Origin of the sequence: Shewanella sp. MEBiC00475 (genome assembly GCF_005234075.1) — a bacterium.
In the GTDB taxonomy this organism is placed as follows: Bacteria; Pseudomonadota; Gammaproteobacteria; order Enterobacterales; family Shewanellaceae; genus Shewanella; species Shewanella polaris.
In genome coordinates this window covers 3,056,584-3,171,926 of sequence record NZ_CP039928.1, presented here as the reverse complement: position 1 = coordinate 3,171,926, position 115,343 = coordinate 3,056,584, and the positions used below count along the sequence as shown (strand labels likewise).

At 41.2% G+C, this 115,343-nt stretch carries 103 protein-coding genes, 3 tRNA genes, 3 rRNA genes and 5 pseudogenes (2 of these 114 only partly in view); 32 read left to right on the top strand and 82 right to left on the bottom strand.

What is annotated here, in order from left to right; all coding sequences use genetic code 11:
- Together FCN25_RS14210 and FCN25_RS21370 are read left to right on the top strand one after the other, a co-directional pair.
- A protein-coding gene (locus tag FCN25_RS14210; protein ID WP_217495314.1) for a sigma-54-dependent Fis family transcriptional regulator crosses the window boundary here: on the top strand, positions 1-1,285 show its 3' portion. Its footprint begins 11 nt before the window's first position; the window shows 1,285 of its 1,296 coding nt (coding positions 12-1,296); its start codon lies beyond the left edge, outside the window; its stop codon occupies positions 1,283-1,285.
- Positions 1,286-1,411: 126 nt separating this feature from the next.
- Positions 1,412-1,528: pseudogene (locus FCN25_RS21370) on the top strand (LysR family transcriptional regulator); the annotation flags it as partial.
- Positions 1,529-1,621: 93 nt separating this feature from the next.
- On the opposite strand, the gene FCN25_RS14205 reads toward FCN25_RS21370, so the two are convergent.
- Positions 1,622-2,425: an alpha/beta fold hydrolase gene (locus FCN25_RS14205; protein WP_137225851.1), complete on the bottom strand. Its 804-nt coding sequence runs from the start codon at positions 2,423-2,425 to the stop codon at positions 1,622-1,624.
- A gap of 3 nt (positions 2,426-2,428) precedes the next feature.
- Positions 2,429-3,448 (bottom strand): DUF2817 domain-containing protein, encoded by a 1,020-nt coding sequence (locus tag FCN25_RS14200; protein ID WP_137225848.1) that lies wholly within the window; start codon positions 3,446-3,448, stop codon positions 2,429-2,431.
- Positions 3,449-3,692: 244 nt separating this feature from the next.
- Between FCN25_RS14200 and FCN25_RS14195 the strand changes: the two genes are divergently transcribed.
- Positions 3,693-4,907: a 4Fe-4S binding protein gene (locus tag FCN25_RS14195; RefSeq protein WP_137225846.1), complete on the top strand. Its 1,215-nt coding sequence runs from the start codon at positions 3,693-3,695 to the stop codon at positions 4,905-4,907.
- 86 nt (positions 4,908-4,993) lie between these two features.
- On the opposite strand, the gene FCN25_RS14190 is transcribed toward FCN25_RS14195, so the two are convergent.
- The 3 genes and pseudogenes from FCN25_RS14190 to FCN25_RS14180 form a co-directional block, all read right to left on the bottom strand.
- Entirely contained in the window at positions 4,994-6,463 is a 1,470-nt protein-coding gene (locus FCN25_RS14190) for a carbon starvation protein A (protein ID WP_137225844.1), read from the bottom strand.
- A 482-nt stretch (positions 6,464-6,945) separates the two neighbouring features.
- Positions 6,946-9,524, bottom strand: a pseudogene (locus FCN25_RS14185) (acylase).
- Positions 9,525-9,864: 340 nt separating this feature from the next.
- On the bottom strand, positions 9,865-10,380 hold the full coding sequence (locus FCN25_RS14180; protein WP_137225842.1) for a VF530 family protein: 516 nt from the start codon (positions 10,378-10,380) through the stop codon (positions 9,865-9,867).
- Between the two features lie 308 nt (positions 10,381-10,688).
- On the opposite strand from FCN25_RS14180, the gene FCN25_RS14175 reads away from it, so the two are divergent.
- From FCN25_RS14175 to FCN25_RS14165, 3 genes are read left to right on the top strand one after another with little or no spacing between them, the layout of a single operon-like run.
- Positions 10,689-12,752: a TonB-dependent siderophore receptor gene (locus FCN25_RS14175; protein WP_137225840.1), complete on the top strand. Its 2,064-nt coding sequence runs from the start codon at positions 10,689-10,691 to the stop codon at positions 12,750-12,752.
- Between the two features lie 8 nt (positions 12,753-12,760).
- On the top strand, positions 12,761-13,291 hold the full coding sequence (locus tag FCN25_RS14170) for a YfiR family protein (RefSeq protein WP_137225838.1): 531 nt from the start codon (positions 12,761-12,763) through the stop codon (positions 13,289-13,291).
- Between the two features lie 4 nt (positions 13,292-13,295).
- Positions 13,296-15,341 carry a bifunctional diguanylate cyclase/phosphodiesterase gene (locus tag FCN25_RS14165; RefSeq protein WP_137227416.1) on the top strand — a complete coding sequence of 682 codons (2,046 nt, stop codon included), beginning with the start codon at positions 13,296-13,298 and terminating at the stop codon, positions 15,339-15,341.
- A gap of 229 nt (positions 15,342-15,570) precedes the next feature.
- Here FCN25_RS14165 and FCN25_RS14160 read toward each other — a convergent pair whose 3' ends face one another.
- Together FCN25_RS14160 and FCN25_RS14155 are read right to left on the bottom strand one after the other, a co-directional pair.
- Positions 15,571-16,554: an MDR family oxidoreductase gene (locus tag FCN25_RS14160; protein WP_137225836.1), complete on the bottom strand. Its 984-nt coding sequence runs from the start codon at positions 16,552-16,554 to the stop codon at positions 15,571-15,573.
- A gap of 47 nt (positions 16,555-16,601) precedes the next feature.
- Positions 16,602-17,258 carry a TetR/AcrR family transcriptional regulator gene (locus FCN25_RS14155; protein ID WP_137225834.1) on the bottom strand — a complete coding sequence of 219 codons (657 nt, stop codon included), beginning with the start codon at positions 17,256-17,258 and terminating at the stop codon, positions 16,602-16,604.
- 760 nt (positions 17,259-18,018) lie between these two features.
- Here FCN25_RS14155 and FCN25_RS20955 point away from each other — a divergent pair.
- From FCN25_RS20955 to FCN25_RS14140, 4 genes are read left to right on the top strand one after another with little or no spacing between them, the layout of a single operon-like run.
- Positions 18,019-18,195: a hypothetical protein gene (locus tag FCN25_RS20955; protein WP_167496042.1), complete on the top strand. Its 177-nt coding sequence runs from the start codon at positions 18,019-18,021 to the stop codon at positions 18,193-18,195.
- Positions 18,196-18,198: 3 nt separating this feature from the next.
- On the top strand, positions 18,199-19,695 hold the full coding sequence (gene putP, locus FCN25_RS14150) for a sodium/proline symporter PutP (RefSeq protein WP_137225832.1): 1,497 nt from the start codon (positions 18,199-18,201) through the stop codon (positions 19,693-19,695).
- 20 nt (positions 19,696-19,715) lie between these two features.
- Positions 19,716-20,816 (top strand): glutamate 5-kinase, encoded by a 1,101-nt coding sequence (gene proB, locus FCN25_RS14145; protein WP_137225830.1) that lies wholly within the window; start codon positions 19,716-19,718, stop codon positions 20,814-20,816.
- 2 nt (positions 20,817-20,818) lie between these two features.
- Complete coding sequence (locus FCN25_RS14140; RefSeq protein ID WP_137225828.1) at positions 20,819-22,066, top strand: glutamate-5-semialdehyde dehydrogenase; 1,248 nt, start codon at positions 20,819-20,821, stop codon at positions 22,064-22,066.
- Positions 22,067-22,253: 187 nt separating this feature from the next.
- Here FCN25_RS14140 and FCN25_RS14135 read toward each other — a convergent pair whose 3' ends face one another.
- Positions 22,254-22,820 carry an NUDIX hydrolase gene (locus FCN25_RS14135; RefSeq protein ID WP_240778364.1) on the bottom strand — a complete coding sequence of 189 codons (567 nt, stop codon included), beginning with the start codon at positions 22,818-22,820 and terminating at the stop codon, positions 22,254-22,256.
- A gap of 396 nt (positions 22,821-23,216) precedes the next feature.
- Here FCN25_RS14135 and FCN25_RS21365 point away from each other — a divergent pair, with 396 nt between their 5' ends.
- Positions 23,217-24,455: a GGDEF domain-containing protein gene (locus FCN25_RS21365; protein ID WP_368074074.1), complete on the top strand. Its 1,239-nt coding sequence runs from the start codon at positions 23,217-23,219 to the stop codon at positions 24,453-24,455.
- Between the two features lie 57 nt (positions 24,456-24,512).
- On the opposite strand, the gene FCN25_RS14125 is transcribed toward FCN25_RS21365, so the two are convergent.
- The 3 genes from FCN25_RS14125 to FCN25_RS14115 all read right to left on the bottom strand — a co-directional run bounded on the left by FCN25_RS14125 (position 24,513) and on the right by FCN25_RS14115 (position 28,589).
- Positions 24,513-25,748 carry a dicarboxylate/amino acid:cation symporter gene (locus FCN25_RS14125; protein ID WP_137225824.1) on the bottom strand — a complete coding sequence of 412 codons (1,236 nt, stop codon included), beginning with the start codon at positions 25,746-25,748 and terminating at the stop codon, positions 24,513-24,515.
- 793 nt (positions 25,749-26,541) lie between these two features.
- Positions 26,542-27,084 (bottom strand): carboxymuconolactone decarboxylase family protein, encoded by a 543-nt coding sequence (locus FCN25_RS14120; protein ID WP_137225822.1) that lies wholly within the window; start codon positions 27,082-27,084, stop codon positions 26,542-26,544.
- Positions 27,085-27,419: 335 nt separating this feature from the next.
- Positions 27,420-28,589, bottom strand: coding sequence for a lipid-transfer protein (locus FCN25_RS14115; protein WP_137225820.1), 1,170 nt, complete (start codon positions 28,587-28,589; stop codon positions 27,420-27,422).
- A gap of 393 nt (positions 28,590-28,982) precedes the next feature.
- Between FCN25_RS14115 and FCN25_RS14110 the strand changes: the two genes are divergently transcribed.
- Positions 28,983-30,185 (top strand): ammonium transporter, encoded by a 1,203-nt coding sequence (locus tag FCN25_RS14110; RefSeq protein WP_137225818.1) that lies wholly within the window; start codon positions 28,983-28,985, stop codon positions 30,183-30,185.
- Positions 30,186-30,288: 103 nt separating this feature from the next.
- Here the strand turns inward: FCN25_RS14110 and FCN25_RS14105 are convergent, their stop codons facing one another.
- Complete coding sequence (locus tag FCN25_RS14105; protein ID WP_137225816.1) at positions 30,289-30,537, bottom strand: hypothetical protein; 249 nt, start codon at positions 30,535-30,537, stop codon at positions 30,289-30,291.
- A gap of 124 nt (positions 30,538-30,661) precedes the next feature.
- A complete protein-coding gene (locus tag FCN25_RS14100) occupies positions 30,662-32,068 on the bottom strand; it encodes a hypothetical protein (protein ID WP_137225814.1) in 1,407 nt (468 codons plus the stop codon).
- A gap of 290 nt (positions 32,069-32,358) precedes the next feature.
- Between FCN25_RS14100 and FCN25_RS14095 the strand changes: the two genes are divergently transcribed.
- Together FCN25_RS14095 and FCN25_RS14090 are read left to right on the top strand one after the other, a co-directional pair.
- The gene (locus tag FCN25_RS14095) at positions 32,359-33,885 is read left to right on the top strand and encodes a CotH kinase family protein (RefSeq protein WP_137225812.1); all 1,527 of its coding nucleotides are present in this window, start codon (positions 32,359-32,361) and stop codon (positions 33,883-33,885) included.
- A gap of 468 nt (positions 33,886-34,353) precedes the next feature.
- A complete protein-coding gene (locus FCN25_RS14090; protein WP_137225810.1) occupies positions 34,354-36,834 on the top strand; it encodes an EAL domain-containing protein in 2,481 nt (826 codons plus the stop codon).
- A 114-nt stretch (positions 36,835-36,948) separates the two neighbouring features.
- Here the strand turns inward: FCN25_RS14090 and FCN25_RS14085 are convergent, their stop codons facing one another.
- The 43 genes and pseudogenes from FCN25_RS14085 to FCN25_RS13880 form a co-directional block, all read right to left on the bottom strand.
- Positions 36,949-39,135, bottom strand: coding sequence for an OsmC domain/YcaO domain-containing protein (locus FCN25_RS14085; protein ID WP_137225808.1), 2,187 nt, complete (start codon positions 39,133-39,135; stop codon positions 36,949-36,951).
- 490 nt (positions 39,136-39,625) lie between these two features.
- Positions 39,626-40,642: a hypothetical protein gene (locus tag FCN25_RS14080; RefSeq protein ID WP_137225806.1), complete on the bottom strand. Its 1,017-nt coding sequence runs from the start codon at positions 40,640-40,642 to the stop codon at positions 39,626-39,628.
- Between the two features lie 607 nt (positions 40,643-41,249).
- Complete coding sequence (locus tag FCN25_RS14075; protein ID WP_137225804.1) at positions 41,250-41,477, bottom strand: hypothetical protein; 228 nt, start codon at positions 41,475-41,477, stop codon at positions 41,250-41,252.
- A gap of 328 nt (positions 41,478-41,805) precedes the next feature.
- Positions 41,806-42,018, bottom strand: coding sequence for a cold-shock protein (locus FCN25_RS14070; protein WP_137225803.1), 213 nt, complete (start codon positions 42,016-42,018; stop codon positions 41,806-41,808).
- Positions 42,019-42,325: 307 nt separating this feature from the next.
- Complete coding sequence (locus tag FCN25_RS14065) at positions 42,326-42,712, bottom strand: ribosome recycling factor family protein (RefSeq protein ID WP_137225801.1); 387 nt, start codon at positions 42,710-42,712, stop codon at positions 42,326-42,328.
- Positions 42,709-43,497 carry a polysaccharide deacetylase family protein gene (locus FCN25_RS14060; protein WP_137225799.1) on the bottom strand — a complete coding sequence of 263 codons (789 nt, stop codon included), beginning with the start codon at positions 43,495-43,497 and terminating at the stop codon, positions 42,709-42,711. The genes FCN25_RS14065 and FCN25_RS14060 overlap by 4 nt, the downstream gene beginning before the upstream one ends.
- A 616-nt stretch (positions 43,498-44,113) precedes the next feature.
- The gene (locus tag FCN25_RS14055; RefSeq protein ID WP_137225401.1) at positions 44,114-44,326 is read right to left on the bottom strand and encodes a hypothetical protein; all 213 of its coding nucleotides are present in this window, start codon (positions 44,324-44,326) and stop codon (positions 44,114-44,116) included.
- A 33-nt stretch (positions 44,327-44,359) separates the two neighbouring features.
- A complete protein-coding gene (locus tag FCN25_RS14050; protein ID WP_254693650.1) occupies positions 44,360-46,219 on the bottom strand; it encodes a hypothetical protein in 1,860 nt (619 codons plus the stop codon).
- Positions 46,220-46,229: 10 nt separating this feature from the next.
- The gene (locus FCN25_RS14045; RefSeq protein WP_137225797.1) at positions 46,230-46,526 is read right to left on the bottom strand and encodes a hypothetical protein; all 297 of its coding nucleotides are present in this window, start codon (positions 46,524-46,526) and stop codon (positions 46,230-46,232) included.
- A gap of 2 nt (positions 46,527-46,528) precedes the next feature.
- Complete coding sequence (locus FCN25_RS14040) at positions 46,529-47,518, bottom strand: hypothetical protein (protein ID WP_137225795.1); 990 nt, start codon at positions 47,516-47,518, stop codon at positions 46,529-46,531.
- Positions 47,519-47,579: 61 nt separating this feature from the next.
- A complete protein-coding gene (locus FCN25_RS14035) occupies positions 47,580-50,018 on the bottom strand; it encodes a hypothetical protein (protein WP_137225793.1) in 2,439 nt (812 codons plus the stop codon).
- A gap of 34 nt (positions 50,019-50,052) precedes the next feature.
- Positions 50,053-50,430 (bottom strand): hypothetical protein, encoded by a 378-nt coding sequence (locus FCN25_RS14030; protein ID WP_137225791.1) that lies wholly within the window; start codon positions 50,428-50,430, stop codon positions 50,053-50,055.
- A gap of 43 nt (positions 50,431-50,473) precedes the next feature.
- A complete protein-coding gene (locus FCN25_RS14025) occupies positions 50,474-54,739 on the bottom strand; it encodes a phage tail tape measure protein (protein ID WP_137225789.1) in 4,266 nt (1,421 codons plus the stop codon).
- Positions 54,740-54,829: 90 nt separating this feature from the next.
- On the bottom strand, positions 54,830-55,549 hold the full coding sequence (locus tag FCN25_RS14020) for a hypothetical protein (RefSeq protein ID WP_137225787.1): 720 nt from the start codon (positions 55,547-55,549) through the stop codon (positions 54,830-54,832).
- Complete coding sequence (locus tag FCN25_RS14015) at positions 55,546-55,971, bottom strand: hypothetical protein (RefSeq protein ID WP_137225785.1); 426 nt, start codon at positions 55,969-55,971, stop codon at positions 55,546-55,548. Before FCN25_RS14015 ends, FCN25_RS14020 begins: the two co-directional genes overlap by 4 nt.
- Before the next feature lie 25 nt (positions 55,972-55,996).
- A complete protein-coding gene (locus FCN25_RS14010) occupies positions 55,997-56,560 on the bottom strand; it encodes a hypothetical protein (RefSeq protein WP_137225783.1) in 564 nt (187 codons plus the stop codon).
- A gap of 9 nt (positions 56,561-56,569) precedes the next feature.
- Positions 56,570-56,875: a hypothetical protein gene (locus FCN25_RS14005; protein ID WP_137225781.1), complete on the bottom strand. Its 306-nt coding sequence runs from the start codon at positions 56,873-56,875 to the stop codon at positions 56,570-56,572.
- Positions 56,868-57,188, bottom strand: a complete 321-nt coding sequence (locus FCN25_RS14000) for a DUF2190 family protein (RefSeq protein ID WP_137225779.1) — start codon at positions 57,186-57,188, stop codon at positions 56,868-56,870. The genes FCN25_RS14005 and FCN25_RS14000 overlap by 8 nt, the downstream gene beginning before the upstream one ends.
- Positions 57,189-57,288: 100 nt before the next feature.
- Positions 57,289-58,413 carry a ClpP-like prohead protease/major capsid protein fusion protein gene (locus FCN25_RS21190; protein ID WP_368074073.1) on the bottom strand — a complete coding sequence of 375 codons (1,125 nt, stop codon included), beginning with the start codon at positions 58,411-58,413 and terminating at the stop codon, positions 57,289-57,291.
- 59 nt (positions 58,414-58,472) lie between these two features.
- Entirely contained in the window at positions 58,473-59,354 is an 882-nt protein-coding gene (locus FCN25_RS21185) for a head maturation protease, ClpP-related (RefSeq protein ID WP_254693648.1), read from the bottom strand.
- Positions 59,269-60,764 (bottom strand): annotated as a pseudogene (locus tag FCN25_RS13990) (phage portal protein). The gene FCN25_RS21185 and the pseudogene FCN25_RS13990 overlap by 86 nt, the downstream one beginning before the upstream one ends.
- A 77-nt stretch (positions 60,765-60,841) precedes the next feature.
- Positions 60,842-61,045, bottom strand: a complete 204-nt coding sequence (locus FCN25_RS13985; protein WP_011637143.1) for a hypothetical protein — start codon at positions 61,043-61,045, stop codon at positions 60,842-60,844.
- Complete coding sequence (locus FCN25_RS13980) at positions 61,045-63,027, bottom strand: phage terminase large subunit family protein (protein ID WP_137225777.1); 1,983 nt, start codon at positions 63,025-63,027, stop codon at positions 61,045-61,047. The genes FCN25_RS13985 and FCN25_RS13980 overlap by 1 nt, the downstream gene beginning before the upstream one ends.
- Positions 63,002-63,535, bottom strand: a complete 534-nt coding sequence (locus FCN25_RS13975) for a terminase small subunit (protein ID WP_137225775.1) — start codon at positions 63,533-63,535, stop codon at positions 63,002-63,004. Before FCN25_RS13975 ends, FCN25_RS13980 begins: the two co-directional genes overlap by 26 nt.
- Positions 63,536-63,538: 3 nt before the next feature.
- The gene (locus FCN25_RS13970; RefSeq protein ID WP_254693647.1) at positions 63,539-63,823 is read right to left on the bottom strand and encodes an HP1 family phage holin; all 285 of its coding nucleotides are present in this window, start codon (positions 63,821-63,823) and stop codon (positions 63,539-63,541) included.
- Positions 63,807-64,040 (bottom strand): hypothetical protein, encoded by a 234-nt coding sequence (locus tag FCN25_RS20950; RefSeq protein ID WP_217495313.1) that lies wholly within the window; start codon positions 64,038-64,040, stop codon positions 63,807-63,809. Before FCN25_RS20950 ends, FCN25_RS13970 begins: the two co-directional genes overlap by 17 nt.
- A complete protein-coding gene (locus FCN25_RS13965; RefSeq protein WP_137225771.1) occupies positions 63,961-64,398 on the bottom strand; it encodes a hypothetical protein in 438 nt (145 codons plus the stop codon). Before FCN25_RS13965 ends, FCN25_RS20950 begins: the two co-directional genes overlap by 80 nt.
- Positions 64,398-64,865 carry a lysozyme gene (locus FCN25_RS13960; protein ID WP_137225769.1) on the bottom strand — a complete coding sequence of 156 codons (468 nt, stop codon included), beginning with the start codon at positions 64,863-64,865 and terminating at the stop codon, positions 64,398-64,400. The genes FCN25_RS13965 and FCN25_RS13960 overlap by 1 nt, the downstream gene beginning before the upstream one ends.
- A 261-nt stretch (positions 64,866-65,126) precedes the next feature.
- Positions 65,127-65,462 (bottom strand): DUF4406 domain-containing protein, encoded by a 336-nt coding sequence (locus FCN25_RS13955; RefSeq protein ID WP_137225767.1) that lies wholly within the window; start codon positions 65,460-65,462, stop codon positions 65,127-65,129.
- Positions 65,463-65,859: 397 nt separating this feature from the next.
- Complete coding sequence (locus FCN25_RS13950; protein WP_217495312.1) at positions 65,860-66,597, bottom strand: hypothetical protein; 738 nt, start codon at positions 66,595-66,597, stop codon at positions 65,860-65,862.
- 122 nt (positions 66,598-66,719) lie between these two features.
- Entirely contained in the window at positions 66,720-67,154 is a 435-nt protein-coding gene (locus FCN25_RS13945) for a hypothetical protein (RefSeq protein WP_137225765.1), read from the bottom strand.
- A gap of 397 nt (positions 67,155-67,551) precedes the next feature.
- On the bottom strand, positions 67,552-68,136 hold the full coding sequence (locus FCN25_RS13940; RefSeq protein ID WP_137225763.1) for a hypothetical protein: 585 nt from the start codon (positions 68,134-68,136) through the stop codon (positions 67,552-67,554).
- A 170-nt stretch (positions 68,137-68,306) separates the two neighbouring features.
- Positions 68,307-68,876 (bottom strand): hypothetical protein, encoded by a 570-nt coding sequence (locus tag FCN25_RS13935; RefSeq protein ID WP_137225761.1) that lies wholly within the window; start codon positions 68,874-68,876, stop codon positions 68,307-68,309.
- Between the two features lie 406 nt (positions 68,877-69,282).
- A complete protein-coding gene (locus FCN25_RS13930; protein WP_137225759.1) occupies positions 69,283-70,083 on the bottom strand; it encodes a DUF3800 domain-containing protein in 801 nt (266 codons plus the stop codon).
- Between the two features lie 378 nt (positions 70,084-70,461).
- Entirely contained in the window at positions 70,462-71,739 is a 1,278-nt protein-coding gene (locus FCN25_RS13925) for a hypothetical protein (protein WP_137225757.1), read from the bottom strand.
- Positions 71,740-72,140: 401 nt separating this feature from the next.
- On the bottom strand, positions 72,141-72,647 hold the full coding sequence (locus tag FCN25_RS13920; RefSeq protein WP_137225755.1) for a hypothetical protein: 507 nt from the start codon (positions 72,645-72,647) through the stop codon (positions 72,141-72,143).
- 251 nt (positions 72,648-72,898) lie between these two features.
- Positions 72,899-73,693, bottom strand: coding sequence for a hypothetical protein (locus tag FCN25_RS13915; RefSeq protein ID WP_137225753.1), 795 nt, complete (start codon positions 73,691-73,693; stop codon positions 72,899-72,901).
- A 367-nt stretch (positions 73,694-74,060) separates the two neighbouring features.
- On the bottom strand, positions 74,061-74,468 hold the full coding sequence (locus tag FCN25_RS13905) for a hypothetical protein (protein ID WP_123778857.1): 408 nt from the start codon (positions 74,466-74,468) through the stop codon (positions 74,061-74,063).
- A 118-nt stretch (positions 74,469-74,586) separates the two neighbouring features.
- The gene (locus FCN25_RS13900; RefSeq protein ID WP_208062846.1) at positions 74,587-74,937 is read right to left on the bottom strand and encodes a hypothetical protein; all 351 of its coding nucleotides are present in this window, start codon (positions 74,935-74,937) and stop codon (positions 74,587-74,589) included.
- Positions 74,938-75,017: 80 nt separating this feature from the next.
- Positions 75,018-75,392: a hypothetical protein gene (locus FCN25_RS13895; RefSeq protein ID WP_137225751.1), complete on the bottom strand. Its 375-nt coding sequence runs from the start codon at positions 75,390-75,392 to the stop codon at positions 75,018-75,020.
- 106 nt (positions 75,393-75,498) lie between these two features.
- Positions 75,499-75,825 carry a hypothetical protein gene (locus FCN25_RS13890; protein ID WP_137225749.1) on the bottom strand — a complete coding sequence of 109 codons (327 nt, stop codon included), beginning with the start codon at positions 75,823-75,825 and terminating at the stop codon, positions 75,499-75,501.
- A 715-nt stretch (positions 75,826-76,540) separates the two neighbouring features.
- Positions 76,541-76,777 carry a DUF3303 domain-containing protein gene (locus FCN25_RS13885; protein WP_137225747.1) on the bottom strand — a complete coding sequence of 79 codons (237 nt, stop codon included), beginning with the start codon at positions 76,775-76,777 and terminating at the stop codon, positions 76,541-76,543.
- A 415-nt stretch (positions 76,778-77,192) separates the two neighbouring features.
- Positions 77,193-77,606 carry a GNAT family N-acetyltransferase gene (locus FCN25_RS13880; RefSeq protein ID WP_137225745.1) on the bottom strand — a complete coding sequence of 138 codons (414 nt, stop codon included), beginning with the start codon at positions 77,604-77,606 and terminating at the stop codon, positions 77,193-77,195.
- A 1,147-nt stretch (positions 77,607-78,753) separates the two neighbouring features.
- Here FCN25_RS13880 and FCN25_RS13875 point away from each other — a divergent pair.
- The gene (locus FCN25_RS13875) at positions 78,754-79,404 is read left to right on the top strand and encodes a hypothetical protein (RefSeq protein ID WP_137225743.1); all 651 of its coding nucleotides are present in this window, start codon (positions 78,754-78,756) and stop codon (positions 79,402-79,404) included.
- A gap of 87 nt (positions 79,405-79,491) precedes the next feature.
- Here FCN25_RS13875 and FCN25_RS13870 read toward each other — a convergent pair whose 3' ends face one another.
- The 10 genes from FCN25_RS13870 to FCN25_RS13820 form a co-directional block, all read right to left on the bottom strand.
- The gene (locus FCN25_RS13870; RefSeq protein WP_137225741.1) at positions 79,492-79,851 is read right to left on the bottom strand and encodes a hypothetical protein; all 360 of its coding nucleotides are present in this window, start codon (positions 79,849-79,851) and stop codon (positions 79,492-79,494) included.
- Positions 79,838-80,083 carry a helix-turn-helix transcriptional regulator gene (locus FCN25_RS13865; RefSeq protein ID WP_254693646.1) on the bottom strand — a complete coding sequence of 82 codons (246 nt, stop codon included), beginning with the start codon at positions 80,081-80,083 and terminating at the stop codon, positions 79,838-79,840. Before FCN25_RS13865 ends, FCN25_RS13870 begins: the two co-directional genes overlap by 14 nt.
- A 27-nt stretch (positions 80,084-80,110) precedes the next feature.
- The gene (locus FCN25_RS13860; RefSeq protein WP_137225739.1) at positions 80,111-81,376 is read right to left on the bottom strand and encodes a tyrosine-type recombinase/integrase; all 1,266 of its coding nucleotides are present in this window, start codon (positions 81,374-81,376) and stop codon (positions 80,111-80,113) included.
- Positions 81,373-81,606, bottom strand: a complete 234-nt coding sequence (locus FCN25_RS13855; protein WP_137225737.1) for a hypothetical protein — start codon at positions 81,604-81,606, stop codon at positions 81,373-81,375. Before FCN25_RS13855 ends, FCN25_RS13860 begins: the two co-directional genes overlap by 4 nt.
- Positions 81,599-82,261, bottom strand: coding sequence for a replication protein P (locus tag FCN25_RS13850; RefSeq protein WP_137225735.1), 663 nt, complete (start codon positions 82,259-82,261; stop codon positions 81,599-81,601). Before FCN25_RS13850 ends, FCN25_RS13855 begins: the two co-directional genes overlap by 8 nt.
- Entirely contained in the window at positions 82,258-82,968 is a 711-nt protein-coding gene (locus tag FCN25_RS13845; protein WP_137225733.1) for a helix-turn-helix domain-containing protein, read from the bottom strand. Before FCN25_RS13845 ends, FCN25_RS13850 begins: the two co-directional genes overlap by 4 nt.
- Before the next feature lie 158 nt (positions 82,969-83,126).
- Positions 83,127-83,897, bottom strand: coding sequence for a hypothetical protein (locus tag FCN25_RS21180; RefSeq protein ID WP_254693645.1), 771 nt, complete (start codon positions 83,895-83,897; stop codon positions 83,127-83,129).
- Positions 83,898-83,980: 83 nt separating this feature from the next.
- Positions 83,981-84,184 carry a hypothetical protein gene (locus tag FCN25_RS13830; protein WP_137225731.1) on the bottom strand — a complete coding sequence of 68 codons (204 nt, stop codon included), beginning with the start codon at positions 84,182-84,184 and terminating at the stop codon, positions 83,981-83,983.
- A 1-nt stretch (position 84,185) separates the two neighbouring features.
- Complete coding sequence (locus FCN25_RS13825) at positions 84,186-84,779, bottom strand: toxin YdaT family protein (protein ID WP_011637117.1); 594 nt, start codon at positions 84,777-84,779, stop codon at positions 84,186-84,188.
- Between the two features lie 27 nt (positions 84,780-84,806).
- Positions 84,807-84,992 (bottom strand): Cro/CI family transcriptional regulator, encoded by a 186-nt coding sequence (locus tag FCN25_RS13820; protein WP_137225729.1) that lies wholly within the window; start codon positions 84,990-84,992, stop codon positions 84,807-84,809.
- A gap of 104 nt (positions 84,993-85,096) precedes the next feature.
- On the opposite strand from FCN25_RS13820, the gene FCN25_RS13815 reads away from it, so the two are divergent.
- Entirely contained in the window at positions 85,097-85,783 is a 687-nt protein-coding gene (locus FCN25_RS13815; protein WP_137225727.1) for a S24 family peptidase, read from the top strand.
- 88 nt (positions 85,784-85,871) lie between these two features.
- On the opposite strand, the gene FCN25_RS13810 is transcribed toward FCN25_RS13815, so the two are convergent.
- Positions 85,872-86,402, bottom strand: coding sequence for a hypothetical protein (locus FCN25_RS13810; RefSeq protein WP_137225725.1), 531 nt, complete (start codon positions 86,400-86,402; stop codon positions 85,872-85,874).
- A gap of 464 nt (positions 86,403-86,866) precedes the next feature.
- Between FCN25_RS13810 and FCN25_RS13805 the strand changes: the two genes are divergently transcribed.
- The 8 genes from FCN25_RS13805 to FCN25_RS13775 are packed head-to-tail and all read left to right on the top strand — an operon-like array spanning position 86,867 to position 89,552.
- Positions 86,867-87,190 (top strand): hypothetical protein, encoded by a 324-nt coding sequence (locus FCN25_RS13805; RefSeq protein ID WP_137225722.1) that lies wholly within the window; start codon positions 86,867-86,869, stop codon positions 87,188-87,190.
- A complete protein-coding gene (locus FCN25_RS13800) occupies positions 87,187-87,372 on the top strand; it encodes a hypothetical protein (protein ID WP_137225720.1) in 186 nt (61 codons plus the stop codon). Before FCN25_RS13805 ends, FCN25_RS13800 begins: the two co-directional genes overlap by 4 nt.
- Entirely contained in the window at positions 87,373-87,675 is a 303-nt protein-coding gene (locus FCN25_RS13795) for a hypothetical protein (protein WP_137225718.1), read from the top strand. It begins immediately after the preceding gene.
- A complete protein-coding gene (locus FCN25_RS13790) occupies positions 87,672-87,914 on the top strand; it encodes a hypothetical protein (protein ID WP_137225716.1) in 243 nt (80 codons plus the stop codon). The genes FCN25_RS13795 and FCN25_RS13790 overlap by 4 nt, the downstream gene beginning before the upstream one ends.
- The gene (locus tag FCN25_RS21275; RefSeq protein WP_276611784.1) at positions 87,911-88,036 is read left to right on the top strand and encodes a hypothetical protein; all 126 of its coding nucleotides are present in this window, start codon (positions 87,911-87,913) and stop codon (positions 88,034-88,036) included. The genes FCN25_RS13790 and FCN25_RS21275 overlap by 4 nt, the downstream gene beginning before the upstream one ends.
- Positions 88,036-88,344: a hypothetical protein gene (locus FCN25_RS13785; protein ID WP_137225714.1), complete on the top strand. Its 309-nt coding sequence runs from the start codon at positions 88,036-88,038 to the stop codon at positions 88,342-88,344. The genes FCN25_RS21275 and FCN25_RS13785 overlap by 1 nt, the downstream gene beginning before the upstream one ends.
- Positions 88,328-88,549: a DUF4224 domain-containing protein gene (locus tag FCN25_RS13780; RefSeq protein WP_240778376.1), complete on the top strand. Its 222-nt coding sequence runs from the start codon at positions 88,328-88,330 to the stop codon at positions 88,547-88,549. Before FCN25_RS13785 ends, FCN25_RS13780 begins: the two co-directional genes overlap by 17 nt.
- The gene (locus tag FCN25_RS13775; RefSeq protein WP_137225710.1) at positions 88,536-89,552 is read left to right on the top strand and encodes a tyrosine-type recombinase/integrase; all 1,017 of its coding nucleotides are present in this window, start codon (positions 88,536-88,538) and stop codon (positions 89,550-89,552) included. The genes FCN25_RS13780 and FCN25_RS13775 overlap by 14 nt, the downstream gene beginning before the upstream one ends.
- 93 nt (positions 89,553-89,645) lie before the next feature.
- On the opposite strand, the gene FCN25_RS13770 is transcribed toward FCN25_RS13775, so the two are convergent.
- The 8 genes and pseudogenes from FCN25_RS13770 to pssA all read right to left on the bottom strand — a co-directional run bounded on the left by FCN25_RS13770 (position 89,646) and on the right by pssA (position 98,080).
- A tRNA-Trp gene (locus FCN25_RS13770) sits at positions 89,646-89,722 on the bottom strand.
- A gap of 320 nt (positions 89,723-90,042) precedes the next feature.
- Positions 90,043-90,579: an IS3 family transposase gene (locus tag FCN25_RS13765; protein WP_137225708.1), complete on the bottom strand. Its 537-nt coding sequence runs from the start codon at positions 90,577-90,579 to the stop codon at positions 90,043-90,045.
- Complete coding sequence (locus FCN25_RS13760; RefSeq protein ID WP_137225706.1) at positions 90,576-90,815, bottom strand: transposase; 240 nt, start codon at positions 90,813-90,815, stop codon at positions 90,576-90,578. Before FCN25_RS13760 ends, FCN25_RS13765 begins: the two co-directional genes overlap by 4 nt.
- Positions 90,816-90,886: 71 nt before the next feature.
- Positions 90,887-91,198, bottom strand: a pseudogene (locus FCN25_RS13755) (helix-turn-helix domain-containing protein); the annotation flags it as partial.
- A gap of 178 nt (positions 91,199-91,376) precedes the next feature.
- A 5S ribosomal RNA gene (gene rrf, locus FCN25_RS13750) occupies positions 91,377-91,492 on the bottom strand.
- Between the two features lie 147 nt (positions 91,493-91,639).
- Positions 91,640-94,544, bottom strand: a 23S ribosomal RNA gene (locus FCN25_RS13745).
- A gap of 382 nt (positions 94,545-94,926) precedes the next feature.
- Positions 94,927-96,471, bottom strand: a 16S ribosomal RNA gene (locus tag FCN25_RS13740).
- Together the 16S, 23S and 5S rRNA genes form the textbook arrangement of a ribosomal RNA operon.
- A gap of 757 nt (positions 96,472-97,228) precedes the next feature.
- A complete protein-coding gene (gene pssA / locus FCN25_RS13735) occupies positions 97,229-98,080 on the bottom strand; it encodes a CDP-diacylglycerol--serine O-phosphatidyltransferase (RefSeq protein ID WP_137225704.1) in 852 nt (283 codons plus the stop codon).
- A gap of 97 nt (positions 98,081-98,177) precedes the next feature.
- On the opposite strand from pssA, the gene FCN25_RS13730 reads away from it, so the two are divergent.
- Complete coding sequence (locus FCN25_RS13730) at positions 98,178-98,624, top strand: DUF4124 domain-containing protein (RefSeq protein WP_137225702.1); 447 nt, start codon at positions 98,178-98,180, stop codon at positions 98,622-98,624.
- Between the two features lie 59 nt (positions 98,625-98,683).
- Here FCN25_RS13730 and clpB read toward each other — a convergent pair whose 3' ends face one another.
- The 3 genes from clpB to rluD all read right to left on the bottom strand — a co-directional run bounded on the left by clpB (position 98,684) and on the right by rluD (position 103,112).
- Positions 98,684-101,257, bottom strand: a complete 2,574-nt coding sequence (gene clpB, locus FCN25_RS13725; protein WP_137225700.1) for an ATP-dependent chaperone ClpB — start codon at positions 101,255-101,257, stop codon at positions 98,684-98,686.
- 152 nt (positions 101,258-101,409) lie between these two features.
- Positions 101,410-102,138 (bottom strand): peptidoglycan editing factor PgeF, encoded by a 729-nt coding sequence (pgeF, locus tag FCN25_RS13720; RefSeq protein ID WP_137225698.1) that lies wholly within the window; start codon positions 102,136-102,138, stop codon positions 101,410-101,412.
- The gene (gene rluD / locus FCN25_RS13715) at positions 102,138-103,112 is read right to left on the bottom strand and encodes a 23S rRNA pseudouridine(1911/1915/1917) synthase RluD (protein ID WP_137225696.1); all 975 of its coding nucleotides are present in this window, start codon (positions 103,110-103,112) and stop codon (positions 102,138-102,140) included. Before rluD ends, pgeF begins: the two co-directional genes overlap by 1 nt.
- Before the next feature lie 123 nt (positions 103,113-103,235).
- Here rluD and FCN25_RS13710 point away from each other — a divergent pair, with 123 nt between their 5' ends.
- From FCN25_RS13710 to FCN25_RS13700, 3 genes are all read left to right on the top strand, one after another.
- On the top strand, positions 103,236-103,997 hold the full coding sequence (locus tag FCN25_RS13710; RefSeq protein ID WP_137225695.1) for an outer membrane protein assembly factor BamD: 762 nt from the start codon (positions 103,236-103,238) through the stop codon (positions 103,995-103,997).
- A 318-nt stretch (positions 103,998-104,315) separates the two neighbouring features.
- Positions 104,316-104,391: transfer RNA gene (locus FCN25_RS13705), tRNA-Phe, on the top strand.
- 59 nt (positions 104,392-104,450) lie between these two features.
- Positions 104,451-104,537: transfer RNA gene (locus FCN25_RS13700), tRNA-Leu, on the top strand.
- Between the two features lie 161 nt (positions 104,538-104,698).
- Here the strand turns inward: FCN25_RS13700 and recJ are convergent.
- The 4 genes from recJ to brnQ form a co-directional block, all read right to left on the bottom strand.
- A complete protein-coding gene (gene recJ, locus FCN25_RS13695) occupies positions 104,699-106,423 on the bottom strand; it encodes a single-stranded-DNA-specific exonuclease RecJ (protein ID WP_137225693.1) in 1,725 nt (574 codons plus the stop codon).
- A 128-nt stretch (positions 106,424-106,551) separates the two neighbouring features.
- A complete protein-coding gene (gene dsbC / locus FCN25_RS13690; RefSeq protein WP_137225691.1) occupies positions 106,552-107,280 on the bottom strand; it encodes a bifunctional protein-disulfide isomerase/oxidoreductase DsbC in 729 nt (242 codons plus the stop codon).
- Between the two features lie 141 nt (positions 107,281-107,421).
- Positions 107,422-108,327 carry a site-specific tyrosine recombinase XerD gene (gene xerD, locus FCN25_RS13685; protein ID WP_137225688.1) on the bottom strand — a complete coding sequence of 302 codons (906 nt, stop codon included), beginning with the start codon at positions 108,325-108,327 and terminating at the stop codon, positions 107,422-107,424.
- Between the two features lie 88 nt (positions 108,328-108,415).
- On the bottom strand, positions 108,416-109,747 hold the full coding sequence (gene brnQ / locus FCN25_RS13680) for a branched-chain amino acid transport system II carrier protein (protein ID WP_175405876.1): 1,332 nt from the start codon (positions 109,745-109,747) through the stop codon (positions 108,416-108,418).
- 480 nt (positions 109,748-110,227) lie between these two features.
- Between brnQ and FCN25_RS13675 the strand changes: the two genes are divergently transcribed.
- From FCN25_RS13675 to FCN25_RS13660, 4 genes and pseudogenes are all read left to right on the top strand, one after another.
- The gene (locus FCN25_RS13675; protein WP_137225684.1) at positions 110,228-110,983 is read left to right on the top strand and encodes a tRNA1(Val) (adenine(37)-N6)-methyltransferase; all 756 of its coding nucleotides are present in this window, start codon (positions 110,228-110,230) and stop codon (positions 110,981-110,983) included.
- Between the two features lie 53 nt (positions 110,984-111,036).
- Positions 111,037-112,257: an ATP-dependent RNA helicase SrmB gene (gene srmB, locus FCN25_RS13670; protein WP_137225682.1), complete on the top strand. Its 1,221-nt coding sequence runs from the start codon at positions 111,037-111,039 to the stop codon at positions 112,255-112,257.
- Between the two features lie 451 nt (positions 112,258-112,708).
- Complete coding sequence (locus FCN25_RS13665) at positions 112,709-113,908, top strand: efflux RND transporter periplasmic adaptor subunit (RefSeq protein WP_137225680.1); 1,200 nt, start codon at positions 112,709-112,711, stop codon at positions 113,906-113,908.
- Positions 113,909-113,910: 2 nt separating this feature from the next.
- A pseudogene (locus FCN25_RS13660) lies at positions 113,911-115,343 on the top strand (efflux RND transporter permease subunit); it runs 1,719 nt beyond the window's last position.

The window sequence follows — 115,343 nt, the reverse complement described above, 5'->3', positions numbered from 1 at the left end:
CCTCCAAGATATCAATCAAGACTTTGCCACTATGCTAAATGCTTATGACTGCCCTGCCATTTTGGTTACTCCCGCATATCAGATACTTGCAAGTAACCAACGGTATCTTGAAAGTTTTGGGGCAATAGATCAGGAACAACCAGCTTATTGTTACAAGGTGTCACATAATAATGAGGTCCCCTGTGACCAAGCAGGAGAGGCCTGTCCATTATCTGCCGCAGGCATTTCGAGGAGAAAAGAACGTGTATTACATATTCATCATTCTCCCCGGGGTACAGAGCATGTCGACATCGAAATATTGCCTATTGTTGACGACAAAGGAGAGGTTAAATTTTTTGTCGAGCTTTTAAAATCGGTAACCTTGGCAAACCCAAAAGTTGACGGTACAGGAATGGTTGGCACCAGCCCCGTTTTTAACCAGTTGGTCGAAAACATTACACGGGTAGCACCAACAGAAGCATCGGTCTTATTAATGGGAGAAACGGGTACAGGTAAAGAAATAGCGGCTTCAGCTATTCATCTTGCAAGTCATCGAAAAACTCAGCCAATGGTGATACTAGAATGTTCAGGTCTCACTGAAACATTGTTTGAAAGTGAATTATTTGGTCATGTAAAAGGGGCTTTTACTGGCGCGACGTACAATAAACATGGTCTAGTTGAAGTGGCTAACGGTGGTACATTGTTTTTAGATGAGATTGGCGATGTGCCTTATGAGCTACAAATAAAGCTATTACGTTTAATTGAAACAGGCACTTATCGCCCAGTAGGCAGCCGAGAAACCAAGCGGTCTGATTTCCGACTTATTTGCGCGACTCACCAAGATATTTTTTCAATGGTAGAGCGTGGGGAATTCAGAAGAGACTTATACTATCGTATTAATGTATTCCCTATTCATATCCCCTCTTTAAATAACCGTAAAGATGATATAGCACTTTTAACCACTGCGATTTTGCAACGAATAGATGACAGTGGACGATACACAGTAACTGATGCTGCAATAAGTTTATTAAAAAATCATGACTTTAAAGGGAATATTCGAGAACTGCGGAATATACTCTCCCGCGCACTAGTGTTAGCGAACACATCAATTATTGATAGAAATGTGATTAAATCCTGTCTTGAAATCGATCGAAAAATAGGAGGTAGCTCAAAGTCTGTGACTGATTTGAAAAGCAATGAACGAAAATATTTACTGCACCTTCTAGAGACTGTTAATGGCGATAAAGACAAAGCCGCGGCTTTGGCAGGCATTAGCACTCGCTCATTATATAGAAAGTTGCAATAAGCACAGAGCAGGTGGCGAACGTTATTAAAGCAACTCCAAAGGGATACTGACCAGCTCAATTGCTTATGATCTCATTTCATTATAGTTTACTAAAACTGACAAAATGACAGCTAAATTCATGGCTAGCATTACACCACTCGTCAAGTCAGTTTAACCATGCAAGGTGAAGAAACCGTTTATTATTGTCAACAGATTTTAAGCGAAATCACTGCTATGAAAAACCGTGCTTACAAACATAACAGTGGCTAGCCAACATCGTTCGTATTGCTTCTTCCATGCAGAGTAAAGCTTAGTTTTTTGAGTTTAATATCAACAAGCCAGTTTGAAGATTTACGCTTAGGTTTTGGCAATCTGTTGTAACAATTCTAATAGTTCTTTAGGTTGGTCAAGACTCGCATCATGACCACAGTTGTCAATTTTATGTAGCTGAGTTTGATAAAAAACCGCTAAATTATCACTGCATTTAGGGTGAGCGAGTTGATCTTGATTTGCTACAATGACACTTACCGCAATACTCGGTAATGTCGGGCAATTAAAACCCGCACAAGCATAAAGTTGACGTAAACCATTACTGAACGAGGTATGTTGTTGCTGCCTCATCACACTCCACGCTTGTAATACTTCAATATTGTTGCATTGATTACGGCTGGTATACTTTAATGCAATAGATTCAATAACATGCACATGTGATTTGTGCGGATTATTACCGCGTAAATCTGATATTAACTCACCCATCGACCTCCATAGCGCTTTAACACTACACACTAATAAGGGCGCAAGCTGAAAACGTCGATACCAAGTTGAAATATTTGCTGCGCTGCTATTAATGACCACCACTTGGCTAACACGTTGCGGTCGATGAGCAGCCATTTGCAGCGCCAACATTCCACCCATTGACAACCCCACCAGCATTAACAGTGAATTTGACTCAGGAGACTCAAGCATTGCTGCATCTATTTGTTGCCATACGGCATCACAATACAAGTCTATCGACAACGGACTGGCCTGCTGTGCTAAACGCCCATTACCCGGTAAATCGACACAAATAAGATTGATACCCTGTTGCTGTATAAGCTGATCAAAGCTATACCAATGGCGGCTATCACGCATTAATCCTCGCAGTAACACCCAAGTGGTCATTTTTTATCCTCGCGGTGCCCAAAATCGATTGGCTTGTTGGGTCAATTGGGTTAGCTGAGTCGGTTTAACCTGTTCAATAATTTGCGCATACGCTGCATCAATCAAGAACTGCATTAACACCACGTGACGACGTAAAATCCGTTGATGGCGATGGCTTTTTTGCGGATTAAAATACCCAGAAAAATTAAATAACTGACGTGGATTTTTACGCACCCAAGCCCACGAACCCATTTCTAACGTTAACGGAATAAATGGTTTATGGCTAATCTCACTCGCCACCAAATAATCCCAAATATCACCATGGGTACGATAAAAATGACTTTGTGGCGCTAACCGATAATGGCCATGATGAGGATAACCTTTTTCGAACAGTTGCATTAAATGGTAAATATAGCCTATACCCGCAAACGGTTGCCGAGTATGCGCATGAGGAAACCATAGATGGTCTCGTAAACCAAAACCAGAATGGGCATCTAACGCAATCACACTGGTACTTTGGTGTTGTAGTTGTTGCACATACTTCACTAAGGCTTGAGTTTCGAGCTCCATACCATGTTGACCACGATACCAAGGTAAGCGTGATGATAGTCGCTGCCCCCCCACCAGAAAAGTGACCTCTTCATCTGAATCAATAGGGGCATTGCGCATTAAATCAACGTTATTAGCATTACCACGACTACCTCGTAAAAAGCCCGCCGGATTCGCCACCGGCACAAAGGCTAAACGCACATGTTTAAGTAATTGCTGTAAATGAGTATCCCAAGGAAGTCGATTAACTAAGCTGTCTAAAAAAGCTAACACCACTTGTGCACCAATGCGCTCAACCCCGTGAACACCACCGACAAATAATACTGTAGGGCAAGGTTGTTGCTGCTGCCCAAGTTCGATGGCGGTTACCGATAGTTTTTCACCACGATAATACAAATCAGCCAATGACTTATGCCTAAATTGATGTTGATGCTGGGCAATTAAGCGCTTTAACGTATCGATCTCGAACGAATGCTCAAATGAAAACTTAACCATTAGCCACTTTTTACGGTCACAAAAATGATCTTAATAAGTTAACCCTAAAATAAGACAAGTTAATGACAATAAATTGAAAGTGCTAAATAACACATTACTTAACAATGTTTACATAAATAACACAAATCAATATAGATCATATATTTAGAAATCAGTTATTGGCTTTGGTGACGCCTCTCACATTAGCCCTTAAACAGAACTTTTATCATTATTGACAGGAAATAAAACAATACAGGTATCCTCTATGAGTACAATTGAATCAATCACCTTAATGCTAGCCTTAGTATATAGCACCAGCCTACTATACTGGGGTGGCAAAAAATGGGGCGCATTGGTTAGCGGGGCATTATTGCTCGGCGCGACTATTGCTAGCTTTTTCTGGCCACTATTACTCATATTGCTTGGCGCAGTATTAGTTGTTACTGCACTCGGTCAATACCAACCCGCTTTTGCTAATGCAGAAGGTAGACCCAATAGAATACGCGAGATTTGCCAACATTTCTTTGCCCTTTCCATGTTGTTGGTTGGCGTGCAATATGCCATTAATGCAGGAATGCTGTATGCCGGAGAAACCCCTTGGTTAATGCGACCTGATATTGGTGATGCTTTTTTACCCATTGCTGGCGGTATTGAACTTAAAGCTATTTTAACTTTAGGCTTATGGGATCAAAATCATCCTGCTGCCGTGGTTATGCTGTGTGTTGTGCTATTAACAGGGCTAATTTGCAAACGAGCTTTTTGTGGCTGGGCTTGTCCATTAGGCTTAGCTGGCGAATATTTATTTAAACTCAGAAAACGTTTTATTCCTGCCGAACTTTTGCCACCAGCTTGGATTGACTGGCCTCTCAGAATGGTTAAATACTTATTATTAGCTGCACTGGTTTATTTGGTCGTTTCAATGCCAACGGCAAGTCTTCCCAATTACTTGACAGGCAACTACCACAAGGTAGCTGACTTAAAAATGGCAGTATTTTTTATGATGCCATCATTGATTGCTTTGATTGGCTTTAGCATTATTTTTGCGTTAGCAGCATGGCGCCGCCAAGGTTTTTGTCGTTACATTTGCCCTTATGGCGCAATGTTAGGCATAGTGAGCTTTTTTAGTCCTTTTAAAATTCGCCGTGATACACACCATTGTTTAATTGAAACTAAGGGGATGAGTTGCGATAAATGTACTCGAGCTTGCCCAGCAAATATATCGGTTCATACTCAAAAGAATATCCATTCAGACGAGTGCCAAGCGTGTATGCGTTGTGTGTCAGCTTGTCCTAAAAAAGAGGCGCTACAATTTAGTACTCGTAATGGCATTAAACTTTCTGCCAGAGGCTTAATGATTTTATTGTTTACTCTTATGTTTATGGTGCCGTTATTTGCCTATGTAAGCGGTTACTGGCACAGCCAAACACCTCAAGATATAAAGATGGAACTAATACAAAAATTAGATCGCGTAGGTCACTAGGGCCTGTTAATCTTTATCTTTATCTTTATATGAACAATAAAAAGGGCTGCACAATGCAGCCCTTTTTCTATTAACACTGTAACGAATTAAAGAACGGGTGCGACTTTACGTTTATTGTGCGCAATAATCAGCGCAATAAGACATATAATACCTACCGCAATACCCACTGGCTGACTCAACTCTTGTGGTAAACCAAAACCAATACCTGCGGTCATGATGTACGACACGGTCACACAAGTACCAATAGAGGCGGGTATACTCACAATCCAATGGAAAGTACCACGATCAAATAAATACTTGGTCGCGAGCCACAATACGCTGGTAGATAGCAACATATTTGAGAATGCAAAATAACGCCAGATTAGAGTGAAATCAATCTTAGTCATAAAATAAGCAATAATCAGAATAGGAATAGCAACGAATAAACGGTTTCGAATGCTTTGAGGGATCTTAAACGCATCAATAATGGTTAAACGTAATGCTCTAAATGCTGTATCACCAGAAGTTATCGGGAAAACCGCAACAGCGATAATCGCCATAATACCACCAGCAGCACCTAAGTAAGTGGTAGCTACTTGGTTAACCACCATACCAGGACCGCCTATATCGAGAATACTTTTAAGTTCGATATAACCACCTGGGAAAGCCGCGATACCCGCAGTAGCCCAGACACATGCAACAATACCTTCGGCAACCATTGCACCGTAGTACACTGGACGAACGTATTTTTCGTTAGTTAAACAACGCGCCATAATAGGTGCTTGAGTTGAATGAAATCCGCTTATCGCACCACAAGTAATAGTAATAAACAACAATGGCCATACTGGTAAACCACTTGGATTAGGTTCCAATAAATCATTGTTATAGTGACTGTGATCGAAGTAAGCAAAGATACCGTCTACTGTCGGTAATTGCGGAGCATGGATAAGTAACGCAACAGCAATTGATGTTGTCATTACAATCATTAATAAACCAAATAATGGATACAATTTGGTAATGATCTTATCAATCGGTAACAAAGTCGCGAGGAAGTAATAGCCTAAAATGACTAATACCCAAAAAGTATTGTTACTTAAAAAAGTGTCTTTAAAATAATCTAAGTTACTTAGCAGCCCTGCTGGGCTCATAATAAATACAACACCAACGAAGAAAAGTAACATGGCAGTAAACACCAACATGGCACCTTTAAAGTAGATGTTGAAATACTTTCCAGCAATTTCGGGTAAGCTTTTACCGTCTTCTTTGATACTCATTACACCAGAGAAGTAATCGTGAACCGCGCCACCAAGTACATTACCAAGAACAATCCAAACCAACGCAATAGGACCATAAAGCGCACCTAAAATTGGCCCAAATATCGGTCCTACACCCGCAATATTAAGAAATTGAATTAAGAATGCTTTAACCGGATGAACTGGTACATAGTCAACGCCATCATTAAATCGTGTTTGTGGGGTTTTTATATTAGGGTCGATACCCGCTTGTCGCTCAACGAACGGGCTGTAAAACTTGAACCCGAGCACTAGCACCCCGATGCAAATGAAGAAAATCAGCATATTATTATCATCCATTTTATATAGAAATATATTTATATGTTGAGTGTGTTTCAGATAGCTTTTGAGGTCAAGCTACGGGTCTTATACCAAAGTAGGGATTGCTATTAATAATTTTTTATGCATATATACTCACTTTATCGATAAACTATAATCCTGTTAATAGCTTACCCCTCCACTTCGATAATATGCAGTTTTATTATGGATATTAACGCAGCATAATATTTTATAAATAAATCATCACAGCCCACCTACTGCATGTAAATTCACAACTACCCACATAAATAGTAAGGGTTATTATGCCGTATTGAATGACACGAACTAGAGCGTACTGTCACATCCATATGATCAACATCAGCTAAACATACTCTCTATTCTCGAAGTGAATAAAACTAATTGTCGCTTATTCGCTTATCCAAAATAATGAAACCTCACCGACAAGTATCGATGAGGTTTCATGAGTCAACACAATGTTGTTCTATCGTCTATCTTTGCAAGGTTAACTCGAGAGTAGATTCAACAGATGCTTGAATTTCTGCTTCAGTAAATAACAATGGCCTTAATTGTTTGGCCGAAGAATACAATTCACTTTGATCGGAGAAACTTGGGCTTAACACATTGCTAGACTCTGAATATGTTAAAATACCCTTTGCCTTAGGGCCATCATCAGTAAAGCTTACGGTCATCATCCAACTTGAACCATAACGCACTTGATAACCTTCTGCTGTTAATCCTGATGCAGCCGCCTTGCCTGATACAACATCCATAACAGGGCTATACGTGTGCTGAGGAATTAAGGTGTCATCACCGGATAAACTGGTTGAGAATACGTTAAAGCCACCTTCTGCATTATGGCTACCAGGCCAAGGCAATTTAACCCCTGAGGCAGTGCCATCTGGGAGTGATTTCTCTACAAATTGCACATCCCCTAACGCCGCATCAACAGCAAAGCCTGCTGCTTCAAGATTCAATGCCGCATGAGCTAAAGCGATTAACGCACTGCCATCAGTATTGAGTTTGCTAGGCGTGGTTGCTGCGCTCATATAATCAAATGCTTCGGTTAACATGGTACTTTGATCAAATTGATGTGCAAACTCACGAACTAACGCCCCGCCCTTGCTGTCATTATCTTGCTTACCGTTCCACGCTGTTAGCGCTGCACATGATGCAGATACATCTTTAGACAAGGTATCACTCACCATCACAGGCGTAGAACCTTGTTGCTCACATTGACTGATTAAGTCAGTTAATATTAACTCAGCAAGATAAGCACGGTTAGATAATAAAGCCGCCTCGAGTTCTTCAATATTAAATTTACCGTCATCACCCGCGGCATCATCCATTAGGGTTAATCCCATACGAGTACGTAACGATAATTGACCTCGCTCTGGACCATATAAAGGAGAGTAGTTTTCAAGTGGTTCAGATAAGTTAGTCGACCAAAATGAGTTATTTGAGTTTTGCACAAAGTCACTGCGTTCAAGTTTGGGTGCGCGTTCATAAGGCATCGGTGAATCATAACTGAATAACGAGTTATTACCCGGCAGAATAGTAAAGCCTGCTTGTGTTCTAGCGGCCTGAATTTCTGGTGTGGTTTTAATGATATTGACGACTAAATCAGAAAATCCTGGAACGGTAGAATCATCAATATAAAACGCATTACCTTCTTTATCTGCGTACATAGTGTTGTTAAAAATCACGCCATCATAATTTTTAAATGCTTGCTGAAACTCCTCTTTATTGGATGCGAGGTTCATAGCTAACCAATGATCAATGGGATCTTTATTGGCCATGTTAGCATCTTGAATAAAGAAAGCTTGGCCATCGTCCCATCCAAACGGCGCCAATGCTGGTGGCGCTTCAACCATAGGACCTTTAGCTGTGGTGTAAATGTCTTTTTCTGCCACCAACATGCCTGCAGCCCCAGCGTTGACTAATACTGAAATCGTTTCTTTAGTGATCGGCAATGCCGAACCATCATACATATATTGCAATCTATCACCGGCAACTAGCTCTAGGTTATACATCACAAAGTGTTCTGCAGTTGAAAAGGTATGTGTCCAAGCAACATCTTTGTTAAAACCAATGTTAACCAACCCAGGCATTCCCACTAACGAGCCACCCATCACATCCATTTGTCCTGGTATGGTTAAATGTGACTGCCAAAAACGTAAGTTACCTGTATGTGGAAAATGCGGGTTACCTAACACCATGCCTTTACCGTTTTCGGTTTTATCTTTCCCCAATCCCCAACCATTAGAACCCAAGTTTCGAGGATTTGTTTCGGGAGTGGTTATGTTTGCAGCCCGTGCAATTAAGGTGTTGTTCATGTCGCGTATAAATGTAGTTTGTGCAGCAGAAGGTGCGGGGCCAACTATGCGAGGTAAATACTCTTCTGCATCGCCGGGATTAGCATAGAATATCAAATCTAAAAAGTTGGCTGCACCGGGTAATAATGCGATGGAAAATAGATAACTGGCAACATCGACACCATCAATAGGTTTAACCCATGGCTGACCGGCGCAAAAAGGTTCTCCCGTTTGGGTACCGGCTTCTACATCGGCAAGGTATTGATTATAACCAGCACTAAAACCTTCCATTAAGGCGCGCGAGTTATAACTAAATTGTGGGTACTGCTCTTCTGCAAGTTGTCTAATTTTTAATGCTTTGTAAGCAAAATCAGAGATTAAATTGCCGTTATCCTCACTGGTAGGGAGGCCGGAAGCAAAATCAAACGACGCATGGGGGCCAAAATACATTGACCGCTGCGAATTAGCTTTAATAAATCCGTCGGCCATTACACATAAATTATCTTGTGCTTGCGCATAACCATTACCGAAACCAAGGCTTTCCAAATTATCTGCGGTGATATGTGGCACACCGTATTGAGTGCGGCGGATTTGCGCTTTTAAGGTGCCATTCGGAGCAAATGCTTGTAGTAGAGGAGTCACTTCGGGTTCAGGGTTACTTGAGGTGTTTTGCCATATTGAGTGTCATCATCGCAACCGACAAGAGCGACACTAGATACCATGCCGATAGCGAGCAAAATTTTATTCAATTTCATTATTATTATCCTTGTTGTATCCCAATGCTAAGCACACTGGGTGAGGTATTTAATCCTTTATGCCTCAATTTAAGTTAGCTGCGCGCCCAAAGTAATCCCAACGACCTTGAAGCGAATGTGCAGCGCTTAAATACAACAAAGACATGCATTGCTATTTAAGCAATCATTCTCTCGGGTGTCTACTCCTTGATAAAAATATTCGAAAAAATCTCATAAAAACAATTAACCCTATGTAGTTAAATGAAAAATATAACTTTCGATTTTCCATAAAAAACGCAACCTAACGATAATATGCTTATCGTTAGGTTGCGAAGACTTTAATATAACATCTATCTAATGGTTATTTATTCCACGGATTGTTTGGATCAAACGTAGGTTGCGGCTTATTTTTATTATTGCGCTGTGTTGCGGCATCACTGTCATTTGAACGACTTGACGAAGAATATGAAGATGATGACGAAGATGCATATGAACGACTTTGATTATGTTTCATCTGTTCATAATCCGCGGTTGCTTTGGCTTTCAACTCGGCAACTAACTCAACCGTTAAAGGTTGCGGCTTACGCGGTAAAATACCATCAGCAAAGCCACGCTCACGAGGTTTTAACTCGAACTGAGCTGAGTTACCTTTTGGCATACGCTTGAAACGATACAAATAGAAATTTTCAACACGTTCCCTCGCCCATTCCGTCTTTTTAAGGAACTTAACACAAGCGTCCAAATTAGGATTGGTATTAAAGCATTCTAAACGTAAGGCCGCGTATAAAATTTTCCAATCATAAAACGCCACCAACTCAGATATCATCGTTTCTGATTTTAAACCGTGAAGTGGATTATTTTGCTGCAGTTCTACCATGTGATCTCATGACCTCGAAAGCTGTCTCTATAATGTATAGTCTACCGTTAAAATGCGCTATCGTCTTTATGCATCTTCAGATGTCCAACTGATGTGTAATAAAAACAGCTTACCTTTTGAGTCGATGAATAATCATTTCATTCATTCCAGCATAAGCTGACAAAGATGTCGGTTAAAATAACAACGCCTTAGTTAACATAAGGTTAATTAGTCCAGAAATAGAAACTAATAGAGTGACATTTAGTTAACATCGTGTGCTAAAGTAGCATTCTTAAAATAGATCCTCACTGGTTTTCAAGGACATTGGTTTGAAGTTATCACAAAAATACTTGTACTTATTTATGTTAATCTCGCCTTATGTCATCGCAGAAGAATCCCTAAGCACTCTCGACTTAGATTTAGATTCATTGATGGCAATGGATGTACAAGTAACTTCAGCGATGAAAAGAACCCAATCAGCCTTTGAAACCGCCTCATCTATATATGTGTTAACCAAAGAACAAATCACTCGTTCAGGTGTAACGTCTGTACCAGAAGCTCTTAAAATGGTTCCAGGATTAGCCGTTAGACAACTTGATAATAATCAATGGGCGATATCTTCTCGTGGCGTAGCCTCACGATTTTCCAGCAAATTACTGGTCATGATCGACGGTCAAAGTTTGTATACCCCAGAGTTTTCTGCCGTTTATTGGGAAACGTTGAACGTGCCGTTATACGATATTGAACGTATCGAAATTATACGAGGTCAAGGTGGACTACTATGGGGCAGCAATGCCACCAATGGCGTGATTAATATCATAACTAAGAACAGTATCGACACTCGAGGCGTACATGCTGATATCAGCAGTGGTAGCCAGCTAAATGTCGATACTAACCTTCGATATGGTGGTGATATCGGCAACAACGGCAGCTTCAGAGTTTATGGTCATGTGAAAGATGGCCAAACATCGGACAAAGGCATTAAGATGGAGCCCTCTGACTTTTCCGAGCAACAGTCGGTTGGAGCACGGTTTGACTTCACCCCGAACGATCAATGGTCAGGTCTTATTCAAGGTGATATTACTCAGTCAACATTAGGGCAAAATTTTAATGGCGTCGTTGACAGTAGTAACCGCAATGTCTCATTTACTGGCAGTTTAGACCGTACCGATGCCCGAATCATGGCTAGATTAGAAAACCGTATTTCGCCTTCCGCCAACCAAATGTTGCAAACATCTTGGTTAAAGCAAAGTGGTGACCAAACCTATATTCAAGAAAAGTTCGACTCATTTGATCTTGATTACCAAATTAACTTTTTATACCAAGACTTGCAGTTTGATTGGGGCCTAAATTACCGTTACAACTCAATTTCATTTGCAGAAAGTACTTTTATACAAAGCGATGGTGGTTTTGACAGTCTTGAACAATATGGCTCACTAGCTCAAGCCCAATATAACGTGATTGCTGACAAATTAGACTTCATTGTTGGTGTCAAAGTTGACCATAATGATTTGACTGGTTGGGAAAGCCAACCTTTAGCAAAGTTAGTGTGGAAACCACACAATAACCAAGTTGTATGGCTATCGGCATCAAAAAGTGTGATGGTTCCCTCGTTACTGATGTTCAACGATAACTACATTATTGATGGTTTAAGAGTCGACGAAGTTTCACCTATCACCACTGGAATACCCGAAATTGATAGTTATTACATCAGAACTTACTTAAACGGTAATAATGGAGTGAAATCAGAAAAATCCATATCTTATGAAATGGGCTATCGCTTATCTGACACAACATGGGCACTGGATTTATCGGTTTATCATACTGACACAGATAATGTAGCCGTGATCGAAATCGATCCTAATATCGATCAGTTTATCCCCGTTTTTGCAATGATTCAGGCAGGGAAAATCGATGCAGCAATACAAGCATTGACTACAACATCGATTAACTTTGACATAGTCTCTAATGCCGGGCTTACCACTGAAGGTGGCGATGTAGTTTTGTCATGGCAACCGTCAGACAACTTTACTGCCGAAGTAGGTTACAGCTATAACACCTTTAATTACGACTTAGCAGACAACACTTTCCCAGCGATTGGCTTTGACTCAACGAGTCGCCAACTCTTCACTAAAGCTGATATACATTTTTTTGAGCAGCATAATATTTTTGCTTCACTCAGAGTTGAAAACAGTGATGCCTATCGAACAGATAATTATACCGCTCTGGATATAACTTGGAATTGGGCTTTTCAGCCTAATTGGGCCTTTGCAATTATGGGTAAAAACCTGTTTGCAGGCTCACATCTTGAGTATGGCAATCATGGTGAAACGTATACACAATCAACTTATATAGACGAAAGTGTCACTTTTAAAATTACGGCGAAATTCTAACTGACTTGATGTTAACTATTAAACGTATTCTGTATGGATCATTAATAACGCTTTTGCTTACCATAAGCCAAGGCGTGATAGCTGTCGAAAAAGAATATGCACTTAAAGCAGGCTTTTTATTTAACTTTGCTCGCTACGGTGAATGGCATAACCACTCAAATACCGCGACCTCATTTACACTGTGTAGCCCTGATAACAGCTTTATTAATACATCACGCACCGTGCTAAGTGGCAGGAAAGTCAATAAGCTGCCAATTAAAAATATCGAGGTCATTCTTACAGAATCAGATCTTACTCAGTGCGATATTTTATTTATCACCGCTGATACTCTAGAATCTTGGCAGCAATTGAATAACAAACGCCTTGAAGATGTGATGATCGTCGGAGAAACTGACAACTTTATTCAACAAGGTGGACATATTCGTTTCTTTTTATCCGGAGGAAAAATACGTTTTGAAGTCTCACCCGACAGATTAACACTGTCAGGCATTACAATGAGCTCAAAAGTATTACGCCTAGGACGAGTAGTAAATGACTAATTCTATGAAACGATTATTCACTCTTAATACTATTAGTAAAAAACTTCAGTTTATTTTAATGGGTGTTGCCGTCATTTCGACACTTGTTGTGACATTAATATTCAGTGCTTTCGAACTGTCTTCAGCCAAAAAAGAACAAATTGAAAGCCTTCAAAGCTTATCGCAAATGTTGTCCCCAAACATCACCGCAGCCATGCTTTTTGATGATCAAGACGCAATCCAAGAACTGATTAATCCGATCTTGTTAAGATCCGATGTCTTATCAGTATTGGTTACCGGTGCAGAAGGTGCTGTTTTAGCACAAGCATTATCACAAAGCCCTTCCGTTATTCTTATTGATAGCGACCTCCATAACATCACTCAAGTGATTACTCCGTTAACACTCGATAACCAACATTATGGTGAATTGCAGATTTCAGTCGATGACAGTCTGATCATCGAGAGGGTGACATTTTATGGTAAGTTTATTGTGCTAATCTTGCTTTCGTCCTTTATTGCCAGTTTCTTTTTGTCTTTATTTTTACGACGCAAGTTTTTAAGTCCAATGCTTTATCTCGCTAATATTTCGCAAAAAATAACCGAATCACAAGATTACAGTTTACGTGCTCAAATTCAGTCTGAAGATGAAATTGGCCAATTAACCACATGTTTTAATAGCATGTTAGAAAATATTGAGCAGCGTGAGAGTTCGCTTGAAAGTGAAGTACAACTGCGAACTAAAGAACTAGAGAATGCCAATATTCAATTACACGAATATGCTTATCAAGATGGATTAACCCAGCTTCCTAATCGACGGTATTTCTATGAAAAGCTCCAGTCTCTTATTGATATTGATAATATGTTTTTTGCACTCATCTTTATTGATCTCGATGGTTTTAAAGAAGTTAACGATTCCTTAGGCCATGAATATGGGGATCTGCTACTTCATCAAGTGGCTAAACGTTTACGCGGATGCGTTCGAGATCATGATACTGTTGCGCGCCTAGGCGGAGATGAGTTTACCTTAATTCTTGAAGATGTTAGTGACTTAAAACACGCTGCCACAATTGCTGAAAAGGTGAAAAGTAGCCTCATGCAATGTATTAGCATCAAAGAGGTGCAAGTCAATGTGACAGGTAGTATCGGGCTTACTTTCTATCCTGGTGATGGTCAAAATGTTGAGGAATTAGTCAAACATGCCGATCAAGCCATGTACTTGTCTAAAAGCAAAGGGCGCAATCGATATGAATTTTTCTCTCATGCTATTGAAGAACAAGCGATTGAAAAACGTCGACTTATCGAAGAAATCCGCATCGCACTTAAACTCGGTCAATTTGTATTGTTTTATCAACCCATTTTTGACCAATGTGGCATTAATGCTACCAAAGCAGAAGCACTCATTCGTTGGAACCATCCACAGCGCGGTCTTATTGGCCCTAATGAGTTTATTCCAGTTGCCGAAGAAAATGGCTTAATCGAAGATATAGGTAACTGGGTTAGAGGTCAGGCTATTGAAGATGCGGCCTATTTTTATCAATTGTCGGGCAAAAAAATGCAAGTGAGTGTCAATACCTCACCGCTGCAAATTGATCATGACGGTTTGTGGGTTGATGAATGGATATTAGCGTGCAATAAACATGACCTCCCCCGCGATACCATGATTATCGAAGTAACAGAAAACACCTTAATGGATCCTGACTCACCTGTTCAACAGCAAATGCAACGACTCAACCATTATGGTATTGATATCGCCATCGATGATTTTGGGGTCGGATATTCATCATTAGCTTATTTACAGCGACTCGATATTGATATTTTAAAAATTGACCGCTCGTTTATTAAACATATGGATACTAATGAAAGTAGCATCGCATTAGTGCGGGCAATTATCACTATGGCACATAATTTAAAGGTTAAAGTAGTGGCAGAGGGCGTTGAAACGGAAGGCCAGCATCAACTATTAAAACAATTATCCTGTGACTACTTACAAGGGTATTTATTTGCTAAACCTATGCCGTCAAAAGATTTTATTGACCAATATGTCACACCAACCCTACTTGTCACAGAGTAATAAAACAACTCACAAATAGTAATACAAAAATAGTTTTTTGAGTCTGATAAGTTGGCATTTAACTTCGAATGAAGACATTCACTAAGCTTGCAGTGGTAAAAAATTATCGTGCCAATTTGCTGTCATAATGTACTAGAAGACGCTGAAAATAAAGTTAACAAATTCATCAGCCTGCAACACGCAGACCGACAAAGCTCTTTATATGAATATCTTATATAAAACCATTTGATTAACGATTTACATCAACAACTACACGGCCACGTACTTTACCAGCCAACAAGTCGCTTGCCACTTCAATCGCTTCAGTCAAACTAATTTCATGGACTATGTCGTCGAAAACATTAACGTCAAGGATCTCGCCTAGACGCTTCCATGCCTCAATACGGTCAGCTAAAGGTCGCATTACACTGTCAACTCCGGCTAGGGTCACGCAACGTAAAATAAACGGCGCAACGCTGGCAGGGAAATCCATTCCTTGCGCTAAACCACAAGCGGCAACAGTACCGCCATACTGGGTACTGGCACACACATTGGCTAAAGTATGGCTGCCGACAGAATCAACAGCACCAGCCCAACGTTCTTTGGCCAAAGGTCGACCTGGTTCTGATAATGTTGCACGATCGATAACGTCCTTAGCGCCTAATTTTCTTAGGTAGTCACTTTCATCCATTCGGCCAGTAGAAGCTACAACGTGATATCCTAACTTAGCTAAAATAGCTATCGCAAAACTGCCAACACCGCCGTTTGCTCCAGTAACTAACACCTCTCCCTTATCTGGCGTTACGCCATTTTTTTCAAGAGCCATCACACATAACATTGCGGTATACCCTGCGGTGCCTATCGCCATAGCTTGTTGTGGTGAAAATGCTTGTGGTAATGGAATAAGCCATTCACTTTTTAAACGCGCCTTAGTCGCCAAACCACCACAATGAGTTTCGCCCACCCCAAAACCATTTAATAAGACCTTATCGCCTGCGGAAAACTTATCACTATCGCTTTGTTCGACAACGCCCACTAAATCAATTCCTGGCACCATAGGGAATGTTCTCACAACAGGTGCTTTACCTGTAATCGCTAGAGCGTCTTTATAATTAAGCGTGCTGTAAAGTACTTTTACTGTGACATCACCTTCAGGTAGCACACTTTCATCAATGCTTTGCACTGTGGCATGGTAACCTTGGTCATCTTTCTCAATCAATATGCCGTTAAACATCGTATGCTCCTATTTTAGACTAATCGTCTATTAATGATTAAAAAATTTTATTTCGGAAGTCCTGCTATAAAATACTTATAATAGTTTTCGAGTGGTAACTCATTTTGTACTAACTTAGCGCGGCTTACCGCCCCTTCCCAACCGACCCAAAAGTTTTCGGCCAAGAGATCGCAATCAGCAGTTGCAGATATTTGACCCAATAATTGCGCATCATTAAGACAACGTGCCATGCAAGCTTGCCAGCTTAAAAAGATCTCGATTATCTGTGGTCTAAAACTGTCTGGTAAGATCCCCACCTCTTGACCTAAATTTCCCACTAAACAACCGCGTTTGAATTGGTATCGAATCATTCCCGCTTTAGCGTCTTCCACAAAATGCCTAATTCGCGTTAACGGCAAATAAGTTTCATCAAATAAATGGGTTTCAAGTTTATGTAAAAAGTATTGAGCATAGTTTTGCAATACAACTTGGCCAAACGCTTCTTTACTCGCGAAATAATGATAAAAAGAACCTTTCGGCACTTCCACCTTTTTTAAAATTGCGTCAATACCTGATGAAGCAAAACCTTGCTCAGTTAGCTGTTCGAGGCCACTACGGATAAGCTCTGCCCGAGTATCAGGATTATCTCGTGATACTTTAGGTGGCCGTCCACGACGAGGTTTAGGTGTTAATAGAGTGATTTCGTGAGTCGTTGATTTATTCATAACTAACATATTAGACTGAACGTCTAATTAAATACAATGCAATTATGATTAAATCATAACTTGAAATCCATTTAGCAAACTGTCTGCTAAATCACTATAGCGTTGAAACCGTAACTATGACGTCTTTTCTAAGTAATTTGACACTAGTAAGGTATGAAAATCCCGTGTTGAAAATAACTATTCCATATATGCATTGTGAAAATAAAATCACTTGATCGTACTCACTTAAACATAACCACTTGAACACAAAACATTTGAATTCAAATTATTTGAACTGTAACCACTTGACTAAAGACAGCTTATTCAACAACACAAAATAAATGACTTTACCCTTCCATTTAGCAGCATAGTTGTAACGTTTAAATTGCATAATAAATAAATCCTATATCATTGGCTAAGCAGATAACCATTTAAAAATATCATTTTCACACCATACAAAATATACATATAAACATTAAAATACAATAACTTAAAGAGTAATCAGATTGAAACATATCATATCCCATAAATGATAATGACAATTGTTCCTGACCTAATCAACCAATGTTCAGTAAACATAAAACACATAATAGACAGCACAGCCATATGAAGTTAAATAGTTGTTAAAAAACACTTAAAGGCGCTTCAATTGATATTCGATTGGAAATTTTACCCAAAATGATGTTAATATAGTTAGACCACTAACTAGTTTGGTGGTTTTTTATTGCTAATTATAAATGAATTAACAATAAACCGATTAGCCCGAACCCAGGAGGACAATATGTCAACAGACACGTCTAGCGAAGAAAATCTCATAACCACAGTGTGGAGTACCGCTACATTAAAGCTGAAAGAAGCTTCACAATTATTTTGTTTGTGCGCCCTTTTAAGCACCTATCTCTTTGTCATGTTGAAACCTAAAGGGATTCAAAATCACAAAGCGTTAGGAGGAAAATAATTAATGCATTACTTAACCTATGTCTCATTGGCAATATATTTCCTAGTAATGTTAGGCATTGGATTGTTTGCTTATAAACAATCAACAAGCGATGTATCGGGTTATATTTTAGGTGGACGTAAAGTCAGCCCACAAGTTACCGCACTGTCAGCCGGTGCATCCGACATGAGCGGCTGGATGCTTATGGGCTTACCTGGAGCCATGTTCTTAGTCGGCTTCGAAACCATCTACATTGCGATTGGCCTATTAGCGGGGGCATTGGTTAATTATCTGATCGTGGCACCTAAATTACGGGTTTATACTGAAGTCGCGGGTGACTCCCTAACGATCCCTGAGTTTTTTGCTAAACGCTTCCACGCACCTAACAGTAATGTGCGGATTATCGCGGCTGTGATCATTGTGATCTTCTTTACCTTATATACCTCGGCAGGATTAGTCGCTGGAGGGAAATTATTTGTCTCTGCATTTGATTTAAATTATGAACTTGGGCTCGTGATCACCCTAGGTGTGGTTGTGTCTTATACTCTACTCGGTGGTTTTTTAGCCGTCAGTATGACTGACTTTGTTCAAGGCTGTATCATGTTTGTTGCCCTGATTCTGGTACCCGTTGTGGCATATCAAGAGTTTAGCAGTGCTGATAAAATGATGGGCTTTGCTTATGAGTCGATCCCACATTTTTCTGATGCGATGAAAAATGTCACTCTACTTGGATTGATTTCAAGTCTTTCTTGGGGATTAGGTTATTTTGGTCAGCCACATATTATTGTGCGCTTTATGGCTATCCGCTCGGTTTCTGATATCAAAGCTGCACGAAGAATTGGCATGAGCTGGATGACGGTCACCATTACTGGTGCGCTGGCAACAGGTCTAGTGGGTATTGCCTACGCCAATAAATTCGACATGACAATAAGCGATCCTGAAACCATCTTTATTGTATTTTCTGAATTATTGTTCCATCCACTGATCAGTGGTTTCCTCTTAGCTGCCATTTTAGCCGCTATTATGAGCACGATTTCTTCACAGTTATTAGTGTCGTCAAGTTCATTGACCGAAGACATTTATCGAGTTATTTCGAAAAAAGAGTCAACTGAGAAAGAAATGGTCAGAATGGGACGATATGGTGTAGCCGGTGTCGGTATTGTCGCCAGCTTACTGGCGCTAGATCGCTCAAATAGCATTTTATCGATAGTCAGCAATGCATGGGCTGGATTTGGTGCGGCCTTTGGTCCACTGGTACTGTGTTGCCTATATAAAAAGAACCTGACCCATAAAGCCGCTGTTGCGGGTATTATATCGGGTGCAGTGACCGTATTGTTTTGGATTTACGCGCCAGTTTTAGCAGATGGAAAAGCGTTAACCACCGTAATGTACGAAATGATCCCCGGCTTTATTGTCAGCAGTGTGGTGATTTTTATTACCAGTGCACTGGATGCCGACCCTTGCCATAAAACCGTTAAGACTTTTGATAAAGCCAATCGTGTTTTAGCCGAGGAACTATAATGAAGGAGGATATTTACACTATGTCAACTTCACATTGGAAGCGCATTGTCGTTAAAGTGGGAAGCGCATTAATTGCGCCCCATCAACAAGGTTGTAGCAGTCATTATTTATTAGGTATTGCACAGTTTATCGCTACTTGTCGTGCTCAAGGGTGCCAAGTTGTATTGGTATCTTCAGGCTCAGTAGCCGCAGGAAAACATCGATTCCCTGATACGGCAGAGCCAAACATTTCACTTAAAAAAGCCATGGCAGCTGCAGGTCAAGCAGATATGATGGCCACTTGGGATAAGTTGTTTGATTTCCCTTCGGCCCAGCTATTACTTACTCATGGTGATTTACGTGACCGCGATCGTTATATTAGTATTAAAAATACCATTTTTACTCTGTTAGACAATGGCTTGCTGCCCATTATTAACGAGAATGATGCTGTTACCGCCGCTAAGTTACGTGTGGGTGATAATGATAATTTATCAGCCATGGTTGCAGCCGCTGCGGATGCGGATGCGCTAATTATCTGCTCTGATGTAAAAGGGCTTTATACTAAAAACCCTAATTTACATGAAGATGCCACACTGATTAAACAAGTTAGTGAAATAAATGCTGACATCTATGCGATGGCTGGCGGAGCCACTAGTAGCGTAGGTACTGGCGGTATGCTAACCAAGATAGAAGCTGCTGAGAAAGCTGTTTCACACGGAATTGAAACCATGATTGTTGATGGTTTTGACGCGGATACTTTTAATCAACTGTTAAAAGGCCAGAATCCGGGCACGTTATTCAAACCATATGACGTACCAATGAAAGACCTTTTGCATTGGATGACTCATACATCACAGATTCAAGGTGAGTTAATTGTCGAAAATGACTTTAGCGCAGACCTTGAAGAACATGATACCCAACTGACCAGTGACGATGTAGTAGCCGTAAGAGGCAACTTTTCCGTCGGCGATACTGTTTTAGTGCGCAAAGGCGATGGCACTAAATTGGCAAAAGCCAAATCAAACTACAGTAGTTGTTTATTACATTTTATTGCAGATCAAGAAGATCGTGAATTTGCCAACAATGCCCAGCAAAAAACGGGCCCACTGATCTCTGACAAAAACATCGCCATTTTGGAGTAACAATGAGTTTAATTAAAGACTTATCGCAAGCCGCAGCTACAGCTGCACAAACTCTAGCCATTTTAGATGAAAAAGTTAAAAATACCATTTTGCTTGATATGGCCCGCGCGCTTCGCGCTCATAGTGACGATATCATCAAAGCAAATTTATTAGATCTAGATCATGCCGAAAAAGCTGACTTAGGCGCGGCAATGATAGACAGACTGACACTGACAACAGAGCGTATTGAATCAATGGCTGCAGGCATTGAAACCGTTGCATCGTTACCTGATCCAGTCGGTATGACCCGTGAAATATGCCAACGACCAAATGGTCTTAATATTCAAAAAATGCGCGTACCTTTAGGGGTCGTTTGCATGATTTATGAAGCACGCCCAAATGTTACCGCCGATGCAGGTGCTTTGTGCTTTAAATCAGGTAATGCAGTGATACTGCGTGGTGGTAAAGAAGCATTGAACTCAAGTAAAATTATTGCTTCTATTTTACAAAATGTACTGCAAGCATATCAGCTACCACCAGCGCTGATTACTGTCATACCAGATCCAGATCGCGCTTTAATGCTAGAACTTATGCAGCAACGTGACTTTATTGACGTTATTATTCCACGCGGTGGAGAAGGCTTAATTAACTTTGTTACTGATAACAGTAAAATTCCTGTTATTCAACATTTTAAAGGTGTTTGTCATTTGTACGTTGATAAAGATGCTGATCTCGATATTGCGATGTCTTTATTACTCAACGGTAAAACCCAGCGAACTGGAGTATGTAATGCCCTAGAGGGATTACTGGTACATCAGGACGTAGCAGCCACATTTTTACCAAAAGTGGCGGCCGAGTTAGCTGCACATAAAGTACGTATTAATGTTAGTAAAAATGTCCAACAATACTTTGAGCATGCCAACGTTATTAGCGATGATGATTTTGGTCAAGAATATTTAGATTTAGAAATTGCGATTCGACAAGTCACTGATTTTGATCACGCTATTAATCATATTCGCCGTTTTGGTAGTCATCATACTGAAGTGATTTGTACCCAAAACGACACAACAGCTACGCGCTTTCAACGCACGGTAGATGCTTCTGTCGTCATGGTTAATGCATCATCACGTTTTTCTGATGGCAGTGAATTGGGTCTAGGCGCTGAAATTGGTATTGCCACCAGCAAATTGCATGCATATGGTCCAATGGGTCTTGAGTCACTAACCACTGAAAAATACTTAGTCAGCGGTGAAGGTCAAGTGCGCGCTTAATCAAAAAGCATTATGAATAAGGGGCCAAGCGAAAGCAGTGGCCCTTTTTTTGTGTGGTCAGTCCTAATTATTTTTATACTAATTACCTTTATACTAATAAATGACTAAGTAACCTTAACCATATAGAACGAATATGCATTAATGTCTATTTGATTTAACACTGACACCACTTCAGCAAACATTACGCTTAACTTAATAATTCTTGTTTAACCAATTTTAAGAGATAGGTTTCTCGCTCTATCGACGAGCCTTTTTTATTGCTGTTGGCTATGGTATCTAGGTTGTGCTGAATAGCCTCATCAATATCAACCCAAATTGGCATCATGCCATTACTTATCTCGTGAGCTTCAAATTGGGTTTCACCTAATTCACTAGCAATATCACAGGTGAAACAGTACGACAGCATATTAACCAAGGTATAACCATCTCGCAGCCATGGTCTATACTCTTCATATAGCCCAAACGGCACGATATTACTGATAGCCTTCGCCCCGGTTTCTTCTTGCAGTTCACGGATTAAACCATGCTCAATCGACTCGCCCGCATCGACGCCGCCACCTGGCAATGAATAGTCATGATAACGTTGGGTATAAAGCATCAATATTTGTTTACCACGCATGACTATGCCCCGAGTAGCTAGCCGAATTAGCATTGTTTGTTGATTCGCTACAACAACATCTTTTGGAGTGTCGATATGATAATGAGTGATTAAATGGCGCATTGCAGAGGAGCTCATCGTAATAAAAATGCGCATGATACGTTGCCCAAATACATGCATCAAGTTTATCGCATAAAATCAACAGAGTACTGGGTGTACATACCGGTACAAAATAATGCTTTGTGATATTGGTAGGAAAAACCAACAATGTATGCCAAGTTTTGGCAACATTCATGACAACATACCGTATAACATCTTTATCATGCTTGAAGAAAACTGGAAATGTAAGCGTTAACAAAAATAATCCTAAAGCAAGGTAACCCAAGGCATTTGTTATAGTGTATTAGCTCCGATGCATTAACACTAATAAGTAAAAACCAGTAATCGACAATAAACAGACACATATTATGAGTCTAATCTCCGTGACATAGGCGGCTATAGATTGGTTTTTAAATTACGATTTAGCTTATTACCTATAACTAACATGATAAAATGCTATTGACGATCTCCCCCTCATTATGTGAGCGGATAAACTACGGATTAGATTTTATGCTGAAATTTTGGTACAAAGAATTCTCTCAATATCCGCCTGATCATCCGGATTACTGGCGCATCCGGTTTATTGGTCACTCACTGCTAATTACAACTATATACTTCGCCATTCTCACTGTAATCAATTTAGTGTATTTTTCAGGATCCATGTACGCATTGTTAGATGCTTTTGGCTTGGTACTTTCTCTGGGAATTTACTACCGATTTTGCCAAACTGGACATGTAAAGATAACCGCTTGGGCTACCACTCTCATGCTAACGAGTTTAATCATGTTGTTTGTGATTTCAACCAAGGGTTATGTCCATTCACTCCTATGGGCAACCCTAATTCCGCCGTTTTGTTTTTTTCTTATCGGTCGAACATGGGGCACATATATTTCATCCCTGTGCTTTAGCATATGTGTTTTTATGGTTTACCTGCAAACGAAAGACCCCCAACAGGTTACGTTTGGAATTGGTGCATTACTTAACGTGATTGAAGTGTGTATTGCGCAAATTTTGTTATTTAGATTTTATGAGAAAACACGTTTCTCTGCCTATCAAAAACTGGCAATACGTAATTTAGAAATTCAAAAAATGGCTGAAATAGACAAACTTACTGGATTATATAACCGTGAAAAACTTGATGAAGTACTCAACACGTTATTAACCACATCAGCGGCAAATACCGATACAATCAACCCTTTGATTGACACAGAAGATGCCTCTTCTTCAATGGCAATTGGTCAACTTTTTAATGGCAACATAATAGATAAAAAGATATCAACAAAGCCTGATCTGTCGTCTCCTAGCCTGCATCCTATTTCGATTGTTATTATCGACATCGATCATTTTAAGCGAATTAATGACAATCACGGTCATTTGGTCGGCGATAAAGTATTGTGTGAACTGGCACAATTACTTCAAAGTAAAATGCGTAATGATGACTTATTAACGCGGTGGGGAGGAGAAGAGTTTGTGATTATTTTACCTAACACATCGTTGGCAGATGCCACCGAATTAACGGAAAGATTACGGTTTTATATTGCCAAGCAAAACATTCAAAATATGGCGCTTACAATCAGTTTAGGTGTCACTCAATATTGCCCGAAAGACAATGCCCACAGTCTGTTAGAACGAGCCGACAAAGCCTTATATCAGGCAAAATCACAAGGACGAAATTGTGTTGCTGTAGCCTAAAATATACCACACCAGAACTCAACGCCATGCAGTGGTATCAGTCAGTTAGGTTTATATCTAATCTAACCTAACAAGTTCGCTATCAGGTATTTTTGCAGCATAATGTTTACCATTAATGCGCTCAATAATTTGCGTCGCGGTTAAATCATGCACAACATTTATCACGGTTGAAGCAGCATCCGTTATCGCACCAATCACCACTAAAATGGGGATCACTTCCATTGGCAGCCCTAGGGTGGTGACAATAAAAATTTCACCTAAAAATGCCCCACCTGGCACACCACCAATAACAAATGCCGATAACACCGAAATCAAAATGGTCAGCATAAATACGTCTGTCGTAAAGTCTAACCCTAGCAAAGAATAAATGAACACTATCTTTAACGCCGTTATCGCAGCGGCACCACCTTTGTTTAGATTAACCAGCAGTGGCAAGCTAATCTCGGCAATTTGTTCATTTAGCCCCATTTTCGCGGCGCTACTAATCGTCACGGGTAAGGACGCTAATGACGAACTGGTCCCTAATGCAGTCACTGCAGGTTCGAGCATATGTTGCCAAAACAACTTAACGCCTTTTACACCACCACCAATCCATGCATATAAGGTTGAGCCTAAAGTGAGATACAACGCCATGGCGACAAAAAACAGCCCCACAGCACGAGCAAACGTGCCCATCAGTTCCGAGTCTTGGCTGGCCATTGTGGCTGCAAAATAAGCCCCAAGGCCGATGGGAGCCACATGCATTAGGATTGATATCACTTTCATGATGACAGTATTTAAACTGTCTAGCATCCGACTGACTCTCTGGCCATCTTCACCAGACTGACCAATCGCCACCCCACTAATTACTGACATAATAATTAAGGCTAAAATATTGGATTTAGATAATAAACCAACAAAATCATTGGTAGTTAATAAGCTGACAAAATCCATACTGCCTGAAGTAGCTTCAACACTATTGGCTAAGTCTAATGTCACCCCTTGTGCTGGATCATAAGCTAACGCTAGCAATACCACACTTACCGAAGGGATAATGGCCATCACAATTGACACGCCCATTATCGATACCAATATCGCACCCAATTTTTTTAAATCTGTCATGTGGGCAATCGATGACATCACACTTACTGCCACCAATGGCACGATAATCATAAACAGTAAATTAAGAAATATCTGTCCTATTGGTTTAAGTTTGATGGCCCATTCAGGAAATAGCCCACCAAACAAACCGCCAACTAAGAGGGCGCTAAGTAAAATAATGGACGAACGATAAGCACGTAGACTGCTCAACATATAATTTCCTAAAGACAGTTAGACAAAAAATGAGCAATGCCATGTACAGGATTCAGTAATAAAAAGTGCACATGGAACAACAAGTTGTACAGCTACAAAATATCACACATGACCAATGTGATACTAATCACAAAAATTCACTTAGCTTAATCATTTACGTAAATTCCAATGATGAGATTTTCAGACTATCTAACAACCATAGACTTTATTTCTGTGCCAGACACTTATCTCATGGAATAGGCAAAATCAAACTGAGTAATACTTTGCATCACATCTTGGTCATCGTCACGATATATTCAAGTTAACTGAATATCCATAGTTCAGCTAACTTGGAGGATAAATTCACGTGATCGACAAGACTTCTTATTGAGTGACTAGGGCCTGTTAACCTTTGCTGGTTAAATTTTGTTCGAGATAAAAACGTTTTAATCGGGGCGAGTGAATTGCTGCCTAACAATCTAAGCTGCTATCACGTCAAAAAGATGCTCTCAACAAAGAGTAAAACGTTTTTAGCCGAACCCTTCGGGCAGCGTTTGTTGGTCATTTTTACTGTGTTATCGACTTTTTATGTAGAATAACTACACCACAAAGTCTCTTCCTTGTACAAATGACCAAAAATTCACTGCAAAAACAACCTTGAAAGAACAACAGGCCCTAAGACACGAGTTTATAGGTAGCAGTGATATGTACAACACCTTTAATCTCCGGTAAAAAAATACCAATGTTGCGTTAACACAAACATTGGTATTGGGGAGTAATTACTGCCGCTTGCAATAATTAGCAAGCTGTCATATTACCAAGCAAACTTTTTAAATACATCATCAACGGGTGTTTTGGCAACATGGTTAGTGTAGTTACTGATCACTTTTTGCGATAAGCCTAAAATGATTTCTAGCACTTGCTGCTGGCCGTACCCTGCAGCATAAAATGTCTCTAATTCAGTTTCTGAAATATTACCACGGTTGCGTACAATGCTTAATGTTGCTTCGTGCAATGCTTGTAACTTAGCCGTAGGCATAGCAGTCTTGTTACGCAGAGCTTCAGTTATAGCAGGGTCTACTTTCATTGAATGTGCAATACCTGTATGCGCTGGCACACAGTAGGTACATTCATGTTCAACATTAATAGTTTGCCATACTACTGTTAACTCTTCAGCATCAAATGATGTCTCTGTAAATAATTGATGTAACTGTTGGTAAGCTTTGAGTGTACTTGGAGACTCAGCTAATACGGCAAACAAATTAGGTACCATACCCATTTGTTTTTTAGCGCCTTCAAGAATTGCTTTGCTTTCTTCTGATGCACTTTCAACAGTGTGAATAGTAAATGAAGTCATAATATACTCTCGTTTAGATTAATAAATTTGCATACGTTTCGTGTCTAATTGAGGTAACTATAAATTAATTTGAGCATTCGTTCAACTTAATTTGAATGATTGTTCAAAACAATTTAATTATTAAAGCGTAAAACATAAAATATGCTTAAAAATCAGGTTGATGAAATATTTTTCAAATGAACACTAAATAATGCTGTCAGCCGAAACTTATATTTTTGTCACATTTTAAAACCCATTTTTAACTGCACTCTAGGTAATAATAAAACTTATTGGTCATACTTATCATCATTCAGTTCAATGCTATTAACACCATCAGAGCTCGCACTACAGAATAGCTACACGCCATATAATGTCACTACCACAGCACCGCCTAATCCGACATTGTGTTGCAACGCTAATTTGGCGTTATCCACTTGTCTACTCCCGGCCTGGCCGCGTAAATGCCAGGTTAATTCAGTACATTGTGCCAGCCCTGTTGCACCAATGGGGTGGCCTTTAGACATCAGCCCACCCGAAGGTCCAATGACAAATTGACCACCATAAGTGTTGTCACCATTGGCAATCAATTCAGCGGCACCGCCCTCAGGGCAAAGGCCCAACGCCTCGTAAGTAATCACTTCATTTGGGGTAAAACAATCATGTAACTCAATCACATCGATATCATTTGGACCAATCCCTGCCTCGCAGTAAACTTGTTCGGCAGCCTGTTGCGTCATGTCTTTACCAACGGCATAGATTGGGTCTTGCCACGATTGCTCGGTATCTGTTGCCATTGCCTGCGCAATAATATGTACTTTAGAGGTAATACCATGTTTCCTGGCAAACGGTTCACTGCACACAATCGTTGCTGCTGCGCCACAAGTAGGTGGGCATGCCATAAGTCGAGTTAAATAATGATCATAAATAACTTTATCATCAAGCACTTGTTGGTAAGTTAATGGTTTTGAAAACATCGAATATGGATTTTGTAATGCATGACGACGCGATTTTTCTGCCACCTTGGCAAAGATATCGGCGCCTACATGATACTTATCCATATAATGTCGACCTGCAGCACCAAAAGCACGTAATGCAATCGGGCCTTGCGGGGCATTAAACTGTTTTAACACTGGCTCAATCCGCTCAAAAGGGTTTTCTCTATCAGTCCAATGTGATCCCAATGCACCAGGCTGCATTTCTTCGAATCCAAATGCTAACGCGCAATCAACTTGTCCTGACAATATTGCTTGGCGCGCTAGAAATAACGCTGTCGAGCCGCTAGAACAATTATTATTAACATTGATAATTGGAATACCGCTTTGGATCACATCGTAAAATGCATGCTGTGCACAGGTGCTGTCACCATAGATATATGCACCATAAGCTTGCTGAATCAATTTTGCTTCAAGCCCTGCATCAGTTAATGCCAACTTAATCGCTTTAGCCGCCATCGCGCGGTAGGGTTCATGATTACCCGGTTTGCAAAAAGGGATCATCCCAACCCCCGCTACTCTTACCAATGTCATATTATTCCCGTTATTAAGTTTGTCATTTCTAGTTTTTGTTAATAGAACGTGGGATATTCACAGATTATGCGCCCTACTTTACTTGAACAATATTATCTTAATAGCAACTGTTAACATAAAGTTAATTCACACCGTGTACAACGCACCAAAGAAAAGCGCAAGCGCACCAATATAGGACGCAAATACCTAAAACCTCAATTGTCACCATCATTCCCTGTGTTGGTTTAATTTTCAATTGCACTAACATCGAACATTTACGAGATCATTTCAGCAACATTTTCATGAGTTTGCACCAAACAGGTTCAAAAAGTGATAGCAAAGTAACGATTTAGGAATGACTTTTGCTTTATAACAGTATGAATTGTAGAAGAGAATCGCTTTGTGGGTACTGAAATGAATAATATTAGTGATGCTATTGGCGTTATTGCACAAAGTGCAGACACCCTGTTTATCTTACTTGGTGCAATTATGGTTTTAGCCATGCACGCTGGCTTTGCATTTTTAGAAATGGGCACGGTAAGACATAAAAACCAAGTCAACGCCTTAGTGAAAATTCTGACTGACTTTGCTTTTTCTGCCATGGCCTACTTTGTCATTGGCTACCAAATAGCTTATGGCAACCACTTCTTTGTCAGCGCAGAAAGCTTGGCCACCGATAATGGCTATCAACTGGTTAAATTTTTCTTTTTACTGACCTTTGCAGCAGCCATTCCAGCAATAGTATCTGGTGGTATTGCAGAACGCGGCAGCTTTAGACCTTTTTTACTGGCATCGGCATTAATTGTTGCCTTCATATACCCTTTGTTTGAGGGGATTATGTGGAATGGTAACTTTGGTTTTCAGGCGTGGCTAGAAAGCCAATTTGGCTCCCAATTTCATGATTTTGCCGGTTCTGTTGTAGTACATGCCATGGGTGGTTGGTTAGCTTTAGTCGCCATCTATTTATTAGGCCCACGACGCGGTCGTAAACCTGGTATTGCGTTTGCTCCATCGAACATCCCGTTTCTTGCACTAGGCTCTTGGGTGCTTATTGTCGGTTGGTTTGGTTTTAATGTCATGTCAGCTCAAACCCTCGACGGCATTAGCGGCTTAGTTGCGGTGAACAGTTTAATGGCTATGGTCGGCGGTACTATTGTGGCGCTTGTTGCCGGTAAAAATGACCCTGGTTTTATTCATAACGGCCCTCTTGCTGGTTTAGTGGCCGTGTGTGCGGGTTCTGACTTAATGCATCCTGTTGGTGCATTTATTGTTGGTGGAGTGGCCGGTGGATTATTTGTATGGGTTTACACCAAGTTACAGCGTAGCAATAAGATAGATGATGTACTCGGTGTATGGCCATTACACGGCTTATGCGGTGTATGGGGCGGTATTGCTGCGGGGATTTTTGGTCAACAAGCCTTAGGCGGTCTTGGCGGAATCTGCTTTTTGTCGCAACTCATTGGTAGTATTGCCGGGGTAGCGGTTGCATTAATTGGCGGTATGATCGTTTATGGTTTAGTTAATAAAATATCAAGTTTACGTTTAAGCCAAGAAGATGAGTTTATTGGCGCGGATTTAGCAATTCACAAAATTGGTTCAACCAATTCAGACAAGTAGCTGAATGAATTAATATCGATAAATAAATTCTCAAAAATCTCCAGTAAACTAAGGGCAGGAAATGTATTTCTGCCCTTGTTTAGTTTACCGATGATTTTGGAGGTTAATGCTTGGGTTTTACCCCATTCTTCACCATATCCTTGCCGCTTTCAAAGATTTCATCTGTAACTCCACGCGCCAATAACAACTTATGATTATCACCAAACACCGCAACAAAATGACTACCATCAGCATTATTGGTTGCCAAGCCAACCCCAGCTACGCTCTCTAAGCCTAACCCCCCCTTTTCGACTATCAACAAAAAACGCTCTAATTCAGCTAGATTGTCGATTACATCATTTTCAACATTCATTTATACCCCCAATAGGCTTCACGTCATTTTGGCAAATACTTTAGCGCATTGAGAATCAATTAGGTACCTCTTCTCCGCTTTAGAATTCATATATTCAGCATAAAAGCTATGGATATAGGTGATATTAAAAACTTAGGGTTAAATCAATTAACTGGGCGTCGTCATCATAAGAGTCAAAATTTACCGACATGAGTAAATTACCTTCAGAGATCATTACATTATCGAAGTTATCTTCAGCATTTGGGTAACGAACTAATAAAGCTGACTTGGTTGCAGGGATCTGATAATTCGCCAGTACCTTATTAAATTCATTGATGTCTTGCGATGCCAGCATTGATTCGGTGACTTTAATGCGATTTACCGTGCCTTGATCATTAATCCCAAGTAATACATTGTTATTCACAAATACCATAGGGCCATTTTCACTAAGTTGAATTTGATTAATGAGCTGCTGCGGCTGCAAAGTATGAGCTTGCTTATCATCCAACGCGATTATCTTGGCAATATCAATATTATCGAAATTTGCAAAGTTCACCTGATGGTTTTTCTTCGAAGTCGCTATGGGCATAATGGAAAAATTGTTAAGCTTAGACACCGCTTCTTTGGTGATGCTTTCCTTATAATCTTCAAATTGCAGAATAAGTTGACTGCTTTCACCCTTAACCGTGTAATAACCGTTATTCTTTCTAAGTGATAAATGTTTTGCAACCGTCTGCAGCTCATCGCCTTGATGAACTTTCCCCACGATTACCCAATCATCATGATCATAATTTTCACTCAAGGTAATTTGGTTTTTGCCATGACCATTTAGCATACCTTGCTCTTGTGAAATCATAGCGATTTTAGCATTTTCAACAAAAAACCATAAACTGCGTCCATAGCCATAGACCATAGTCCCATCACGAAACTGTAGCTGAATACTGTGCGGCCCCAACGCTTGTTGTAATTCGTCTAACGTATCACCAATATGCACGCCATAAGCACTATTAGTAGTGATATCGGCTTTAGGTGCGTTATGCTTTTGTGCCTGTATTAGTAAATCCTCTTTCTCTGGCATGGCAAGAGTGACTAAGGTTTCTGTAAATGACAGCGACTTCCCTTTGCTGTTATAAGGCGTTGGATTTTTGGTTAGTTGCTGATCCTCACACAACTTAATATGTTGAACAGTAGATAACACTATAATTTGTTTTACGTTGGAATTAACTCTGCCATTATCATCTTTGAGATCAACACTTCGATCAACCGACCCCACATTTAGCCGATCGATAATCACGGCATCGGCGCCAGCCAATTCAGCTTTATGTTGAATACCAACCAATGCTTGTTGTAAATAAGCCTCACTATGCGCCATAACACTTGAATTAGTCTGTTTAAGTAATGCCAAGTCGATGTCATAAACCACTCTATCACTCGCAGTATTGATAACTTGTGGCGTACACTCTGGGTAAAAATCTAAAATGGGTGGTAGCTTATTAGCAGCCATTACTGGGTAGCATACAGCACCACAAATCAATAAAAGTGAAAGCTTCATTCCTCGTCCTTGAATATTAATTATTAAGATAGCTTTTTACAAAGCATTAACACTTTAATGACTTACTAACTTAAACTTAAATCGCTTTGCTGTAAACCTAGTATCAGATCGTCTTTCTGTGTCGACTGCTTTTCTGCATTCAAATACGCTATATTGCTCAAAATCGCACTTTTATCTATTTGCTAGTTTCTTCCACTAATACTGCACATCTTCTGCACTTTTAATCGATAACATCCTCGCAACGGTCTTACATTTAAAATTACAATTACCCCTAATGCTAGGAGAGCCCAATGTTCCCCATCAATAATTTACATAACACCCATCGGCTGTTTCGCCAGCCAATAATGCTATTACTTATCATCACATTTAGTTGTGTATTTATGCTCACAGGCTGTGGTAGTGACAGTGATAGTACTTCAGATGTCACTGAAACAGCCACCAGTACAGATACTGATACCGACACAAGTACAGATTCTGATACGAGTACCGACACTGATACCGATACAGAAGACGAAATCACTGATGCGGATTTTGAAGCTACCGATTGGACAGACGAAACTCACAGTAAAAATGTCGACCCTAACTTTACCGAAGTATTTAATGATACTGAAGTTAAACGATTCGATATCGTAGTGACTGAAGAGCGCTGGCAAAGCATGTTAGATGACATGACAGCAACCTATGGCGAGTTTGGTCGAACCTCATCAAATAGCTTAACTGATACTGATGAAGACCCTATTTTTGTACCTGCTGAAGTATTTTATAACGACATTGAATGGTATCGAGTGGGAATTCGCTTTAAAGGTAACTCATCACTGCAAACCAGTTGGCAACAAGGTATTTTAAAACTCGCTTTTAAACTCGACTTTGACGAATATGAAGATGATTACCCGCAAATTAAAAATCAACGATTTTATGGCTTTAAAAAATTCAGTTTGAAAAACAACTTTAATGACGAGTCAATGCTACGAGAAAAAGTCGCCGCTGATGTATTTAAAGATGCAGGTTTAGCTGTCTCTCATACCGGCTTTTACACCTTATATGTCGACCATGGTGATGGCCCAGAATATTTTGGTTTATATACCCTAGTTGAAGAAGTTGACGACACCTTAATTGATACTCAATTCTCTAGTGATGACGGTAACTTATATAAACCTGAAGATGATGGCGCGACTTTTGTAGACGGTTCATTTAGCCAAGACGATTTTGAAAAGAAAACTAACGAAGACGACGAAGATTGGTCTGATATCCTTGCTCTATTCACAGCTTTACATGATGACGATACTGCCAGTAGTGACCCAGAAACATGGCGTGCAAATCTTGAAGCCGTATTTGATGTTGATGTATTTTTAAAATATTTAGCCGTCAATGGCATTATTCAAAACTGGGATACTTACGGCATAATGCCACACAACTACTATTTATATAATAATCCTGAAACATCACAACTGACATGGATCCCATGGGACAACAACGAAGCCTTGGAAGACGGTAAACAAGGTGGCGCTTTAGCCTTAAATTTTTCTGATTTAAACTCTAATAGCTGGCCTCTCATTGCAAAAATTTACGCAGATGATGAATACCGAGACCGCTACAACCAATATTTACTCGAAGTCATCGGTGATGCATTCGAAACTAATAAAATGCAAGCCATCTACAATACATATTCAGCTCTTATTGCTCCATACGCCACCACAGAAGTATCAGGCTACAGTTTCTTAGAAAACAGTGATGATTTTTATGATGCTATCGATGAGCTTTTAGAGCACGCCGAAGACAGAGCCACAGCGGTAGACAGTTACTTAGACAAACAATAGCTCCAAAAATAGTTTAAATAGAAAACACCTACAATCTAAGCTCTATGTAACAAAAAAAGGTCATTTATTACAACATAAATGGCCTTTTTTGATCTCTATAGTACGCAGTCACCTACGACTTATTCCTTAATATCATGCCCAAAATGAACAATGCCCCATCTACTTACCAATGATCACAGATGATAGAAATCACACTTAAAATAATAGACTTTCATGCATAAAACCCAAAATATTGCCTGAATGATAACTGCGTACAAAAAATTAATAATAAAATACAATTATTTAAATCAAATCAACATCGTCCAACCAATTAGAGTGACCGTGACTATAAATGTTCGTAAAACATACAAATTAATGCATAATCAACTATGATTAATTATTAGATGCATAAAGAAATAAACGTCTAAATAACTATCGGATTGTTTTTATACACAATTCAAGCAGTAAAAAGGAATTTACTAAGCTTTCATGATGATTTTAAACGATAAAAAGTTAGTTAACCTAATAAAGTACACACCAAGTATTGTCGTTGGCTTTTTCGCGATTACTGTCAATATTATCATTATTAAAGACAATCAAGATAAAGCCTATGAAAGTATCAAGTCCCTTCGTGAAGACATTATTGAAACAAATAAAAATGCCGTAAAACAATCAACCAATAAAGCATCTAATTATATTCTTTATAAAAAGAAAATGCTCATAGATGAGCTGAAAATACTGTCTCAGCAACGTGTAAACGAAGCATATGCAATAGCAACAAACATCTACAACAATAACCAAAACAAACCCAAAACCACAGTGACAAAATTAATCACGGATGCGTTACGTCCAATCCGATTTTATGAAGGGAGAGGTTATTTTTTTATCTTTCAAATGGATGGAATTAATGTCTTACATGGACTTAAACCCGATCTTGAAGGAAGCTCTGCTTGGGATGCTCAAGACCTACGGGGATCATACATTTTAAGAGAGCATATAAACTTAATTAAGCAACAAAATGGAGAAGCTTTTTATCACTGGTGGTACCAAAAACCCGGGGAAGCTTTAAAAAAAGAATATGAAAAAATTGGCTTTGGAAAGTATTTCGCTCCCTATGACTGGTTCATAGGAACTGGTGAGTATATTTCTGATATTGAAAACGATTTAAAAATATCATTGTTGAAATCTGTTATTGACTTTGAACACTCTGAAAATGAAAACTTATTTATTATCGACGATCAAGGCAACTTACTTGCTAATGAAAGCAAGGATAATCATTTAGCATTTCTGAGCAATTCAAACTCAACTATAACTGAAAAAATTGCCACTAAAGCCCTGCTAGAAGGCAATTTTATTACCTTAAGTGATACTCCCCTCAACAAAAACGACAATGACAGAACTGAGATCGCCTACATAAGGAGAATTAAAGATTGGAATTGGAGCGTGGGTTCATATTTTAATTCAAGCAATGTAAATAACTATATAACAATAAAACAACAAGAAACAAACTCGCTGAATCAAAAAAAACTCACCAATATCATAATATTAAGTGCTTTTTCAACATTGTTTATGGTGGGGAGTTCGCTCATAGTGAGCAACTTAATTGCTAGACGTTTCCATCGTTTTCAGCAACGAATTGAACATAATATCCATGCATTGGAAGCCTCAAAAAGCAAACTCCACCACATGGCCTTGCATGATGCGTTAACAGGGTTATCTAATCGAATATTGTTACTCGAAAAAATTTATGAAGCCATAGAATCAGCAAATATTCGCCATCAACAAGTCGCTATTGTATTTATCGATATTGATGACTTTAAAAAGGTCAATGACTGTCATGGTCATTCCGCCGGTGATGAGTTATTAAAAGCTATTAGCGAAAAATTTAAACATGCTTTTGAGTCAAAAGACACCATATCGCGATTTGGTGGTGATGAATTTGTCTTTTGCTTTCCGGAACTCAATAATCTCAATGAAGCCTATCTTAAAGTGGCCCAAATACAGCAATTATTTGATGAGAAATTTATTGTCAATGGCCGAGAGATAATGACCCAATGTAGCATTGGGGTTAGTATGTATCCTTCTGATGATAGCCAACCTGAAGGCCTTATCCGCAAAGCTGACATCGTACTCTACAAATCTAAAGCTGAACTTAAAGGTAGCGCTGCCTTCTACAACTATCAGTTGAATGAACAAATTCAATATAAATATTTACTAGAAGAAGAACTCAGAAGAGCACTCGACAATGAAGAGATATTCCTTCTTTATCAGCCACAAATAGACACAAAAACACAACAGCTAATTGCAGTTGAAGCACTCGCAAGATGGGAACATCCAAAACTCGGATCTATTTCACCCGATGACTTTATCTGCATAGCTGAAGAAATTGGGATCATTAAAGAAATTGGCCTATTTGTATTTCGCCAAGCCTGTACAGATATATTAAGTGTGTCCCCAGCAGGTAAAAATGCCATTAATGTTTCGATTAATATTTCCCCAAAACAGCTAATGTCACCAGACTTTATTGATTTAATTACACAGGCAACCGATGAAATAGGTATTGATCGACACCGAATAACCTTAGAAATCACCGAAAATGTCATGCTTAATGAGCTTGAAAAAACATATGACATATTAACTGAATTAAAAAAACGCTCGTTCTGCATCTCACTAGATGACTTCGGCACCGGATATTCATCATTAAGTTATTTAAATATGCTACCTTTTGATGAAGTTAAAATAGACCGCTGTTTTGTAAATAACATTACTATCAGTAAGCAAAGTAAGGCCCTCATCAAATCAATTTTAGCCATCAGTGATGCATACGGAATGATAACCGTCGCTGAAGGTGTTGAAAAGAAGGAACAACTTACCATGCTGCATTCTCTTGGCTGCAATTTAATCCAAGGCTACTATTTTGATAAACCTTTGACGTTATCTACACTGCACAATACTTATTTAAAGCAGTAAGCATTTGATCTGAACTCGTCGTCAATCATGGTCATGAAATCTGGCTAACTTCCTCTAACAAAAAGAGCGAACCATCAGGTTCGCTCTTAGAGAGATTTCAAGCAGATGTATTACTTATATTCCAGCTTTAATTTTACGCGCTTGGTGCAGTTTTTTGTAACTTTCAATCAAACGTAGATGCGGCTCGATACCTTCTAAATTCATGCTAGTTTTGCTCAGGCCATAAAAACGCACCGTGCCATTAACCGAACCTACCACATTGTCCATCACATCTTGACCGAACATACGGTTAAAGTTGCCAATAAAATGCTCAAGCTTTAAATCTTCATCTAACGTCACTTCTAATACTGCGTTCACAGCTTGATAGAATAAACCTCGTTGCACAGTATTGTCGTTAAACTGCAAGAACTCTCCGACTAACTCAATGGCGTCTTCATGGGCTCCTAATGCGAGGTAAATCAAGATCTTCAATTCGATAATAGTTAATTGGCCCCAAACAGTGTTCTCGTCGAACACAATGCCGATTAAAGTGCGAATATCGGTATGATTATCTAATTGACTGTCTTCTAAGCGATTCACTAGCTTACCTAATGCTTTAGTGCTTAGTGAATGCAGGTTTAAAATGTCTTCACGGTAGTTTAAGGCTTTATTGGTGTTGTCCCAAATCAAGTCATCAACTGGATACACTTCAGAATATTCAGGGACTAAAATACGACAAGCAGACGCACCTAAATCAGTAAACTCGGCAATATAAACTTCTTTGCCCATGGCTTCTAAGATACCGAATAAACCGCTGGCTTCTTCTTCACTAGTGCCAGTAAAATCCCATTCACAGAATTCATAATCAAACTTACTACTAAAGAAGCGCCAAGAGATAACCCCTGTTGAATCGATAAAGTGCTCAACAAAGTTTTCTGGTTCAGTTACTGCCATGCTGTTAAACGTTGGCTTTGGCACATCGTTTAAGCCTTCAAAACTGCGACCTTGTAATAATTCGGTTAAGCTGCGCTCTAATGCCACTTCAAAGCTAGGATGTGCACCAAACGAGGCAAAGACACCACCGGTACGAGGGTTCATCAAGGTCACGCACATGACAGGGAATTGGCCGCCTAATGAAGCATCTTTCACTACAATAGGGAACCCCTGTTCTTCAAGCCCTTTAATACCCGCTAAAATACTTGGGTATTTCTCTAGTACCGCCATTGGCACATCAGGAAGCACTATTTCTTGTTCAATGATTTGACGCTTTACCGCACGCTCAAAAATTTCAGATAAACACTGAACATGGGCTTCTTGCAAGTTATTACCTGCACTCATCCCATTACTTAAAAACAAATTTTCAATAAGGTTCGACGGGAAATAAACTGTTTCACCATCAGATTGGCGTGTATATGGAATAGTACAAATACCACGATCTTTATTACCAGAATTGGTATCAATTAGGTGCGAGCCACATAACTCTTCATCTGGGTTATAAATGTCTAAGCAATAGTCATCTAAAATACCTGAAGGTAACGAATCATTACCTTCGAGTGCAAACCATTTTTCATTTGGATAATGTACAAACTCGCTATTTGCGATTTCAGTACCAAAGAATTGATCATTATAAAAAAAGTTATTATTGAGACGCTCAATAAACTCACCTAATGCTGAACATAATGCGCTTTCTTTAGTGGCACCTTTACCGTTAGTAAAACACATTGGTGATGCAGCATCACGGATATGCAAAGACCAAACGTTTGGCACAATATTTCGCCAAGAGGAGATTTCAATCTTCATTCCAAGATCGGCTAATAAGCCAGTCATGTTTTTGATGGTTTGTTCAAGCGGTAAATCTTTACCCAAGATAAAAGTATTCTCGTCACCTTGAGGTTGGCCCATCAACATTGCATTGGCGTCTGCATCAAGGTTATCAACGGTTTCAATTTTAAACTCAGGGCCAGTTTGTACTACTTTCTTAACGGTGCAACGCTCAATCGAACGCAAAATACCTTGGCGGTCTTTATCCGAAAGATCATCCGGTAATTCCACCTGGATTTGGAATATTTGGTTGTAGCGGTCTTCAGGATCAACAATATTGTTTTGCGACAACTTGATATTTTCAGTCGAAATATCACGAGCTTTACAATACACCTTGATAAAGTAAGCCGCACACAGCGCAGACGATGCTAAGAAATAATCAAAAGGACTAGGAGCTGAACCATCACCTTTATAACGAATAGGTTGATCGGCCGTGACGGTAAAGTCGTCAAATTTAGCTTCGAGTCTCAAGTTATCGAGAAAATTTACTTTGATTTCCATTGCATATATCCACAGTCTTACGCGGCCAAATAGCCAGCTTGTCTAATTGAGGTGAATTATCGGTGTTTTTGACCCAATAGTCTTGGGTTAATTGCCTTCATGAAGGCATTAAGTGGATTTAGCCGAATAAATAATGCTGTTTAGCTCGAAAGCCTGTAGTACAGGTCTGGCTCAATAACAGGAAATGTTGAAGGTATTTATATTATCAATCTTGCGTTATATCTGGTACTAGCGGGGCTCATAAAGTGATTCCCCAGCAATGCATTACTGATGCATTACTGATGCATTAATAATGCTTTAATGCCAATTGTTGATAGAGGGGTTATAACGCCTTATGACCTAAACTAGTCATAAAGTTTAGGGGAAGACCAGTTAACCATAAAATTAGTCATTGGAATTAGTCTTAAATGATGAGGAGTTCTCACCCCTCATTCATTTAAAACTAAGTAACGAGGAAAAATGTACACAAATTAAAGGCTAAATTATCAACCTAGCGAATAGTGATGTCTCTTCCGAAATACTCTTTAGAGTCATACTTAATAATCACATTGTTTAAAGATGCACCGTTATTATCCATCACCAATTTATGTGAAATAGCACTAAGTGAAATTAAAATATCTTTACATTCAATTCTCGCTTTCATCACCGAAACAGAAGCCGTTCTTAACACTTGAGAAATTAGCTCATGATTCTTACCGATTAACGCTAAAATGAAGTGCACAATGACTTCAGAGCACAAATCGGTATCTTCGATATTGCTTGGTCTAATCACTTTTTCGACGTAATCGTCTTCTTTTCCTGAAGGGACAAATCGTTGCACCCAATAAAAATAATCTTCATCAAAAATGATTGATTTTATCGGTTGCATATACTTGTCATCAGCAGATATCTTTTGGAATAATTCCTTTTTAACATCATCTGTTACATCAATTAACTGATCGCCAAATTCCTCATTGAGTCGTGAAATGATAATTTCTAATTCTTTTAAAAGAGAGACATTACCAGATGTTACTTTATTATAAGCATCACCAACTTCATCAATATTCTGTTGAAATACACCAATATACTTGTCGCCTTCTTCAATAGCATCAAGTAAAGGTATCAAGCTATAGCGTCTCACTTGAATCAACTCATAAAATTGGCCTAACTCTTCACGGATAGCTTGTAGACGATCAATCGCTTTAACCAGAAAATTACTGTCTCTCTTTATCGCTAAATTTAATCGTGAAAAATCCAATTGTTCATCTACGGTTCGCACTCGGTTATCAATCATGTTTTCATAAGTTTGAGTTTCATTAATCAACAATGAAAATTTATCTTCCATTTCAGAAAGTACATCTTGTACTTTTTTCAAACTGGTCGATCTCACTTGTTGGTTAATTCCGCGCACTTTTTCAGCTTCTGCTTGCTTCTTTTCGCGAATAATCCAAGTCACTGCTGCGCCAACGATGGTTAGGCTCGTAGCCATATCAAAACCAAGTTGAACATTATCAAACCATGAACTCATTTTTTTCCCTTAAATGTCATTTGCCTATGTGCACAAACAGTAATAACGGATTAAACAACGAATGTCATCACGAAAATAACCAAAAGGTAACAAAAGTCACATTAATAACCGGAAAAAAAGTCTTTTTTAGTACATTAAAAAATTATCAACCACTATTAAATAACAATATAATCAGTACATTAAAATTTTATTGTAGCAAATATACTGTTACATAATATCAAATATATCAACTGAGTAATAAGTGAGCTAATTAAAAATTATTTTATCGTAATCATTATATTTATCGATTCAAAATCAACAACTAAAAAACATCATATTTAAGTATTAAATTACTATTTTTGCCCCTTTATGAAATTTTTTAAATTCGCTAAATTAGGAATTTTCTGTAGTGATTCAGAATGATGAAAAGTTGAGGTTATTAAAAGCGATTGAGTGCTAAAAAGCATAAAAGAAAATAGAAAATAGAAAATAGAAAATAGAAAAGGAGGATATAGTTGGTGTTAATGATTGATCATTATCGCATCAACTTTCTTAAAAATTTTTAAATTGGAATCCGTACCAGGATTTAAACTCAGGGTTTGGAATCAACCAAACTAATCTACTACTTTTAGGTTAGTTTCGTTTCATGGTTAACCAATATAAACGTTAGATACATTTTTGTCGGCAACGATAACACCATACCAAAAGCCACACACATTGCACTAATCATGATGCCATTAATACCCATCATCTCAATGGTATTACTGAAGTTATGGCAATAAATACCTAACAAGATTAAGCTAATCCCTACCGATATACATATTTTTAATATCAAAATTATTTTGGTATCAGACATGAACACCTCGCAGTCATCATTATTATATCCAATGAGTATAATGATTCGTTTTACGGTGATAAGTGTTGATGAAGATCATAAAAACATCGAGAGAGGATCGAACCAACTAATAAAGTGAGTCAGATCTTAAATAGAAAAGGCAGAGTTGGTCTTGTTGTCTCTTATCTGGGCATATCGTTAATCAATGGACTTGTAATCGGATAAAGTAAATATAAATTAGTTACTTGTGAACTCGAGCTGATATGAATAAGGGATAAATCACTAAATTATAGATACAAAAAAGCGCAAACAGTCGCTAAACCATTTGCGCTATCTTACAAAGTAAGAGTTACTCAGCTACTACGTTAGCAGCTTGAGGGCCTTTTTGGCCTTGCTCAACTTCGAAAGAAACTTTTTGGCCTTCAGCTAAAGTTTTGAAACCTTCTGAAGTGATTGAACGGAAATGAACGAACACATCAGCGCCGCCATTATCAGGAGTAATAAAGCCAAAACCTTTATCTTCGTTAAACCATTTTACTAAACCAGTTGTTTTATTAGACATTTTGTGTCCCTTATATATTTAAATTTAATCAATCTGTCGCGAAAATGCGATGCGCTCAAGCTTGAATTATTGAATGTCACGATGAAGCTAAGGGAAACACAGAGGATAACAACGATAACGCAGAGATTCTAAGGCTTTTCTTTTACTTGATGGTCATTAATAACTCTGAATGTCAGAGCAGGCTGTATAATACCTTGGTTTCAAGTATTGTAAAGGTTTATTTTGAAACATATGACATTTATTGTATTGATCATGGATATTCAATGCTCTGATTATCTACTATCTAGCGAATCGTACCAACTTAATTTCATAAGTCCGCATTGAAGCGTGCCACTCTGGCTTCAGCCATAGTGCATTGAGTCAGTTGAATTAATTCCCCTAAGGTAATGCTAGGGGTTTGGTTAATCAAACGGGCAAGCTTTGCATCTAAAGGCTCTAACTTGTCGGCATGCCCCAACAATGCGGTTACAATCTTTTTGATAAGATAACTAAAGCCCTCATCACTATCCGCTCTTAATTGTTCGGTAAACGATTGAATACTCATGGCCTTGCCTGACACAACCCAATTTCGCGAACGACGTACACGCTTCAGCTGGCAATCACACTGCAATGCTATCGTTTTAGCTTGTTTGGCTCTATCCCCACCAATTCGATGAATAAGAGAAGGAAGGAGGATAAAGATGTCTTCTGTCATAAGAAATTATTGGCATACCTCATCAAATTAATATATGAATCAACATAATAGAGTTCTCTATTATCCGCTAAAAATGTCAACAACTCAGCATGCGCTTCAGATGAAACAGATAGATAATCTCCGCCTACCCCATGAAAAATAATATTAATTAACAATATATCCGAGGATAGTTTCTGAACATATTCGATCAGTTGTTCTCCATTTTGTCCTTCTGGATACAATATAGGTGAAAATCGTTTATCATCCCCTTGACCTTTAATAGCAGTAAATAGATGATCTATATCATTGAGGTACTCTTTACCGTCACCCAGTAGGTTACTACCAACAAGCAAGTCGCCGCAGGGAACCGTATAAGTCCTTTCAGTTTTACCATCAATCGCTTTTAGTAAAGTATTAGCAACTGCCAGCTCCTCAATCATCTGTATGACGCTGTAGTGATCAAGGTCATGATGCATTTCAACCCAGTCCCTATCGGCAAGTGAACCTCTACACGGATGATACACACTATGGTTACCAAGCTCATGGCCAGCGTTTGCAACTGCTCGCCACTCCTCCATTCGCACATTCAACACTGGAGAGTTTGCGACTACGTAAAACGAGGCTTTAAAATGATGTTTATTAAGCTCGGGAATAACATGATCTAATTGACTGTTTAACGCATCATCATATGAAAGACTTATCGCTAGCGTCCTCCCACCTGGCCAAGTAAATTCCTTACTCGGTGTTTGCGAGTAACTAGAGAATGAAAACAGTAATACCAAAAAGAATAAGCTTATTTGAATCATAGAATTCACCTTTGATAATATTTTTGTGAACTTAAATCCTAGCCTAACGTTTTAGAATTTATGAGTAAAAGCATGCTGGGTATGGTTTTTGCTCGATTTGGTTAATGCCCAGCCAATCTTAACCGATTAATTTATGTTATAGGAATGAGATTTTATGCGGTAGTTGTTTTTTAGCAGACTAATGCAGTTCGTTGGTTCTAGTTTTAATATATCTCAAACTGAAATCCATTTATTCAATGATTGAATAATGCTAATAAACTATTTAGGTCAATATATGTGATCGAAAATAAAATTCTGACTGGTATTTATCAAAAGAAATGAAGACTTTGAAATTACCGTTTCTACGGTTGCTTCTACAGAATTGAAAACGGCTCGCATATTTCTATGCAAGCCGTTGTTTTATTTGGCAGGGGTGGCAAGACTCGAACTCGCAACCATCGGTTTTGGAGTAAGCGCTAATTGTTTTTAGATTCAACGCTGTAATAAAAAAGCGTAGAAATAAACTATGCCGGATAGGTAAGGTATCTTATTGATTTTTAATGACAGGCTTTGCGTATTTCTACGGCTTTATTCAAAGATTAATGCATAAATAACCTGTGTTCATCTGTGTAACTTACTAAACTTCTATCTCTACAAACGCCAAATCAGGTGCTGTCCCTAGCACTCTGCCGTCTTGAACATAGATGTGATCACCAATACTGCCAGAACCTATGACTCGTTGAGTATGGTTGCTGGCAGTGCTGGCGGTGACGGTGCCGTCTGTGTTGACCGCGTTAATCGTCATGATGGTACGCGGGGCGCTTAAGCTTTGTTGTAACTGCTTTAACATTACGATTCCTTATGCTAATTTTGGTACAACTGCTTATGCAACGTGCCGAACGACGGTGATGGTTTGCTCTACATCGATGTCGCCTGTATCGCTAACCGATGCGTTGATCGCCACCGAATCACAGGTACCTTTGAACACATCAACACCTTCACGAATACCAATCAACATACCAGGTGTTGCAGGTGGTAAGTCAGCCATAATCGGTAAGCTCATATTGATATTAAGCTTGTTGCCCGTGTCGGCCAGTGCGTTGGTGCCGGCTGTTCGTGCTGCTTGGTTGTCAACAATCAATTGAGCGCTGATGTCATCGGCGGCGATATTGCCAGCCGTGCCAGCACGTTTTACTTTTGCGCTAATGCCCTGCTGCTCACCACGAAGCCAAACCACATTGCACTCGGTACCGATTTCTTTTGACTCGCTGTAACTGGTGATCACCGCATCATGCACCGTTAAGTCTGGTGTTACACCATCCATTAACCACGGCACTGTTGGCCAACGTGGAACCACGGTTAGCGCTTTGGTTTCATCATTCGATAACAACATGCAACCCAATTGGGCCACGGCTTCTTGCACTGCATCGATAGGTGATTTATTGCCAACACTGAACGCACCTGCAGGTACGTTAAAATCAACGATGCCATTAAGGGCGATTGTCCAACCAGTGAATTGCAGCATGTCAGTGAGTAAACCCGCAAGGCTGCGTGATGTTGCATTGGTATAGCTAATCGGCAACACATACGGTGTGGCAAGTTCGGCGCTGCGGCTGCGGCCCGATCCGCGATACGTTTCATTACCAAACACTTTGCTTACACTGGTTTGTTCGACCAAGGTAAAGAATTCATAGCCGTTTATACCGACTTTAAGCAATTGGTTTTCAGCGCGGCTGGCATCGATGCGACTTGAAAAATCGATACTCACTGAGCTGGCCCACTGGCCACGGCTGCGACTAATACTGATATTACTGATCACAATCGGTACGTCGTCAGACACTCGCACACACGTTATGGTTGGCTGCATTAAATAATACCTGCGCAGTTGGGGTTCTATGGGGGTTTCAAAATCAAGGCTTGGTAAGCTTGGGTTGGCGTCAACCAAACCACCGCCGTCGTCAAAGTAGCAATAGTTTGCTGAAGCGGTAAAACGCAGCTGCAATGGGCTAGTTGAACTGGCCCAAGGTTCACTAAATCGAATCGTTACTTTGCCTGTAGGTGGTCGATATCGGGTTGAACAAATCCAACTGGCAGTATGTGGGCCCCAGGCAATGCTAGGTTGAGTTAGCCGGACATTACCATAGCGGTAAGCCGTGGTGATATCGTTAACTAATGTTGCACCATCACACCAATTGATAGTGGCTTGCAACGTATTCAACCTTGGTGAAACTTGCCAATCGACAGACATAACCGTGCGGTGTTGATTAGGTACCAGCCAAGCCAATGTGCTGCATTGCTCAACACTAGGCGCAACAAACCAGTGGCAGTTTACAGTCAACTCAGTTAACGCATTGCCAGCATAATGTATTGTGATTTCACATTGAGTTAGTGGTTTATTTTGCCATTGGATTGTTACGCAGTAGTCGGTTGCAGATAGAGATAACACACCTAACTGAACTTGATTACCTAGACGTTCACTGGCATTGCGTAACTGAAAATCATTGGCAGCGAATAATGGCGGTTGCCAGGTAACACCTAAATCAATGCCTAATGATGGCGGCTTTATAGGTGGCGTTGGTACTACTTCACCAGCAAACCGAATCGTTATTGGTGATTTGTAATCACCCCACGGCTGACTAAACCTTAGTTGAATATGCGGCTCTGGCACCACCTCGCCAACAAACCGAATGGTAACTGGTGATGTGATATTTGGCCAAGACTGACTAAAGCGAAATTCAATCATATTTTAATATTCATATAGCAATCCAAGACGGTTCTAGTGCTGTGGCATTAACTAGTTCACATGACACCCCATCAACAACAGCACCGTTATATTGTTTATCGTTATCAATCATTAAAAGGGTCAGTAGTTTTGTAGTTGAATATGCTATCGGCAATATTGTGAACCCACTCCTAAACATCACGTTAATAACTATTGAGTCAGAGCGGTCAATTATTAAGATACGTTCCGCTAATGGGTCAGCGTCTACTTCTAGTTTAGACCTGATTATCTCACCTACATCACTTGTATTAAACGTTATTAAGTCCATCCCTACCACTCCTCACAGTTTAACCATACGAAAGCTGATGTTGTCATACATCGCAAAAGCAAATGCGATTTACCATTTATTGTGTCAAAAACAGGCCAGTTTTCTAATGAGTATCTAGGACTCATTTCAACTGATATACCGTTAAGAAATCCTCGTAATGTAGGTGATATATCTGAATTAAAAAGGGACACGCCATTTATATCTTTTGATGTATCAGTAATAGTTTTACCTTTCATCTGAATATAAATAGGAAAATATAACCCTCGTTTTATAGCAGATAAATCAACCGCAGTGCTTCCTGTTGTTGGTGCATTAGGGGATACAAGGCCATACCCATTAAAATTATCTGAACCATCAGCATCATATATTTTCATAGGTTCATAATTAGACGAGGCCATCGACCTATCATACCAAGCTCTTTGCAAACAATAAGCCCAAGACGTCATACTTGTATAAGACTCATCACCGTTAAGGGTAGTGTTGTTTATAGCAATAAATCTTCCAGTATCAAGTGGTAATACTGATAAGAAATCACCTACGAAAATTATCACATCATTACGAGTATCATACCCCGATACTTTGTTAAGGTTAGAAGCTATTAAGTAAAATGCGGTTGAAGTTGCAATAACCATCCAATTGTTGAAAGTTGAATTAAATGGGTGAAAACCTGCTCTGTAACCTTTTTTTATAGCAGTATCTATATCGCTGTATGCAAATGCGGGGTCAAAGTACAGTATCCCATTGACGGCATCACCATTATTAAGACCATATAATTTAACACTACTACCAGTGCCTTTGGTTGGGTCATTTGTAAACACAATTTGGTCACTACTAGCACTCTCAAAAGCAACAGACCAACCAGCTGGTTGTTTAGTACCATACCCATCAACCAAGCACTTTTTTAAAATACCTATGAATTCAGAGGGTTTTCTGTCAACCAATTGTGGAGCGCCCACATCATCCCAACGATAAACTGTTACTGGTAATCCCATGATTTTTCCTCAAGCGAAAGCGGTACCGACATTACTGCCGATACGTTTGCTATTAAAATGATTAAGCTTCGTTACCGCGAAACGCTAAAACGGCGCGGTCGGTGTTGATTTGGCTGTGGCCTGCTTGCACTGTGCGAATTGGCATTACTGGTTTAGCGCTGGCAACTGTGGCAAAGCGAATGGCTTCGCCCGGATTCCAGCCGCCACCGAACGCACCGGAGCGAATCACAAAGTAAGGTTGATTAGTTAGCGAGTTAATCGGGGCAAAGTCGTTTACAGTATCACCCGTGGCAATTTGGCCAATACGCTTACCTATACAACGGAATGCTGTGGTCGAGGTAAACACCAAAGCCCAATCTTCATTCACTGCTGCAGCGTTAGTGACTTCGATTGGGTAATCAACTGTGTTTAACGTACCTTGGGCAGCCTCACCGTCTAGGTCCCAATTGTTAGCCCAGCTGGTCATGTCGCGCACCTTGCCTACTCGCGCTTGTAAGTCACCGAGTATTTGCACACTGGCTACACTTGAGCCAATGGGGTACTCACGCGACAACGCCGCTGAAATGGTCACGGTATTGGTGTTAACTGCCGTGACTAATGCCAACTCGCTAATGGTGTCACTTAAAATAAACGGCGCTGTAAAGCCGCTAAAATCACTGTTTAAGGTAACGGTGCCGGCGGCATTATCAACCGTAAAATGGTCACTGGTTGCGGTCCACAAACTGGCACCGTTTGCATCGGTAATATCGACGAAGTTGCTGCCAGTACGAATGGTAATAACATTGCCATTGCTTGGGCTAACCACGTTTTGATAGTCAGTGTGTGATACCGCAATAGTGCCCCAAGCACGGTAAATATCGACTATGCCAGCATTGGGGATCCGCAACGGGTTTAGGCCATAAATGTCAGCAGGCGGTAAGTTGCGCACTTGCTCGGTAATGTCATACCGTAAGGTGCTTAACTTAACGTCTTGAGTAAACGACAACTGCACCAGGTTATTCACAATGCTGCCGCTAATGCCTGTACCCGTTACCGTGCCGTTACTGTCGCAGCTGGCGCTGATTAACACATCGCCCACGGTAAACACTTGCACGTAAAACGTATCTAACAATGCGTCACTGGCATTCAATACGAACGTGGCCACATTGGCTGATTCTGGCGCAATGACTAAGCCAACATACTCAAGAATAGAGATACCATTCTCAAGTGTGATGATGCCTGTTTGATAGTCCACAATGGCTGCACGTATTTCTTCTCGAACAACAAGCGACCCAACACTCGAAACAACGGTGATGTATAACGCGCCATCACGCTCGGTAAATTGATATGGCGTACTTTGGCGAGTCACTTTACCCGTTAACGTGTTGGGCACTAATTCTCGATCTACAGGGAATGCATCGGAATTGTCATAGTTTTGATAGGACACCCCAGAAATATATTGCAAAGACACTGGGGTATTGAGATCAGGCTTGCGTGATAAGGTCACACTTACCGTGTCACTACTTACAACCACAATGGCATCGTCACTGCCATATTGAATGCCTCCCGATGTGTAACTGGTGATTGGGGTGTAATCTATTGCCGTGTTATCGCCTTGCAACACATCTACCAGCGCGAACTGATAGCTTTGCGCCGTTGTCGCATTTTGCGTAACCGTTTTACGCACTATGTCGCCGTCGCTAATGGCTTGGCCTGTTTTAACTTGCTCGCTCAACACCACTGGCAACAAGTTTTGTTGCACTGCAGCAACGGCTAGATTCTTGTTGCTACTCGCAGCAGTTAACTTACTCACGCCGTGAAACGTTAACGGGCTGGCTTCGTTGGTTAATCGCAGTTTAGTGCAGTTAGATGTTGAATTAATCGTAACGTTATATTCAGGTGTCGCAAAATCGATTGGTGGGTCAAATACAATATTGCCTTCACTGTTACCTGGTGCATTAGTATCGGTCACCATGCAGTAATGTATCTTGCGCGGCCAGTCTGCATCCTCAATGCCCGGGTACTCAACTGCAATAGCAATCACTTGGCCAACACGTAAACTGGTGGTTTTGCGATATTCTTTGCCGTCAAACGTGTATGTTGACTGTAAATACTCGCGGCTAAAGCTGTTTTGATTGGGTAAGAAGCCTGGTGCGCCTTGACGGATTAATGACCCAGCAGTCACCGACGACTCTAATATTTCTTTCATTTCGACCATGCGGTCTTCGTCATCTAATACATCAGCTTCAACTAACAACATAGACACTAACGGGTCGGTGGGTGGCTGACTAATAAACACATGAGCATCAAGCAAGGTGCCTGTGTCTGCAGTGTCTAACGCTGGATAGCATTTAACAATATCGAGTGATGATTGCGCGTGGTCGATATCAGAAATAGCGGTAAACAACTCGTTTAATTTACCCGACTCGACTGCATTGCGGGTGCGCTGGCCGCCTGCATCGTCACTGGTACCCAACTGTTCGGGTTTAAATATCTTTAAATCATTACGGGTAATGCTCATGGGCCACCTGTGTTTATCAATAAGCGAGAAAGAGTTACAGCGTTAAAAATCGTAATACCACGTTAGTCAGTAACGGATAACCGCCCAATAGGTCGTCAACATCATCACCCGTGATCACACTGGTCTGCGTGTTATCCCACACCACATTAATGTCGGTGCCATCGTGGTTTATCGTAAATTCGGTGAGTGTATTTGCTGCGTGGGCTTGCAGTTGTTCAAACTCACTGCGGAGCATCCAACCGTTTTTACTGCCAAGCTCTAATGCAATGCCTGCGGGTATTACTGTTTGTTGAATATGCGGGGCACCGTTAAGGGCCCGTTTCATATTGGCCGATACTCGCTGGGTGTTATTGCGGTTAAGCCAGTGCAATGGCTCGGTCAACACAATGGTGTCGATAGTGGTGTTATACATAGCGCCTCTCACTCTTTAATGTGCCTAACGTTGCCAAGCCAAACTAACCACCTACCGATTGCAGGCGCTTAATTTCAGCCACCAATTCATTCACAATGCTGCGCTTGGCTTGTGCATCAAATGTGCTGTTACCCACTTGCAGCTGCAGCACTACAGTGTCGCTGCTGGTTGCGGCGGCAGTTGTGGTCGTGCTTGGCTGGGTTTGAGTGGTCACATTGGTTTGCACCGAACTGGCTGCTGTGGTTTGTTGTTTAGCGGTTGCAGCATCGCTAATGGCTTGCTTTTCGCTGGCATCTTGCTGGGCTTTTAACTCAAGGCTTTGAGCTCTTTTTAAGTCGCTCAGGCTTTTTTGAAGCGTTGAAACTAACTGGCTATTACCGTAGGCTTGCGCCTTGGTAATTAAGTCGTCAATCTCTTTTACTTCGCTAGCAAACTTGCGCTTAATGATGTCCTTTTCATTACCCAGAGCCGTGTCTAAACGGTCCTGAATATCCAAGGTGGTCGCATTAATGTCATCGGCCAAATCTTGAAGCTTAGCGCGTGCGCTATCAATTGCATTGGTTAGCGGCTGTAATTGCACATCCGACAATCCCCAAATACCACTGGCCGCTTTACTGGCCATTTTATCAAGTGCTTCTAAGCTGTATGTACTGCTATCAATGTCATCAATCTGCCTTCTTATTGATAATGACGTTTGCAGCTCACTGTAACGGCGCTTTTCTTCACCGGCCAAATAAGCTGATTGTAAAATACCCATTTGCTCAATGCGGCTAATGAGCTCATCAGCACTGGCAGCTGTGTCTATATAAGACTGTCCGGTATCAAGTATCACACTACGGTATGCGACGGTGGCGTCACTTAAGGAAATGTATTGACCGGTTTGATCTTCTAAAGACTGGCTATTTTCTTTGTTGGCTTCAGTGTTATCTTTAACAGCCGCGGTGGCTTCTTTGGTTTTTTCGGCATTCTCAGCTTTTTTACGGCTACTTTCACCAACAACATCGTTTAAGTCAGATAATGTTTTCTCAAGCGTTTTTGACTGAGCGTCGTACTCTTGCTTAGTTAATAAGCCTGCTCTAAAGTTACGGTCGAGTATTTCTAATTGGGTTTCATACTCACGCTGTAAAACAAGTAGCTCAACATAAGTGGCATTCTCTATCTTAGATAGTTCAACGGACTCTCGTTTTATGTCGGCTAGGTTTGCTTCTTCCTTGGCTAACTTGGCTTTAATTAAAATGAGTTCATTTGTTGCCTTGTTCTCATCTTTTAAGGCTTGCTCTAATGCGCGGATTTCAGCTTCAGTGCTAATAATACTTTCTTGCAAGCCTAACTGTTCGTCAGACAGTAAGCCTATACCCGCCGTAGCAAGGTTTACCTCGTTAACCGTTTTGTCATAAGCGCTGGCTAATTCTTGTTGCGATATAGTCAGTTCTTTTTCGGTTAACAGCCCTTGTTCATATTGGGCCTGTAGCTCTTTGCGTTTAGCAATAAACTGATCTGTTAGTTCAGTTTGGGTTGCCGTGCTGGCATTGCTTGCATCAACCTCAGTTGAATAACCTTTAAGTGAATCCTTTAGTAACTGTGATGCTTTAGCTAATCCTTCAGCAGAGATCACACCTTTTGCATAAAGCTCATTTAATGACTTTTGGCGTTCCTTAACATCAATTAGTGCTTCAGAATACGTCAACGTATTGGTGTTTAGCTTAGCGAGATTATCAGCATGTTCAGCTACTGCATCAGCTGCTTTTTTATCTTCTTCCGCTTTTTTCTTACTGGCTTCAGCCGCCTTCGCTTTTAATTGAGCTTCAATTTCAGTTTCGCGATTAGCCCGTACTAAAGCAGCTGTGAGTTCTCGGTAGGTGGTTTCAAGGTCTTTGTTATAAGTGCCAGATAATAGAATGTCGTTTATCTGGTTTCGCTGTTCTATTGATAACTGTTTAAGTGAATCTTTGTATTTTGTTGTGGTTTTAATTAAGCCTTCATAAGCAATAGAAGACTCACCATTCATGCGTTTATTATACGCAATGATATCATCGCTATCTCGCTTGATTGCCTCCCTGATTTTAGCACTACGGTCTTTAGCATCGGTAACTTGCTTGGCTGTAACAAACTCAACACCAGATAATTTACTTGCCGAGCGCAGCGCTTCAAGCGTGGCCACATTCATATCGCTTAATTCTAACGCAAGCGAATTAACCCCTATGCTAATGGTGTTTAAGCCAGCAGCAAAGGCGTCCATGGTGTACTCTAATGAGCTAAAAGACTCATCAGTCCCTGCCGCAAAATTATTAATATCAGCGAGTAAATCAACAAAGCCATTAGCCAGCTCTGGTATGCGTTCCATCAGTTGAATAACGTTTTCATCTACCGCATCAATTGCATCGCTGGTTGCCCGTATTGCAGTATCAACTTCGTCTGAAAATGCCTCACCAATACTTGTTGTTAGCGTGTGGAATTTGTTTTCTAAACGGCCAATAGCCGCAGACTGATCTGCATAAGCTTTAGCGGCTTCCTTCATGTGGTAGTCGCCAGCAATATAGGCTTTGTTAGATAATTCTAATGCCGTTTTTAAACGGTCTGTACCATCAGCTAATACACTAAGCACACTCGTTGCTTCAACACCTTCAATGCCCATCGACTTAAGCGCATCAGAAACTAGCCCACCCTCAGACTTAACACGCTTTAACCCTTCAAGAAATTTAACTAATACCTTTTCAGGTGCATCGCCTAAATCTTTTTCAATTTGGTCAGCCGTTTGGCCGGTAATTTTAGTCAGCAGCTCTAAATCATCGCCGCCTTTCTTACTGGCCTCATTAATTGCGGCACCTAATTTTTGAATAGCCGTGCGTGAACGCTCTGCGGGTTGGCCTAACTCAGCAAGGGTGGCACCAAATGCAGCAGAAGCCGCAGAACCTAAATTGATTTCACGGGTACCAGTGACAATCTCTTTGGTCATGCTGACAATGTCAGCCTCAGTAACGGCAAAATCATTACCTAACGCGACCACAGAAGAAGACAGGTTTTGTATTTGTGGAATGCCCTCTTGTGTCATCCCCAAAATACGCGCAAGCATGGTGGCCGCTTCATCACCCGCTAAGTTGGTTGATAAACCAAGGGCATCAGCAGCCGCGACTAAATTTAAAATATCTTCCGTAGACTTAGTGCCTAACTGGCCTGCAACCTCAGCCATACGCAACAATTCATTGGTGCTAGTTGGGGTAACATTTTCGCCCAGGTCTTTAAGCTCAGACGCCATTTTAACAACGGCCTCACGGGCATTACCTGTGGTTTTTTCAACTTTAGTGATCGCCGACTCTAATTCACCATAACCTTCAACACTTGAACGAACAGACTGAATAGCCGTTTGGGCAGATAGCAAAACCGCATAGGCTTTCGCTAACGCATTAATGGCTTTAGTGGTAATTAAGGTTTGTTTATTGGCAGCGCCCGCCGATTTCTGGCTGCTAGAAAGTAACTTATCATGCTGGCCTAACTTGTCGTTCACCCCTTTTAAGGCTTGCTCAGCGGCGGCTTGTTTGGTTTTTAGGTCTTTGCTGGCATCAGCCAGCTTGCCCATATCAATGCCGGCTTTATTCAGCACCGTTTGCTGCTTATCTAATTCTGTTTTGTTACGGCTTAGGCTTGAACCAAGCTTAGTTAATTCGGAACTGGCGCTTTTAACCTTAAGCGCATACTCGCCTTTTTTCTGGCCAGCTTTGTCAACTTCGCTGCTGATTTTTTTCAGCTCTGCAGTTTCTTGTTCTAGTTCGGTAGCTAAACGGGTTGCGCTAGTTGCCGTGCTTTTTTGGGCTGCATCTAGCTTTTGCAAATCATCTTTGGCTTTTGCTAATGCTAACGCTTGCGACTGACTAGCTTGAGCGCCTTTATTTTGGGTTGCGGTTAGCTTATCAACCTCAGCACTTGCTAGCTTTAGCTGGTTATCATACTTTGCTAACTCAGCCACCGCTTGGTTGTATTCAGTTTCAATACGGGCGGTAGAATTAGCCGCGGCAACCTGCGCAGCATCAAGTTGCTTTGCTTCGGCTGCAACTTGTTTTTGTTCTTTTTTAAGGTTGTCTAATGCTACGGCATTATCAACATAGGCTTTTTCGCCTTTTCTAATTGATGCAGTTAGCCCATCAATGGCATTAACCGCCGCTTCTTGGCGCTTTAAATCATCCAGTTCAGCATTCAGTTTTTCGCTTTGTGCTGCAAGTTCAGCTAATGCCTTTTCAGACTTCTTGGCTTCACTGGAAAATAAATCTTTGCCCTGAATGATCAGGTTAATGACTTGGTCTTTAAAGCTCATATATCACCAAATTAGCGTTAAAAAATAAAATAAAAAACCCACAACACTCAAATAGTAATAAAGTGCTGTGGGTTGTTGAGGTAAAACGTTTTATGCTGCGCTACGCACAAAGAACTTAGACTTACCCGCGGCAACAATAGTGCTGTCGGCAAGAACGCCGCCTTCGATGTCGAATGACCCGAAGTCGTCGCCAATTAAGTCGAGGCCCGATGTTGGGGTAGGCTTCCAACGGTAAAACTTAAGCACGCTTGGCTTGCCGGTTACATCGTTAATACCGTCAACGACTACCTTCACTTCTTCGCCAGACTCAACCAGTGCTTGCAACGCATTACCGGCTTTACTGGTGTAAGTGACTTTAAGTGATTCAGCTGCCGTGATAGCACCTGTGCTTAATGCGCGAATACCCGCAGCACTGACAATGTAATCGGTGTTCACATCGTAAGTTGTGGTACCTGTACTGTCGGTAACCACGGCCGCAATCTCGGTATCAATCATTTTTGCTGTGTCAGCTAAACCGTCTAACACGACAGTAACGACTTCTGCTGTTACAGACTCTGCCGTTAACACATCGATTTTACCGCGCAGTGCTAACGCTAAGTTGGCATTGCTAAAGTCGTTAAGTGTCATCGATAAGTTAACCGATTTAACCACGGTAATTTCAGCAGCGTTACCGCCACCACCGCGATAGTTCGGTTGCTCTTTGGTTTCTTGCTCGATTGAGATATTCACGCCGCTGGCGTTACCCACATCGCGGCCGTTGACATACACGATGCCCGAACCGATGTAGCTCTCTACTACTGTCTCGCTCATAGTTGTTCTCCGAATGGTACTGTATGAATTAAGGTTAAAGTGATGACCGCTAATCCATGTTTTTCATGGGCTTCGGGCATAATGTATTTACAAGCCTCGGACTCTTTAAACGTAATAACTTTGGGTAGCCATGACGGTTTTTCGGTATTACGTTCGTCTTTAAAGAATGCGCTGCGAATGTTGCGAACTAAATTGATTAGCTCTGCGGTGGGGTTAGTTGATTTACTGAGGTCAATGCCCGCAACCACTTGTAAAGTTAAGTCGTCGCGGAATTGGTTTATGCCATTTTTAGCACCGAACAAATCGGTGTAAGGCTGCAAAAAAATAAACTGTTGTTCTTTTGCCAGCCCTTGGGCATAAAAGCCTTCGCGCACAGTCGCTCCGCCAACCAATTTGAGTCGGTCTATTAAGGTTTGGATCATGGGGAACCTCTAAACAGGAATGTAACTACTTAGCGTATTGGCCATATTTTTTACGCAGATGGGCGATAATGGGTGGTTCTAAATCGTCACGCATATACCCAAAGCTGCCTGCCACTGAAGGGCCGTACTTAGCTTCGACTCCTGCTTTTTTGGCTTCCTTAAATGTTCGCCATGTTTCACCTTTCAACCTCATATACATAACTTGATTGCCATTTTTACCAAGAAACTGAAACGTGCTGCGAAACCATTTAGGTTCATTACGAATGGTCCTGATTGTGTGACCGTTCGCAACTTGCTGCCCACGTTTTCCTGTTCTATATCTTGGGGTGGCATATCTGTTTAGTGTTGAAGGTCGATAGCGACCATAAATCGTTCCGGTTAAGGTTTTAGGATTTATGCTGTAGCCAAGATGTTGCTCAACATACGACCTAGAATTGAAGCCATATTTGTTGAATACACCATCTACAGCCAACTGATTACCAAACTTGGCCGCATCATCTATGGCTTTAGCAATGGTAGGTGATTGCGCAGCTCGCATGCGTTTAAGCTCGCGTTCTACCGCATCAAAGCCAGTACTGCGTATGGCCATGCAGTTTCCTTAAAGCTCTATATAAATAAAGCTCACCGTTAATTCATCCCGCGTATGCAGTTGAGTTAACCGATGTTGCTTACCATTTAACTCAAACACATCATCAGCCATTACCGCGCCTTCTTGCTGCAAAAACTCAGCGAGGGCTATCGGTTCTTGTATGTATTCATTACTGCGATCTATTTCGGTTGGCGGCAGATGAACACTTCGACTAAATGGGGCTTGACCCGATGAAGGGGTAAACTGGCACGGCTGTGCCAGTTTAGTGAACGCACGCGCAAGCTTGGCCGCTATGCGTTCGTTAATACTAGGCATTAACTTTTACCCATACTGTATCGCTTGGGTTAGCAGCTGCTGCCCATGCTTTACCCGCTGCAGTATTACCCGATGCTGTGATGGTGATCATACCGTCTGACTTAAGGTAAACTTGCACACCTTGGCCGATATCGTCAGCGGTCACTTTAGGCAATTCATACACGCCTGCAGTTGCACCCACACCCACTTCATCAATAGCAACATTGCCAAGCGACACGGCAACCACTTTACCAAATAACACTGGCGCACCACTGGCAACTGCTGCCGTGGCGATAAAGTCGATGGTATTACCATCTGATACACAATTTTTCATAATTCATTCCCGATAAGCATTGCGGATTATTAAAAGCCGGACATTAAAAAGGCCGCTAGCTAAATGGCTGCGGCCTTTTTGATTTGTATAAAATAGCTGGTTACACACCCGTTGATTTAACCAAGCCACGGTGATCAAGCGGTGCAACACCTGCATCGATACGTACTTTGGTTGCGACACCATCAATAGTGAAACCTTGTTGCTGTTCAATGTAAGGTGTGTCGATACCGTCAAGGTAAGCCACTTCAATAGTGTCGCGCCCTTTACCAGCGCCAAGGAACCATTGTTTATCGCTGTTATCATCTAAACGAGGCTCAGCAATCACTTCAGCAAAGTTTTGGATAGGGTTAGCAATACCCGCATTAACATCGGCGCCTTTAACCGAACTAGACTTGATGATCTGATTCATTGTGGTTTCTAGCCCTACAGGGCACAACACAAATTCAGGACGAATATTTAAACTACGATTACCCGATTTTTGCTTACGCATTAACATGCGGTTAGCATCAAGTGCCGCTACGCTTGGCGCACCAGAACCTAAGTTACCGTGGTCGGCATGGAACAAGGCTTTTCCGTCTGCCATTTTTGGGTTTTGCGTAAGAACCGCATAAACCAAATCACCAATTGTGCCTTTAGCTGCAAAGCCCATTTTCATTGGAATGTCAGTTAGCATGCTCATATCATCATTGATAATCGCTTGGCGAGTAATAGAGAACAGTTCGCCATAGGTTGCTAATGCAATTTGTTGTGCATGATCACCAACTGTCACGTACTTGTATTCAGCACCTTCACGCACTTGACGCAAGCTGTTGAAGTCACCTAGCCCTACACGCTGGGCAATCTTAAAATCACCTAACTGGCCTTTTTTAGTCCAGCGCTCAAAGGTTTCTTCGGCTGTTTCCCAGCCCATCAATACTGACTTATTAGCGATATCTAACAAGATGTTGCCAAAGTCAGATGATGAATGAGTAAACGCTAACCCCACCATTTGCAAAGGGTTCATGCCAGACACCCCAATACCACGATCCGTTAATGAGGCACGGGCAAGATCGCGCAAGTTATAACTAGCATAAGCATTTGATGCCTCACGCTCTGCGTGACCTGCACGAGTTAATAGCTGAGCACGAATTGAGTCGCCAACGATGTTACCGTTGCTCGAGTGAATCGTCGTGCGAGGCAACACAGCACACGGCGTGGTGTTTTCACCCAACTTAGCCAAAATCATATCTTTGGCTTTATCTGCGTCAATATCATCATTGGCAATACAGCTGTTTTTTAACTCCGCTAGTAGGGGAAGAAGCTAAATGCAGCGTTAATACCGTCGATACGCGCCTTGTTCATTGCCTTAGCCGCAGCTTGAATATCAGCTTGCGACGGTGCCGCGGGAGCAGGTACCGAAGCGTCTGGGGCTGGTGTATTAATGGCTGCTGGCGCAGGCGTATTAGTTGCACCAGGTACATTACCCTGTGGTGCAAACAGGTTTTTTAGAGCTTCAGGCATATTAGTAAAGTCCTTGAGTCTTTTTGAGTTAAGCGAAGCCGCCATTTGCAGCGGTTCAGTGAGGGTGTTGGCGAAACCTTTTTCAACCGCTTCGCGGCCAGTTAGCCATGTTTCAGCCGCCAAAAGTGTATGTAGCTCATCTTCTGGCAAACCTGTTTTTTGTTGATACGCGCCAACTAAGTTACCTTCGACTTTATCGAGTAAGTCAGCATATTTGCGCATGTCGTCTGCAGAGCCTAATGTGCCGCCCCATGGTTTGTGCACCATCATCATGGCGTTTTCTGGCATGATGACTTCATCAAAAGCCATGGCAATCACACTGGCCATTGATGCAGCAAGGCCGTCAATATGGCAAACCTTGTGCGCTGGGTGACCTTTGATCATGTTGTAAATCGCCATGCCTTCAAACACATCACCACCAGGTGAATGAATGCGTGCCGTTAACGTGCCTATTTTGCCTAATGCTTGTAAGTCACTGGCGAACTGACGAGCACTAATGCCCCAGCCGCCAATTTCGTCATAAATCATTAACTCGGCATTACCGTTTTGCGCCTTTAAGCTGTACCAGCTTTTATCGGGCTTATTGGTCGGTGTCAGGGTCAGGCTTGCTTGTGGTGCGAGCAGCATTGCGGCGGCTACCGCCAGATGCATTTGAGTCTTTTTCACTTGGGGTTTCTCCGTTTTGTGGCTCTGGGTCGTTACCCGTAACCATGTCGTTTTCGCGGTTAAACTTCAGCTCACGTTGACGTTGGCGTTTAACTTCGCTTGGGTTACGGCCACGGGCTCGCGCCCAGTCAGCCTCGGTTGCGGCATTACCGGCTATCATCATTTCCCAACCTTGGGATTCTTTGCGGGGGTCAATCCATGGCATGGTTGGACCGTAATACACCGCATCAAACAAGGTGCGGGTGTCTAGGTCTGGCGGTAGGGTTATAGGGTCTTGCTTGTTCATTAACTCCATTTCCAACCAGTTACGAAACGCAGGCCGCGCCCAACCGGCACAAAACCATTGCTGCATAATGCGGTTCGACTCATCTTGCTCAACCAGCTCTTGGCGTTGGCTTGAGTAGCTGCCTTGGTAATCACGGGCAATGCTCGAGTAACTGCCACGGGTACCCGCGGCACAGGCTTTTAACTGACCATTACGAAAATCGACTAAATGCACGTTGGGGCGATTTGACTCAATCATGCCGACGTCTTCACCAACAGCGAGATCATCAAAGGTCATGCCTGGTGCAATGTTTATTTCACGGTCAGCTTTGGCATCACCATCTAGGCCGAACATACTGGCGTCACCGCGTTTGATATAAAACGCTAACGCTGCAGCAATACGAGCGGCTACCCGTTCAGATTCTTCATAGTCTTTAATGTCGCCAAGGCGAGTTAAAATGCCGTGAAAAATACTGATACCGCGCAGCTGGTGCAAACGCTTAAACATGCCAAGGTGCAGCATGTTACTGGCGGGTACCATTTTAGTCTTAAAGCGAAAGCCAATTTGGTCAGACGGGTGATCAAACAACACATGGTAATTAACCACCTGCCCCAACCATTAACCTCTAATCCTTGGCGAACGCGGGTTGATACATCGTTAAGTTCAAACGGAATGTAATCAGGCTCTAACGCTTCAATACTGTATTGCGTGCCTTGCGGGTTTGGGTGACCAAACTTAGTCACCTTGCCACGCACTTGATGGCCGAATACTTCACCGTCGCGCAATGCGGTACGTAACACTAAGCGTTCAAGCTCTGGCCGTGTGTAGCGCCCTGTTACATCAGGCTTTAATGACCATGCAGCAAAACGACGCTGAATATCATTGGCCAGTTCGTCGAGTATTTCACCACTAATACTGCGGGGCTGTGGCTCAACCACAATGCCCTGAGCGCCAATAACCCGCTCTTCCATTCGGTCTAAAATGCCAATACTGAGGTCGTGGTTTTCGTCTAACCAACGCGCCTGTTCACGCAAGCTTTTACCTGCTGCAAATACCGCTTGGTTGGCACCGCGGCCCTCTTTGTTGGCTTTGTGGGTTCGGCTTGGGCTGGCAGCTTCGTAACCTTTAAGGTTGCGATAACTCATTGCAGCCGCCTGTCGTTTTAGCGCCCAGCCAGGGGATAAATACGAAAGTGCATCGTTAATAATGCTCATATTGATTCCTAGTTAAATCGGGCGAGTGTGGTGCCCCGCGGGCGGGTGTACATGCTTAAGGTGCGCTGCCACTCCATGCGGCCTTTGCGAATTTGTTCCAGGTCTTCTGTACTCATCATCTTGCCGTTGATGCTGACAGACTTACCCGCCAGTACATCTTTTTCGGCTTCGATATACAGTGCGACCATGTCTGCCGCTTCTTGCTTTGACATTACAGCCAGCCTCCTGATTTAACCGAACCACCATTTAGCCAGTTATTGGCTTGGCTCTTTTTCGGTTTTTTAGGTTTGGGGGATTCATCGGTTGATACTTCGTTTTGAGTGTCGGTTGTTATCACTTTACTGAGCGAGTCGAGATTAATACCAAACCTGTCAATAGCGATATACAGCGCAGCCAAGGCATACACAAAACAGTCGAGTGCTTCGTTACGTCTGCCGCCGGCTTCCCAGCGATAAACAATGCGACCGTCGCGGCGTGTCGGCAATTTTCGTTCAGACGTTAACTGTTGCAGTTCGGTGTCATCACAAATGCTGTCGTTCAGTGGCAAATGAATTGCACCAGGTGTACGCGTATCAACACTGGGTTGGGTGCGCATCATAGCCATGATCAACTCTTTGGCGTTGTCGGTACCCACCTCGGTTAAATACACACCTTTGTTACTTCGCTTACGCGGGAAATTGGCAATCGGCTTGCCGTACATATTGGCGCCTTTAATGGGTACCACGCGGAACAAACCGAGCTTTTTACTCATCGAGTAAACGGTATCGGAGTAATGGCCGCCCGAATCCCAACACGTTGTGCCAATGCTCAACACAATGCCGTCGTTACGCGGGTAACTTTGGTTTAAGCGCAGCGCGACTTTATCGAGTAGCACTTGGCTTGCTGGGTAGCCATACAAAATAAACCTATCGATTAAGGCGCACTCTTTACCTGCGCCCCAACCCCAAACACGGCCTTCGTATCGGTCGTCTTGGGTATCCACACCCGCGGTGACATACACAACCCAATCGGGCATTTTACCGTTGGGGTACATTTCACGCCTGCGGCCTAAGTCTTCCCACTCAATGCGTTCGCCGTTGTCGTTGTCCCATGGCTGGCCCAATTTGGTGTTAACAAAGGTTTGTAGCTTTTCTTTATCGCCTTTAGCTTTGTAAAATTCGGTAACTAGCTTGGCCCAACTGTTAAGGGTGTTATAGGCCGACCAGATATAAATCGAGATATTTTCGGGGGTTAAAAAGTCGTCGCCGTCTTTATCAAAAAACGAAATAAAGTCTGAGGTGTACACCCCCGTTTTGTCGCATATCCATAACGCGCTTGGGTGTTCTTCCATGTCGTGCAGTTGATTGTTTTCAATGCAGCAACCGCAGTGTTCGCAAACGTAATAGGCTGTTTTGGGGTCGCTACCTTGCCACTTAATACCAAAGGGTTCAGTTTTACCGCCCCACTTTAAATGCTGCAGCTCATCGCAATGTGGGCAAGGCAAGTTGAATCTAAATTGGTACTGGCTTTCGCTACAGGCTTTTTCAATTTGGCAGGTACCTAATACTTTAGGCGTTGAACCCCGTATCGATTTAGGAAACAACGACAGTTCAACACGGGTGTCACCTAACGATGTCGCATTACCTTCGTGTTCGATTGACTCATCAAAACCGGCTAACTCATCGTAAATAACGTCATCGGTTGATATTTCACGGTAGTTAGCCGCGGCGGTACCACCACGCACCATTAAGGTTTTACCGTTAGTAAAAATTTTATCTTCTAAGGTACTGTCTTTGTGCTTGCGACCAATCCAAGGCGCTAGCGCTTTCCAAATCGGCATGTCACGTATTGCCGTTTCAACGTGCTTTTTCATGAACGTTTTGGCAGCACCGTCACGCGGCTGGTATATCAACACGTTACGTTTTTTGTGTTCTATCTTGTAACCCGCATTGGCCATCAGCATTTTGGTGTAACCCACACGCGCAGACTTCATAATGTTCAGCGTGGTGATTTGGTCGTTACCCATGGCATTTAATATACCGATTTGAAACGGTAAGCTTTCCCATTTACCTTCGGTGTAAGACGATTCAGACGACATATAAAAATGCGTGTCTGCGTATTCACTACAGGTCAACATAGGTGGACGATAAAACGATTTAAGGCCAGCAGCGACAGCAGCTTTCAAATTTTTAATCTGTGCTTCTGATATATTCATCTAATAAATCCTCAATGCCGTTGGCCAGTTCTGCGGCGGTGTTTTGGCTTTTAATCACTTCAGCGCGAATAGCGTCTATGGTTCGTTCGGGCATGTCGGGGAATTTACGTTTTACACGAATGTGTATTTGGTCCAGCACCGGCGATATTTGCGCAGCGATACGGCTAAGCACAAATGAGCAAAAGGTCACCTCAACCACTTCTTTGCCGTCTTTTTCGTTTTTAAGCTCTTGGCCGTAGGCTTGCGCTTTGATTAAGCGGTAACGCTCAAACTCGATATTGGGTTTATCGTTATCTTCGGGCGTTGGATTGCTTACATGTTTTTTACGCTCATTAGCCACCCGATTACCCACCACGTCGCTCATGGTGTACAAGCACTCACGGCCTTTTTTGCTGTGTATCGGCACATCCCATTTATCGAACGCCTGGGTACTAATGCCCAAACTTTTGCACAGGTCGGTTTTGTTCAGTAGCACTGGCTCGGCGTCGGGTGTTTGAATACGTGCCATTAGCTAGTCCTTGTGAATATCGTCTAACACATGGCTACATCGTTCTTGTTCAATATGCTGCAATTGTTTGGCGAGTAATTGTGCTTGCAACGTTTGTATGTGTTTTTCACCCTGTCTCTTACGGGCCTGATAAAACCAGTTAACCAGTGCAGTAGCAATGGCACACAATACTCCGACTAAAACACCAATATCCATATCGTTCACATAACTGCCTGCAGCGGTAAAAAACGAGGCTATGTAAGACAATAACGATGTAAGTTTTGCACTTAGGTCAGTCGTTATGCTCATATTGCTGCCGCCATTTTTGTAGGCGCAGCATGTTTGCATTACAAGTTGCTAGCGCATTAGTTTGAGTAAGTGAGTGTTTAAGTAAATCAAAATTGGTGGTACCAACAAAATCAGGGGTACTGCATTGCACTAACCAATCAGGGGGTGGCAACACATACACCGTTTGGGTTTGGGTCACCACTTTTACAATCGGTTTGCTTGAGCAGCTGCAAAGCATCAGTAGGCAAATCAGTATTAGCCCATGTTTTAGTTGGCTCATGGTTTGATGTCCTTAGCTGATTAGCACGTTCTAGTTTGTAATCTAACGTCGATTGGAGATCGGCTACTTGCTTGCGGTGCGAGGCGTTTAGCTCGGTGATAATGCGGTAATCACGCTCAAGCGTGTTAATCCGTTCGGCTTGGTTGTCGTTGCTGCTCAGTAACGCATCAACGCTAACTTGCGATTGCAGCAAGTCATGGCTTAATGTGCCGTTTTTAGCTTTAAGTGAGGTAATGCCTAACGCCCCAACAGCAATCACCGTCGCCATAACAAGCACTGCACATAACAGCACTGTGGTTTTAAAGTCGTTAAACATTACAAGTCCCTCAAACAATAACGCCGCTCATTTGAGCGGCGTTTAATTAAGCCAGGTAACTTTTTTTTCTTGGCGTAAATCCATCGAGTCAACTCATTACATGCACCAACGCGATCACCCGCCCACAACTTTTTACGAAGCGTAGAAGCCCCAAAAGCCTCGGCCCCGACATTGTAGATAAAACTCAGGTAAGCAATGTGTTCACCCTCGCTTAATGGTGGAGTGAGTTTAACCAATTCACGGTCAAAGGTTTTAAGGCTGGTTGCCAGCATGTCTAGGCACTGCTGGTTAGTGAACACCATACCAAGTTTAATGTTGTGGCCAGTTTGTCCAAAGCAAGCCGTTTCAATCCCTGCGGGGTCAACATAGGTATGCAGTATTTCACCCTCACCAGTAGCGACCAATACACCACCAGTAAGAATGGCACCAGTAAAACCCAGCACCAAGAGTCGGGATTTGATATTCATCGTGTTTCCATAGAAAGCCAAATAGCTTGAAGTTGGCATAACAAAATTTAAATGTTATATTGGCCATCTGGTCTGACCAGTTTGATATCTATTACATTATTGACGCGAGGTTAAAAATGGCTAAAACGAACAGCGGTAAAAAGAAAGTGTATGTGCATGAATATACAAAACAGATTAATAAGCAAAAGGTTAAGGTGAAGACTCATTATCGGTCTACACCTGATTGACAATAGCTTAAATATTGAGTGGGTTGGGCATTTATTACCCCAGACCACTCAATCCAATTAACGCTATTTCATGATCAATGCCCTCCTGGTAAACAATGTGTAAGCCAAGTTTTTGCGCTAATGCATGCTCTGCCCTTGCCCCGAGTGATTGCTCCCAACCATCCAACAGATAAATCATGTCAGCACACATCAACATGGTTAATCCAATATGCATGTATTCAGGTTCAGACAAACCCGCAGGCAAAGAGGCTGGGTTAATCACAATGTGCGTTAACGACTTTTGCACTTGCGCAGCCAAGTTAAATGCGTGCCGATTACAATCTGGCAAACCAGACATTGGCCCAGCGATATACACCTTTTTACGGATCATGTGTTCACCAAATAACATGCAAAAAAATGGGCTCCAATACAGGAGCCCAACGGCGGGGATATAACGAGAGAGGAAGCAAAGCCAGTTACGCAGTGGTATCAAGCTTATATAAACTGTACCTGTTTTCAGGGGTAGAAATACGCCATATATGGCGTGTTTTACGCCACATATGGCGTTGGTCGAATTGAATTTGTATGATATGTAAAACCGATAATTTTTAAATTTGATTTTAAAGTTATCGGTTAAGTGATTTGCTGCAAATAGAAATGGTGCACAAGCAATCGGCAAACTTATTGATGGACAAAAAAGTTTACCGACTAGGATTTAGCATGCTGAATCAGATTATGCGAACTATAGTGGGTTGAGATTAGCGCCACATTCAGGTACGCCGTAGGCGTCACGTGGAATGTGGCGTTAAATTTCGGTTGAGAAGGTCTTGATTTGGCATTTTCTTATTCATCAAAATTGCCTCATTTTGTGCATGTAATAACTCCATGCACTTAGCATATTGCGGTTCTCTTAATTTTTCACTATCTACAAAAGTTGTCGCAACACACTTTCCGACAAAATCACAGCTTATATTACTAGTAGATGCGAGAAACCACATACCTAATAACTTCTCATTTTCCTTATATGGAATAGCAATATCAATATCATTGAGTCCAGGAGTTCTCCATTTTTCATGATTATTAATTACTATTTGCTGTTCCCTAGAAAATGCAAATTTTGTTTGGGCATGAATCGCTTTTGCAACTTCTATTCTTGGTGATTTGGTTTTTAGTCTTTGAATTAAACGTTCGATAGAATGTTTCGAAAATCTAATATCGCTATAATAGAGTGATAACTTTCCATCAATCCGAGCAATATATGCACCACCAAACATTTCGTCCCTTTCGTCAAACATGACTAACATCGCAAATAAGTTTTTCTCACCAATATAAAAACCTGACACAGTTCCATCTTTAAAAAGTCTTTTACACTTTTTTTGTAGATTTTTATCACCACCATTTCCAACAATATTTATGCTGTTGATATTTTCAACACATTCCCTTTGAAGTCTCTTCCTCGCTCCTCTTGCAAGTGTTTCATTAATACCCATTGGATTAAGAATAAACTTCTTAGATGCTTGACTCAAACCTAACCTCTAGTTTTTATATTTGATAGAAATTTAACCCCACTAAGAGGCAAATAATCATTGGTTAAAATAAGCGACGAAGGAGCAAAAACCAACTGTTATTTGTCCTGTTTTAGTGCCTTTTATGGATTTTTTATGCACAAAAACTCCGCTACTAAATCCCAGCGATCTTCATAACTTGCCAAATCAGAGATTGTTTTTAAGTTTACCTTACCCCAATCAGCACTTCTTGGTGCATTCTGAATGATGGCAACAGGAAAAACATAATATTTAGGCGGCAGCATTTCTTTTTTACCATCTTTAGAGCCGCGATTTAATAAAACCACTACAACAAAATCACAATCAAAGTTTTTGATTGGAAAACCGTTTGCACCAGTACGCCAACGACTTTTTACTTGCAACATTGCTGATTTATTTGATTCTGGATTTGTTGCGACCAAATCATAACCAGGCATATTGGTGTAAGTTTTGTAGCTTGCGATTTTATTTAATAAAAGCTGACCTAAAGCTAAAAACTCAGCTCCCTCAGCTTCTAAACGAGTATCAAGACGTGCCATAACTCTCCTAAATACCTAACGTTTTAGTATTTGTGCGTTACGCTGTTTGCATGGCATAAATCGCTTGTTGGACTTAGCCGAGTCCAGGTTAATGGGTACATGTTACGCTATAGGAATTTGCTTTTTTTGATGCTGACTATGGGCTGCAGAGCAGTTTTAAACTGGCAATAAAGCTTGATTTGTACGTATTTCATTGAAATTCCCTTGTCATTATGGTGTTCCATCACATCTTTTTAAGTCTAGCTGATTCAATGAGATTTATATACTCGATTGAAGCATCATTTGGCTCCGCGCAGTGGCTTAGTTCAACGCCTTACTAAGCTGCGCGAAATAGTTGGCTAAAAATGCGAGGAATGAGCGCTAGCCAACTGTTTAGTGCCGTTTGAGTCTTGTTAGGTTAAGCCTGACTACCGACAAAATAACCTTGTAAATAACGATCATAGGTTTGATCTAGTGCTAAAATCAGAGCACTAATTTGCCCTGCAGGGAATTCTATATAAGTATAATCATGGCTCACTTCTTCAAAGAAGTATCTTGCGCGAGTAAAACTATTAGAAACACTATCAATAGCTGAATCAAAGCTCTCGAAATTTTTACTAAGCCCATTTTGTTCAGGGGTGTTTGGTTTTTCGGCACGTTGTGCAATAGCTATTACTTTAATAGGGAGCGATATAGCTTTTACATCTTTAGCATAAATCTGGTTTAAGGATGTTTTTAAAAAATCAGGAAATTCGTTATAGAGCTTTGATAACTCATGACCTTTAGAAACTTCCCCACCTCGACCAGCAAGCATAATAGCTTTAAAGTATAACTCCATGGAAAGGCCTGTAAGTACCAGAAAAGTAAGAACATCATGTAATTGATGATTCTCTCCCATTTTCATTTTAGCATCATCAGCTTGATTGGCCAAAGATCTAGCCTGTGCAATTGCTAATTGATGCAATCCCTGATTGAGCTGAATAGTTTTATTTTGCTTCGCCATACTCTGTTCACCTAACGAGCTTGTAGAATAACTCGTTTATTATAAATAACTCCATAAAACAGGAGTACTAAATGCGTTACCTATATCGTTAATCGTCTACCGCGCGATACAAGAGCACAAAATATTAGCAGTTTTGGCTGAATTACTTATTCTACAATCTCAACGCCGTTTTAGGTGGAAGCCTTCGCAGCTAAGTCTGCTTTTTCACACTCTCTATAAAGAGCTTTTAAGTTTTCATTAAACCAAACGACTGCCTCTACACAAATCTTATTTTTCTTTCCATCAATTTCAAAATCGAGAAGATTTTTAGGATGCATTAAATCGTTTCTGACTTTGAAAAACTTTTGAAAACTATCCCATTTATGATCACTTAAGTTTGGTTCAAATACGATATTATGGATACGAGAAAATAATGCAAACAAAAATAGTACACTAGCTATTGGCTTTTGAAATGAATCCTTTTCTTTTACTTTACCTTTTGAGTCTAAAGATACTGATTTTTCTTTCAATAAGAGGATTTCTGACTCTGAAAAGAACTGAGGAACATCTTCAGAAGCAGCGGTACAAACTAACCTCAGTTGATAAATGGTTCCTTCTATATAAGCTGAACTAGTTCTTATATTTGTTCTTAAGGAGAATTGCGATGGGTCTTCAATCGCTTTGTTTTTAGATGTCGCAATATCCTCAAGCATTAGCTTTTGAAATTCCCACATTTTTTCATATGCTAAAGCTGATTTCATACTCACTCCACTTAACGTTTTAGCATTTATGCGTTGCACTGTTTGCATGACACAAACCGCTTGTGGGACTCAGCTGATGCCGAGTCCAGGTTAATGGGTACACATTATGCTATAGGAATTTGCTTTTTTTGATGCTGGCTATGCGCTACTAAACAATGTTTAATTGATTATGAGGCTTGATTTGTATGTGTTCAATTGCAATTCCCTTGTCATTGTGGTGTTCCATCACATCTTTTTTAAGTCTAACGGATTCAATGAGGTTAATACACTCAATTGAGTCAGTATTTGACTCCGCACTGCGACGAAGTTCAACGCCTAATTAACAGGCAAAAAATTGTTTTCTAAAATGTTGAGGAACGAAAACAGCAAACTGTTTTTTGCCCTCGTTTAATATCTGGTTAGGGGATTACATCCCCTTTCTTTTCCTGTCATTTTCATGAATTTTATCGAAATCTGCTACAGTAAAGTCTGATAACTCACCAGTTACATTAGTTTTTATTAAATCTTCACAATTTATATTCATACTACTAAACATCTCTAAAAACCGCTCATCTATATCTGTTCTACTTTTTTTCATATAAAGATGTGTTGACCTATTGATTATAAATGCCAAAAAGTCAGCTAATTGTAATAGGGGCTCTTTATGAGATGATTGAAATTCACCTTTGTATTCATTTGGATAATCATGGAATATTTCTGTTCCAACAGAAGAGTTTGGCTTTCCTAAACCTTCGTCAATGAAGATATTTAAATCCTCTGAAGTATTTGAATAAAAATTTTTAATTTTAATTAATACCCATAAAAGTGAAAGATCGGATGGTTTCTCAAGGTTAAATTGATTTATTTTACCTTTTATTTTTTCAACACCATGATCTTTAAGGGTTTTATTATCTATCATTTGAATGAACACTTTCCAGTTGTACTCGATGTAAATATCAGCAAAAAAATCAAAGATAGCTAAGTTTGCATGTTCGGGTAATTTATCCCATGGGCTTTTTCTATTATAAATTTCTACAAAATGAAATTCTTCTGGTTCTATAGAGAATTCACTCTTAATCCACTCAAGGCAACTCGTAATCTGCTCACGTATGAAAGAAACATCTTCATCTGGGAAAGCAATACCAACATTTGTTCTTCTATTGCCAGTTACATATTCAGAATCTGTTGAAATTGTTGGGCCATATGTATCGTCGATTGCGATGTACATGACATCCCCCTAACATTTTAGTATTTATGCGTTGCGCTGTTTGCATGGTACAAATCGCTTGTTGGACTTGGCCGATGCCTAGTCCATATTAATTGGCATGCTGCATGCTATAGGAATTTGCTTTTTTTGATGCTGGCTCTGAGCTGTAGAGCAGTTTTGAACTGGGAATATGGCTTGATTTGTACGTATTTCATTGAAAATCCTTTGTCATTATGGTGTTCCATCATATCTTTTTAAGTCTAGCGGATTAAATGAGGTTAATACACTCGATTGAGTCAGCTCTTGGCTAAAATGCTTGAAGAACAAAAAAACAACTGTAATTTTCCGTTTAATTGCCTTGCATGGCGACTTTAGCTTCAATAGCTTTAGCAGTGAGCCTTAATTCTTTGTTGAAAAAACGCCATCTAAGTCTATATATTCTAATAATTCTGATTTCGGTTGAAATTTTTTCCATAACAAAAAGGATTTATCTACAATTTTTATTCTTGTTCTATTTGGATCAAATTCAAATACTATTGGCTTGGTCTTGTTATCTAATTGCAGAGTAACAGATTTATTTAATGCCCCAGTTAATCTTTTTAGAGATATTTCGGACCTTTTAGGATGCTTAGTTACAATTGTTCTTCTTAAGGCCTGGATTGGCAACCCTTCAATTAATAGATTGTCATCTATTATGATTAACCCAAATAGAATCCACTTATATAAATCAAGATCTGTTGCTTGAAACCCAGCGCTAAAATCCATCAAGAATTTAGTAAAACGGCCAGTATGCATATCTAAAACTGACTTTATCTCTTTCTCAATATCTATGTCTTTTGCGACTTCAGTTTGCTCTTCTTGAGTTCTTGTAATCCCTTGTTCTTCACAAACCTTCATGCAAAGTTGCTGCACAAGGAAGATACTACCATTGCAATTAGCTTTGACTGAAACTTTGAATTCTTCAAGAAAAGAGATATTTAGTAAAGCTTCACTAACAGAAAACAATTCGTCGATATTTTCGTCTAACCATTCATCCGCATTAATAGAGACAATTCTTCCAGCTAAATCACCATTAAATGTTGTTAAACGATCATCTTCAAGCCAAACACCAACAATAATAAAACATAACCGACTTTCCTCGTGATATGCCTTTAAAGAAATAGAGAAATCGACTTGAGATTCAGTTTTAAGATAATGAAAGTCTTCGAGTACAATATATTTAGTAAATTTTATTTCTTTAAGAGCTGAAATAACGTCATTGGTATTGCTAAGATTTAATTCTAAATGTTGCTTATTAATTTGCTTAGCTAACTCCATAGATATGTCTGTACCTATTTTTTTCCCTCCAAGACCAACTGATAGGCTAACTTTACTTTTACCCTTAATTGTTTTAGATTCAGACACAACAATTTGATAACCAGCTTTTTTCAAAATAGATTCATTGATATCTGAAATATCCCAAGTATTACTGCAAGTAATACATATGTAATCATCCTCTAATAAGTTCTTTTTTCGAAGTGATGTTTTCCCTTGTTTAGAGCTTCCGTGGATAACAACATGAGTTTCCTTTGCTAATGAATCTATAAACAAATCATCTACATGCTTTCTTGATATATAATTTTTAGGAAGATCTCTAGAAGTTCTAAAAACTTCATCTACAAGTACTAAATTATCCAATGTATATCCTATGAAATTGCAATAATTTTATAACGTTTAAACATTTGTAATTTGCGCTTTTTGCATGGCACAAACGACTTGTTGAACTTAGCCGATGCAGCCCTAGTTAATTGGTACATTTTACGCTATGAAAAATTTTTTCTTTGAAACTTGCTCTGAGCTACAGAGCAGCTTTGAGTCAATTGATATAGAGTAGTAAGTAAGTTTTTCATTGAAATTCCCTTGTCATTTTAGTGTTCCATCACTTCTTTTTAGGTCTAGCGGATTCAATGAGGATAATATACATGATTGAGCACTCATTTGGCTCCTAGCAGCAACTTAGCTCAATGCCCATCAAATTAGAACAAAAATAATACGTTAAAATGTTGAGAAACGAAACAGCATACTGTTTTGAGTCCTGCTTATTTGCTAGCCATACTTTGTTCAATACTATCAAGTAAGGAAAGAATATCCTCTACAAAACTCTCTAAGACAACATTTAAAGTCCAAGCTTTTTTAAACTCAACGCCTTTGAATTGGACTGCAATCTTACAATCAGGATCAATTAATCCACTAGGCGGCACTGTTTTTGAAAAGGAATCAGCATGGATTATTTTATCGCAGACCTGTTTTAATGTCGCAGGTTGCTCAACTAATTTTGCATCATAATATAACCATGCTGAATCAGGTAGCTCTAGATTCGGTTGGTCAATTACACTTTGATAAAGGTTAACTCTTATAGCAATTACGAGACTTAAAAGGTTACTTGATACTAAATTATGTAACGCATTTTCGACACTTTTAGACATAATCAATCTAGATGTCGTTGATGAAAGACTACTAGTTGTTAGATCTAACCCATGACAGATCAAACACAAACGCCTAATTTCATTAAAATCTTGCTTATGATAACCAAAGATATCGCGCACTCAACCTCCCAGTATGCCTAACGAGGCTTTAAAATAACTCTAACAGCCAAAAATTCAATTAAAAAAACGACCCACTGAAATCAACCTTAGACGCTCTCAAGGCACTAGGTAATGCATTTGGAACCCATAAACAGACTTTTTTAAACAAGAGAAATTCTCCAGCCACAACACCTCATTCAGAAGCTAAAATAGCGAGGCGCGAACAAAAAACCAGCTATAATTTGGCCGTTTCGAAAACCCTTGCTAGGTTTTCACCCTATCATGCCAGCATTAACTTCAAATTGGTGTAAGTGCTTTATTAGACACTTAACATGATTTTCCGCACCTAAAGCTTTTGCTACCAATACGTGAGAAATGAAACTTCGATAAACATAATTCCACAGATCATCAGCATGCTCCATCATTTTGGGAGTACCCAATAAACCCTGCGTATGAAATTTTGGAGGATTTCCACCATACATTTCCATGATATGAGGAGAAGCACCGTGCACATAGCCTGAGTATGCTTTACTTATGGTTTTAGTTACTTCAAGCCTTTCATGTTGATTTAGGTCTGCGCCAGAAACCCGAGCAATATAAGCCTGAATTTTTGTTCGAGAAATCATTGGCCTTTTTTGTTCGGATGTTAACAGGTTTCCTGTTTCGTCAACTTCTTCTTCCCAGAATGCATCTAAGTACCTCTGATGCAACTCAGTGATCTCATCATTAGTTACCGCATAAACCAAAAAACCTATATCTTCATTGGTTTCATCAATTGTTCTTTGCAGAGCAGCTTGCTCCTGTACAAAACCATTTTGTAATAATAAGTGAGCTGCTCGGACTGTACTTTGAACCCGTGCAAGTTTTTGAATCATAGCTTCATAGATAGTTTTGTTTTCAAACCTAAATGTTTTCCCAAATGATAATTCAACTAATTGTGGTTTTTTGGGCATCGAATTTTGGAAATCGGTAAAAGTACCATCCATAAGTTCGAGCATCTTGTCAATATCTGCTGACTTCACTATAAACCCTAATGTTTTAGTATTTGTGCGTTGCGCTGTTTGCATGGCACAAACCGCTTGTTGGACTTGGCTGAAGCCGAGTCCAGGTTAATTGGTACGCTTTGCGCTATAGGAATTTGCTTTTTTTAATGCAGGCTCTGAGCTAAAAATCAATTTTGAATTGATTATGAGGCTTGATTTGTATGTGTTCAATTCCAATTCCTTTTTCATAGTGGTGTTCCATCACATCTTTTTTAAGTCTAACTGATTCAATGAGGTTAATACACTCGATTGAATCAGCATTTGGCTCCGCGCAGCGTCTAAGTTCAACGCCCGCATAAGGGGCTGATAATAGTTTGCTAAAATGTGAAGCGAAGCGGAACCGAGCAAACTGTTAGCAGTCCCGTGCTTAATGCGCTTGTTATAAAACCTATCACCGAACCCAATACATTACTTTATTTACACCTTCATTTTCAATTACTTGAGGGTGTGATGCAAAAGCTATGATTTTTGATTTAACAGGTTCACAACCAAATGACTTAACGCATGGTTCGATAAACCATTTATTAAAACTTGGATCATGCTCAGTTAATGCGGCTAACACTAAATCATCAAAGAGAGCTTTAGGTATGGGGTTAACTTTTTCCAAAAGCTTTACTACAAACCACTTTTTATCAGGATGAACTAAAGCTGAAGTGAACCACGCTAACGAATGAGGATTGTCTTTTGGAAAATTAGAAGCGATTTTGCCTACAAGTTTGCGGACAAGGTGATGGCTTTCATTCTTATCTATTAGCGATTTTGCTTGGATATATTCTTCGTAAAGTGCTTCGAGGTTCATCCGTTACCTTTGGCTTTATAACGCCCTGCTAATGGGCTGATAATAGTTGGCTATAATGTGCGAGGAACGAAGCGCAGCCAACTGTTAGCAGTCCGTTTTGAGCAGCTTGTTATCTGTATTATGTACACCACTCTCCGAGTACATCTGGTGAAGAGAAACCATGCATCATAATTTTATTTGGAGTATCACCAAACCCCAAAGCAAACTCATTTTCGTTTTCTAATGTTAGCAACCAGCTATTTTCATGTTTTGCGATTGCCCAAACCTTAGAGCTTTGATATTTCTCAATATCACCGTTCTTTACGCATGTAGATACAACAGTTGCTACGATAGGCGTTATAACATTTGCCAATAACTCTTTAGACAACCTTTCAACGAAGTCTTCATAAGTTTCACCTTTAGGAGTAATGACTTGAGAATCCCCTGCTAGTGCGGCTCTAATTTTCGATAATGCTTCAGACTTATTCATACACATAACGCCCGCATTTGCGGCGACTGAAGTGAAGCGTAAGGAGTCCGGCCGCGATAGCGGCGAGCAACATGCGCTTGTTAGTGCTTTGTTGAATAGTATTGATAGATACCTCCGCCTAATAACGAAAAAACGGCTAAAGCTGCTGGAACTTTCATTGCTGCTAGGCCCCAAGTGGAAAAATCTATACCAGGGCCTAGAAAAATCACATACACAGTAAGGAGGATATATGTGGTGATGGCGAAAAACCCGGCAAACCACCATTTTTTTACGTTAGAAATTTTAACGCAGATGTAGCCCGCTATCACGATTAAAAGCAGCTGTACGATATTTGCCAAATAGCTATCAATGGCTGATTTTTCCTCACTCCAATAGTGCAGCGAAATAAGGACATGAGCCAATGCGAGCACGCCAAAGAATAGAGTGGATATAAATACTGCAATTATGTTTTTCATATAGTATTGAGCACTAACGCCCTGTTAATGGGCAAAATAAAGTTGGCTAAAATTAAGCGACGAAGGAGCAAAAGCCAACTGTATTTTGTCCTTTTTAAACAGCTTGTTATGTTGATTTATTAACGTTGCCAGCATCTTCTTCTTGATTCCAAAATTCATCAAGTAAATCGCCAGAGCTTAAAATAGATTCATCAAATTCGTTATCAATAGAAGCGAGGACTGATGCCGTTGAATTTTGGGCTCCTAGACGAATAAATTCTTTAAGAACTTTCTTATCAACCTCAGAGGAGTTTTTCCAATAAGATGCCAATCCTTTCATTCCTGAGTCAGAAAAGTCCTCCAAATTGCAACTTTCAAACATCTTTGCATATTCTTCACTGAGGCTTTCAATACAGTCGTTTCGAATTTTATTTATATATTTTTCCGTACTCATCGATAGTTCTCAGAAGCAACATAACGCTTTAAACAGCGGAAAACACGAACGCTTTGGCGCAGCCAGTGAGTGGTTTTCCGATGATTTAACTTGTTATGTGGAAACACTGCGCGCCCCAACTATGGCAAACCAAAATAAAGCTATACCAGCCAAAACCACTAGTAAAGCAGAATGGTCTGGCGCTATTGACCGCGCATATATCAATGGAGCTGCACCCGTAATAATTGAAACAATGATATATGAACCGCTCCGGCCAGTAGCTGTTGTGCTCAAATACATTCTCCACTTATTTAGAAGATATGTACCCAACGGAATATACATAAGTAAAAATATTTCGATCACTCACTAAGTCTCGGTTTATACATAACGTTTTAGTATTTATGCGTTGCGCTATTTGCAAGGCATAAATCGCTTGTTGGACTTGGCCGATGCCGAGTCCAGGTTAATGGGTACGCTTTATGCTATAGGGATTTGCTTTTTTTGAAGCTAGCACTGGGCTGTAGAGCAATTTTGAACTGGCAATATGGCTTGGTTTGTACGTATTTCATTGAAAATCCCTTGTCATTATGGTGTTCCATCACATCTTTTTTAAGTCTAACTGATTCAATGAGGTTAATACACTCGATTGAGTCAGCATTTGGCTCCGCCCAGCGGCTTAGTTCAACGCCCAAAGCAGTTGCGCGGTACGCGTCGGCTGCCTTTGTTTGTTATGTGCTTAATCAAGAGGATACAGCTCAAAATCGACGAACTGCTCCCACTTTTTAAACCACACATAAAACAGAGACTCATCATTTGATTCCATCAGTTGAAAGCAGATGTTTTTTTCTGTGTTTACCCACGAGTTCAAATAGTACAAACCATCCGGGAATTGACGCCCCTTCGCGTTATACACCTTGTAATTCTCTTCCATTAAACCAGGCTTGAAATTCTCAACAACCATGTACTTCTTCAAAGCATCTCCTTAGTGGCACCTAACGTTTTAGTATTTGTGCGTTGCGCTGTTTGCATGGCACAAATCGCTTGTTGAACTTGGCCGTTGCCGAGTCCAGGTTAATGGGTACAAGTTATGCTATAGGAATTTGCTTTTTTGATGCTGGCTCTGAGCTGCAAAGCAGTTTTGAATTGATTATGAGGCTTGATTTGTATGTGTTTCATTGAAATTCCCTTGTCATTGTGGTGTTCCATCACATTTTTTTAAGTCTAACTGATTCAATAAGGTTAATACACTCGATTGAGTCAGCATTTGGCTCTTAGCAGCTGCTTAGTTCAACGCCGCATTAAGCGGACTAAAATAGTGGGTTATAATGTGGAGCGAAGCGAAACCTAGCCCACTGTTTTAGTTCCGTTTTAAATGCCTTGTTATGTTTTTATTTAAAGTGGAACGGATAATCGTAGACTGTATGCGGTTTCACTGAATCATCCAGATACAGGCGAAGATGAACGCGAGAGCCTAAGCTTAGATGTTTTTCAAATCCAAGTGATTCATAGAAACCAACTAGATTCTCAACAATTATCCCACTATCTTCATCTGGCTCAGCGGTGATCTCTACGCAAGCTTTGGGACATTCGGCTTCAATACGTTTGATAGCATCTTTGATCAACTCTCGAGCGAATCCTTTCCCGCGAAATTCAGGTAATATATCTATACGCTCGATCGTGTAGACATTTTCTGGTTCAGGAACTTTTCTCCACATGCAATTACAATCATCAGTGTGATTTTCGAAGTACGAATAAGAAAAACCGTTACTCTCTCTATACAAAATATTGGATAACTGTTTCATGATACTCCTTATAGATAAACTACGATCAGTTAAGCTTATCAAATTTATTTAATCGTAAATATGTGTCGATTATCGCCAAAAAACATAACAGCTTATTGAACGGCTCGACCGATAAAGCCGCCCGTTTAAGTTATTGATTAATATCATCCTACGTTTTCTATGTCTTTGAAGTAAAGCAATTTAATGGCTCTTACACTCAAATAAAAAACGTAAATTGCACGTTAAAAGTGTCAACATCAAATGTAAAAAAATAAACCAAATAATATCAATATATTAGAGCAGCCCTATTTTTCTCAACATAGTCCTTTAGGCTGCAAAAAGCCACAGTGAAACACCCATAAAAATGGCTACATCAAGTAGCCAATATTTTCTTTATAGCCAATCATCGTGGGTAGCAATGAGTAAGCAAGGCATAAATCTGTATTTTTAATATTTTTAGTAAGTTATCTGCTTTACTGAGTCAAATGCCGAATGCACTATTTTGACTAGTAATTTTTGCTGCTCAAAAGATATGAAAATAGAATCATCGTAATCCCAACATATGCAGCTATCCTTGGTAAAAACTTTTACCGCTAACTCTTGGGGTAAGCCGTCGGCCCTTTTCAACTCATTTTGAATGATCTCTTCGATGATCGAAGTGTTAGAGGTGGATTCAATACAATACAATTCTGTGGCGTTACTCATAGTCATCCTTAACTAGTGAACTAGTATTTACATCAATGTAACCAGTCTATTAAAAGTAGCATCAAATTAAAGTTATAGGCACAAAGATTTAGGCGATCAAAAGTTGTGGTTTAAGACGATCAAAAGTTGAGTGGAATTGTGCACCATCAAATGTAGGGGAAAACACAATTAATTCATTCACTTAATAGGTTTATTTTTTAGGTGAAATTGAATAGCAGAGATCAAGCCTATAAAACAACAACACAACCCCCTAAATTTTTCATATGTAGTGAAGCACTGCGCTTGTCCTCCCCCGCAGTGAAGCGAGCCAGAAGGACCCATTAGTTCAGACTAGATAAAACACTTGTAATTCACAGTGTTAAATGTAATCTGATATACGGCAAAGAGCTACTAGCGAAAATCTAGATTGCCGACATCTGACGCTCCCACTCAATTTGGGCTTTGAGACAAAAATGGAACTGCTGTGTACGAGAAAAAATTAGAGACACTATTGCCGTGCTGCTTTGAAATGTATGATTTTATGGCGGATCACGTTGAGCAACTACAACATCTTGGAGCGATACCAGAGCTTAAATGGCAAATTGCTTTTCAATCAGGCATTTTGTCATTTGAACACGGGCTATCTTCTCTTAAGTTAATCTCTGATGGTTTTACAGCATCGGGCTTTGCATTGATGCGGCCCCAGTACGAAAGCCTAATACGCGGATTTTGGCTTATGTACGCTGATACTGAGGTTTGGATTAATAAACTATCAACAGCAGGAAACATCGGGCCAAATGAGATAAAGAAGCTGGAAACACCCTTGATTGGAGAAATGCTTAAAGCACTTGGAAGTTCGGATGCTCCCCAGCATATTCTTAGTCAGTTGAATGACTTTAGGAGCATTAACAATTCAGCGTTTAACAGTTTTACTCATAGCGGTCTTGCTTCGCTAGTTGGCAATGGTGTGGGTTATGAACCTAAAGTAATTTATGATTCACTTCGAAACTGCAATGCTGTCGCTGCTATAAATATGCAAATGCTATCTATTTTGACTGGACACGAGGAGGCAATGGAGCCAGTCAGGAAAATGCATCATCATTTCGAAGATTGCTTGCCAATTATTCATGGCTAATTACTGTAAATACCGTATTCTTGCCAATAACGACTCTAATCATTACCCCTGCAACAACTCCAAAAAACTAATTGAATAACTCCTTACTTACCCAACTATTTCAATCTCTGCCCTTCTTAACCAATACACATAAGACTTCTTGCTATCGAACCCCATCAAGGCCCACTGTCCTTTGCAGATGTAGTGCGCTCTAATAGCCCGTATACATTGTGGGGCTAACCGTTCAATCATCTGGTCGAACTGCCTAACCTCACGTGGGGGCGTTATCTCAACCACTGCCGAACTACCGTAAACAATCACCTCGCCTAACTTGTCGCACTGACTTCGACTTGCGAACCCTTGGCCATATTCTTGATGGGCCCAATAGTTACCCCAGCGAGTTAACCCATAACGTAATGCCTTCATGTTCAACGTCACTTGTTGGTGTTGCAGGTTAACCTTCACCATTAATCACCGCCCTTATTTCATCAATCCCTAAGTTAAACACTTGGGTGCATATTGCCGAAACATCATCAAATGGCACTCTCACATCACCCCGTTCCCAACGCTGATAAGTCCGTTCACTTACCCCATAAATCTCGGCCACTTCGGTCTGGGTTAGCCCGCGAATATTCCTGCCTTTTTTCAAAAAATCAAACCCGCGTAATGCCATTTCGCCCCCAAAAACCTCTAATTGCATATTCTTCTAATAATGATGCAGCGATCATCACAGCCACCCACTCGCAGTAAGGGTTTGACCGTTCTCACTTTTCACTGACGATCTAGGCAATATCTCGGGCGCAACAGAAGAAAACCCACGATAAATTAAATATTGATGATATTGCTCTAACGCTAAACTCATACCCTTATCCAGGGTCGATTTAACGTACTTACGCAGCAACACAGGCAAGGCATGATTCAACAAACGTTCACCAATCATGGTATCGACACCTAAGTCAGCAACAATGGTCCTGAATAATCGACGTAAATCATGACTAGTGAAATGTTTAAAGCGGATTTGAGTGTGCCAATCATGAGCACAACGAATTGAAATAGCCCCACTGGTGCCAGGGAACAAATACGCGCGTTTGCCAACATGCTTAAGCTGCCAACATTTATAATGCTGAATGAGTGCCTTAGCAGAATCAGTCATAGGTATACGATGCTCTTCTTTGTTCTTGGCATTACTGGCAGGAATAACCCAATAATCACCCGCAAAGTGTTCCCATCGAACTAATCGAGTTTCGTTAATGCGAGTGCCAAACATCATCATCAAAACAAACAACATCTTCACAGGCATCACCACATCACCTAAGCGAGTAAATAACTCGGCCAAATCCGACTCAAACAAGCGCGTGTCCATGGCTTCATTCACTTTGATGGAATACGTCACCCGGTAACCGGCTAATGGATTAACGTTAATCAAACGAAGCTTTGAAGCCGCAGCAAACACCGCCTTAAGCTTATTCACAACTTCACGAATGTACTTAGGCGCAAACCCATCAACCAACATCGGTTTAACCAAAATGCCGTCAACCGCAATAAAACTCACATCGTGCAAACGAACATCGGCCAAACGAGGCAACAGGTGACACTTGATCATCGACTTAATATTGCTTCGCCAACTTTTACTGTAGGTAGTGTTATTGGCAATATGTTCCTGGTACCACTCAAGCAAACTGCCAACCGAATCAAACTGGCCCGTTACCATGCTGCCCACATTACGCTTAGCCAACATCACCGGTAAATCAGCGCACAAGGTCTTAATGCACATGTTTGGCCAAGTGCCAACCTTTTGCCAAACAGTCTTACCGTTTTCATTCAATACCAAATGAACACTCGCTCGCGTTCGACCAGCTGCTGCACGTAAACGAATTTCAGGAAACTGCGGATCACGATAATCACGCATAACACCAGCGCGTAACCAACGACGTAATGCCGCATCGTTTAGCTTGCCAATCTCAACACCAGATACCGCCTTTGCCACAATCATGCTACCAACCTGTATTCCCAAGCTGCACACTTATCACGGCGTCTTTTTTGCTTAACCGAACTCGGCAACTCGCGCCAACGGGCACTTAATGCGGTTTCGCTATCATGAACACCAAAGCGTTCAAAACATTGTTGCTGAATTTCGTACAGGGTTAAAAAACGATTACCATTCAAAACACGACACAAGCGCTCTTTTTGGGTTAACGGTTTATTAAAAACAGAGTTATTCATCGTTAGCACTCCTTAAACCAAGTTGACGTCTAAAATTTGCAACAAAGGCTTTACCCTCTGCAGGTTCAATACGACGGGTAGCTCTAGTCGGCAATGCTTTGGGTAACTCAACGTCAATTAGCTCACCTTTTGCATATTTACGACATATAATCTCGTATTGACGGGTAAACATGGTTAAAACATCTTTTTCAAGACCAGTAGCAAACAACCAAGTGCCACATTCACGCGTAGCTAAGCCAACAACGTCATGGCTCCAATCATGCCCTTCAAAATTGTGATAATACTTTTTAGCTTCACGATAAGCAGAGTCCAAATCAGGCAATCCATAATCACAAGCAGTTGGCTTGCACCACATAGCAAACTGACGAGGTGTAGGCCAAAACTGGCGATCACCCTGCTCACGTCTTGCTCTATTCAATCCCATTTGCACTTGCTCAGTTTGTCTAACCTCTTGTAGTGCCAGCGTCTTAAGCCATTCGCTCTTATGCACGGCTTCATCTTCAGGCTTAGGTGCTCCAACTGGAAACAACACCCGAAGCTTTGCAAATACACTATCAACAATGGCCATATCCATAGCCGACGGTTGTTTAGTCCCACGTTCACCGCTTGGTATACCCACTTGAGTTGAATTAATTACTGTTTGAATAGACTTCATATCAATGGATCCTCTGGGTCAAAAACTGAGTTACCCCAATCGGCCTTAACCACCTGCTTAGCTATCAAGCCAGCGTTAACTAACCAATCGAACTCAAACCCAATCCAGCACCGTGATGCACACAGCGCAAAAACGTCATCAACAGAACAACCAGCAGCAACCGCTTTAATCAAATGCGGTGCCAGGCGATTAACCGCTGTTTGGGTTAATTTGGCTTTTTTCTGCTTCCGAATGGCTAACCAATCTTTAAAAACTTGCTCGCTTGGTAAGTCAGGCCATAGAGAAAAATCTAAAGCTGATTTTGATGATGTGGTGACTAAATCTTTTAAAGATTCATTGACTGGTTCTAAAGTGACTGGTTCTGGGTGCAGGAGATTCACTAGGGGTAGTGCAGCAGATTCACTAGCTGGTGCAGGAGATTCACCACCTAAACTACTTTTTTCATCAAATTTCAGATGAAAAACATTAGACGAATTACCCTTAACACCCTTGCGATATTCACGACGTAAAAAGCCCGACTTTTCGAGTTTTTTAACATGGTCCATAACGCTACGACGGCTCATTTCACACTGCTCAGCAATGTAATTATAACTAGGCCAACACTCGCCCTGGTCGTTCGCGTTATCCGCCAATTTCAATAACACCAACTTGCGCAGCGGATTACCCACCTTCGCCTTCATGGCCTTAACCATTAATTCCATACTCATGCGGGGCACTCCCACGCACTCAATCTAGCAAACGCTAAATTGACGAAACACAAATGCTTGAGTAACATAATATTGCCTCTCTTTAGGTATTAACCCCGTTCTGTCGCCAAACTTAAGCGGGGTTTCTTATTTCCAAAACACACATACAAAAGAGTTGATCATTCATTTCTGCTTTCAACATAAATATCCCACGCCAAGTTAGTTCGTAACTGGTAATAAATATCTCGCCGCTTGATGTGCTTTGCCTGATTAACTGGGTCTATTTTAGTTACTTCAATCGAACGCTCTGCGCGCTTTTCTTGCATCAGCAAATAACCCATAAACCAATCCACGCTGACTTGTGGTAACAACAACGTATTTGAATCACCTAACAGCACTTTACTCACAATCTTGGCTGCAATAGCCTCCAAACGGTCAGCCTTAACCTCAAGCAATTCGGGTTCACGCTTTAACACATCAATCATTCGGCCAACCTGTGAACGGCTAAAATTATCTAAGGTACTAAACCCATACAAAGTCGATCTATTACGTCTAAAATCGATTTCACACATAGGTGAAGCATTTTTACTCAAGGCAGCTGCCTTCATCATCAACACACCAGCCTGAGCAACCAACAATGCAACCTTTGGATCGGCCGCTTCTTCCTGCTTCCGCAAAAAATCTGTAAACTCGGGTGAAGTATCTTTATTCAATTCGGAACCTGTTTGATTGCACGAAGTGAGTTTATCGAGATAGTACAAACAATGTGGTGGTTGAAAACCTTGGACAATAGCCGCCGCATAGATACCCGCAACTTCTTGTGAGACTGGTGCATAACTTTCGTGAACCTGATCTCCCAACCATCGGGTGAAATGATATTTTTCGCCCGTTTTTTCAATAACCCACTTCTCTTTCTTTTCAATCAAACTGTTATCACTTAACTGAGTCATAACCTGCCCCTTTAAACATAAAACAAAACCCAATAGTTAATATCACTGCCAACACAAGCCAAACTAAAATAAATGACCACATATCAACCTCGTTTACGCATCTGCACACTGCGCTGTAGGCGTTCATAATCATCACGACAATCGGCATCGCAAAAGCGTTCAGCCGTCGGTGACTCGCAATAAAAACAACGTCCAGTTAATGGCGGTAAAAACGGTTTCGCCTTGATCAACTCACTGGCTAAATGCAGTTCAGCTAATTGATTAGCTTCATCAACGTTATCTGCCATGCTAACCAGCCGACTTAAGTGATTTATTGGTTAAATAAGGGAACTTACGCTCAAGTACATCCAAAGACATTGACGTCACCCCGCGTGATTCACGTAGTTCACGGTAAGCAGTTTCAACTTGATGACGACTTGGGTTAATCCCTAAACGAATAACAGCAACTTGTGCATCGCAGTTTTCTTTGGTTAACGTTGCCGCCATGTCATCTGCACTTAACGACATAGCATCACTCACATGGTCAACAACAACGGTCACACCGACCATGCCGTAAACATCGTTTAAATACCCAATGCGCAACTCAACTGGCATAGCGGCCAATATTGCCTGCTCAACATAAAACAAGCGCTCAGGTACCGCATTTTGGTCAGCGTACTGCCCAAGCCAACGGAAAATCTTTTGCGCATTCACTCGGGCATCGTTGTAAATATCATCAGAGTAGGTAAACGCAATCCCCTCTTTAGCCAATACCGTCGCTAGCTTTAAGTCATCAACGGCTTGCACTACTGCAGTGGCCAACGCCGAACGGCTGACTTTAGGTAATTCAAGCCATGTATTAATGGCCTTCATCAATAAATCTAAACGTGATCTTTGTTTCATGCTTTTTCTCCATGCTTACTATTAAAATCAACTTACTTGCTCAAGCTGTGGAATATCTGCTTTTAAAACACCTTCGGTTAATCGCTCTATCTGATAAGCGCGAAGTTCTGGAACATCATCTGGCCACTGTGAAATGGCGCCTTTCGTAAGCCCTAAGTTTTTTGCCAACTGACTCTTAGAACCAAAATACAAAATTGCGTCTTTTGTTTTCATAACAACTCCAAATATTCATCAAACACAAGGTTAAGAAAACTATACCAATAAGTCAATAAAAAGGAACAGATTCTTAACTGATAATTAGTTAAGATGTCTAAACTATGATGAATGAACGAATTAAAGAACGCAGAAAGCTCGTAGGGTTAACGCAGCCAGAGCTTGCTAAGATGATAGGCGTAACAAAAGCAACCATTTCACAATGGGAGTCTGCGGCTACCTCGCCTAAAGGTGAAAACCTTTACAATTTAGCAAAGCACCTGCAATGCGCTACAGATTGGCTTCTTTTTGGTAAAGAATCAAAACCGACAAGCAATGCTGAATGGGCAGGTCCTATGGAAACATGGGATAGCAGCACCCCGCTAAATGATGATGAAGTAGAGATACCGTTTTATATGGAAGTAGAACTTGCTGCAGGACATGGCATCGCTGAAGCACCTCATTACAATGGCCCTAAATTACGCTTTGCAAAATCAACATTGCGAAAATCAAGTGTTGATCCAACCAATGCTGCATGTGTGCGTGTTAGTGGCAATAGCATGGAACCAGTATTACCCAACGGTTCAACCGTTGGTGTAGACACATCGCAAACAGACGTGATCGACGGTAAAATGTACGCCATAAACCACGATGGCATGTTACGAATTAAAACCTTATACAAACTCCCTGGTGGTGGCTTGCGGCTTCGCAGCTTTAACCTAGACGAATGGCCAGACGAACGCTACGAAGGTGATGACCTAAAACAAATCACCGTGATTGGTAAAGTATTTTGGTATTCAGTATTGCTTTAATATAAACCAACATTATTTTGTCAAAAAGAAAGGGCATGCCTTAAAACGTTTCTGCCCCATTCTGTGTTAAAATCACTTAAGTATTAAGTTATTTAAAATTAAATAATTCTTTATATATATATTGAATATTATTAACACTTTTTGTATAACTTTTTTTAATATTAAAATTATATATACTCACCCCAGATTTCTTCCCTCTTTTAGCAAAGGTCATTATAAACTGATCCTTTGAACGAAGTTCGATATTCCCATGCGCGTTCATTATATGTATATATGAATCATCATTTATTTTGTTTTTATACCTTAGATGTAATCCCCAGTCTTCCATGTCATCTGATGAATAGTTATATCTTTTTGAGACAATTACTCCGTATACATGGTAATTCGTTACCTTACAACTTTTGCATGTATTTTTTATATAAATGGAAAAGTTAGAGTTATTAATAGAATTGTACTCTGAACATAGTGGGCATTGTGTCTGCAATTCTTCAGCTGGATAACATTCCATAATGATGTTCTCAAAATATTCCATCAGTTTAAGTTTTGATGTTGCAGTTGAAAGAGCTACTTCAGTAAGCTGCTTAAGTGCATTCGAAAGTTCATCAGATTTTTTTGTCACTTTACTATCCTGCAATTACAAGTTGATTAACGATTACAATACAGCATCCGTAAATACAAATGAAGGGTTAACTCTGTAGGACAAACATATTAGTGATCGCGCTATTTAGCTCTACTTTTGTCTTCCTTTGAGGTGTGTTACAGCGTACATATTTAACACATATATCCTAATTTATACTTCATTGGCTAGAGTTACCCTTCTAGCATGTTTCTGTCCACAAACGAGTTTGGTAGGGCACTACATTGCCACCATGGTAAATAATAGTAACTATCTCACCAGCTCTAATTGAAGATCTTAACGTTTCAATCACACTCATCCTCCCCCTTAGTTCAATCATTAATTTATACCATCATTAAGTCAAAAAACTAGCAAAACCCAAAAGTATAGAAATCTTTACTTTTTATCTTGACTGATATGTATAGTTATCTTAACCTTAGCTGTACCCAATAACTGAGGACGGCAAAATGATACTGACAAATACCCCTAAAACAGACAAACAACGTGCTGAACACTTTCATCTGGTCAGTATCCGTTTTGCCTGCCTGCTCACCACCAAACAAGACCCAATGGACTGTGAACGTGTTGCATTGCGTGTAGCAAAACTTGAACACCAATTAATGCACAGCAATCCAAGTCAACTGTTCATCAGCCAATTTGAAAACCAAGCCGGTGAACTCGGTGACAACCTCGCCATGCGTTACAACCACCACACTGGCCGCATCACCATCTGGTGCAATACCCCATTACATCAAAGCGGCAAAGTGTTCCAACTAAGGGCGAATGTATGAGTGCCGCAAACGAATACTGCGACCGTGAAATAGCCAAGTGCAAAGACATGATCCGCTCTTGGCCCCACGAAGCACCATGCCTTAAGCGCTTAATTAAAGGCTGGCAACGCACTAAGCAGCAGTTACAACAGCCAATCGAATACGATGTTAGGAAGAAAAATGAAAACAGCAAGGTGGCATAAATGAAATCGAAAGCAGCGTTTAACCATATCTTAGGCCACTATCGCGCCCAAAAAGTGGGGTTGCCATTTAATCTCCATAGTGGCGACCGAATCAAAGTGGCCATGATACTTGGTGCACTTGATTGTCTTTACTGGCAAGCATTGGGCAATGGCCTAACTAATCTCGCAAAAGGGATTGGTAGAACGATTATTCATTCTTACAAGTACCACCAAATTCGATTACCTGGTCACCCTGTAGCGGGTTACCAAGTTAACAGTTACCCAAAAATAGACTTAAAAGCTGTATTAGGCGGTGCGGCATGAATAAGGTAACCAAAACGTTCAGTACTAAACAAGGGGTTGTCACGTTATCACAGCCGTTCTTCACGCTTATACATGACCAACAGCAAGTTGAAGCAACTTACAAGCCAAACAACTACAACGGTTGGGGCATGTGTAAAACATTCAACGCTATTGAAATCAGTAACTTTACCCAAGCAGATGCTGAGCTATTTGCCAGCACCGCCAATTCAAAACTACGACTACAGGGGTATGCAGCATGAAAAAGTCAGACGTTATCAAAGAAGCATTAAAACAATGGTATGCCCTTCCGCGTGATCAGGTCGGCTCATGCCAGCATTACATGAAAACACTAGCAGAAAAACTAGCTAAGGAAGGTAAGTAATGAGTGCAGCAATAAAGAGTGAATCAGACCTAATTGAATATTATTACATTAACCAGTACATGAGCGGTGATCAGGTGGCTGCCAAGCTTGGCCTAAGTCCATACAACGTAAAAAAGTATTTACGGGAGAACGGCATAGCAAGAAACCGGAAAGAAGCAACATCTAAAGTAGCAAGGACATTACGTCAAAAGGCGGCTAACAGTGCACTGAGCGCATACGACATGCAAGAACTGCGCGAATGCAGGGCTTCGACACTTGCTCTATCATTAATACGTAAAAGGGGATCTTGTGATGTCATTGTTGACTAAAGATGAACTTGAACAACTTAGTGGCCTAACGCAACCGGCTGCGCAAGTTAAATGGTTAAAAACACAAGGCATCAATCACTTCGTTAGAAATGACGGTAGGCCTTCTGTAACGTGGGAATTTGTAAATAACCCACATGGAAGCATGTTAACCAATATCAAATCCGCACAACCAAATTTTGGAGCATTAACCAATGCGAACGCGTAAACCAGAAGATGCATGGATGCCACCTTCTGTTTATCTTCATACACGATCTGGTGTTGCAGTGAGTTACGTTATCAAACGACGTAACTCAACTAAGGTGCTTTGTAAAATAACCGCCACTAAGGCGGAAGTATGGCAAGCATACGAACGTGAAGTGGCAGAAACCTGCTTAGAGTACACAGTTAATCGTTTAGTGATTGACTACCTAGGCAGCCAAAACTTTATCGACCTTGCCCCTCGCACTCAACGCGACCGAACCCGAGAGCTTGAATTGTTCAGTAAAGTGTTCGGCGAAATGAAGCCCGAGCAAGTCGAACCTTTTCACGTTCGCCAATACATCGACTTACGCGGAAAAACCAGCAAGACACAAGCAAACCATGAACTCGCTGCAGCCAGCGTAATGTTTGCTTGGGGTTATGAACGCGGCCTATGTAACAGCAACCCAGCGAAAGGCGTTAAAAAGTTTAAGCTTAAAGCTCGTGATAGATACATAACCGACACCGAATACAATGCCCTATTGGCATGTGCTGAAACTCGTCTAGCGATTGCTTGCGAGATAAGCTATCTATGTGCAGCAAGGCAAGGTGACGTCGTTCAGCTTACCTGGTCACAAATCACTGATGACGGTATTTATATTCAGCAAGGTAAAACAGGCAAAAAACAAATCAAAGCGTGGTCGAAAAGACTGGCAGAAGTTATTAATGAATCTAAGTTGCTACACAAAGGTGTTGCAAGCATCTATGTCATCAACAAGAACAAGGGCGGAAAACTCACACAGGAAGGGTTACGCAGCGCGTGGAAGCGTGCAATGTTAAAAATGGAACAAGAATACCCAAGCATTGAACGCACATTTACTTTTCATGATATTAAAGCAAAAGGGATCTCTGATTTTGACGGGACACTAGCAGAAAAACAGCAATATTCAGGTCACAAGACAATGGCCCAAGTGAACACATATGACCGAAAAGTGAGTGTAGTACCGACTATTGGAAGTAAAGCGAAGTGAATATAAATGCAAAAATGATACTTTCTTTTTCTACGTTATATTCTACAGAATTGAAAACGGCTCGCATATTTCTATGCAAGCCGTTGTTTTATTTGGCAGGGGTGGCAAGACTCGAACTCGCAACCATCGGTTTTGGAGACCGCTGTTCTACCAATTGGAACTACACCCCTGTTGACGAGTGCATTATGCTAAACCCCCCCCTAAAGGTAAAGCACTTTTTTGCATTATCTGCCTAATTGCAGTTTTTTCAAACAAGTTTGTAGTTATTAATCGTTCAGTTGTCGCTTATAATTTTACAAGCCTGTTCTGGGCATTCAATAATTGCTATTTTGATATGACTAGTTGTGGAGTCTTATTTTCTACACGCTGCTTTAGGTACACTTCTTTAATGACTTTAAGTCCCAAGCTAAAACAAGAGTAGCGTAATGCTTCGTACTGACTTTCAAATGCTATTCTTAATGCTGCACAAGTCAAATCAGTATTCGGGCCGTCAGAGCAAACCCACCACTTTTCTCACATACAAATCCATTACCACGGCTAAATAAAGCCATTTAGTTCCAGACCAAATATACGTCACATCACCACACCAAACCTGGTTTATGATGTCAACGTTAAACTGTCGCTTTAACAAGTTAGGCGCGATTGTAGGCTCATCATTCGCTATCTTGTAGCGATGTTTTCTGGGTTGGCTACTGATAAGTCCTGCATCTTTCATTAAACTGGCAGCCTTATAGCGGCCAACATTTTCACCTAATTGATTGAGCTGGCCTGCTATCGTTCTCGCGCCTGCTGAGCCTCGGCTATCACGGTGGATTGCAATTGCTTGCTGGCGCAATTTCTCTCGTTCAGGCTTCACTAGTCCACGATGTTTGAGATGATAATGGTAGCTACTACGCGGTATTCCAAACAAATGACAAAGCTGTTTGACGATGTTCTGCTCTCTCGATAACGATTCAATTAATGCTATCGTTTGATGTTGTCTTGCATTAAGAGAGCGGTAGCCTTTTTTAAGATATCTTTCTCTCATTCAATTTTCTTAATTTGAGCTTCAAGCTCTTGAATTCGTTTTTGTTCGGGAGTGATGGTATTAGCTGATGGAGTAATACCTTCAAATTCTTGTCTTAGCTGGGTTACCCAACGTCTAATCGCTGTCGGGCCTACGCCGGTTGCATCACAAGCTTCTCGGATTGTGTAGCCTTGTTTAATCACAAGGTTAGCAGTATCTATTTTAAATTCTGTTGAGTAAGTTGGTTGAGTCTTCATTACTTTTTACACCGTTTTATCTTAAGGCAAGTTTACCTCATATCAGTGTACAGTTTCATTAAGCCACAATAGACATCTCTTGCCATCAATCTTCCGCCACTCTCAGACAAGCTTTGACGTTGTACAAATTCTTTCAGATTTACCTGTTGTTTCGCCGATAATTGAGCGGGTCTACCTGGATTATGTTTATCATCTAGGCCGCTAATGCCATGAGTTAAATAATGAGTAACCCAAGCATTTACACTGGTTCTACTGACCTTCAACATGTTGGCTATAGCAGTACGAGAATGACCTTCAGTAAAATGAAGTAAGGCGAGATAACGCATACGTTTACGTGCGCTTTTCTCAGATTTCACTAATGCTGCAAGATTAAGATTATTCATCGATACTGAAATAAGGAAATGACGACCAATTAGATCACATATTTAATGTAAATGGTATAATTAGTGGAATTGGTATTATGTTCAGATAAACCAAGCCATAATATCAACAAATGACAGACGTAAAAAAGCCCGCTATGCAATAGCGGGCTGTCTCACGACTCTTTCAAGTCAATTAGGCGCCTGGAAATGACCTACTCTCACATGGGGAGACCCCACACTACCATCGGCGATACTGTGTTTCACTTCTGAGTTCGGAATGGGATCAGGTGGTGCCACAGCTCTATGGTTTCCAGACAAATTTTGCTTATCTAACGCACTATTCTTTATGCATTAAATAATAATTCGAAAAGCTGATTATGCTTTATTAAAGCTTACTTGAGATATCACACTATTTAAGCGCTCTATTCTAACACTAAGGTCAGTAAAACCCATCTGGGTTGTATGGTTAAGCCTCACGGGTCATTAGTACAAGTTAGCTCAACGCCTCACAACGCTTACACACCTTGCCTATCAACGTAGTAGTCTCCTACGGCCCTTTAGAGAGCTTAAAGCTCTAGGGATGACTCATCTTAGGACTCGCTTCCCGCTTAGATGCTTTCAGCGGTTATCGATTCCGAACGTAGCTACCGGGCAATGCTATTGGCATAACAACCCGAACACCAGCGGTTCGTCCACTCCGGTCCTCTCGTACTAGGAGCAGCTTCCTTCAATCATCCAACGCCCACGGCAGATAGGGACCGAACTGTCTCACGACGTTCTGAACCCAGCTCGCGTACCACTTTAAATGGCGAACAGCCATACCCTTGGGACCGACTTCAGCCCCAGGATGTGATGAGCCGACATCGAGGTGCCAAACACCGCCGTCGATATGAACTCTTGGGCGGTATCAGCCTGTTATCCCCGGAGTACCTTTTATCCGTTGAGCGATGGCCCTTCCATTCAGAACCACCGGATCACTATGACCTACTTTCGTACCTGCTCGACGTGTATGTCTCGCAGTTAAGCTGGCTTATGCCATTGCACTAACCGTACGATGTCCGACCGTACTTAGCCAACCTTCGTGCTCCTCCGTTACTCTTTGGGAGGAGACCGCCCCAGTCAAACTACCCACCAGGCACTGTCCCGAACCCCGATAAGGGGCCGCGGTTAGAACATCAAAACTACAAGGGTGGTATTTCAAGATTGACTCCACTCTGACTAGCGTCAAAGTTTCAAAGTCTCCCACCTATCCTACACATGTAGGTTCAATGTTCAGTGCCAAGCTATAGTAAAGGTTCACGGGGTCTTTCCGTCTAGCCGCGGGTATACGGCATCTTCACCGCAATTTCAACTTCACTGAGTCTCGGCTGGAGACAGCGTGGCCATCATTACGCCATTCGTGCAGGTCGGAACTTACCCGACAAGGAATTTCGCTACCTTAGGACCGTTATAGTTACGGCCGCCGTTTACCGGGGCTTCGATCATGAGCTTCTCCGAAGATAACCCAATCAATTAACCTTCCGGCACCGGGCAGGCGTCATACCGTATACGTCATCTTGCGATTTTGCACAGTACTGTGTTTTTGATAAACAGTTGCAGCCACCTGGTATCTGCGACTGCCGTCAGCTTAGGGAGCAAGTCCCATCACCGACAGCAGCGTACCTTCTCCCGAAGTTACGGTACCATTTTGCCTAGTTCCTTCAGCCGAGTTCTCTCAAGCGCCTTGGTATTCTCTACCCGACCACCTGTGTCGGTTTGGGGTACGATTTCTACTAACCTGAAGCTTAGAAGATTTTCCTGGAAGCATGGCATCAACTACTTCATCACCTTAGTGACTCGTCATCAGCTCTCAACCTGTACATTTAAGTACGTATTCCCGGATTTGCCTAAGAATACAGCCTACTACCTTAAACGCGGACTACCAACGCCGCGCTAGCCTAGCCTTCTCCGTCTCTCCATCGCAGTTAGCAGAAGTACAGAAATATTAATCTGTTTCCCATCGATTACGCCTTTCGGCCTCACCTTAGGGGTCGACTCACCCTGCCCCGATTAACGTTGGACAGGAACCCTTGGTCTTTCGGCGAGGGAGTTTTTCACTCCCTTTATCGTTACTCATGTCAGCATTCGCACTTCTGATACGTCCAGTGTGGGTTACCCCTTCACCTTCAACCGCTTACAGAACGCTCCTCTACCGCGCACTTCTAATGAAATGCACCCGTAGCTTCGGTGGTATGTTTAGCCCCGTTAAATCTTCCGCGCAGGCCGACTCGACTAGTGAGCTATTACGCTTTCTTTAAATGATGGCTGCTTCTAAGCCAACATCCTAGCTGTCTAAGCCTTCCCACATCGTTTCCCACTTAACATACACTTTGGGACCTTAGCTGACGGTCTGGGTTGTTTCCCTTTTGACAACGGACGTTAGCACCCGCTGTCTGTCTCCCGAGTAGTACTCATTGGTATTCGGAGTTTGCAAAGGGTTGGTAAGTCGGGATGACCCCCTAGCCTTAACAGTGCTCTACCCCCAATGGTATTCGCTCGAGGCGCTACCTAAATAGCTTTCGAGGAGAACCAGATATCTCCGAGTTTGATTGGCCTTTCACCCCCAGCCACAAGTCATCCGCTCATTTTTCAACATAAGTCGGTTCGGTCCTCCAGTTGATGTTACTCAACCTTCAACCTGCCCATGGCTAGATCACTCGGTTTCGGGTCTACGCCTTGCAACTAAACGCGCAGTTAACACTCGGTTTCCCTACGGCTCCGCTATTCGCTTAACCTCGCTACAAAACGTAAGTCGCTGACCCATTATACAAAAGGTACGCAGTCACGGTCTCAAGAACCGCTCCCACTGCTTGTACGTACACGGTTTCAGGTTCTATTTCACTCCCCTCACAGGGGTTCTTTTCGCCTTTCCCTCACGGTACTGGTTCACTATCGGTCAGTCAGGAGTATTTAGCCTTGGAGGATGGTCCCCCCATATTCAAACAGGATGTCACGTGTCCCGCCTTACTCGTTTTCATCTATGGTTAGTTTTCATGTACGGGGCTATCACCCTGTGCCGCTGTGCTTTCCAACACATTCCACTAACACCCCATAGACTTAAGGGCTAATCCCCGTTCGCTCGCCGCTACTAGGGGAATCTCGGTTGATTTCTTTTCCTCCGGGTACTTAGATGTTTCAGTTCCCCGGGTTTGCCTCACTACACTATGTATTCATGTAGTGATAACAGCTTATGCTGCTGGGTTTCCCCATTCGGATATCGTTAGCTCAAATGCTTATTACTAGCTCGCCAACGCTTTTCGCAAGTTATTACGTCCTTCATCGCCTCTGACTGCCAAGGCATCCACCGTATACGCTTAGTCACTTAACCATACAACCCAAATGAGTTTCACTTGCGTGAACCACCTGCGTTATATCGCAACTAGCTGGTTTTTACTTGTCTCACCTCCAGGGTAGGAAGTGGACTCGCCTTAGTTTTTAGAATATTCAAGACACTTAAACAGTGTTTTGAGAACTCAAGATACTGATGCTTTCGCATCAGTATTATTTTTCGCACTAACGTAATCACACAAACGACAACGAATTATCATCTATGCGCCTTTAGTTAGTACTATCAGCTTTCCAAATTGTTAAAGAACAATGCTAACCGGCTCGCGGCGCATTTCACTCTACTTCCGAAGAAGTTAACAAGTAATCTGTGTGAACACTCACATGCATCGCTGCACTTTTAGGTATTGAGTTAGTCGTATAGGTAAGGAGGTGATCCAGCCCCAGGTTCCCCTAGGGCTACCTTGTTACGACTTCACCCCAGTCATGAACCACAAAGTGGTGAGCGTTCTCCCGAAGGTTAAACTACCCACTTCTTTTGCAGCCCACTCCCATGGTGTGACGGGCGGTGTGTACAAGGCCCGGGAACGTATTCACCGTAGCATTCTGATCTACGATTACTAGCGATTCCGACTTCATGGAGTCGAGTTGCAGACTCCAATCCGGACTACGACGTACTTTGTGAGATTAGCTCCACCTCGCGGCTTTGCAACCCTCTGTATACGCCATTGTAGCACGTGTGTAGCCCTACTCGTAAGGGCCATGATGACTTGACGTCGTCCCCACCTTCCTCCGGTTTATCACCGGCAGTCTCCCTAGAGTTCCCACCATTACGTGCTGGCAAATAAGGATAGGGGTTGCGCTCGTTGCGGGACTTAACCCAACATTTCACAACACGAGCTGACGACAGCCATGCAGCACCTGTCTCACAGTTCCCGAAGGCACACCAAAATCTCTTCCGGCTTCTGTGGATGTCAAGAGTAGGTAAGGTTCTTCGCGTTGCATCGAATTAAACCACATGCTCCACCGCTTGTGCGGGCCCCCGTCAATTCATTTGAGTTTTAACCTTGCGGCCGTACTCCCCAGGCGGTCTACTTAATGCGTTAGCTTGGGAGCCCAGTGACTAAGTCACCAAACTCCGAGTAGACATCGTTTACGGCGTGGACTACCAGGGTATCTAATCCTGTTTGCTCCCCACGCTTTCGTACATGAGCGTCAGTCTTTGTCCAGGGGGCCGCCTTCGCCACCGGTATTCCTTCAGATCTCTACGCATTTCACCGCTACACCTGAAATTCTACCCCCCTCTACAAGACTCTAGTTCACCAGTTCTAAATGCAATTCCCAGGTTGAGCCCGGGGATTTCACATCTAGCTTAATGAACCGCCTGCGTACGCTTTACGCCCAGTAATTCCGATTAACGCTCGGACCCCTCGTATTACCGCGGCTGCTGGCACGAAGTTAGCCGGTCCTTCTTCTGTAGGTAACGTCACAGCAGCGTGCTATTAACACGCTACCTTTCCTCCCTACTGAAAGTGCTTTACAACCCGAAGGCCTTCTTCACACACGCGGCATGGCTGCATCAGGGTTTCCCCCATTGTGCAATATTCCCCACTGCTGCCTCCCGTAGGAGTCTGGGCCGTGTCTCAGTCCCAGTGTGGCTGATCATCCTCTCAGAACAGCTAGGGATCGTCGCCTTGGTGAGCCATTACCTCACCAACTAGCTAATCCCACCTAGGTTCATCCAATCGCGAAAGGCCCGAAGGTCCCCTCCTTTCCCCCGTAGGGCGTATGCGGTATTAGCAGTCGTTTCCAACTGTTATCCCCCTCGACTGGGCAGATCCCTAGGCATTACTCACCCGTCCGCCGCTCGTCAGCAAAGAAAGCAAGCTTCCTCTCTGTTACCGCTCGACTTGCATGTGTTAGGCCTGCCGCCAGCGTTCAATCTGAGCCATGATCAAACTCTTCAATTAAAGTTTTTTGAAATACTCTGTTAGGAATATCTCGGCTCAATGAATTCTGATTTACACCTTATAAACTCGGAAGAATCTATAAAATGCTTGTTACATATTGCTATGAACATTCATCGTTGCATTGAGTTGAAATTTTTTGATTGCCAACATTCCGAAGAACAGAAGACAATTTCGAATAACTCAATACCTGTGAATGTCCACACAGATTTCTTGTTTAGATTGTTAAAGAACGTTGCTCACTATGAAGAAGTTTAAGTCTTTCATGTTAGCAGCCTAAGACGCTAGGTCGTTGGCTTGGGGTGCGTATTCTACGCTTCCCCGTGTTGGCGTCAAGTGTTTTTTCAAACTTTCTTTTCGCTGCTGAACTCAGTGTTTTGAAGCACTTAATTCAACCTAACCCGGTGACCGCTTGCGCTGTCTGCCGTGTCAGTGGATGCGCATTATAGGCAACACAGGATTTAGTGCAAGCCCTTTTGTATACCTTTTAGAAGAAAAGCAACCGACCGAACACTATTCAAACAACGCAGTACTAAAAGCAGTCAACAAGGTTAAATTTCATTCCATTACGCTACATCTAAAATACAAAGGTTTATTGATTAAGATGTAATGAGGCTTAAATGAAAGCTCTAATTTTAGAAATATGATGCGTAGGTGCTTTTTAATGAAGAGATAAGGACAAACAATTTATGGGAATGTAATCTATACCTAATAAAACCCAACGCTATTATTAAGCGTTACTGTGGTTCATGATCACTTCTTAACTTCCTGTTTTATCTTTTGTACTCTTGTTGCTATCAGTACTATTAGTATTAGGAGCGTTATCGATAGATGAAGGTTGTTGTGTATCTTGTTTATTCAATTCATCACCAACAATATGTTCCACTTTTAGTTTCTTAATTCTTTTAATGGTAATAATCGGTCCAGAGAGTGCGTAAATATAGAAACCTAGGCAAAGTATGATTGCTGGTTCTACAGAAATAATAACGAATACACCGACAAGCATTAACATTACGACAAAATTTACCTTACTTCGCCAATCAACGTCTTTAAAAGAGTGATAGCGGAAATTACTGACCATTAGCAGTCCAGTTAATGTGGTAATTATTGCAGCTATGTAATTTATATTTGTTGTATCAATTCCATATTTACTACCACTCCAGATACTTCCAGCAATTAAAGCAGCCGCAGCTGGACTTGCAAGCCCTTGAAAAAACCTTTTGTCAGCCACACCGACTTGAGTATTAAAACGAGCCAACCTTAATGCTGCACATGCACAATAAATAAAGGATGCAAGCCAACCAATTTTACCTAAGTCCTGTAACGCCCAGTTATAAACTAATAAAGCTGGGGCCATACCGAAGGAGACCATATCTGCCATACTGTCGTATTCGGCACCGAAATCACTTTGCGTATTTGTAAGTCTTGCAACTCTGCCGTCAAGGCCATCACAAATCATGGCGATAAAAATAGCAATGGCAGCAGATTCAAAATGGCCATTCATCGATGAAATAACCGCATAAAAACCCGAAAATAATCCTGCTGTGGTAAACAAGTTAGGTAATAAGTAAATACCTTTGTTTTTTACTGGGTGATTGGATGAATTTTGCATACACTCTAAATATTATCGTTTAGATGTTGGATTTATAATCAAGATAGCATATTTTTATACATTCAAGCATAACGTCAATTAGCTTTAGGATACTCAAATGGGAATTATGCGTTTAGTTATTGTTTTAACCACTTTTGCATTTAGTACATGCTTATTTGCCGCGACAATTTACACTTGGGTAGATGAAAAGGGTGTAGTTCATTACAGTCAACAACAGCCTCAAAATGTAGATGCTAACAAGATTTACAGTGAAGATATGGAACCGTCTAAAATAGGCACCCACACACCACAGAAAAAATCTTCCGTTAAAGTGGAATCTGAATTAGAGAAATCGGCAAAAATTATTAACCAAAAGGATAAGCAACAGGCGAAAGATATCTGTGAAAGTGCTAAACACAGCCTTAACGTATTAAAGACCCACAGTAAGTTAAGCCAACAAAACAAAGAAAGCGGCGAAACAGTGACCATGACAGAAGAACAAAGACAAGCAGCGATAAATGAAAATACTGACCGAATCCGTTTATTTTGCAATACACAACAATAGAAAAAGGGAGCAACAGCTCCCTTTCTTATATCAGCATAACTTGATAATGCTAAATCACATTATTGAGCGAATGCCAACTTGCCCTCTTTCACTACGACTTTAATCATCTTACCTGGTAGTAATTCACCACGGAGTAATTTTTGGGCTAGCGGATTTTCAACTTCTTGCTGCAATGCGCGTTTTAATGGCCTTGCACCATAGACAGGATCAAATCCAGCATCCGCGATTAACGTTAGAGCCTCATCAGACAATTCAATATCGAACTCTTTTTCAAGCAAACGTTTGCGTAAGAGCTCAAATTGAATGCTGGCAATATGTTTGATGTTTTCTTCATCTAATGGATGGAATACCACTGACTCATCAATACGGTTTAAAAACTCAGGACGGAAACTTTGTGTCACCACATTCATGACCCCAGCTTTCATCTCTTCATAACTCGCATGACCAAATCCCTCTTGGATAATATCTGACCCAAGGTTCGAAGTCATAATGATGACAGTATTTTTAAAATCAACCGTTCTGCCTTGACCATCAGTCAAACGACCATCATCTAATACTTGCAGTAATACGTTAAATACGTCTGGATGCGCCTTCTCAACTTCGTCTAACAATATCACTGAGTAAGGTTTACGGCGTACTGTTTCGGTTAAATACCCTCCTTCTTCATAACCTACATATCCTGGAGGGGCTCCGACCAAACGTGACACTGAGTGTTTTTCCATAAATTCAGACATGTCGATACGCACCAACGCGGATTCAGTATCGAATAAGAATTTAGCTAACGCTTTACATAGCTCAGTTTTACCGACACCAGTTGGTCCAAGGAATAAAAAGGATCCGATTGGACGTTGAGGATCAGCAAGACCAGCACGACTACGACGAATGGCATTAGATACCGCTTCGACAGCCTCATTTTGACCGATAACACGTTCGTGTAATGCAGCCTCCATGTGCAATAGCTTTTCTCGTTCACCTTCGAGCATTTTCGACACAGGAATACCGGTAGCTTTTGATAACACTTCAGCGATTTCTACTTCCGTGACTTTATTACGCAGCAATGTCATATCTTGCATTTCTGCTTGAGATGCTAAATCCAACTGTTTTTCAAGCTCAGGAATACGCCCATACTGTAGTTCGGACATACGTGTTAAGTCCCCAGCACGTCGAGCCACTTCCAAGTCCATTCTAGCTTGTTCAAGGTCGGCTTTAATATGTTGAGTTCCAGCTAGTGCAGCTTTTTCGGTATGCCAAATCTCATTCATCTCTGAGACTTTACTTTCAACATCACTCAGTTCATTTTGTAAAAACTCTAGACGTTTACGACTGGCATCATCAGACTCTTTACTTAACGCTTGCTCTTCTAGTTTTAGTTGAATAGCACGACGTTCTAATCGATCTAGCGCTTCTGGTTTAGAATCAATTTGCATTCTAATACTAGATGCCGCTTCATCGATTAAGTCGATAGCTTTGTCTGGTAATTTTCTATCTGAAATATAGCGATGTGACATTGTTGCAGCGGCAACAATAGCAGGATCAGTAATCTCTACATGATGATGTAATTCATAACGTTCTTTTAAGCCACGTAAAATAGCAATGGTATCTTCAACACTCGGTTCATCAACAATCACTTTTTGAAAACGACGTTCTAATGCGGCATCTTTCTCAATATATTGGCGGTATTCGTCTAGCGTTGTTGCACCAACACAATGCAGATCGCCACGCGCTAATGCCGGCTTAAGCATATTACCAGCATCCATTGCGCCCTCGCCCTTACCTGCGCCGACCATTGTATGCAGCTCATCAATAAACAGAATGACCTGACCTTCTTCTTGGGATAGCTCATTGAGGACTGCTTTTAAGCGCTCTTCGAACTCACCGCGATATTTAGCCCCCGCAATTAACGCGCCCATATCCAATGATAAAACACGCTTATTTTTAATTCCTTCAGGGACTTCGCCATTAACAATACGTTGTGCTAAACCTTCAACAATAGCAGTTTTACCCACGCCAGGCTCACCAATTAATACTGGATTATTTTTTGTTCGGCGTTGTAATACTTGAATCGTACGGCGGATTTCTTCATCACGGCCAATAACAGGGTCTAATTTCCCTTGTTCAGCGCGTTCGGTTAAATCTACAGTAAATTTTTTCAACGCTTGGCGTTGATCTTCAGCATTGGGATCATCGACATTCTGGCCACCACGCATATCTTCAATGGTTTTTTCCATTAATTCTTTGGTCGCACCAGCATCTTTCAATGCCTTGGCAAGCTGATCATTATTTTCCAATGCGGCTAAGATAAACAATTCCGATGAAATATATTTATCTTTACGCTTTTGGGCTAATTTATCGCAAAGATTCAATAAACGAATTAACCCTTGTGACAGCTGAACATCACCACCAGTACCTTCAACCTGCGGTAAATTCTCTAACGCTTGGCTAACAGCTGAACGAAGCGCGCTGACGCGAATCCCCGCTTGCGTGAGCAAAGAATGAATAGAACCGGAATCTTGATTTAATAGCGCCATCATTAAATGAATAGGTTCAATAAATTGATGGTCGCGCCCCAAGGCTAACGATTGAGCATCGGAAATGGCAATTTGAAACTTATTAGTCATACGATCGAGTCTCATACAACCTCCTAGGATCTGACACTTATGGAAGGGAAATTAATTCAGAAACGAATAATTTGTTATCCTAATGATGGGGGCATTTTATTTAATTTCAAGCTTAAAACTTAATCTACATCAACAAATCGTGTATTTTTTAAACTCAAACAAATAACTTAGGATTTAAGCCAAATTAACGAAGCCATTCGGCCAGTTTGTTTATCTCGACGATAAGAGAAGTAATCAGGATCTGAAAAGGTGCACACATCAGCACTATAGACTTGAATGACACCCGCAGCAGACAAACGCAGCTTAGCCAGCCCAACTAAATCACCTAAGTATTTGGTGTGATGACGTACAAAGTACCTTGAAGCTTGCGGATCTTTATTGATAAAAGCATCACGAACCTCACCGCCAACCTCAAATGAAGAAGAGCCAATTGCAGGCCCCAAATAAGCATTCAATGTTGATGGTGCAGATTTAAACATCGTCAAGGCTTGCTCAATGACACCCTCACACAAACCACGCCATCCAGCATGGACAGCCGCCACTTCAGTACCTTGTTGATTACACAATAATATCGGTAAACAGTCGGCGGTCATTACCGCGCAAACATTACCAAATTGATTGCAATAACTACCATCCGCCAACGTTATTGAGCTATCTGCGCTCAACGTCTGTAAATCGACGATATTAGTACCGTGGACTTGCTCGAGCCAAGTTGGCTTAGCGGGTAGTGATAATGTTTCGCTTAAAATTGCACGATTAGCTAATACATCTTGAGGCTTATCGCCAACATGTAAACCTAGATTTAAACTATCAAAAGGGCTAACACTGATACCGCCATAGCGATTTGTCATTGCTATGGCAACGTTATCAGGTATAAGCCAATCGTGCTTAAGCATTATAAATACACTATCGGATTAAGCTCTGTATCAACTCGTAGTGCTTTAGTTAACTCAGCCATGTCATCAGGAATAGGCGCATGCCATGTCATGATTTCACAAGTAAATGGATGAGCAAGCTCTAAACGCACCGCATGTAATGCTTGACGATTAAAGCCTTTAAGCAGCTCAAAAAACTCTGGGCTAGCAGATTTAGGAGGACGAGGTCGACCACCATAAACAGGATCACCAACAAGCTCATGTCCAATATATGCCATATGAACACGAATTTGGTGAGTTCGACCACTCTCTAAACGTAAACGCAAACGCGTATGAGCCCGGAATTTCTCAGCGACACGATAGTGAGTCACTGATGGGCGACCACCATGTATCACGGCCATTTGAGTACGTCTAGTTGCGTGACGATCGATAGGTTCATCAACAGTGCCACCAGCCGTCATGGTACCCAATACAATTGCTTCATATTCGCGAACAATATCACGAGCTTGTAAGGCTGCTACCAAGTGTGTTTGTGCTTCAACCGTTTTAGCAACAACCATTAAACCCGTGGTGTCCTTATCTAATCGATGTACAATACCCGCTCTTGGAACGTGCTCAATACTAGGACAATGATGTAACAATGCGTTCATCAATGTGCCGTCGGCATTGCCCGCACCAGGATGAACAACCAAACCTGCTTGCTTATTCACCACTAAAATATGATCATCTTCATAAACAATATTAAGGTCGATATTTTGTGCTTGTGCACGCACTTCTTCCTCAATAGTGGCAGTCACTTCTATCAGTTGAGTTTCGAAAACCTTTTCCCGTGGCTTGTCGACTGTGATACCGTCAACAGTAATTGCACCAGATAGGATCCATTCCTTGATGCGTGTGCGCGAATAGTCAGGGAACAAAGCAGCTAATGCTTGGTCCAATCTCAGACCGGTTTGTGTTGCTGTGATCTCGCTTTTTAGATTAATCTCTTGTGTCATAGGAACCGTACCCCAGTTTAGGGGTCCAAAGTGAATGAACTATCTGTTACAATCGGATGTTTTCCATTTTACCGTGAAATGGAAAAATTCTTAACAACAACTTAAAAAGAATTGAATTCAAGTATGCATAAAATTGCCAAAGGTGCCGCCCTAGTATTACTTTCACTGGCTTTAACAGCCTGTAGTAGCAGTCCAGAAGACGATGATGTTGCCAATAAAGCATCACCTGAGGTACTGTATTCACAAGCAAGAACGTCAATGGAATTAGGTAATTACTCTAAAGCCGTCCGTTCACTTGAAGCATTAGACTCACGTTTTCCATTTGGTCCGCATAAAACTCAAGTTCAATTAGACTTGATATACGCGTATTACAAAATGGATGATGCAGCCTCGGGACTTGCTAATATTGATCGCTTTATTCGCCTCAATCCAACGCATCCTAATATAGATTACGTCTATTATATGCGTGGTTTAACTAATATGCAGGCAGATAATTACTTATTTCACGATTTAATGAATATTGATCGTACCGATCGCGATCCAAAGAATGCCCAAGATGCATTTAAAGATTTCGATCGATTGATTAAATCGTATCCAAATAGCAAGTATTCTGCCGATGCACAGCAACGTATGCAGTTCTTAAAGAACCGTTTAGCCAAATATTCAATTAAAGTTGCCGAATATTATATCAAAATGAACGCATGGAGTGCAGCTGCAGTTCGTGCTCAAACAGTTATGGAAAAATTCCCAGGAACACCTTCAACTGAACGAGCATTAGAGATTATGGCTGAAGCATATGGCGAATTAGGTCAGGAAAAATTACAACAACACGTTAAAACTGTGATGAAAGCAAACTTTCCAAATAATGAGATATTAACTAACTAGCCATTATTTAATCTCAACGGCAGTTAATTAGTTATTACCATTAAACGCTCCACGGAGCGTTTTTTTATGCCTGACCAACCAACGTTGGCAAATTTATCTCTACTCTAGTTTACTTAGTCTCAGTATCACTCAGTAAAAATGCACCATAACACTATTTAAGTAACTAACCAGCATAACAATGAAGTATTACACTCACTATGATGCTTTGGCTGAATAACATTCGATGCGCACAAAATACATCCAAATGAAGCAAATTTTGACATAAATAGTAAAAACAGGTTGACTAAGCAGGTCAAAACCCTTTAAATTGCGTCCGTCGCCCGAATAGCTCAGTCGGTAGAGCAGAGGATTGAAAATCCTCGTGTCCCTGGTTCGATTCCGGGTTCGGGCACCATATTTATGTTGGTGGCTTTAGCGACTAATAAAATAAAGTTATTTCGCAATACATGTTTTGCAGGTGTGGTGGAATTGGTAGACACGTCAGCTTCAGGTGCTGATGCTCGAAAGGGCGTGGAGGTTCAAGTCCTCTCACCTGTACCAAATAACTTTATACTTTTTACAAAAAGGCCTCGCATTGCGAGGCCTTTTTGTTTTAATTTATTGTACTTAAAGATGATAAATACATTTTAAGACGGCACATAATTTACAATCTCAATACCATTTATCTCTGCTAATAAATGGTATATCAAAGATTAAACCCGCTACATAGGTTCAATATAATCCACCATTAACTGCACGGTTTGGTTACCCCTAAACTCATTCACATCTAGTTTATACACCACACGAGCATGCTTAATGGTTGCATCAGGCCATATGGCTAAATCAATATTGAAAGCTATACCATCTAACATCATACTGCCGCATTCTGTCTCTAACAAAAGCTTTAGATGTTTTTCGCCAACTATACGTTGCTGGATAACATTAAACACGCCATCAAACAAAGGCTCTTCAAACGATTGCCCCCATGGCCCTGCATTACGTAATAAAAATGCGGTATCAAGTGTCATTAAATCAGTAGACAACTCACCATCAGAGAGTAACTCTCCCGTCAGCTGTTCATAATCCAAGACTTCCCTTACAGCATTGTCAAAAGCTTGCTTAAACTGCTCGAATGCGTCTTCTTTTAGTGATAATCCCGCCGCCATCGCATGACCACCAAATTTGATTATCATTCCAGGATATAAGCCATTAATGCGTTCAAGTAGATCGCGCATATGTAGACCTTTAATCGAACGGGCCGAACCTTTTATTGCGCCATCACCTGCATCGGCAAAGGCAATAACGGGACGTTGATATCGATCCTTAATCCGTGAGGCTAAGATCCCAATCACCCCCTGATGCCAATCATCTTGAAAAATGGCAATGCCCCAGGGTAAATCATCTTCATTGAGCGACACTTTCGATAAACTTTTTAATGCCTCTTGTTGCATGCCGGTTTCAAGCTCGCGGCGCTCTTGGTTTAATCCATCTAGTTCGGCAGCCATTCTTCTGGCCAGAAAAATGTCTTCACATAATAAGGTTTCAACCCCTAAGGCCATTTCATCTAAACGGCCAGCGGCATTTAATCTGGGGCCGACTGCAAAACCAAAGTCTGCGGCAACCATCTTTTCAGGGCTACGTTTTGCAACTTCAAGCAACGCCGTAATACCAACACGACAGCGGCCATTACGAACACGCTGTAATCCTGCATTGACTAAAATACGGTTATTAGTGTCTAACGCCACAACATCAGCGACAGTCCCTAACGCGACAATATCGAGTAATGTTCCTAGATTGGGCTCTGTAATTTTTTGCTGTTGATACCAATTACGCTGTCTTAATTCTGCTCGCAAAGCTGACATGAGATAAAACGCCACCCCAACACCAGCAATAGACTTACTCGCAAACTGACAACCGGGTTGATTTGGATTGACAATAACATCAGCATTGGGCAATGAACTTCCAGGCAAGTGATGATCAGTTACAACAACCGTCATCCCCAACAATTTGGCAGCTGCAACCCCCTCAATTGACGAGATGCCATTATCGACCGTAATGAGTACATCGGCATTTTTACTATAAGCCACCGCAACAATTTCAGGGCTTAAGCCATAACCATAATCAAATCGATTAGGAATAAGGTAATCGACATTCTTAGCCCCCATTAATTTCAATGCCAAGATACATACACTAGTTGACGTGGCGCCATCAGCATCAAAATCGCCAACAATCAATATTGATTGTTGCGCAGCAATCGCATCTGCAATAATCACGGCGGCTTCTGCAAGTCCTTTCATAGTATCTGGACGTAACAACTTATTTAGCACTAATTCACAGTTATCTTCATTAACTCCACGGCGAGCATAGAGTTGTTTCAGTATTGGCGGTAAAGAAGCAGGTAAATGGCTATCATCAACCTGAGGGCGACGGACGATTTTATGAGACAAAAGGCAACCTTAATCGGACGGTAAGAAAATAGAGCATAACAAAAAGGTGAGCCGAAGCTCACCTTGATTTATATTATTAGCACAAACTCTTCGGCTTGGACTTATGATTCAGCGTTAATAAAACTGAATTATAAATTTGATTCGATAGTATTTAATAACTCTGCCGGAGCTTGATAGCCAGGTACCATAACACCATTTTCTAAAATCAATGCTGGTGTGCCGTTAACACCAAACGACACACCTAACTTATACTGCGCAGCAATATCAATACCACAACTAGCCGCTTTAACATTGCCACCGTTTTTAGCTTCTGTCATCGCTTTTAAAGGATCTTTGGCACACCATACTGCTTGCATCTCATCAGCATTAGCAGAAGGAATACCCGCACGAGGGAAAGCTAAATAGCGAATAGTAATGCCTAAATCATTATAACCTTGCATTTGATTGTGTAACTTACGGCAATAGCCGCAATCAACATCGGTAAATACGGTAACAACATGCTTTTCATTTTTGGCTTTGTAAACCAACATATCATCTTCAAATGGCTTGAGTAATTTAATACGAGGTCCAGCTAATGCTGCCTCAGTTAAGTTTTTCATGCCTTTGTCCATATCATACAAATTGCCATGAAATAGCTTGGCGCCATCTTTAGTTACATATAATACGCCACGGTCGGTCAGTGCTTGATATAAACCATCAACTGGAGATTGTTGAATTAATGTCACGTTGACACCCAAGGTCTCAGTGAGTTTTTGCTTTAGTGCTGATTCATTGGAGACATCGGTCGCAGGTGCCGCAGACACTATAGGAGCGATAATAAGGCTGGCAACAAGGGCTAATGCTTTGGTTAACTTCATGATAGTTCCTAAAATTACACGGGTTCGATTAGAATAGACCCGACTTAGTAGATAAAACTTACAGACTTAGTTCCACTAACGCAACTAGACTGACACGCTTAAAATGTAAGGATTTGATCATCCAGGTAATCATTAAGATGCTTACCCCCGCGGATGATGCTGACTATGTAACTGTTGTAAACGCACTTTTGCTACGTGAGTATATATTTGTGTAGTTGATAAATCACTATGTCCCAATAAAAGTTGTACAACCCTAAGATCCGCACCGTGATTCAATAAATGGGTAGCAAAAGCATGGCGTAAGGTATGTGGTGATAAATGACATTGAATACCCGCTCTGGCCGCATACAATTTAATTCGATGCCAAAAGGTTTGTCGAGTCATCATTTGTCCGCGACGTGACGGAAACAACACATCTGACTGCTTCATACTCAATAACTCACCACGAGCAAACTTAATATATTGTTCAACCTCCGCGATGGCAAGCTCACCCAACGGAACCAAACGCTCTTTTCCTCCCTTACCCATGACCCGAACCAAGCCTTGACGCAAACTAATTTGTTCCATGGTTAAACTCACCAATTCAGTTACTCGTAATCCGGTCGCATACAAGAGTTCCAACATCGCTTTATCGCGATGCTCAATGGCTTCTTCGGTATTTGGCTCGGATAATAAACTGTCGATTTGCACCTCTGACAATGTATCCGGCAATTGACGAGCTAACTTAGGAGACTTAATTAATGCAGTTGGATCTTGGCTAATTTTCTGCTTAACCAATAAGTAAGCATAAAAACGCCGTAAACTACTGAGTAATCTTGCGGTACTACTTTTAGCAAAGTTTTTATCAAAACGTACAGCGAGATAATCACGCAGTACTCCCTGATCGACTTGCAGCAAATTCAGCCCTTTGGCCAAAACATAACGATCTAAATTTTGTAAGTCTGTACGATAGGATACCAAGGTATTATTACTTAACCCATTAGTTGACCATACGTCATCAATAAACTGGTTAATTAAAGGATTCGGTTGATAAGCAAGTTTGGCCAAAGCAGTATCCAGTAAATAATAAAAACGACGCTAGATAATTTATCATAACGTCGTTGTATTGATTTGTTTATTATGACCTATTTACCGTTTAAACAACCGCTTTATTATCCATTTTTTTAGGTAAAAACAAACAAACAATTGCAGTCAATGCCGTAGGTAGTAACCAAGCCATTCCTTCTGCATGCAATGGCAGAAAATCAAGGAAACTCATGTCCATACCAGCCGTTTTTAAACCATCGAAAATACCAAAAAAGAGTGCAACACTAAGTACTAGACGATGGGAAAACTCTGGCCGCGCAAAGCGTTCTGTTAAAAAAGTCACCAATACCAATGCGATCGCAACGGGGTAAATGGTCATTAGTACAGGAATACTGATACTAATTAACTGCGTTAGGCCAACGTTGGCAACGGTGGCACAAATCATACTTAACACCACTACCAGCAATTTATAAGACAAGCTTGGCATTAACTCATTGAAGAACTCAGAACATGCCGTCACCAAACCAATCGCAGTAGTTAAACATGCTAGCGTCACAACCGTTGACAACATTAATGAGCCGATTCCGCCAAAATGATGAGTCACATAGTTTGTTAAAATTTGTCCGCCATTCTCTGCACCAATAGCAAAATCACCAGCAGAAGCACCAAGATAAAACAACGAAACATACACAAAACCTAAACCACCAGCAGCGATGAATGCTGCACGCACTAAATACTTAGTTTGATCTGCTAGATCGTTAACGCCTTTTTTGCGTAATAAATCAATAATTAACATACCAAACATCAAAGATGCCAAGGTATCCATGGTGTTATAACCTTCAATAATGCCTTTGGTTAATGGGTTATTAATATACTCACCGACAGGCGTATTCACCTCTGCGCCAGGAATAATAATCACTGAGCAGGCTAAACCCACCAATAATAAAATTAATACCGGCGTAAGTATTTTGCCCACGCTATCGAGCAACTTGCCTGGAAATAAAGAGAGAAACATCACGATAGAGAAAAACACTAGCGTAAAAATAAGTTGCGCAATACTGAACTCTTTTCCGCCTAACATCATCAATGTGTCAGGGTTACTGATAAAAGGCCTTGCTCCTATTTCAAACGCCACCAAAGCAGTACGCGGGGCAGCAAATGCAGGGCCGATGATAATGTAAATAGCAATAGCTAACGCCGTTGCTGCAAATGCTGGTAATAATGCCATCACTTTACCATTAGCTTTGGCAACAGCGATTAAGCCAATCAATGGCATACCCACAGCGGTAATTAAGAAACCTAACATCGCAAAGGACATATTCTCGCCAGCAAGCATGCCAGCAAAAGGTGGGAAAATTAAGTTACCCGCACCTAAAAAAAACGCAAAGGTCATAAACCCTAACCCTAGCGTATCTGTCACACTCATTTTGGTTGTTTGCACTACTCGCCTCATTTTATTGTTATGTTTTTTAACAAACCTAATTGATTACAGCGTAATTAGCTACTGTTGAACTGAACTAACAACAAATTGTAAAGTTAAAAATACACTTAGAAATAGTAAAACTTTTATTAAAAGTAACGAAATAACTCGTTAGGTCTGAACTCAACGACGCATCCCTGTCGAAATAACCTAAATTAGACTTTTTACTCAACTTTACGTCTAAAAAAGTGCGCAAACTAATATCAAATATCATCTATATACTCAAGCTTAAGCGGGGCAAACAATTAAAATAAGTAATTATAGTTACAAATTGTGGCAGGACTTGTGCGTATATTCACCACGCCTATGAACGTTACGTTAAATTACATAACAAAAACTCAACCATTACAGGCAGTGACAATTAACACGCGACAGTAAAAACCAAAGCAGTTATGATCCCGTTCGAGTCATTCAAGCAGCTGAAAGAGTAATCTATTACCTATGTCTTTTACGTTTAAACAATTTCATATCGATGATAAAGAATGTGGTATGGCTGTGAGTACTGATGCGGTTTTACTCGGTGCATGGGCTGAATTGACACAATCTAATTATATTCTAGATATTGGTGCAGGAAGCGGTTTGCTCAGCTTAATGGCAGCACAACGAAGCCCTCACCACACCAGTATTATTGCAGTAGAAATAGACAATGCTGCAGCAAAGGCTTGCCAATTTAATATTAAGCAAAGCCCTTGGTCAGAGACAGTGCAACTATTTCACGGTGCTATTCAAGACTTTCAACAGCAACACAATAACAATGATGAGCCATTATTCGACCATATTATTTGCAACCCCCCCTACTTTGAGCAGGGTACTCAGGCCAAAAACAGCGCGCGAGCAGATGCAAGACACACCAACACCTTGTCATTCGCTGAATTACAAAGCGTGATCAGCCAATTACTGGCGCCTCAAGGCACGGCAAGTGTTATTTTACCACGGCAAAGTTTAACCAGTTTTACTCAACAACTCAGCGCTTATAGTCTATTTGTTGCAAAGCAGTTTGATATCATTAGCATTGAGGGAAAGGTAGCTAACAGATCAATATTGGCAATCCAGCACAAGCCAATAACAAGCGAACCGCCAACACTAGCTAATCCAGCTGTTGAAACCCAGCACCACCAGATGACGATCCGCGATAAACAAGGACGATACAGCGAAACAATGATAGATTTATGTCGCCCATTCTACTTAAAGCTTTAGCCTGCTCATTAGGTCAGCTATAATACTCAACTATTTTTCAGCGAGACCAGCGCATGCAATTTGAAGATTTCCAGCTCGACCCTAGCTTATTAGAGTCACTCAAGGCCATGGGACACAACACCCCTACCACCATTCAGCAGCAAACCATTCCATTGGCCATGGATCAGCGGGATATTTTAGCGCGTGCGCCAACCGGCACGGGAAAAACGGCCAGCTTTTTACTGCCCGCATTGCAACATTTAATCGATTTCCCGCGTCGTTTTGAAGGTCAAGCACGTATTCTAGTGCTAACACCAACTCGCGAATTAGCCAGTCAAATTCATCGTTACGCCAGCCATTTAGCCACTGGACTCGATCTTAATATCGTCATTATTACTGGCGGTGTGCCATATGGCCCACAAGAAGAAGCATTAGAAAATAACGTCGACTTGTTAATCGCCACCCCGGGTCGATTAATGGAATACTTAGACAAAGATAAATTTGACGCCACTGAAGTTGAAATTTTAATCATTGATGAAGCTGACCGTATGCTTGATATGGGATTCTCATCAGTGGTGCAATCTATTGCCATTGAAGCTCAAGGTCGCAAACAGAATATGTTGTTTTCTGCCACGCTTGAAGGCAATGGTGTAAACCGATTTGCTCGTGAATTGTTAAACGATCCAATCATGGTAGATGTAGAAGCACCACGCAGTGAAAAAGCCAAAGTGCATCAATGGATTCACTTAGCTGATGATCAAGCGCATAAATTTGCATTGTTATGCCATATTCTTCAACAAGAAAATGTTAAACGCACCATAGTGTTTGTAAAAACACGCGAAATGGTTGCTAGTTTGGAAGGGTTACTACTAAAAGCCAATATTCCTTGTGCATTTATGCGTGGCGATATGGAACAGAAAAAACGCTTCCAAGCACTTGGGCGTTTTTCTAAAGGCGAAGTCAATGTGTTATTGGCTACCGATGTAGCAGCTCGAGGAATTGATGTTGATGATATTACCCATGTGATTAACTTTGACATGCCCCGCTCTGCTGATGCATACGTCCATCGAATTGGCCGCACTGCACGCGCAGGCGCCAAAGGAACCGCAATCTCATTGGTTGAAGCACACGATATGCGGATTATCTCTAAAATCGAACGTTATATTGAGTTGCCACTTAAACGCCGTGTCATTGAAGAGCTTCGCCCTAAACACAAAGAAGCCAAAGTGCCAGGTAAGAAAAAAGCGAATGCCAAAGATGCTCGAGTGAAATCGAAAAAGTATAAGAAAAAATAACGTCTAGGCTGATTTATGTTGCCCCTAAAATAAGGCGCCAACTAAATATTAAAGCGAATTACTGAGTAATTCGCTTTTTTATCCCTAAAGCACTATATATCATCATTAACTAGACTTAATATCGCAACAAAGTGTCAAGATGTGTCAATTTATGCACAAAAAACACCCATCGGCAAAATCCCCCCTAAACCGTTAATTGCTATGAATTAAAACTCAAATAATGTATTTTATCCCAAATCATATATGCTAAAAAACCCCGTTTATTAAGCTTTAATTGTCATATCATAAAAAAACGCAAAATTTGAAACATTTTATTTACATCAAACTATTTAGATAAACGCCATACTCTGTTAATTTAGATGATATGAGTAATAAAATGAATCTGAATGAACATGTTAGCCAACGAAGTTAACTGTCTTTAGCATTATTTCAGCATGGATACGCAAAAGAAATGATAAAAATAATACTTAGAAGATTGTCACCACTCCTGATTATTGCCGTGTTTGTTGCCGCAGCCATGTTGCTTATCAGCACGCAAGAAGCTCCCGAGCAAAAAGATGAACCCGTCAGTGTACCGATTATTGACGTGCAAACCGTCACACCACAAACCTTATCGTTTAATTTACCGTCGTACGGCGTAGTTAACCCTAAATATAAAACTCAGCTAGTCACCGAAGTCCAAGGGCGAATGCTGAATATTTCAGCCAATTTTGTTGCCGGTGGCGTGGTTAAAAAAGGCGAACAACTGGCCATTATCGAACCATCAGATTACGAAGCCGATCTCATTCAGGCAGAAGCGACATTGGCACAAGCAACGGCCGAATTAAATGAAGAAAAAGCCCGTGGCGTCGTCGCAAAAATTGAATTTAAAGATTTTGGTAACGGTTTACCGCCAGAACTGGGATTACGCATTCCTCAGCTGAAAAAAGAACAAGCCAACGTCAAATACGCCGAAGCTGCTTTAGCCCGCGCACAACGTAACCTAGCGCGTACGGTTATCCGCGCCCCCTTTGACGGCATCATTAAGGCCCGCAATGTCGACTTAGGTCAGTATGTTACGTTAGGCACAAACCTCGGTGAGCTATACGACACCAGTATTGCCGAAATAAGATTGCCATTAGCAAATGAAGATCTCGCTTATTTAGAGTCTGTCGATAACCCTGAAACTGGAGTCACGCTTACGGCATTGCTAGCAGGTAAACAAGTCTCTTGGAAAGGCAACATCGTGCGCAGCGAAAATGTCATCGACGAAGAGACTCGCATGGTGTATTTAGTAGCAGAAATTCGTGATCCATATTTGCGCAAAAACAAAACCGAAGGTCAATTACCCTTAAAATATGGCAGTTTTGTTAATGCAATCATCACAGGTCGAACCGTTAATGATGTGGTAAAACTACCTCGACATGTAGTGCGCAATGGTCAGGTTGCCGTAGTGGGTGCAGATAACATTATTGAAATTCGCCCAGTGAATATTATTCGCTCAGACATTGATACCATTTATATTCAAGGCAGTTTCAAAGCAAATGAGCGTGTATCAACCACTAGCATTAACAGCTTGAATTCTGGACAAGTCATCAAAGTATTGGGTGAAGAAACCAAGACTGAGCCAGTCGATACTGACACCCAAGCCGCTACGACTGCAGGTGAATAATAATGGATACTAATAAAGGAATTATCGCCTGGTTTGCTCGCAATAGTGTCGCCGCCAACTTACTGATGGCAGCCTTGCTTATTGGCGGTTTGTTTAGTGCTGTACTGATTAATAAAGAAATATTTCCAACCTTTGAATTAAACCTTATCAATATCAATGTGGCCTACCCCGGTGCTGCGCCACAAGAAATTGAAGAAGGTATTAATATAAAAATAGAAGAAGCCATTCAAGATATCAGCGGGATTAAAAAAGTGACGTCGATTGCCAGTGACAGTGTTGGCTCGGTGACAATTGAAGTAGAAGACGGCTATGAAGTGCAACAAGTGCTAGATGAAGCTAAACTGCGTATCGATGCTATTGCGACCTTTCCAGATAACATCGAAAAACCTAATATTTACCAAATAAAGCCAGAAAACAATGTGATTTGGGTGTCTGTCTATGGCGACATGACCCTACATGACATGAAAGAAATGGCAAAAGCGATCAGAGACGATATCACCGATTTACCTGCTGTCACTCGCGCGAAAGTCACTGGTGTTCGCGACTATGAAATCGGCATTGAACTGTCTGAAGACAAGTTGCGTGAATATGGTATTACCTTTACCCAAGTCGCTTTAGCGGTGCAAAACTCATCGATTGATTTACCCGGGGCTCTATTCGAGCCCAAGACGGTGACATCCTACTGCGCACCAAAGGCCAAGCTTATACCGCTGCTGACTTTGCCCAAATTGTGGTAGAAACTCGCGCAGACGGCAGCCGTATTATGTTACCGCAAGTTGCCACCATTAATGATGATTTTGAAGAGCGTCTAGAATACACTCGCTTTAACGGCAAACCTGCTGCCGTCATTGAAATTACCAGTATTGACGATCAAAATGCGTTAGATATTTCATCACAAGTTAAGGCCTATGTTGCCGAACGTAAAAAAAGCTTACCAAGCAATATTCAACTTGATACCTGGGGAGATTTAACTCACTACCTGCAAGGCCGTTTAAACATGATGTTGTCAAACATGTTTTATGGCGCCCTGCTGGTATTTATTATTCTGGCTTTGTTCTTAGATCTTAAGCTCGCTTTTTGGGTCATGATGGGCTTACCGGTGTGCTTTTTGGGCACCATGCTACTCATGCCACTTGAGCCGTTTAACATGTCGATTAACATGCTGACCTTATTCGCGTTTATTCTGGTGCTGGGGATCGTCGTCGACGATGCCATTGTCATCGGCGAAAGTGCCTATACCGAGTTAGAAGAAAACGGCCACTCGTTGGATAACGTGGTAAAAGGAGTACAAAAAGTGGCCATGCCAGCCACTTTTGGGGTTCTCACTACTATTGCGGCCTTTATCCCGATGATCATGGTCTCAGGACCCATGGGCATTATTTGGAAATCCATCGGTATGGTGGTGATTTTGTGTTTAGCGTTTTCGCTGATCGAA

Coding starts and splice junctions, on each gene's coding strand:
- FCN25_RS14205 (WP_137225851.1), bottom strand. CDS start 2,425: ATGACCACTTGGGTGTTACTGCGAGGATTAATGCGTGATAGCCGCCAT.
- FCN25_RS14200 (WP_137225848.1), bottom strand. CDS start 3,448: ATGGTTAAGTTTTCATTTGAGCATTCGTTCGAGATCGATACGTTAAAG.
- FCN25_RS14195 (WP_137225846.1), top strand. CDS start 3,693: ATGAGTACAATTGAATCAATCACCTTAATGCTAGCCTTAGTATATAGC.
- FCN25_RS14190 (WP_137225844.1), bottom strand. CDS start 6,463: ATGCTGATTTTCTTCATTTGCATCGGGGTGCTAGTGCTCGGGTTCAAG.
- FCN25_RS14180 (WP_137225842.1), bottom strand. CDS start 10,380: ATGGTAGAACTGCAGCAAAATAATCCACTTCACGGTTTAAAATCAGAA.
- FCN25_RS14170 (WP_137225838.1), top strand. CDS start 12,761: ATGTTAACTATTAAACGTATTCTGTATGGATCATTAATAACGCTTTTG.
- FCN25_RS14165 (WP_137227416.1), top strand. CDS start 13,296: ATGAAACGATTATTCACTCTTAATACTATTAGTAAAAAACTTCAGTTT.
- FCN25_RS14160 (WP_137225836.1), bottom strand. CDS start 16,554: ATGTTTAACGGCATATTGATTGAGAAAGATGACCAAGGTTACCATGCC.
- FCN25_RS14155 (WP_137225834.1), bottom strand. CDS start 17,258: ATGAATAAATCAACGACTCACGAAATCACTCTATTAACACCTAAACCT.
- FCN25_RS20955 (WP_167496042.1), top strand. CDS start 18,019: ATGTCAACAGACACGTCTAGCGAAGAAAATCTCATAACCACAGTGTGG.
- putP (WP_137225832.1), top strand. CDS start 18,199: ATGCATTACTTAACCTATGTCTCATTGGCAATATATTTCCTAGTAATG.
- proB (WP_137225830.1), top strand. CDS start 19,716: ATGTCAACTTCACATTGGAAGCGCATTGTCGTTAAAGTGGGAAGCGCA.
- FCN25_RS14140 (WP_137225828.1), top strand. CDS start 20,819: ATGAGTTTAATTAAAGACTTATCGCAAGCCGCAGCTACAGCTGCACAA.
- FCN25_RS14135 (WP_240778364.1), bottom strand. CDS start 22,820: ATGCGCATTTTTATTACGATGAGCTCCTCTGCAATGCGCCATTTAATC.
- FCN25_RS21365 (WP_368074074.1), top strand. CDS start 23,217: ATGCTATTGACGATCTCCCCCTCATTATGTGAGCGGATAAACTACGGA.
- FCN25_RS14125 (WP_137225824.1), bottom strand. CDS start 25,748: ATGTTGAGCAGTCTACGTGCTTATCGTTCGTCCATTATTTTACTTAGC.
- FCN25_RS14120 (WP_137225822.1), bottom strand. CDS start 27,084: ATGACTTCATTTACTATTCACACTGTTGAAAGTGCATCAGAAGAAAGC.
- FCN25_RS14115 (WP_137225820.1), bottom strand. CDS start 28,589: ATGACATTGGTAAGAGTAGCGGGGGTTGGGATGATCCCTTTTTGCAAA.
- FCN25_RS14110 (WP_137225818.1), top strand. CDS start 28,983: ATGAATAATATTAGTGATGCTATTGGCGTTATTGCACAAAGTGCAGAC.
- FCN25_RS14105 (WP_137225816.1), bottom strand. CDS start 30,537: ATGAATGTTGAAAATGATGTAATCGACAATCTAGCTGAATTAGAGCGT.
- FCN25_RS14100 (WP_137225814.1), bottom strand. CDS start 32,068: ATGAAGCTTTCACTTTTATTGATTTGTGGTGCTGTATGCTACCCAGTA.
- FCN25_RS14095 (WP_137225812.1), top strand. CDS start 32,359: ATGTTCCCCATCAATAATTTACATAACACCCATCGGCTGTTTCGCCAG.
- FCN25_RS14090 (WP_137225810.1), top strand. CDS start 34,354: ATGATGATTTTAAACGATAAAAAGTTAGTTAACCTAATAAAGTACACA.
- FCN25_RS14085 (WP_137225808.1), bottom strand. CDS start 39,135: ATGGAAATCAAAGTAAATTTTCTCGATAACTTGAGACTCGAAGCTAAA.
- FCN25_RS14080 (WP_137225806.1), bottom strand. CDS start 40,642: ATGAGTTCATGGTTTGATAATGTTCAACTTGGTTTTGATATGGCTACG.
- FCN25_RS14075 (WP_137225804.1), bottom strand. CDS start 41,477: ATGTCTGATACCAAAATAATTTTGATATTAAAAATATGTATATCGGTA.
- FCN25_RS14070 (WP_137225803.1), bottom strand. CDS start 42,018: ATGTCTAATAAAACAACTGGTTTAGTAAAATGGTTTAACGAAGATAAA.
- FCN25_RS14065 (WP_137225801.1), bottom strand. CDS start 42,712: ATGACAGAAGACATCTTTATCCTCCTTCCTTCTCTTATTCATCGAATT.
- FCN25_RS14060 (WP_137225799.1), bottom strand. CDS start 43,497: ATGATTCAAATAAGCTTATTCTTTTTGGTATTACTGTTTTCATTCTCT.
- FCN25_RS14055 (WP_137225401.1), bottom strand. CDS start 44,326: ATGTTAAAGCAGTTACAACAAAGCTTAAGCGCCCCGCGTACCATCATG.
- FCN25_RS14050 (WP_254693650.1), bottom strand. CDS start 46,219: ATGATTGAATTTCGCTTTAGTCAGTCTTGGCCAAATATCACATCACCA.
- FCN25_RS14045 (WP_137225797.1), bottom strand. CDS start 46,526: ATGGACTTAATAACGTTTAATACAAGTGATGTAGGTGAGATAATCAGG.
- FCN25_RS14040 (WP_137225795.1), bottom strand. CDS start 47,518: ATGGGATTACCAGTAACAGTTTATCGTTGGGATGATGTGGGCGCTCCA.
- FCN25_RS14035 (WP_137225793.1), bottom strand. CDS start 50,018: ATGAGCATTACCCGTAATGATTTAAAGATATTTAAACCCGAACAGTTG.
- FCN25_RS14030 (WP_137225791.1), bottom strand. CDS start 50,430: ATGTATAACACCACTATCGACACCATTGTGTTGACCGAGCCATTGCAC.
- FCN25_RS14025 (WP_137225789.1), bottom strand. CDS start 54,739: ATGAGCTTTAAAGACCAAGTCATTAACCTGATCATTCAGGGCAAAGAT.
- FCN25_RS14020 (WP_137225787.1), bottom strand. CDS start 55,549: ATGAGCGAGACAGTAGTAGAGAGCTACATCGGTTCGGGCATCGTGTAT.
- FCN25_RS14015 (WP_137225785.1), bottom strand. CDS start 55,971: ATGATCCAAACCTTAATAGACCGACTCAAATTGGTTGGCGGAGCGACT.
- FCN25_RS14010 (WP_137225783.1), bottom strand. CDS start 56,560: ATGGCCATACGCAGTACTGGCTTTGATGCGGTAGAACGCGAGCTTAAA.
- FCN25_RS14005 (WP_137225781.1), bottom strand. CDS start 56,875: ATGCCTAGTATTAACGAACGCATAGCGGCCAAGCTTGCGCGTGCGTTC.
- FCN25_RS14000 (WP_137225779.1), bottom strand. CDS start 57,188: ATGAAAAATTGTGTATCAGATGGTAATACCATCGACTTTATCGCCACG.
- FCN25_RS21190 (WP_368074073.1), bottom strand. CDS start 58,413: ATGATTTTGGCTAAGTTGGGTGAAAACACCACGCCGTGTGCTGTGTTG.
- FCN25_RS13985 (WP_011637143.1), bottom strand. CDS start 61,045: ATGTCAAAGCAAGAAGCGGCAGACATGGTCGCACTGTATATCGAAGCC.
- FCN25_RS13980 (WP_137225777.1), bottom strand. CDS start 63,027: ATGAATATATCAGAAGCACAGATTAAAAATTTGAAAGCTGCTGTCGCT.
- FCN25_RS13975 (WP_137225775.1), bottom strand. CDS start 63,535: ATGGCACGTATTCAAACACCCGACGCCGAGCCAGTGCTACTGAACAAA.
- FCN25_RS13970 (WP_254693647.1), bottom strand. CDS start 63,823: ATGAGCATAACGACTGACCTAAGTGCAAAACTTACATCGTTATTGTCT.
- FCN25_RS20950 (WP_217495313.1), bottom strand. CDS start 64,040: ATGCTTTGCAGCTGCTCAAGCAAACCGATTGTAAAAGTGGTGACCCAA.
- FCN25_RS13965 (WP_137225771.1), bottom strand. CDS start 64,398: ATGTTTAACGACTTTAAAACCACAGTGCTGTTATGTGCAGTGCTTGTT.
- FCN25_RS13960 (WP_137225769.1), bottom strand. CDS start 64,865: ATGAATATCAAATCCCGACTCTTGGTGCTGGGTTTTACTGGTGCCATT.
- FCN25_RS13955 (WP_137225767.1), bottom strand. CDS start 65,462: ATGATCCGTAAAAAGGTGTATATCGCTGGGCCAATGTCTGGTTTGCCA.
- FCN25_RS13945 (WP_137225765.1), bottom strand. CDS start 67,154: ATGGCACGTCTTGATACTCGTTTAGAAGCTGAGGGAGCTGAGTTTTTA.
- FCN25_RS13940 (WP_137225763.1), bottom strand. CDS start 68,136: ATGGCGAAGCAAAATAAAACTATTCAGCTCAATCAGGGATTGCATCAA.
- FCN25_RS13935 (WP_137225761.1), bottom strand. CDS start 68,876: ATGAAATCAGCTTTAGCATATGAAAAAATGTGGGAATTTCAAAAGCTA.
- FCN25_RS13930 (WP_137225759.1), bottom strand. CDS start 70,083: ATGTACATCGCAATCGACGATACATATGGCCCAACAATTTCAACAGAT.
- FCN25_RS13915 (WP_137225753.1), bottom strand. CDS start 73,693: ATGCAAACAGCGCAACGCACAAATACTAAAACATTAGGGTTTATAGTG.
- FCN25_RS13905 (WP_123778857.1), bottom strand. CDS start 74,468: ATGAACCTCGAAGCACTTTACGAAGAATATATCCAAGCAAAATCGCTA.
- FCN25_RS13900 (WP_208062846.1), bottom strand. CDS start 74,937: ATGAATAAGTCTGAAGCATTATCGAAAATTAGAGCCGCACTAGCAGGG.
- FCN25_RS13895 (WP_137225751.1), bottom strand. CDS start 75,392: ATGAAAAACATAATTGCAGTATTTATATCCACTCTATTCTTTGGCGTG.
- FCN25_RS13890 (WP_137225749.1), bottom strand. CDS start 75,825: ATGAGTACGGAAAAATATATAAATAAAATTCGAAACGACTGTATTGAA.
- FCN25_RS13880 (WP_137225745.1), bottom strand. CDS start 77,606: ATGAAACAGTTATCCAATATTTTGTATAGAGAGAGTAACGGTTTTTCT.
- FCN25_RS13870 (WP_137225741.1), bottom strand. CDS start 79,851: ATGGTGAAGGTTAACCTGCAACACCAACAAGTGACGTTGAACATGAAG.
- FCN25_RS13865 (WP_254693646.1), bottom strand. CDS start 80,083: ATGCAATTAGAGGTTTTTGGGGGCGAAATGGCATTACGCGGGTTTGAT.
- FCN25_RS13860 (WP_137225739.1), bottom strand. CDS start 81,376: ATGATTGTGGCAAAGGCGGTATCTGGTGTTGAGATTGGCAAGCTAAAC.
- FCN25_RS13855 (WP_137225737.1), bottom strand. CDS start 81,606: ATGAATAACTCTGTTTTTAATAAACCGTTAACCCAAAAAGAGCGCTTG.
- FCN25_RS13850 (WP_137225735.1), bottom strand. CDS start 82,261: ATGAAGTCTATTCAAACAGTAATTAATTCAACTCAAGTGGGTATACCA.
- FCN25_RS13845 (WP_137225733.1), bottom strand. CDS start 82,968: ATGAGTATGGAATTAATGGTTAAGGCCATGAAGGCGAAGGTGGGTAAT.
- FCN25_RS21180 (WP_254693645.1), bottom strand. CDS start 83,897: ATGACTCAGTTAAGTGATAACAGTTTGATTGAAAAGAAAGAGAAGTGG.
- FCN25_RS13830 (WP_137225731.1), bottom strand. CDS start 84,184: ATGGCAGATAACGTTGATGAAGCTAATCAATTAGCTGAACTGCATTTA.
- FCN25_RS13825 (WP_011637117.1), bottom strand. CDS start 84,779: ATGAAACAAAGATCACGTTTAGATTTATTGATGAAGGCCATTAATACA.
- FCN25_RS13820 (WP_137225729.1), bottom strand. CDS start 84,992: ATGAAAACAAAAGACGCAATTTTGTATTTTGGTTCTAAGAGTCAGTTG.
- FCN25_RS13815 (WP_137225727.1), top strand. CDS start 85,097: ATGATGAATGAACGAATTAAAGAACGCAGAAAGCTCGTAGGGTTAACG.
- FCN25_RS13805 (WP_137225722.1), top strand. CDS start 86,867: ATGATACTGACAAATACCCCTAAAACAGACAAACAACGTGCTGAACAC.
- FCN25_RS13800 (WP_137225720.1), top strand. CDS start 87,187: ATGAGTGCCGCAAACGAATACTGCGACCGTGAAATAGCCAAGTGCAAA.
- FCN25_RS13795 (WP_137225718.1), top strand. CDS start 87,373: ATGAAATCGAAAGCAGCGTTTAACCATATCTTAGGCCACTATCGCGCC.
- FCN25_RS13790 (WP_137225716.1), top strand. CDS start 87,672: ATGAATAAGGTAACCAAAACGTTCAGTACTAAACAAGGGGTTGTCACG.
- FCN25_RS21275 (WP_276611784.1), top strand. CDS start 87,911: ATGAAAAAGTCAGACGTTATCAAAGAAGCATTAAAACAATGGTATGCC.
- FCN25_RS13785 (WP_137225714.1), top strand. CDS start 88,036: ATGAGTGCAGCAATAAAGAGTGAATCAGACCTAATTGAATATTATTAC.
- FCN25_RS13780 (WP_240778376.1), top strand. CDS start 88,328: ATGTCATTGTTGACTAAAGATGAACTTGAACAACTTAGTGGCCTAACG.
- FCN25_RS13775 (WP_137225710.1), top strand. CDS start 88,536: ATGCGAACGCGTAAACCAGAAGATGCATGGATGCCACCTTCTGTTTAT.
- FCN25_RS13765 (WP_137225708.1), bottom strand. CDS start 90,579: ATGAGAGAAAGATATCTTAAAAAAGGCTACCGCTCTCTTAATGCAAGA.
- FCN25_RS13760 (WP_137225706.1), bottom strand. CDS start 90,815: ATGAAGACTCAACCAACTTACTCAACAGAATTTAAAATAGATACTGCT.
- pssA (WP_137225704.1), bottom strand. CDS start 98,080: ATGCAAAATTCATCCAATCACCCAGTAAAAAACAAAGGTATTTACTTA.
- FCN25_RS13730 (WP_137225702.1), top strand. CDS start 98,178: ATGGGAATTATGCGTTTAGTTATTGTTTTAACCACTTTTGCATTTAGT.
- clpB (WP_137225700.1), bottom strand. CDS start 101,257: ATGAGACTCGATCGTATGACTAATAAGTTTCAAATTGCCATTTCCGAT.
- pgeF (WP_137225698.1), bottom strand. CDS start 102,138: ATGCTTAAGCACGATTGGCTTATACCTGATAACGTTGCCATAGCAATG.
- rluD (WP_137225696.1), bottom strand. CDS start 103,112: ATGACACAAGAGATTAATCTAAAAAGCGAGATCACAGCAACACAAACC.
- FCN25_RS13710 (WP_137225695.1), top strand. CDS start 103,236: ATGCATAAAATTGCCAAAGGTGCCGCCCTAGTATTACTTTCACTGGCT.
- dsbC (WP_137225691.1), bottom strand. CDS start 107,280: ATGAAGTTAACCAAAGCATTAGCCCTTGTTGCCAGCCTTATTATCGCT.
- FCN25_RS13675 (WP_137225684.1), top strand. CDS start 110,228: ATGTCTTTTACGTTTAAACAATTTCATATCGATGATAAAGAATGTGGT.
- srmB (WP_137225682.1), top strand. CDS start 111,037: ATGCAATTTGAAGATTTCCAGCTCGACCCTAGCTTATTAGAGTCACTC.
- FCN25_RS13665 (WP_137225680.1), top strand. CDS start 112,709: ATGATAAAAATAATACTTAGAAGATTGTCACCACTCCTGATTATTGCC.